The sequence below is a fragment of the Paenilisteria rustica genome (assembly GCF_013820765.1).
Lineage (GTDB): Bacteria > Bacillota > Bacilli > Lactobacillales > Listeriaceae > Listeria_A > Listeria_A rustica.
Window position 1 is genome coordinate 230,685 of the sequence record NZ_JABJVM010000001.1, and the last position, 115,343, is coordinate 346,027.

At 42.5% G+C, this 115,343-nt stretch carries 113 protein-coding genes, 1 other RNA gene and 2 riboswitches (1 of these 116 only partly in view); of the genes, 93 read left to right on the forward strand and 21 right to left on the reverse strand.

All coding sequences use genetic code 11. From position 1 onward, the window contains the following. The first annotated feature begins 45 nt into the window (after positions 1-45). The 6 genes from HPK16_RS01110 to HPK16_RS01135 all read left to right on the forward strand — a co-directional run bounded on the left by HPK16_RS01110 (position 46) and on the right by HPK16_RS01135 (position 4,158). Positions 46-594 carry an NUDIX hydrolase gene (locus HPK16_RS01110; protein WP_181675167.1) on the forward strand — a complete coding sequence of 183 codons (549 nt, stop codon included), beginning with the start codon at positions 46-48 and terminating at the stop codon, positions 592-594. Positions 595-617: 23 nt separating this feature from the next. Next, the gene (locus HPK16_RS01115) at positions 618-1,043 is read left to right on the forward strand and encodes a VOC family protein (protein WP_181675168.1); all 426 of its coding nucleotides are present in this window, start codon (positions 618-620) and stop codon (positions 1,041-1,043) included. A gap of 133 nt (positions 1,044-1,176) precedes the next feature. Next, entirely contained in the window at positions 1,177-2,067 is an 891-nt protein-coding gene (locus tag HPK16_RS01120; RefSeq protein ID WP_181675169.1) for an ABC transporter ATP-binding protein, read from the forward strand. Continuing rightward, positions 2,064-2,879, forward strand: coding sequence for an ABC transporter permease (locus HPK16_RS01125; RefSeq protein WP_181675170.1), 816 nt, complete (start codon positions 2,064-2,066; stop codon positions 2,877-2,879). The genes HPK16_RS01120 and HPK16_RS01125 overlap by 4 nt, the downstream gene beginning before the upstream one ends. Next, the gene (locus tag HPK16_RS01130) at positions 2,879-3,484 is read left to right on the forward strand and encodes a TetR/AcrR family transcriptional regulator (RefSeq protein ID WP_181675171.1); all 606 of its coding nucleotides are present in this window, start codon (positions 2,879-2,881) and stop codon (positions 3,482-3,484) included. The genes HPK16_RS01125 and HPK16_RS01130 overlap by 1 nt, the downstream gene beginning before the upstream one ends. 143 nt (positions 3,485-3,627) lie before the next feature. Next, positions 3,628-4,158: a homing endonuclease associated repeat-containing protein gene (locus HPK16_RS01135; RefSeq protein ID WP_181675172.1), complete on the forward strand. Its 531-nt coding sequence runs from the start codon at positions 3,628-3,630 to the stop codon at positions 4,156-4,158. Between the two features lie 55 nt (positions 4,159-4,213). Here the strand turns inward: HPK16_RS01135 and HPK16_RS01140 are convergent, their stop codons facing one another. Together HPK16_RS01140 and HPK16_RS01145 are read right to left on the reverse strand one after the other, a co-directional pair. Next, a complete protein-coding gene (locus tag HPK16_RS01140) occupies positions 4,214-5,212 on the reverse strand; it encodes an NAD(P)/FAD-dependent oxidoreductase (RefSeq protein ID WP_181675173.1) in 999 nt (332 codons plus the stop codon). Beyond that, a complete protein-coding gene (locus tag HPK16_RS01145; RefSeq protein ID WP_181675174.1) occupies positions 5,196-6,041 on the reverse strand; it encodes an ABC transporter ATP-binding protein in 846 nt (281 codons plus the stop codon). Before HPK16_RS01145 ends, HPK16_RS01140 begins: the two co-directional genes overlap by 17 nt. 204 nt (positions 6,042-6,245) lie before the next feature. On the opposite strand from HPK16_RS01145, the gene HPK16_RS01150 reads away from it, so the two are divergent. The 15 genes from HPK16_RS01150 to HPK16_RS01220 all read left to right on the forward strand — a co-directional run bounded on the left by HPK16_RS01150 (position 6,246) and on the right by HPK16_RS01220 (position 20,657). After that, on the forward strand, positions 6,246-7,178 hold the full coding sequence (locus HPK16_RS01150; protein ID WP_181675175.1) for an iron-hydroxamate ABC transporter substrate-binding protein: 933 nt from the start codon (positions 6,246-6,248) through the stop codon (positions 7,176-7,178). A 90-nt stretch (positions 7,179-7,268) separates the two neighbouring features. Next, the gene (locus HPK16_RS01155) at positions 7,269-8,294 is read left to right on the forward strand and encodes a FecCD family ABC transporter permease (RefSeq protein WP_181675176.1); all 1,026 of its coding nucleotides are present in this window, start codon (positions 7,269-7,271) and stop codon (positions 8,292-8,294) included. Beyond that, on the forward strand, positions 8,294-9,316 hold the full coding sequence (locus HPK16_RS01160) for a FecCD family ABC transporter permease (protein ID WP_425487904.1): 1,023 nt from the start codon (positions 8,294-8,296) through the stop codon (positions 9,314-9,316). The genes HPK16_RS01155 and HPK16_RS01160 overlap by 1 nt, the downstream gene beginning before the upstream one ends. Before the next feature lie 212 nt (positions 9,317-9,528). Then, positions 9,529-9,984 carry a ferric iron uptake transcriptional regulator gene (fur, locus tag HPK16_RS01165; RefSeq protein WP_036093626.1) on the forward strand — a complete coding sequence of 152 codons (456 nt, stop codon included), beginning with the start codon at positions 9,529-9,531 and terminating at the stop codon, positions 9,982-9,984. Between the two features lie 249 nt (positions 9,985-10,233). Next, the gene (locus tag HPK16_RS01170) at positions 10,234-10,602 is read left to right on the forward strand and encodes a nuclear transport factor 2 family protein (RefSeq protein WP_181675178.1); all 369 of its coding nucleotides are present in this window, start codon (positions 10,234-10,236) and stop codon (positions 10,600-10,602) included. A 29-nt stretch (positions 10,603-10,631) separates the two neighbouring features. Further along, positions 10,632-11,525, forward strand: a complete 894-nt coding sequence (gene xerD, locus HPK16_RS01175; protein WP_181675179.1) for a site-specific tyrosine recombinase XerD — start codon at positions 10,632-10,634, stop codon at positions 11,523-11,525. Between the two features lie 32 nt (positions 11,526-11,557). Beyond that, positions 11,558-12,376, forward strand: a complete 819-nt coding sequence (locus HPK16_RS01180; protein ID WP_181675180.1) for a purine-nucleoside phosphorylase — start codon at positions 11,558-11,560, stop codon at positions 12,374-12,376. Positions 12,377-12,678: 302 nt separating this feature from the next. Beyond that, positions 12,679-13,989, forward strand: coding sequence for a diaminopimelate decarboxylase (lysA, locus tag HPK16_RS01185; protein ID WP_181675181.1), 1,311 nt, complete (start codon positions 12,679-12,681; stop codon positions 13,987-13,989). Positions 13,990-14,001: 12 nt separating this feature from the next. After that, entirely contained in the window at positions 14,002-14,745 is a 744-nt protein-coding gene (locus HPK16_RS01190; protein ID WP_181675182.1) for a segregation/condensation protein A, read from the forward strand. After that, the gene (gene scpB / locus HPK16_RS01195) at positions 14,742-15,314 is read left to right on the forward strand and encodes an SMC-Scp complex subunit ScpB (protein WP_343064788.1); all 573 of its coding nucleotides are present in this window, start codon (positions 14,742-14,744) and stop codon (positions 15,312-15,314) included. Before HPK16_RS01190 ends, scpB begins: the two co-directional genes overlap by 4 nt. Positions 15,315-15,359: 45 nt before the next feature. Continuing rightward, the gene (locus tag HPK16_RS01200; protein ID WP_181675183.1) at positions 15,360-16,091 is read left to right on the forward strand and encodes a pseudouridine synthase; all 732 of its coding nucleotides are present in this window, start codon (positions 15,360-15,362) and stop codon (positions 16,089-16,091) included. Positions 16,092-16,449: 358 nt separating this feature from the next. After that, positions 16,450-17,169: a response regulator transcription factor gene (locus HPK16_RS01205; protein WP_036078261.1), complete on the forward strand. Its 720-nt coding sequence runs from the start codon at positions 16,450-16,452 to the stop codon at positions 17,167-17,169. A 121-nt stretch (positions 17,170-17,290) separates the two neighbouring features. Next, complete coding sequence (locus HPK16_RS01210) at positions 17,291-19,072, forward strand: HAMP domain-containing sensor histidine kinase (protein ID WP_181675184.1); 1,782 nt, start codon at positions 17,291-17,293, stop codon at positions 19,070-19,072. Between the two features lie 27 nt (positions 19,073-19,099). After that, entirely contained in the window at positions 19,100-19,609 is a 510-nt protein-coding gene (locus HPK16_RS01215; protein WP_425487907.1) for an acyl-CoA thioesterase, read from the forward strand. Positions 19,610-19,673: 64 nt separating this feature from the next. Further along, positions 19,674-19,799: riboswitch (FMN riboswitch) on the forward strand. Between the two features lie 249 nt (positions 19,800-20,048). Beyond that, a complete protein-coding gene (locus HPK16_RS01220) occupies positions 20,049-20,657 on the forward strand; it encodes an ECF transporter S component (protein ID WP_181675186.1) in 609 nt (202 codons plus the stop codon). Positions 20,658-20,672: 15 nt separating this feature from the next. Here the strand turns inward: HPK16_RS01220 and HPK16_RS01225 are convergent, their stop codons facing one another. Then, positions 20,673-20,921 (reverse strand): ferredoxin, encoded by a 249-nt coding sequence (locus tag HPK16_RS01225; RefSeq protein WP_181675187.1) that lies wholly within the window; start codon positions 20,919-20,921, stop codon positions 20,673-20,675. A gap of 178 nt (positions 20,922-21,099) precedes the next feature. On the opposite strand from HPK16_RS01225, the gene HPK16_RS01230 reads away from it, so the two are divergent. The 28 genes from HPK16_RS01230 (at position 21,100) to HPK16_RS01365 (ending at position 48,559) form a co-directional block, all read left to right on the forward strand. Beyond that, positions 21,100-22,110, forward strand: coding sequence for a YpbB family protein (locus HPK16_RS01230; protein ID WP_181675188.1), 1,011 nt, complete (start codon positions 21,100-21,102; stop codon positions 22,108-22,110). Continuing rightward, positions 22,101-23,501, forward strand: coding sequence for a RecQ family ATP-dependent DNA helicase (locus HPK16_RS01235; protein ID WP_181675189.1), 1,401 nt, complete (start codon positions 22,101-22,103; stop codon positions 23,499-23,501). Before HPK16_RS01230 ends, HPK16_RS01235 begins: the two co-directional genes overlap by 10 nt. A gap of 9 nt (positions 23,502-23,510) precedes the next feature. Beyond that, positions 23,511-24,104: a CPBP family intramembrane glutamic endopeptidase gene (locus tag HPK16_RS01240; protein WP_181675190.1), complete on the forward strand. Its 594-nt coding sequence runs from the start codon at positions 23,511-23,513 to the stop codon at positions 24,102-24,104. Further along, complete coding sequence (locus HPK16_RS01245) at positions 24,097-24,873, forward strand: LysM peptidoglycan-binding domain-containing protein (RefSeq protein WP_343064789.1); 777 nt, start codon at positions 24,097-24,099, stop codon at positions 24,871-24,873. The genes HPK16_RS01240 and HPK16_RS01245 overlap by 8 nt, the downstream gene beginning before the upstream one ends. An 81-nt stretch (positions 24,874-24,954) precedes the next feature. Next, the gene (locus tag HPK16_RS01250; RefSeq protein ID WP_181675192.1) at positions 24,955-25,917 is read left to right on the forward strand and encodes an asparaginase; all 963 of its coding nucleotides are present in this window, start codon (positions 24,955-24,957) and stop codon (positions 25,915-25,917) included. 22 nt (positions 25,918-25,939) lie between these two features. Beyond that, positions 25,940-26,614 (forward strand): (d)CMP kinase, encoded by a 675-nt coding sequence (gene cmk / locus HPK16_RS01255; RefSeq protein ID WP_181675193.1) that lies wholly within the window; start codon positions 25,940-25,942, stop codon positions 26,612-26,614. Positions 26,615-26,890: 276 nt separating this feature from the next. Then, entirely contained in the window at positions 26,891-28,039 is a 1,149-nt protein-coding gene (rpsA, locus tag HPK16_RS01260) for a 30S ribosomal protein S1 (protein ID WP_181675194.1), read from the forward strand. Positions 28,040-28,198: 159 nt separating this feature from the next. Further along, positions 28,199-29,509: a ribosome biogenesis GTPase Der gene (gene der, locus HPK16_RS01265; RefSeq protein WP_181675195.1), complete on the forward strand. Its 1,311-nt coding sequence runs from the start codon at positions 28,199-28,201 to the stop codon at positions 29,507-29,509. Positions 29,510-29,733: 224 nt separating this feature from the next. Continuing rightward, positions 29,734-30,753: an NAD(P)H-dependent glycerol-3-phosphate dehydrogenase gene (locus HPK16_RS01270; RefSeq protein ID WP_181675196.1), complete on the forward strand. Its 1,020-nt coding sequence runs from the start codon at positions 29,734-29,736 to the stop codon at positions 30,751-30,753. An 87-nt stretch (positions 30,754-30,840) separates the two neighbouring features. Continuing rightward, positions 30,841-31,824, forward strand: a complete 984-nt coding sequence (locus HPK16_RS01275) for a tyrosine-protein phosphatase (protein WP_181675338.1) — start codon at positions 30,841-30,843, stop codon at positions 31,822-31,824. Between the two features lie 409 nt (positions 31,825-32,233). Continuing rightward, complete coding sequence (locus HPK16_RS01280) at positions 32,234-32,509, forward strand: HU family DNA-binding protein (protein ID WP_003720260.1); 276 nt, start codon at positions 32,234-32,236, stop codon at positions 32,507-32,509. A 207-nt stretch (positions 32,510-32,716) separates the two neighbouring features. Continuing rightward, the gene (gene folE, locus HPK16_RS01285; RefSeq protein ID WP_181675197.1) at positions 32,717-33,283 is read left to right on the forward strand and encodes a GTP cyclohydrolase I FolE; all 567 of its coding nucleotides are present in this window, start codon (positions 32,717-32,719) and stop codon (positions 33,281-33,283) included. An 88-nt stretch (positions 33,284-33,371) separates the two neighbouring features. Then, on the forward strand, positions 33,372-34,136 hold the full coding sequence (locus HPK16_RS01290) for a heptaprenyl diphosphate synthase component 1 (RefSeq protein ID WP_181675198.1): 765 nt from the start codon (positions 33,372-33,374) through the stop codon (positions 34,134-34,136). A gap of 16 nt (positions 34,137-34,152) precedes the next feature. Then, entirely contained in the window at positions 34,153-34,866 is a 714-nt protein-coding gene (locus tag HPK16_RS01295; RefSeq protein WP_181675199.1) for a demethylmenaquinone methyltransferase, read from the forward strand. 9 nt (positions 34,867-34,875) lie between these two features. Next, complete coding sequence (hepT, locus tag HPK16_RS01300) at positions 34,876-35,841, forward strand: heptaprenyl diphosphate synthase component II (RefSeq protein ID WP_181675200.1); 966 nt, start codon at positions 34,876-34,878, stop codon at positions 35,839-35,841. An 11-nt stretch (positions 35,842-35,852) separates the two neighbouring features. Continuing rightward, positions 35,853-36,296 (forward strand): nucleoside-diphosphate kinase, encoded by a 444-nt coding sequence (ndk, locus tag HPK16_RS01305; RefSeq protein ID WP_181675201.1) that lies wholly within the window; start codon positions 35,853-35,855, stop codon positions 36,294-36,296. Positions 36,297-36,587: 291 nt separating this feature from the next. Beyond that, a complete protein-coding gene (gene aroC, locus HPK16_RS01310) occupies positions 36,588-37,754 on the forward strand; it encodes a chorismate synthase (protein ID WP_181675202.1) in 1,167 nt (388 codons plus the stop codon). A gap of 2 nt (positions 37,755-37,756) precedes the next feature. After that, positions 37,757-38,842, forward strand: coding sequence for a 3-dehydroquinate synthase (aroB, locus tag HPK16_RS01315; protein WP_181675203.1), 1,086 nt, complete (start codon positions 37,757-37,759; stop codon positions 38,840-38,842). A gap of 5 nt (positions 38,843-38,847) precedes the next feature. After that, complete coding sequence (aroH, locus tag HPK16_RS01320; protein WP_343064792.1) at positions 38,848-39,210, forward strand: chorismate mutase; 363 nt, start codon at positions 38,848-38,850, stop codon at positions 39,208-39,210. 12 nt (positions 39,211-39,222) lie between these two features. Beyond that, a complete protein-coding gene (hisC, locus tag HPK16_RS01325; RefSeq protein WP_181675205.1) occupies positions 39,223-40,308 on the forward strand; it encodes a histidinol-phosphate transaminase in 1,086 nt (361 codons plus the stop codon). Between the two features lie 13 nt (positions 40,309-40,321). Further along, positions 40,322-41,422 (forward strand): prephenate dehydrogenase, encoded by a 1,101-nt coding sequence (locus HPK16_RS01330; protein WP_181675206.1) that lies wholly within the window; start codon positions 40,322-40,324, stop codon positions 41,420-41,422. 10 nt (positions 41,423-41,432) lie between these two features. Then, positions 41,433-42,707: a 3-phosphoshikimate 1-carboxyvinyltransferase gene (aroA, locus tag HPK16_RS01335; RefSeq protein WP_181675207.1), complete on the forward strand. Its 1,275-nt coding sequence runs from the start codon at positions 41,433-41,435 to the stop codon at positions 42,705-42,707. Between the two features lie 118 nt (positions 42,708-42,825). Beyond that, a complete protein-coding gene (locus tag HPK16_RS01340; protein ID WP_181675208.1) occupies positions 42,826-43,890 on the forward strand; it encodes a Fic family protein in 1,065 nt (354 codons plus the stop codon). Positions 43,891-43,981: 91 nt separating this feature from the next. Further along, positions 43,982-45,232: a tetratricopeptide repeat protein gene (locus tag HPK16_RS01345; RefSeq protein WP_181675209.1), complete on the forward strand. Its 1,251-nt coding sequence runs from the start codon at positions 43,982-43,984 to the stop codon at positions 45,230-45,232. Between the two features lie 30 nt (positions 45,233-45,262). Continuing rightward, the gene (locus HPK16_RS01350; RefSeq protein WP_181675210.1) at positions 45,263-45,796 is read left to right on the forward strand and encodes a ReoY family proteolytic degradation factor; all 534 of its coding nucleotides are present in this window, start codon (positions 45,263-45,265) and stop codon (positions 45,794-45,796) included. Between the two features lie 99 nt (positions 45,797-45,895). Then, a complete protein-coding gene (gene lhaT, locus HPK16_RS01355; protein ID WP_181675211.1) occupies positions 45,896-46,489 on the forward strand; it encodes a lipoprotein heptaprenylglyceryl N-acetyltransferase LhaT in 594 nt (197 codons plus the stop codon). A gap of 73 nt (positions 46,490-46,562) precedes the next feature. Continuing rightward, positions 46,563-47,246 carry a zinc metallopeptidase gene (locus HPK16_RS01360; protein ID WP_181675212.1) on the forward strand — a complete coding sequence of 228 codons (684 nt, stop codon included), beginning with the start codon at positions 46,563-46,565 and terminating at the stop codon, positions 47,244-47,246. A 56-nt stretch (positions 47,247-47,302) separates the two neighbouring features. Further along, positions 47,303-48,559, forward strand: a complete 1,257-nt coding sequence (locus tag HPK16_RS01365; RefSeq protein ID WP_181675213.1) for an aminoacetone oxidase family FAD-binding enzyme — start codon at positions 47,303-47,305, stop codon at positions 48,557-48,559. An 84-nt stretch (positions 48,560-48,643) separates the two neighbouring features. Here HPK16_RS01365 and HPK16_RS01370 read toward each other — a convergent pair whose 3' ends face one another. Next, positions 48,644-49,696 carry an AraC family transcriptional regulator gene (locus tag HPK16_RS01370; protein WP_181675214.1) on the reverse strand — a complete coding sequence of 351 codons (1,053 nt, stop codon included), beginning with the start codon at positions 49,694-49,696 and terminating at the stop codon, positions 48,644-48,646. A 189-nt stretch (positions 49,697-49,885) separates the two neighbouring features. Between HPK16_RS01370 and HPK16_RS01375 the strand changes: the two genes are divergently transcribed. From HPK16_RS01375 to HPK16_RS01395, 5 genes are read left to right on the forward strand one after another with little or no spacing between them, the layout of a single operon-like run. Continuing rightward, positions 49,886-52,501: a family 78 glycoside hydrolase catalytic domain gene (locus HPK16_RS01375; protein WP_181675215.1), complete on the forward strand. Its 2,616-nt coding sequence runs from the start codon at positions 49,886-49,888 to the stop codon at positions 52,499-52,501. A 43-nt stretch (positions 52,502-52,544) separates the two neighbouring features. Next, on the forward strand, positions 52,545-52,979 hold the full coding sequence (locus HPK16_RS01380; RefSeq protein ID WP_181675216.1) for a PTS sugar transporter subunit IIA: 435 nt from the start codon (positions 52,545-52,547) through the stop codon (positions 52,977-52,979). A gap of 1 nt (position 52,980) precedes the next feature. Then, on the forward strand, positions 52,981-53,463 hold the full coding sequence (locus HPK16_RS01385; RefSeq protein WP_181675217.1) for a PTS sugar transporter subunit IIB: 483 nt from the start codon (positions 52,981-52,983) through the stop codon (positions 53,461-53,463). Between the two features lie 3 nt (positions 53,464-53,466). Then, a complete protein-coding gene (locus HPK16_RS01390) occupies positions 53,467-54,243 on the forward strand; it encodes a PTS mannose/fructose/sorbose/N-acetylgalactosamine transporter subunit IIC (protein ID WP_181675218.1) in 777 nt (258 codons plus the stop codon). Further along, complete coding sequence (locus tag HPK16_RS01395) at positions 54,243-55,064, forward strand: PTS system mannose/fructose/sorbose family transporter subunit IID (RefSeq protein ID WP_181675219.1); 822 nt, start codon at positions 54,243-54,245, stop codon at positions 55,062-55,064. The genes HPK16_RS01390 and HPK16_RS01395 overlap by 1 nt, the downstream gene beginning before the upstream one ends. 52 nt (positions 55,065-55,116) lie before the next feature. Here HPK16_RS01395 and HPK16_RS01400 read toward each other — a convergent pair whose 3' ends face one another. From HPK16_RS01400 to HPK16_RS01410, 3 genes are all read right to left on the reverse strand, one after another. Further along, positions 55,117-55,437, reverse strand: a complete 321-nt coding sequence (locus HPK16_RS01400) for a DUF1801 domain-containing protein (RefSeq protein WP_343064790.1) — start codon at positions 55,435-55,437, stop codon at positions 55,117-55,119. A 115-nt stretch (positions 55,438-55,552) separates the two neighbouring features. After that, positions 55,553-56,545: a serine hydrolase domain-containing protein gene (locus HPK16_RS01405; RefSeq protein WP_181675220.1), complete on the reverse strand. Its 993-nt coding sequence runs from the start codon at positions 56,543-56,545 to the stop codon at positions 55,553-55,555. 6 nt (positions 56,546-56,551) lie between these two features. Further along, positions 56,552-58,186 carry an NAD-dependent malic enzyme gene (locus HPK16_RS01410; protein WP_181675221.1) on the reverse strand — a complete coding sequence of 545 codons (1,635 nt, stop codon included), beginning with the start codon at positions 58,184-58,186 and terminating at the stop codon, positions 56,552-56,554. 132 nt (positions 58,187-58,318) lie between these two features. Here HPK16_RS01410 and HPK16_RS01415 point away from each other — a divergent pair, with 132 nt between their 5' ends. Then, positions 58,319-59,434, forward strand: coding sequence for an NAD(P)/FAD-dependent oxidoreductase (locus tag HPK16_RS01415; protein WP_181675222.1), 1,116 nt, complete (start codon positions 58,319-58,321; stop codon positions 59,432-59,434). Here the strand turns inward: HPK16_RS01415 and HPK16_RS01420 are convergent. From HPK16_RS01420 to HPK16_RS01440, 5 genes are all read right to left on the reverse strand, one after another. Beyond that, entirely contained in the window at positions 59,424-61,415 is a 1,992-nt protein-coding gene (locus HPK16_RS01420; protein ID WP_181675223.1) for an ABC transporter permease, read from the reverse strand. The genes HPK16_RS01415 and HPK16_RS01420 overlap by 11 nt on opposite strands. After that, positions 61,390-62,160 carry an ABC transporter ATP-binding protein gene (locus HPK16_RS01425; protein WP_181675224.1) on the reverse strand — a complete coding sequence of 257 codons (771 nt, stop codon included), beginning with the start codon at positions 62,158-62,160 and terminating at the stop codon, positions 61,390-61,392. Before HPK16_RS01425 ends, HPK16_RS01420 begins: the two co-directional genes overlap by 26 nt. A gap of 96 nt (positions 62,161-62,256) precedes the next feature. Further along, positions 62,257-63,237: a sensor histidine kinase gene (locus HPK16_RS01430; RefSeq protein ID WP_181675225.1), complete on the reverse strand. Its 981-nt coding sequence runs from the start codon at positions 63,235-63,237 to the stop codon at positions 62,257-62,259. Next, the gene (locus HPK16_RS01435) at positions 63,237-63,932 is read right to left on the reverse strand and encodes a response regulator transcription factor (protein WP_181675226.1); all 696 of its coding nucleotides are present in this window, start codon (positions 63,930-63,932) and stop codon (positions 63,237-63,239) included. Before HPK16_RS01435 ends, HPK16_RS01430 begins: the two co-directional genes overlap by 1 nt. Positions 63,933-64,404: 472 nt before the next feature. Continuing rightward, positions 64,405-65,271 carry a YitT family protein gene (locus HPK16_RS01440; protein ID WP_181675227.1) on the reverse strand — a complete coding sequence of 289 codons (867 nt, stop codon included), beginning with the start codon at positions 65,269-65,271 and terminating at the stop codon, positions 64,405-64,407. Between the two features lie 145 nt (positions 65,272-65,416). Between HPK16_RS01440 and HPK16_RS01445 the strand changes: the two genes are divergently transcribed. The 17 genes from HPK16_RS01445 (at position 65,417) to HPK16_RS01525 (ending at position 80,575) form a co-directional block, all read left to right on the forward strand. Further along, on the forward strand, positions 65,417-65,746 hold the full coding sequence (locus HPK16_RS01445) for a nucleotide pyrophosphohydrolase (protein WP_036064417.1): 330 nt from the start codon (positions 65,417-65,419) through the stop codon (positions 65,744-65,746). Beyond that, positions 65,747-66,535 (forward strand): 4-hydroxy-tetrahydrodipicolinate reductase, encoded by a 789-nt coding sequence (gene dapB / locus HPK16_RS01450; protein WP_181675228.1) that lies wholly within the window; start codon positions 65,747-65,749, stop codon positions 66,533-66,535. Between the two features lie 17 nt (positions 66,536-66,552). Then, positions 66,553-66,957 carry a methylglyoxal synthase gene (mgsA, locus tag HPK16_RS01455; protein WP_181675229.1) on the forward strand — a complete coding sequence of 135 codons (405 nt, stop codon included), beginning with the start codon at positions 66,553-66,555 and terminating at the stop codon, positions 66,955-66,957. Positions 66,958-66,970: 13 nt separating this feature from the next. Continuing rightward, positions 66,971-68,155, forward strand: a complete 1,185-nt coding sequence (locus tag HPK16_RS01460; protein ID WP_181675230.1) for a CCA tRNA nucleotidyltransferase — start codon at positions 66,971-66,973, stop codon at positions 68,153-68,155. Next, on the forward strand, positions 68,133-69,107 hold the full coding sequence (locus tag HPK16_RS01465; RefSeq protein WP_181675231.1) for a biotin--[acetyl-CoA-carboxylase] ligase: 975 nt from the start codon (positions 68,133-68,135) through the stop codon (positions 69,105-69,107). Before HPK16_RS01460 ends, HPK16_RS01465 begins: the two co-directional genes overlap by 23 nt. Positions 69,108-69,292: 185 nt before the next feature. Further along, on the forward strand, positions 69,293-69,811 hold the full coding sequence (locus HPK16_RS01470) for a GNAT family N-acetyltransferase (RefSeq protein WP_181675232.1): 519 nt from the start codon (positions 69,293-69,295) through the stop codon (positions 69,809-69,811). A gap of 20 nt (positions 69,812-69,831) precedes the next feature. After that, on the forward strand, positions 69,832-70,251 hold the full coding sequence (locus tag HPK16_RS01475; RefSeq protein WP_181675233.1) for a thioredoxin family protein: 420 nt from the start codon (positions 69,832-69,834) through the stop codon (positions 70,249-70,251). 226 nt (positions 70,252-70,477) lie between these two features. After that, positions 70,478-71,311 carry a 3-methyl-2-oxobutanoate hydroxymethyltransferase gene (panB, locus tag HPK16_RS01480; protein ID WP_181675234.1) on the forward strand — a complete coding sequence of 278 codons (834 nt, stop codon included), beginning with the start codon at positions 70,478-70,480 and terminating at the stop codon, positions 71,309-71,311. 1 nt (position 71,312) lies between these two features. Next, a complete protein-coding gene (gene panC, locus HPK16_RS01485; RefSeq protein ID WP_181675235.1) occupies positions 71,313-72,158 on the forward strand; it encodes a pantoate--beta-alanine ligase in 846 nt (281 codons plus the stop codon). A gap of 1 nt (position 72,159) precedes the next feature. Then, on the forward strand, positions 72,160-72,543 hold the full coding sequence (gene panD, locus HPK16_RS01490; protein WP_181675236.1) for an aspartate 1-decarboxylase: 384 nt from the start codon (positions 72,160-72,162) through the stop codon (positions 72,541-72,543). A gap of 60 nt (positions 72,544-72,603) precedes the next feature. Next, positions 72,604-75,381, forward strand: a complete 2,778-nt coding sequence (gene dinG, locus HPK16_RS01495) for an ATP-dependent DNA helicase DinG (RefSeq protein ID WP_181675237.1) — start codon at positions 72,604-72,606, stop codon at positions 75,379-75,381. 48 nt (positions 75,382-75,429) lie between these two features. Next, positions 75,430-75,987 carry a cell wall elongation regulator TseB-like domain-containing protein gene (locus tag HPK16_RS01500; RefSeq protein ID WP_425487905.1) on the forward strand — a complete coding sequence of 186 codons (558 nt, stop codon included), beginning with the start codon at positions 75,430-75,432 and terminating at the stop codon, positions 75,985-75,987. 29 nt (positions 75,988-76,016) lie between these two features. Beyond that, a complete protein-coding gene (locus HPK16_RS01505) occupies positions 76,017-77,201 on the forward strand; it encodes a pyridoxal phosphate-dependent aminotransferase (protein ID WP_181675239.1) in 1,185 nt (394 codons plus the stop codon). A gap of 11 nt (positions 77,202-77,212) precedes the next feature. Continuing rightward, the gene (asnS, locus tag HPK16_RS01510) at positions 77,213-78,505 is read left to right on the forward strand and encodes an asparagine--tRNA ligase (protein WP_181675240.1); all 1,293 of its coding nucleotides are present in this window, start codon (positions 77,213-77,215) and stop codon (positions 78,503-78,505) included. A gap of 193 nt (positions 78,506-78,698) precedes the next feature. Beyond that, positions 78,699-79,424 (forward strand): DnaD domain-containing protein, encoded by a 726-nt coding sequence (locus tag HPK16_RS01515; protein ID WP_181675241.1) that lies wholly within the window; start codon positions 78,699-78,701, stop codon positions 79,422-79,424. A gap of 4 nt (positions 79,425-79,428) precedes the next feature. Next, positions 79,429-80,088, forward strand: a complete 660-nt coding sequence (gene nth, locus HPK16_RS01520) for an endonuclease III (protein WP_181675242.1) — start codon at positions 79,429-79,431, stop codon at positions 80,086-80,088. Beyond that, the gene (locus HPK16_RS01525) at positions 80,081-80,575 is read left to right on the forward strand and encodes a YpoC family protein (protein WP_181675243.1); all 495 of its coding nucleotides are present in this window, start codon (positions 80,081-80,083) and stop codon (positions 80,573-80,575) included. The genes nth and HPK16_RS01525 overlap by 8 nt, the downstream gene beginning before the upstream one ends. 88 nt (positions 80,576-80,663) lie before the next feature. Here HPK16_RS01525 and HPK16_RS01530 read toward each other — a convergent pair whose 3' ends face one another. Both HPK16_RS01530 and recU read right to left on the reverse strand, forming a co-directional pair. Beyond that, positions 80,664-83,267 carry a transglycosylase domain-containing protein gene (locus HPK16_RS01530; RefSeq protein ID WP_181675244.1) on the reverse strand — a complete coding sequence of 868 codons (2,604 nt, stop codon included), beginning with the start codon at positions 83,265-83,267 and terminating at the stop codon, positions 80,664-80,666. 39 nt (positions 83,268-83,306) lie between these two features. Further along, complete coding sequence (gene recU, locus HPK16_RS01535) at positions 83,307-83,909, reverse strand: Holliday junction resolvase RecU (RefSeq protein WP_181675245.1); 603 nt, start codon at positions 83,907-83,909, stop codon at positions 83,307-83,309. Positions 83,910-84,239: 330 nt separating this feature from the next. Here recU and HPK16_RS01540 point away from each other — a divergent pair, with 330 nt between their 5' ends. The 10 genes from HPK16_RS01540 to HPK16_RS01585 all read left to right on the forward strand — a co-directional run bounded on the left by HPK16_RS01540 (position 84,240) and on the right by HPK16_RS01585 (position 95,335). Beyond that, positions 84,240-84,581 (forward strand): YppE family protein, encoded by a 342-nt coding sequence (locus HPK16_RS01540; protein WP_425487908.1) that lies wholly within the window; start codon positions 84,240-84,242, stop codon positions 84,579-84,581. Further along, positions 84,578-85,126, forward strand: a complete 549-nt coding sequence (locus tag HPK16_RS01545; RefSeq protein ID WP_181675247.1) for an SLOG family protein — start codon at positions 84,578-84,580, stop codon at positions 85,124-85,126. The genes HPK16_RS01540 and HPK16_RS01545 overlap by 4 nt, the downstream gene beginning before the upstream one ends. Before the next feature lie 403 nt (positions 85,127-85,529). Next, entirely contained in the window at positions 85,530-85,862 is a 333-nt protein-coding gene (gpsB, locus tag HPK16_RS01550; protein ID WP_036078358.1) for a cell division regulator GpsB, read from the forward strand. Positions 85,863-85,884: 22 nt separating this feature from the next. Further along, an RNA gene (gene rnpB / locus HPK16_RS01555) (RNase P RNA component class B) lies at positions 85,885-86,269 on the forward strand. 170 nt (positions 86,270-86,439) lie between these two features. Next, positions 86,440-87,579, forward strand: coding sequence for a THUMP domain-containing class I SAM-dependent RNA methyltransferase (locus HPK16_RS01560; RefSeq protein WP_181675248.1), 1,140 nt, complete (start codon positions 86,440-86,442; stop codon positions 87,577-87,579). 18 nt (positions 87,580-87,597) lie between these two features. Further along, positions 87,598-89,118, forward strand: a complete 1,521-nt coding sequence (locus tag HPK16_RS01565) for a carboxypeptidase M32 (RefSeq protein WP_181675249.1) — start codon at positions 87,598-87,600, stop codon at positions 89,116-89,118. 286 nt (positions 89,119-89,404) lie between these two features. Next, positions 89,405-89,506: riboswitch (purine riboswitch) on the forward strand. Positions 89,507-89,618: 112 nt separating this feature from the next. Beyond that, the gene (locus tag HPK16_RS01570) at positions 89,619-90,209 is read left to right on the forward strand and encodes a xanthine phosphoribosyltransferase (protein ID WP_181675250.1); all 591 of its coding nucleotides are present in this window, start codon (positions 89,619-89,621) and stop codon (positions 90,207-90,209) included. Next, complete coding sequence (locus HPK16_RS01575) at positions 90,203-91,507, forward strand: nucleobase:cation symporter-2 family protein (RefSeq protein WP_181675251.1); 1,305 nt, start codon at positions 90,203-90,205, stop codon at positions 91,505-91,507. The genes HPK16_RS01570 and HPK16_RS01575 overlap by 7 nt, the downstream gene beginning before the upstream one ends. Before the next feature lie 64 nt (positions 91,508-91,571). Beyond that, positions 91,572-92,450: a 5'-3' exonuclease gene (locus HPK16_RS01580; protein WP_181675252.1), complete on the forward strand. Its 879-nt coding sequence runs from the start codon at positions 91,572-91,574 to the stop codon at positions 92,448-92,450. 377 nt (positions 92,451-92,827) lie between these two features. Continuing rightward, positions 92,828-95,335 (forward strand): MSCRAMM family protein, encoded by a 2,508-nt coding sequence (locus HPK16_RS01585; protein ID WP_181675253.1) that lies wholly within the window; start codon positions 92,828-92,830, stop codon positions 95,333-95,335. Positions 95,336-95,344: 9 nt separating this feature from the next. Here the strand turns inward: HPK16_RS01585 and HPK16_RS01590 are convergent, their stop codons facing one another. Continuing rightward, positions 95,345-95,743 (reverse strand): ribonuclease HI family protein, encoded by a 399-nt coding sequence (locus HPK16_RS01590; protein WP_181675254.1) that lies wholly within the window; start codon positions 95,741-95,743, stop codon positions 95,345-95,347. A gap of 369 nt (positions 95,744-96,112) precedes the next feature. Beyond that, positions 96,113-96,313, reverse strand: coding sequence for a cold-shock protein (locus HPK16_RS01595; protein ID WP_181675255.1), 201 nt, complete (start codon positions 96,311-96,313; stop codon positions 96,113-96,115). Between the two features lie 259 nt (positions 96,314-96,572). Between HPK16_RS01595 and mntR the strand changes: the two genes are divergently transcribed. From mntR to HPK16_RS01635, 8 genes are all read left to right on the forward strand, one after another. Then, positions 96,573-97,001, forward strand: coding sequence for a transcriptional regulator MntR (gene mntR, locus HPK16_RS01600; protein WP_181675256.1), 429 nt, complete (start codon positions 96,573-96,575; stop codon positions 96,999-97,001). Positions 97,002-97,196: 195 nt separating this feature from the next. After that, a complete protein-coding gene (locus HPK16_RS01605) occupies positions 97,197-98,876 on the forward strand; it encodes a formate--tetrahydrofolate ligase (RefSeq protein ID WP_181675257.1) in 1,680 nt (559 codons plus the stop codon). A gap of 188 nt (positions 98,877-99,064) precedes the next feature. Further along, the gene (locus tag HPK16_RS01610) at positions 99,065-100,216 is read left to right on the forward strand and encodes an AIPR family protein (protein ID WP_181675258.1); all 1,152 of its coding nucleotides are present in this window, start codon (positions 99,065-99,067) and stop codon (positions 100,214-100,216) included. A gap of 190 nt (positions 100,217-100,406) precedes the next feature. After that, on the forward strand, positions 100,407-102,293 hold the full coding sequence (locus HPK16_RS01615; protein ID WP_181675259.1) for an ABC-F family ATP-binding cassette domain-containing protein: 1,887 nt from the start codon (positions 100,407-100,409) through the stop codon (positions 102,291-102,293). Between the two features lie 23 nt (positions 102,294-102,316). Beyond that, positions 102,317-103,261 (forward strand): thymidylate synthase, encoded by a 945-nt coding sequence (locus tag HPK16_RS01620; protein ID WP_181675260.1) that lies wholly within the window; start codon positions 102,317-102,319, stop codon positions 103,259-103,261. A gap of 11 nt (positions 103,262-103,272) precedes the next feature. Continuing rightward, on the forward strand, positions 103,273-103,761 hold the full coding sequence (locus tag HPK16_RS01625) for a dihydrofolate reductase (RefSeq protein WP_181675261.1): 489 nt from the start codon (positions 103,273-103,275) through the stop codon (positions 103,759-103,761). 11 nt (positions 103,762-103,772) lie between these two features. Beyond that, a complete protein-coding gene (locus HPK16_RS01630; protein ID WP_181675262.1) occupies positions 103,773-104,066 on the forward strand; it encodes a hypothetical protein in 294 nt (97 codons plus the stop codon). Between the two features lie 140 nt (positions 104,067-104,206). Beyond that, a complete protein-coding gene (locus HPK16_RS01635) occupies positions 104,207-105,451 on the forward strand; it encodes an MFS transporter (RefSeq protein WP_181675263.1) in 1,245 nt (414 codons plus the stop codon). A 50-nt stretch (positions 105,452-105,501) separates the two neighbouring features. On the opposite strand, the gene HPK16_RS01640 is transcribed toward HPK16_RS01635, so the two are convergent. The 4 genes from HPK16_RS01640 to ccpN all read right to left on the reverse strand — a co-directional run bounded on the left by HPK16_RS01640 (position 105,502) and on the right by ccpN (position 111,711). Then, the gene (locus tag HPK16_RS01640) at positions 105,502-106,872 is read right to left on the reverse strand and encodes an L-cystine transporter (RefSeq protein ID WP_181675264.1); all 1,371 of its coding nucleotides are present in this window, start codon (positions 106,870-106,872) and stop codon (positions 105,502-105,504) included. A 742-nt stretch (positions 106,873-107,614) separates the two neighbouring features. Next, a complete protein-coding gene (ppdK, locus tag HPK16_RS01645) occupies positions 107,615-110,251 on the reverse strand; it encodes a pyruvate, phosphate dikinase (RefSeq protein WP_181675265.1) in 2,637 nt (878 codons plus the stop codon). 25 nt (positions 110,252-110,276) lie between these two features. Further along, complete coding sequence (locus HPK16_RS01650; protein ID WP_181675339.1) at positions 110,277-111,080, reverse strand: pyruvate, water dikinase regulatory protein; 804 nt, start codon at positions 111,078-111,080, stop codon at positions 110,277-110,279. A gap of 13 nt (positions 111,081-111,093) precedes the next feature. Then, a complete protein-coding gene (gene ccpN, locus HPK16_RS01655) occupies positions 111,094-111,711 on the reverse strand; it encodes a transcriptional regulator CcpN (protein ID WP_181675266.1) in 618 nt (205 codons plus the stop codon). A gap of 155 nt (positions 111,712-111,866) precedes the next feature. Between ccpN and HPK16_RS01660 the strand changes: the two genes are divergently transcribed. Then, on the forward strand, positions 111,867-112,955 hold the full coding sequence (locus HPK16_RS01660) for a low temperature requirement protein A (protein ID WP_181675267.1): 1,089 nt from the start codon (positions 111,867-111,869) through the stop codon (positions 112,953-112,955). A 55-nt stretch (positions 112,956-113,010) separates the two neighbouring features. Here HPK16_RS01660 and trhA read toward each other — a convergent pair whose 3' ends face one another. Next, positions 113,011-113,640 (reverse strand): PAQR family membrane homeostasis protein TrhA, encoded by a 630-nt coding sequence (trhA, locus tag HPK16_RS01665; protein WP_220132216.1) that lies wholly within the window; start codon positions 113,638-113,640, stop codon positions 113,011-113,013. A gap of 234 nt (positions 113,641-113,874) precedes the next feature. On the opposite strand from trhA, the gene HPK16_RS01670 reads away from it, so the two are divergent. Beyond that, on the forward strand, positions 113,875-114,711 hold the full coding sequence (locus HPK16_RS01670; RefSeq protein WP_181675268.1) for a DegV family protein: 837 nt from the start codon (positions 113,875-113,877) through the stop codon (positions 114,709-114,711). 14 nt (positions 114,712-114,725) lie between these two features. Continuing rightward, positions 114,726-115,343, forward strand: partial view of an SGNH/GDSL hydrolase family protein gene (locus HPK16_RS01675; protein WP_181675269.1) — the 5' portion only. It continues 174 nt past the right edge of the window; 618 of the gene's 792 nt are visible here — the first part of the coding sequence; its start codon is at positions 114,726-114,728; the stop codon falls past the right edge of the window.

Sequence of the window (115,343 nt, forward strand, 5' to 3'; positions counted from 1 at the left end):
GATTATGGTATAATGATAAAAAAGCCTTAGAAATGGAGTGGTAGCATGGATTCGTTAGAGGAAAAAACAGTGAAGCGTGAGACGATTTTTGACGGGAAGATTATTAAATTAGTGGTGGATGATGTTGTGTTACCGAATGGTGCTGCGAGTAAGCGCGAAATCGTGAAGCATCCTGGTGCGGTCGCAGTGATTGCGATTACGCCTGAGAACAAAATGGTGATGGTGGAACAGTATCGGAAGCCGCTCGAGAAGGCGATAATCGAAATTCCGGCTGGTAAAATTGAACCAGATGAGGAGCCGAAATTGACGGCTGGACGTGAGTTGGAAGAGGAAACGGGATACAAAACGGATGATTTGAAGCACCTGGTCTCTTTTTATACGTCACCGGGTTTTGCGGATGAGTTACTACATATTTATCTTGCGGGTGATTTAAAGAAGCAAGCGAACCCGCTTCAGGCAGATGAGGATGAGTTTGTGAACATTGTGGAAATAAATTTAGACGAGGCGTTACAATTAATAGAAGAGAAGGTAATTTGTGATGCGAAAACGGTGTATGCTGTGCAATATTGGCAATTACTTGAAGCGACTAAATAACGTTGGAGAGGAAGTAGAGGAAAATGACAGCTATTTTTCTGCATTTTACGGGGAATTGTCGTGAGGCGCTCGATTATTACGCGGGGATTTTTGAGGTGGAGCCAAAGGGTATAGCGACATATGGTGAGGCACCGCCTAATCCGAATGCTGGCGAAAATAAAGATGCCAACGCAGATAAGATTATGTACAGTGAAATCGATGTCAGGGGTTTGCGCGTGATGATGTCAGATATGCCGGATGGTATTCCAGCGACTCCGGGTGATAATGTTAGTATTGTTGTCGAAAGTGATGATTTAGAAGACTTGAAAGCGATTTTTTCCAAGTTTGAAAAAGAGAGTAAGATTTATATGCCGCTGGAAGAAACATTTTGGAGTAAGGGCTATGGTATGATTGCTGACAAATTTGGGACGCAGTGGCACTTTAGTTACGGTGGTTTTTTGACGGAATAGGAAAATAGCTTAGCGTATCAGATGGCTTTCTGGTGCGCTTTTTTTGTGGAAATGGTTATTTATTGACTGAGTGGTCAAACGGGAGTATAATCACATTGACTAGATGGTCAATTGTGAATTGGAGGGGTAAAAAATGAAAGCGATAGAGACGAATGATTTGACGAAGTTCTATCATAAGAAGCGAGCGATAGAAGGGGTGAATTTGTCAGTGGAAGAGGGAGAATTGTTTGGCTTTATTGGTCCGAATGGTGCTGGTAAATCCACGACAATCAAGCTGTTGCTGAATTTTATTTATGCTTCGAAAGGCCATGCGACAATACTTGGCAAGGATATTGTGAAAAATTCGGCCGAGATTAAAAAAATGGTTGGGTATGTGCCAAGTGAGGTGCGTTATTATCCACAAATGACGGCGAATGATATTATTGGATTTGCTGCGAAGTTTCATCATATTGATCAGGCGGGGATTCAGATGAAACGCTATTATGAGATGTTTGATATCGATCCGCATAAACGCTTTGGGGATATGTCACTTGGGAATAAAAAGAAGGTCGCGATTGTGGCGGGGCTTATTACGAAGCCAAAGTTATTAATTTTAGATGAGCCTACAAATGGGCTTGATCCTCTGATGCAGCATCATTTATTTAAGGAGATGACGCGTCAAAATCAAGAAGATGGTATGACGATCTTTTTGTCGAGCCATAATTTGCGCGAGATTCAGGAATATAGTACGCGAGCTGCTTTTATTCGTGAGGGCGAAATTGTGGCGCTTGAAAATATTGCGGATCAAGAAATGTCAGGGAAAGTGATTGTTTTGAAAGGGAATGGGTTACCTGTGACGGAGCTTGTCAATGCGGGAGCGAAAGTTGTGGAAACGACGGAAACAAGTGCTAGATTGACGTTTGATGGAAATGTGCAGACGGTGTTGCCAATTCTTGCGGCAGAAGGAATTAAAGATTTGTCAATTACGAATCAAGAGTTGGAAGATAAATTCATGACGCTTTATGAAGGAGGAAAGACAAAATGAATATTTTAAAGATTGAATGGAAAACGCATTTTAAGAGCTTGCTCGTTTGGTCGGGGGTTGTTGCGTTAGTACTCGGTATGTTCATGGCGTTCTTTCCGAGTATGCAGTCGAGCGGGATGCAGGATTTAGTGAACACAAAAATGAATGCTTTACCGAAAGAAATGATGAATGTTTTGCATATTAGTTCGATGGCGGATTTAACAAAAATTGATGCTTATTTTGCCTATGTGTTCCAGTATATTTTTATTGCAGCGTGTGTGTATGCGGCGATGATTGGGGCGCAGGCGTTAGTGAAAGAGGAGACGGACGGGACGATTGAGTTCTTATACGCGCAACCGATTACGCGCTCGGAGTTAGTGGCTTGGAAAATGGTTGGAAACGCGATTTCATTTATTGCTTTTTGGGCTATTACGTTTGTCGTGTCGACGGTATTGGTCGTTTTCTTGAAGCAAGATGGGGCGAATACGGGAGATTTGGTGCAGGCGCTCGTGCGGGTTTTCTCGAATGAATTACTGGTTGCTTTGCTGTTTATGAGTGCTGGATTCTGTTTTTCAGCGATTGTTCATTCAGCGAAACAGGCGACACCGGTGGCTCTAGGACTCGTTTTCTTCACGTATATTTTAGGAATTCTTGCGGGGTTGAACGATAAGGTAGACTTCTTTAAATACTTTTCTCCGATTAATTTTGCGATTCCGTCTGATATGATCAAAGCTTCGATGGAGAGCGTGAATGTCTGGATTACCGTGATTTCGATGATTGTCTTTATCGTGCTGACTTTCGTGCTGTATCGGAAAAAGGATTTGAGAGTGTGATGGAAGATAAACGGGATAAAATTTTGATGGTCGCGGTGGAGGAATTCGCGGATCATGGGTATAAAGCAGCTAGTACAAATCGGATTTCGGAGGTTGCTGGTGTTTCAAAGGGCCTGATTTTCCATTATTTTGGCTCAAAAGAAAAACTGTATACTGCAGCGGTTACTTATTCCGTGGATTTAGCAATGCAGGAAGTGCCGATTGGGGACATGCCGACGGGAGACTTTGTGCAGGGGGCAATTTGGTCGACGAAGCAGAAGTTAGATTTTAGTAAGAACTATCCCGCTGTTTTTAAGTTGATTATGCAGTCGTATGCTAATCCTCCGGCGGCGCTTGCGGAACGTTTGCACGCGTATTATATGGAGGCGTTGCAAGTACAAGATGTTTATATGAACCAGATTTTAGAGAAAGTGACGTTGAGGGCAGATGTTGTTTCTGAGAATGCGCATGATCTAGTTCGTGCCTTATTCGATTATATTATTAAAATGGCGACGGATTATATTCGGGAAAACCCCGATGCTACGATGGAAGAAATGCAGCCGCTTGTTGATAAATTTATGAACATGATGGCAATTGTGGAGCGTGGAATGATTCAAAAAACATGAATAAATGGGAAAACAAACCTGAATTTTGTGATTTAGGTTTGTTTTATTGTAAATTGGAATATTTTTCAGTTGTTTCGATTGCTCTTTTATGATACAACATAAATGTAATGCAAATGCAGTTACTACACAGGAGAAGGGGAAAGATGATGGACAATACAGCTGTTGTGACAAAAGAACAGATTATTGCGGAATTACAACAATTGGCGCAGGAACAGGGGCGTGTGCCAAGGCGTAGCATGTACAATCATTTTGAGAAAGCACGACAATTATTTGGTTCGTGGCCAGACGCGTTAAGGGCGGCGGGGTTAGAAAATGAGCAGAAACGTTTTTACAAAGAGGATTATTTGATTGCAGAGGTAAGGCGAATTTCAGAGCAGTTGGGGCGTCCGCCGATTAGTGGACCGCATGAGTTTCCGCTTTATATGTCTGTCATGGAGTATTATAATTCTTGGGAAGCTTTTCTTGAGCAGGCTGGTTTGACGAAGTTTGCAAAGGAGGAGGAAGGCAAAGAAGTGAAAGAGAAGTTGATTCTCGATATTTTGGAAATGGAACGGATTATGCGGAGATTTCCTACGATGAGCGAGTTCGATGACTACCGATTGGTGCGTTATTATTTTGGTAGTTGGAAGAATTTTAAAGTGGCTTGTGAGGAGAAGAGGCAAGAAGTTTCTTAAAAATAGATATAGCAAAGCGAGCATCTTCTTGGGGATAGGATGCTCGCTTTTTCGTTTAGACTTCTGTGAAACTTTCGTGGTGTGTGCTGACCATGGCGACTTCTTCAGCATCTGGATCTAAGAAATTTTTAGCACTATTAATGGCGATTGGCCCTTCGTGGAGTCCAGCCGCGATGATGCGCATTTTGCGAGGATAGGTGCAGATATCGCCACATGCGTAGATACCGGGGACGCTAGTTTCCATTTCTTGATTGACAAGGATGCCGTATTCGGACGTATCGAATCCCCAATCAAGCATGGAACCGAGATTCACCTTAACACCATGATTCACGACGATGGCATCGGTGTCGATTTTTGTTGTGCTGCCGTTTTTATTGCAATGAATCACACAGCTTTTTAGGTCGGTAAAATTGCCTTGTAGTGCTGTTATTTCATGGTTCACATGGATATAGATAGAGGAATCGTGCATTTCTTTGACGCGTTCTTCATGCCCCTTGAAATTCTCCCCGCGGTATACGAGGTGGACTTCCTTAGCGATGGGTTCTAGTGATTGGGCCCAGTCAATGGCAGCATTTCCACCGCCGGAAACGACAACAGTTTTATTTTGGAAGCTCGCTAGATTTTTGATGTCATAATGGAGGCTATTGGCAAATGTTTCGCTACCGGATACTTCTAGTGGATGAACTTCGTACGTGCCACTTCCAGCCGCGATGATGATCGTTTTACTGTGATGTTCGTTGCCGTTTTCTGCTATTAGTTGGAAGGTGCCGTCCTTTTGCGGGTGAAGTTCTGTGATACGTTCGCCGCATACCATAGTGGGATGGAACGTTTTTGCTTGATCATGTAAGTTTTTCACAAGTTCTTGTCCTTCGATTGCTGGAATCCCGCCGATATCGCGGATGATTTTTTCTGGGTAGAAGTAACGGATTTTACCGCCAACTGCTGGCTCGGCATCGATAATTTTTGTTTTTAGGGAGCGCAGACCGCTGTAAAAAGTGGTGAATAGGCCGACTGGACCTGCTCCGATAATTGTTACGTCATACAAGTTTGACAACGACTTCACCTGCTATCTTGGTTGCGACTTGTCTGATTTCACAGGCTTGACATGTTTCGTACGGTAAACATAGTGGAACGCCAGTACGTGGGTCAAGCATGATATCGGCTTTAATTCCAAAAACATCTTCTAGTGTTTGCTCGGTCATCACGTTTACTGGGGCACCCTCGGAAATGACTTGACCAGAACGGATTGCAATCATATGATCGGCAAAGCGAGAGGCGTGATTTAAATCATGGACAACCATGACAATTGTACGATTTTCTTGTAGGTTTAGTTGTTTCAGCAACATCAAGACTTCTAATTGATGGGTCATATCGAGAAATGTCGTAGGTTCATCTAAGAATAAAATATCGGTTTCTTGTGCTAATGCCATTGCAATCCAAGCGCGTTGTCGTTGTCCGCCAGATAAACTATCAATCGGGCGGTCGGCGAAATCGTTCAGACTCGTCACGCGAATGGCCCATTGAATCATGTCGCGATCTTTTACGGACATGGATTTAAAACCGCTTTGATGGGGAGATCTGCCATAGGAAACGAGTTCGGTTACGGTCAGTCCATCAGGTGCGGTTGGATTTTGTGGTAGGATTGCTAGTTGTTTGGCGATTTCTTTTGTGGATTGGCGGTGAATGGCTTTTCCATCTAAGAAAACATTACCTTTGGAAGGCTTCATCAGACGAGACATCGTTTTTAAAATGGTCGATTTGCCTGAGCCATTAGCGCCAACTAGTGCCGTGATTTTGCCTTTCGGTATTTCAATATTTAAAGCGTCTACGATAACACGCTTGTCGTAGGCGATTTGTAAGCCGTCTGTTCTTAAATTATTCATCTATACATCGCTCCTTAGTTTCGCGATTGATAATCATTCTCATGACTAGTATAGAATTTTTTGACGAAAGTTGCAATAGCTAAGTGCTTATTATTCTTATTTTTCGCATGGAAGACATTTTTAGTCTTGCTTTTTGGAAGGTGTCTTGCTATAATTCCTGATGAGATTGATAATCATTATCAATTAAAAGGAGGAGCAAATTTTATGAAGAAAATAGTATTTTTAATGTTGACTGCTGTGATGGTGGTTGTTTTGGCTGGGTGTGGTACCGACGAAGCGGCGGAGGGGAAATCCGAAACGCATGCGTATAAGATGCCGAACGGGAAAACGGTAGAAATCCCGAATAATCCGAAAAAAATCGTTGTGACTGAGTATATGGGATCGCTCTCAGCTCTGGGCGTGAAACCGATTGGCGCTACATCTTTTGTGTTAAAAAACCCGTACTTGGATGCCTATAAAAAAGGGGTAGAAGACATTGGTGACCCGGCTTCTGTTGAAAAAGTGGCAGAACTAAAACCAGATTTAATTATTGTCTCAGGTGAGGATCAGTTCAATCAAATGAAGAAAATTGCGCCGACGATTTTAATACCATACAATACATACAAAAGTGTGCAGGATGAGTTAACGGCGATTGCTGAAATCGTTGGAAAAGAGCAGGAAGCGAAGGATTGGTTAGTGGATTTTGATAAGAAAGCTGCAAAAGCACGGGAGAAAATAAAAGGCGTTGTAGCACCAAACGCAACGGTAGGACTATATGAAGGTGACGATAAAAACTTCTATGTATTCGGAGATAATTGGGGTCGGGGTGGACAAGTTCTTTATAACGCATTACAATTAAAGGCGCCTAAGAAAATTCAGGATGAGGTCATTAATGGTGAAGGATACAAGCAAATTTCGCTAGAAGTGCTCCCAGATTTTGCGGCAGACTACATGTTTGTGACGCGTTTTAAACAGGGCGATACTAGAAATGGGGCGCTTGATGGGGTAGAGGCATCGAGTATTTGGAAAGACTTGCCGGCGTATAAGGCAAACCATATTTTCACGATGGATTTCGATGAGATGTATAACTACGATCCAATTGCCGTAGAAGGTCAAATGGATTTGATTGTGAATAAAATAGTGGATAGTAATAAATAAGTAACAACGATTCGTGCGAGATGGCAGAGGCTGGTTGAAAGCCTCCTCCTCTCACCGAATCGATACATATTACGAGGGGATCAGGGTACGATGAAAACAAAGGAACTTTCCCAATTAAAAACGCGACCGGCAATGGCTACCGTGATTTTGACGGCTGGCGTTGCGCTACTTATCGTTTCTGCTTTTATCGGTATCGCTGTTGGTGCGGCAGATATCGATTTAGCGACGGTATGGGACGCGTTATTTCATTACAATAAGAGTTTAACGACACATCAAATTATTTGGGAGTTGCGCATTCCTCGTGTGCTTGCAGATATGATGGTCGGCGCGGCGTTCGCGGTTGCTGGTGCTGTGATGCAGGGCATGACGCGAAACCCGCTTGCCGATAGTGGTTTGCTAGGGCTCAATGCGGGATCAGCATTTATGATTGCAGTATGTTTCGCTTTTTTACCAGGCCTTAGCTACAATTATTTGATTTTCTTTTCTTTCCTTGGTGCGGCGCTTGGTTGCCTCCTTGTTTTTGGTGTGAGTGCGCTTGTAAAAGGCGGTTTGTCACCGACGCGACTTGTTTTGGCTGGGGCTGCTGTAGCGTCTTTATTGACGGCGTTAAGTGAAGGAATTGCCATTTATTTTAAACTGAGCCAAGATTTAGCGTTTTGGTTTGCTGGCGGTGTCGCTGGCGTGAAATGGTCGCAAATTGTAGTCGTATGGCCGTGGCTCATTGGTGCGTTGATTGCGGCAATATTACTCAGCAAGTCAGTGACGATTCTGAGCCTTGGCGATGACATTGCAATTGGACTCGGGCAAAATACAACGCGGACCAAATTATTATCGATGTTTGTCGTGTTGATTTTGGCAGGCCTTGCTGTTTCTGTTGTCGGTCCAGTCGGATTTATCGGTTTGATTGTGCCGCATCTGGTTCGTTATATGGTTGGTGTAGATTATCGTTGGATTATTCCGTGTTCAGCTATTATTGGTGCGCTGTTGACGCTATATGCGGATATAGGCGCACGGATGGTGAATCCGCCGTATGAAACGCCGATTAGTGTTATTTTTGCCCTTATTGGTGTACCTTTCTTCCTTTATGTGGCGCGTAAAGAAAGGAGGAGTCTGTGATGATGGGAACGGCAACGGAACAAAAAGTCGCGCGAAAACGTTGGCTCATATTGATTTTACTCGCTATTTTACTCGTAGGTACGTTCATTTACAGTGTCAACGCAGGGTTTTCGAAAATTCCATTTATAGATGTTATCAAAACTTTATTCGGACAAGGCTCACCACAAGATACATTGATTATTTCGCAGTTTCGATTACCGCGTATCATCGTTGCCGTCCTTGTTGGTGCAGGACTAGCGATTTCAGGCGCCTTGTTACAAGCCGTTTCGCAAAATAGTTTGGCAGATCCAGGGATATTGGGAATAAATAATGGTGCTGGGTTGGCAGTTATGCTCTACATTTCCTATTTTCCATCAACGCTAGACGTGCCAGTGATGTTCATGCCTTTAGTTGGTTTCACAGGCGCTATTCTAACGGCGTTTGTTGTGTATGGTTTATCCTATAGTCGGCAAGAAGGTTTATTGCCAAATCGACTCGTATTAACAGGTGTGGCGGTTTCAGCTGCAGTAGCTGCCTTGATGACGCTCTTAACGATTCGTCTTGACCCTGAAAATTATCAAGTTGTTGCAGAATGGCTTGCAGGAAATATTTGGGCCAGTAATTGGCAATATGTCTTTGCGCTACTTCCGTGGCTTATTGTTTTGGTGACGGTGGCGATGTTCAAAATAAAAACACTGGATATTCTAGGTTTTGGCGATCAAGTAGCAACAGGATTAGGTGTGAAAACGGAAAAAGAAAAAATCATTCTGCTCATTGTAGCGGTGGCTTTAGCGGCGGCTTGCGTCTCTGTCAGTGGTGGCATTGCTTTTATAGGCTTAATCGGTCCACATATTGCGAGAAGGCTCGTTGGTAGTGGACATAAATGGGTATTACCGATTTCGGCCCTTATTGGCGCACTTTTGCTTCTTGTTGCAGATACAATAGGGCGTATTATTGTGCAGCCATCAGAAATTTTCGCAGGCATTGTTGTCGCGGTAATTGGGGCACCATATTTCTTGTACTTACTTGCTAAAACTAAATGATAATGATTCTAAAGAAGTGGCTTTCATTCATTGTAATTGATAATCTGGATAGACTTTTCAAAACTTTTATGCTATCTTTGAATAGATATAAAAACCACTTACTCCAATTGTTTTAGCAAGATAAAGAGTGAGTAAGTAGACTTGATTTTTATTTAGAATTATTATAAACTACTAATTGAGAATGATTGTTTGTTCCCGAGGGAGGGCATAAAATGGAAGGCCGTATTCAACGGATTAAATCACAATTGCATGAAGCAAGTTATAAATTAACACCACAACGCGAAGCAACCGTTCGCATTTTATTAGAGAATGAGAAAGACCATCTAAGCGCGGAGGATGTTTATTTACGCGTCAAAGATATTTCGCCAGATATTGGATTGGCAACAGTTTATCGTACGCTGGAACTTTTGACCGAACTACGCGTGGTTGACAAAATTAATTTTGGAGACGGCGTGGCACGTTATGATCTTCGTAAAGAAGGCGCTAAGCATTTCCACCATCACTTGGTATGTTTAGAATGCGGCTCTGTCGAGGAAATTCAAGAGGATCTTTTAGATGATGTTGAGAAAATTGTAGAACAGAAGTGGGACTTTCTTGTGAAGGATCACCGCCTAACATTTCAAGGCATCTGTACGGTGTGCAAAAGTAACATCAAAAAAGCCGAATAAATCGCCCAGCAGGCCGACAAACGCTCACCTCCGTTGTTAAAAGCTGTGCTCCGTTGCTCATGTATTTTAGTACATTCCGCTACGGTGCTCGCTTTTGCCTAGGATCTGAGCATTTGTCGGCCTGCTGGGGTTCGGCGGTGGACATGCGAACTTTAGAAACAAGGAGTATCGGTCGAAGTATTTCGTTTTTGCTTTCGTAATGGTGCGGTTTTTGGTATACTGGTGTGGCAGGGCAGGAGGCGTCTGATTTTGGATTGGAAGGAAGTTGTTTTGCGGGAGGAAGCGTTGCGTAGGGCAATGTTGGCAAGTGATGTTTCTAGTTTAGATAGGTTGCTAGCGGATGAGCTTGTTTTTGTGGATCACCTCGGTCAAAAAGTGACGAAGCAGGATGATTTAGAGGCGCACGGGCAGAAGCTTTTTCAGTTGCATCAACTGGATATTGTGGCGCAGGATAAGCGTGTCGTTGGCGGGAATGTGGTCACGGTTTCTGAAGTGGTACTTGCGGGTATTGCTGATGGAGAAACGTTTACAGATCGATTGGTGTACACGAGGGTTTGGCGGAAAGATGTCGAACATGGTTGGCAAGTGATATCGGGACGGTGTACACGGATTCAGTAGCTTGGGAACACCATTTGAGGAGATTACTTATGAATGATTTGATACTCGATTTTTTACATTTTTTGCAGGTTGAGAAGGGTTTGTCGGCGAATACGTTGGTTGCCTATGAACGGGATCTGCGTTATTTTGCGCGTTATTTGGAGGAAGAGCAGGAAGCGGTGGCGATTCGCGACGTAGAACGGATACATATTGTGAGCTTTATGGCTTATGCTAAATTAGAGGGAAAATCACCGAGAACGATTGCGCGCTACATTGCCTCATTGCGTTCTTTTTTTCATTTTCTGCTGCATGAAAAATTAGCGGACCGGGATCCGATGATTCAAATTGAGACGCCGAAACAGGCGCAGGCTTTGCCAAAAATTTTGAATCTGAATGATGTGGAGAAGTTGCTGGAGGCGCCGAATGGGGCGAATCCGCTGGGGATGCGAGACCAGGCAATGTTGGAGGTCTTGTATGCGACTGGGCTTCGGGTGACGGAGTTGGTCAGGCTCCAGATGGACGATTTGCATTTGCAGATGGGCTTTATTCAGACGATTGGAAAAGGGGATAAAGAGCGTATTATTCCGCTTGGCAAAACAGCGACAACGGTTTTGGAGCGCTATTTGGAATTCGGACGTCCGAAATTGCGACGGGTGTCCGAGCGTAATGATTTTGTATTTTTGAATCATCATGGACGCGGCATGACACGACAAGGTTTTTGGAAGAATTTGAAGCAGATTGCGGCTAAGGCTGGGATTGATAAACCGATTACACCGCATACTTTGCGTCATTCCTTTGCGACGCATCTGCTGGAAAATGGGGCGGATTTACGTTCTGTTCAGGAGTTATTAGGTCACGCAGATATTTCAACGACGCAGATTTATACACATGTTACGAAGGCTCGTTTAAAGGATGTTTACAAGCAGTATCATCCACGTGCTTAAGTTTTGATAATGAAAAAGGAGCGATTTTGAAAATGAATTATACAAAGGTTATGGAAGCGGTCAAAAAAATTAAGGAAACATATAGCGGTAAACCGAGAATTGGACTTATTTTAGGGTCGGGATTGGGCGTTTTGGCGGATGAAATTACAGAGCCAACTGTGATTAAATACAATGATGTGCCGTATTTTCCAGTTTCTACGGTGGAAGGTCATGCAGGCCAATTTGTTTTTGGGAAGCTCGAACAACAAGAAGTGGTTGCGATGCAAGGAAGATTCCATTTCTACGAAGGCTATTCGATGCAAGATGTGACGTTTCCTGTTCGTGTTATGAAGGAACTGGGCGTTGAAATTTTAATCGTAACAAATGCGGCTGGTGGTGTGAATGAATTGTTCCATGCTGGGGATTTGATGCTGATTTCAGATCATATTAATTTCACTGGAACAAGCCCGCTAATTGGGCAAAATGATGAGCATTTCGGGCCGCGCTTCCCGGATATGTCTGATGCGTATCGTTTAGATTTGCGGGAACAAGCACGATTGCTAGCGCAAGATTTGGAAATAGAAGTTCGCGAAGGTATTTACGCAGGATTTACTGGACCAACATACGAAACGCCTGCGGAAATTCGAATGATGCGTACGCTTGGCGCGGATGCGGTTGGTATGTCAACTGTTTCTGAGGTTATCGTTGCGAATCATTGTGGCCTGCGTTGCCTCGGCATTTCGTGCATTACGAACATGGCGGCAGGAATTCTCGATCAGCCGCTAAGTCACGAAGAGGTTATTGAAACAACGGAGCAGGTGAAAGAAACGTTCCTAACATATGTGAAAGCGCTCGTTGGAAATATAAAATAAAAATAAGAACGGAGTCTGGTGCAACACTTACAAATTGGGCATCAGGCTCCTTTTTGGTAGTACATAAAAATCACCCTAAATCTAAAAGAATTGGGAAACGTGATATTGGCTATTGTTCTGTAACATGCTTGTATGCTACTATATAAAAGAACTTTTATATCTTCTGCGCACAGATAAGCGCTCATTACCGTTGTTAAAAATGCTGTTTCGTTTTCGTGTCGGTACGCATTTTTATCTAGGGAGGAAGCATTTGTCGGCGTCAGAGGGTAAGGTGTGATTAATCAAGCAAAGGTGGGATTGACGTGGCGTTTGAATCATTTGGGACTATGCGAGTGAATGAAGTTGGACATCTAGAAATTGGAGGGGTGGACACTTTGAAGCTGGCGCAAAAATACGGCACACCGCTTTATGTATATGACGTTGCGTTGATCAAAGAGCGTGCCCGTGGTTTTAAGAAAACGTTTGAGGAGCTCGGTGTAAAAGCGCAGGTTGCTTATGCGAGTAAGGCTTTTTCGGCGATTGCGATTTATCAATTAATGCATGAAGAGGGTTTGTCGCTTGACGTTGTTTCTGGTGGCGAATTATATACGGCGATGCAAGCTGGATTTCCGGCGGAGCGGATTCATTTTCATGGGAACAATAAAACGAGACAAGAGATGGAAATGGCGATTGACTATGGGATTGGTTGTATCGTAATCGATAATTTTTATGAGATTGAACTATTAGCAGAAATTTTGCGTGAAAAAGCGGCTTCTGTGTCTGTTTTGATTCGCGTAACGCCGGGGATCGAGGCGCATACGCATGATTATATTTTGACCGGGCAAGATGATTCTAAATTTGGATTTGGTTTAACTAATGGCCAGGCGGAGGATGCGATTAAGCGCGTGCTGGCAATCGATGTTTTCCATTTAATTGGGCTTCATTGTCATATTGGGTCGCAAATTTTTGAGACAACTGGTTTTAAATTGGCGGCACATCGGATTATGGAGCAACTGGTTGCTTGGCGTGATACGCTTGGTTTTCATGCGGACGTGCTTAATCTCGGTGGTGGGTTTGGGGTGCGCTATACGGCGGATGATCAACCGTTGCCACCAGCTCAGTATGTGCGCGAAATTATTGCGGATGTGCGTGAGGTTGCGATGGCGAATAATTTGGATATGCCAGAAATTTGGATTGAGCCAGGTCGTTCGCTTGTTGGTGAGGCGGGCACGACGCTTTATACGATTGGTTCGCGCAAAGAGGTGCCGGAGATTCGTAGTTATGTGGCTGTGGATGGCGGAATGTCAGATAATATTAGACCTTCTTTATATGAGGCGAAATATGATGCTGTCATCGCGGAACGTCCGTTAGAAGAACCAGGTGAGACGGTATCTATTGCTGGAAAATGTTGTGAGTCTGGCGATATGCTAATTTGGGATTTACCACTTCCAAAATCGGATGCTGGTGAGGTGCTGGCAGTTTTTTGTACAGGTGCTTATGGTTATTCCATGGCGAACAATTACAATCGGATTCCTCGTGCAGCGGTTGTTTTCGTGGAGAATGGGGAAGATAGGTTGGTTGTCGCACGAGAAAGTTACGAAAATCTGGTACAACTGGATTTACCGCTTCATTAAGGTGGGTTTTCTATGACAGGAATTAATTTTAAGGTAGAGGCATTTGAAGGACCGCTTGATTTGCTTCTGCAACTGATTCAACAACTGGAAATTGATATTTATGATATCCCAATGGCGGATATTACCGATCAATATTTGGAATATATTCATTTAATGAAAGAGATGGAGCTAGATGTTGCTAGCGAATACCTCGTGATGGCGGCGACACTTTTGGCGATTAAAAGTAAAATGTTGTTGCCTAAGCAAGAGCTTGAGGTTGACTTTGAATTCGATGATTCTGTCGATCCGCGTGATGAATTAGTGGAGAAATTGATGGAATACAAGCGTTTTAAAGATGCCGCGAAACAATTGAAAGAAAAGGAATCGGAACGCAATTTTTATTTTGGGAAGGCGCCGATGGATCTGGGAGAATACGATACGTCAGGTAAACAGGCGAATTTAGACGTGTCGCTCAATGATATGTTAGGGGCTTTTCATAAGATGCTCCGCCGTAAAAAATTGAGTCAGCCGCTTCATACGCGCATCACAAAGCAGGAAATTTCGATTGATCAGCGAATGAATGATGTGATGGACAGGATTGAAGTTGCGCGGGGTCGGGTTGTATTTGAGGATTTGTTCGATGCGGTGACAAAGGATGACCTAATTGTGACATTTTTGGCCGTGTTAGAATTGATGAAACGCCGCCAAATCAGTGTGGAGCAGTCAGGTAGTTTTGCAACGTTATATGTTTTTAGTAGAGGTGAAGAAGAGCTGTGAGTAAAAAATTAGGAATCCTTGAGAGCTTGCTTTTTGCTGCGGGGGATGAAGGTCTGAGCACGAAACAACTGACAGAGGTCATGGAAATCAGTCATATTGAAGCGCTGAATTTGTTGGAAACGCTCAGTGATAACTATGCAAAATCGGCAGAACGTGGTATTGTTCTGTTAGAGCTCGCAGGGACGTTTCAGCTAGCAACGAAAAAAGAGCATGCGACGTATTTACGGAAATTAGTCGAAGTACCTGGCAACACGACGCTTTCTCAGGCATCGCTTGAAACGTTAGCGATTGTTGCCTATCGCCAGCCAATTACGCGGATGGAAATTGATGATATTCGTGGTGTGAAAACGGATGGTCCGATTCATACGCTGATTGCGAAGGGCTTGATAATGGATAAAGGTCGCGTAGAGGGTGCTGGTCGTGCTAAACTGTATGTGACGACATCCGAATTTTTGGATTGCTTCGGATTGAAGAATTTAGATGACTTACCATCGATGGAGAACATTGATTCTGAGGAAATGATTCAAGATGAGATGGACTTATTTTTCGATCGTTTTGGTGGGAAATAGGATAGATAGTACAATAATTAGTGAATAGCTAAAAAGAGGTGCAAGATGGAACGGTTACAAAAAGTAATTGCAAATGCAGGAATCACGTCGCGTAGAAAAGCCGAAGTGATGATTGAAGAAGGAAAAGTAAAGGTTAACGGAAAAGTAGTTCGAGAGTTAGGTCTTAAGGTCGGAAACTCAGATAAAATTGAGGTAAACGGCATCGAGCTAACGCAAGAAGTGAAACGCTATTTCCTGTTGTATAAGCCGCGTAGTGTCATGTCCGCTGTATCGGATGATAAGAAACGACGCGTTGTCTCTGACTTTTTCGTGGACATTCCAGAACGGTTATATCCAGTTGGACGTCTAGATTACGATACTTCTGGCTTGCTTCTGATGACGAATGATGGCGATTTTGCCAATCAATTAATGCATCCAAAATATGAGGTTGAAAAGAAATACATCGCGCGCGTGAAGGGCATCCCGTCAAAAGAAGCCTTGCGCAAATTAGAAAACGGCGTCATGATTGAAGGACGCAAGACGGCGAAGGCGAAAGTCCGTTTGCAGACTTTTGATAAGAAGAAAGAAAAAGCAATCATTGAGGTTGTCATTCATGAAGGGCGTAATCGCCAAGTCCGTAAGATGTTTGACACAATTGGACATCCAGTTCAGAAATTATCGCGTGAAGCATACGCTTTTCTTGATTTAAAAGGGTTGAATGCAGGGGAACGCAGAGAGTTGACGCATCATGAAGTGAAGCGATTGAAGGCATTGACTCAGTTTGGTGACAAGAAGTAGTTTTCAAATGAATAGCTTAGAGTTCAGGGAAAATACAGCTGCCGTAGAGAATAACAGATAATATTACTTTTTCAATGAAAATCTAGGGAATGTGTGTCTTTATCCCTAGTTTTTTGTTGCCGTTTTATGCAAAGTATTCATTGTTTTTCACAAACTAAGGCTTAAAAATAGCTAAAATAAAAAAAAGCATGTATAATTTGTCCAAGATAGTAGCTTTCTTTTTTTAATTTGGAGTTGTGTGTGCTATAGTAAAGTTGTGAACAAAATGACAATAAAAAGGTACGAAAGACTAGGGAAAATGAATACATACCGAAATAAGTTTCCTTTTTTAGAGAAACGAGTAAGGGGATGATTACCTATGAGTGAGCAAGTTAAAATTCTCGTTGTGGATGACGAAGACCGGATCAGGCGTTTACTTAAGATGTATCTTGAACGTGAGAATTATAAAATTGAAGAAGCTAGTGATGGAGATCAAGCGTTACAGCTCGCAATTGATAATAGTTATGATGTCATTTTGCTTGATTTAATGATGCCAGGAAAAGACGGCATTGAGGTTTGTCGTGAATTGCGTGAATATAAAGCGACTCCGGTTGTTATGTTGACAGCGAAAGGCGAGGAAGCAAATCGGGTGCAAGGATTTGAAGTCGGTGCAGACGATTATATCGTGAAACCGTTTAGCCCACGTGAAGTTGTCCTACGTGTCAAAGCTGTTCTAAGACGCGCGCAACAACATAGCCAACCTGTTGCAACGAGCGTACCAGGTGATATTATTACTTTCCCACACTTAAAAATTGATAATGAGGCGCATAGAGTTATTGTGGAAGGCCAAGAAATCAATTTGACACCTAAAGAATATGATTTACTATATTACTTAGCGAAATCACCAGATAAAGTGTTTGATCGTGAATCGTTATTAAAAGAAGTTTGGCGTTATGAATTTTTTGGAGATTTGCGGACGATTGATACGCATGTCAAACGTCTCCGTGAGAAGCTGTTCGATGTTTCAGAGGAAGCAGCTAAAATGATTGTGACCGTCTGGGGCTTAGGCTACAAGTTTGAAGTGACAGAAACAGAGTAAAATAAGCTATATAGGAATAGATAGGTTTAACAATGCCTATCTATTTCTTGGTATATTGTAAATTTCTGAGGGAACAGCAAGCAACGGGATGCTTGAAATTCGGATTAAAGGGCTGGTGACAATGAGATTTTGGCATAGTATCGTAGGGAAAATTTGGGGTACGATTATTCTTTTACTAACGGGAGTTCTAGTTGCAACCGGATTCTTTATTGCGATCATTTACGAAGACAAAAATACAGAGCAAATCACTGGTGGAATCGAAACAACGACCGAAAATGTCGGGAATTTAATCGAAGGGGGAATCAGCTTCGATTCGCTGGAGTCTGCCTTTCATTTATTGGATAAATCTGTAGGCGTTATCGTAGAGCAGGATGGGAAAGTGGCTGCTTCCAAACAAACATCGATGCATTTAGAGAGTGAAGCATATAATCATTTGTTTGAAGATGAGAAAATGAATGAGCACTTATCTGAGGGTAAATTTATCCTCGAAAAATATAATTTCTATGGTGAGAGTAATGGGGAAACGGTACATATGGGCGCCCAGCGTTTTAAGACATTGGATGGAAATATTAGTACGGTCTATGTCTACAGGTCTTATGAAGATATTTTGAAATTAACGGGACAAGTGACGAAAACATTGCTTATATCTGGTATTATGGCGGTTTTAGTTACCTCGGTATTGTCGTTTATTTTATCGTCACGCATGGCGTATCCACTCAGGGAAATGAAGAAGATCGCGATTGCTGTTTCGAAGGGGAATTTTGACAACAGGGTGCCAACCTATACGCATGATGAAATTGGGGATTTAGGGATTGCGTTTAACAAAATGGCGCAACAACTGAAATATAATATTAGCGCGTTAAGGCAAGAGAAGGAACAGCTATCTAATATTTTAGTTGGGATGGCGGATGGGGTTATTAAGTTTAATATTGATAAGACGATTATTTTGAGTAACCCGCCGGCAGAGCAGTTTTTACACGATTGGTTCTTCTCGACGGAAAATGAGGATAAAGTGCTTATACCGCCTAATTTAGACTTGATGCTGACGAATATTTTGGAAACGCGTGAGGAGCAGGTTGGTGAGATTGTATTTGGTGACCAAACCTATGTCGCCATTTTGACATTGCTTTATAATGGGGATGATATTCGGAGTATCGTGACGGTAATCCGGGATATGACGGAGGAGAAGCGCCTAGAGAAGATGAAAACGGATTTTGTGAACAATGTGTCGCATGAGTTGCGTACGCCGATTTCGATGCTTCAAGGGTACAGTGAGGCGATTATTGATGGTGTGGCCCAGACGGATGAAGAGGTGCGCGAATTTGCACAGATTATTTATGATGAGTCGCTGCGAATTGGCCGCCTTGTTAATGATATGCTAGATTTAGCTCGGATGGAAGCAGGTTTTGAGCAGTTGGATAAACAACGCTTGCCGGTCGAGCCATTCCTAGATAAGGTTGTTTCTAATTTTGAAGTATTGGCGAAGGAAAACAATGTGAAATTACAAATGGTAGTAGATGATCATGATTTAGAGTATACGTTTGACCCAGATCGAATGGAGCAGGTGTTGGTGAATTTAATCATGAATGCCATTCGCCACACAGGTCGAGAGGATTACGAAGGTGTTGTGGAAGTGCATGAAACGGCAGATTTTCATGCGGATGAGCTTGTGATCAAGATTATCGATAACGGAAGCGGCATTCCTGAGGCGGATATTCCATTCTTGTTTGAGCGGTTTTATAAAGCGGACAAGGCGCGTACTCGTGGGAAAACGGGGACGGGAATAGGCTTATCAATTGTAAAAAATATCGTCGAAGCGCACAATGGTAAAATAACAGTAGAAAGTCATCTTGGCATTGGTTCCACATTTATTGTCACGTTGCCGCTTTCTACGGATATATAAAGGAGTTTGATGAAATTGACAGAACGCATGCAAAAATTTTGTAAAGATTCATTGGTAATTAAGACAAGTCGGGTGTTTCCATCTGATACAAATAATCATAATACGCTATTTGGTGGGCGTTTGATGACGTATATTGATGATACAGCCTCTATCAGCGCTTCTCGTCATTGCCGGACGGGTATTGTGACGGCTTCCACGGATTCGGTCGATTTCTTGCAACCCATTAAAAATGATCATTCGGTATGCTTGGAGTCTTATGTGGCTTCAACGGGTCGTTCATCGATGGAAATTTTCGTGAAAGTAATTGCGGAAAACCTGAAAAATGGCGATCGTTATTTGGCGGCTACTTCTTTCCTGACGTTTGTCGCGATTGATGATAATGGCAAAACAGTAGAAGTCCCAACGGTTGTCGCGCAGTCAGATGAGGAAAAAATGATCAGCCGTGATGCACAAGAACGTAGTTTGGCAAGAAAGAAACGCTTGACACAAAGTCGGGAACTTGCGGCTGCTCTTTCGACGGAGATTCCATGGGGGTAAGCAAGCGGTTTTGCATGAAGGCTTTGCTTATGGTACAATAACGTACGTAATACAATAAAATATAGTTCATCTTCGGGGCAGGGTGTAATTCCCGACCGGTGGTTAAAGTCCACGAACTGTTTCTTTTTGAGATGGTTGATTTGGTGTAATTCCAAAACCGACAGTATAGTCTGGATGGGAGGAGATGTTGGTTCGCTTACTTTTGGCGCACTTACTTGAAAAATTGGCTAGTTATGGTCTATTTGGATTGGACGTTTTTAAGCTACGGTGTTTTTTGGTGTGGTTTTCTAGAGTCTTATTTGAATATACTATGCTTGTTTGGATTTTCACATACCATCCCTCGAATATTTTTTTGGGGGATTTTTTTCGTGTTTGTGTGCGTAGGAATAAAGGGAAACCGCAGATTCTTAGGATGAACATCTAAGGAGAAGTGATTTTGATGAAGAAGTATTCTTTAAAGGCGTTTGTAAGTATTGCAGTATTGGGAGCGGTGGCGTTTGTCATCATGTTAATCCAGTTTCCGTTATTGCCGAGTGCACCATTTTTAAAATTGGATTTCAGTGATATTCCTGCTATTATTGGCGGCTTATTATTCGGACCGCTCGCGATTGTATTGATTGAGTTTGTGAAGAATGTGTTGGAGTATTTAGTAACAGGGAGTTTTGTTGGGGTTCCAATTGGGGAACTAGCGAATTTCTTATCTGGTATTTGTTTCGTGTTACCAATTTACTATGTTTTCCGCTATACACGCTCGACAAAAGCAATGATTTTAGGTGCTGGGGTTGGAACGGTGACGATGACGGTGATGATGTCGTTGTTTAACTATTTTATCCTATTGCCGTTTTATATCACGGTTGGTGGTTTGCCAGCTGGAACGAATATTGCAGCGCTTGTCACGACAGCGATTGTACCGTTCAATTTATTAAAAGGTATCGTTGTGGGAGCTGTATTTATTCTAGTATACGGTAGAATGAGATCGTGGATTTTGAAAAATACGATTGTTAAATTAAAAGTGAAGAAAGATAAAAAGAATCAAGGCATTGTATAATGCTTTTCGATATAATTAGGATTCAAATTTTAGCGGGTCGCCTTGAAATGGGTGGTCCGCTATTTTTATGGATAGGGATGGGCAGGCTTGTTCGGCGTCTATCGCGTCGTTTTCTAATTTCAGTGGAATGGGATGGGTGCCGTGGTTATCGTCAAGTGTATTGTAGGCTAGCCCTTCGTCGTTGTAGTCGAAAATATCGGGAGCGTGGATGGAACAGGCACCGCATGCGATGCAGGTAGATTGATCAACAATAGTATATTTCATAGTTTTGACACCTCCTAATTTCGTCGTGTAATGGTTCTTTCTGTTATTATAGAACCATTTGGAGATTCTGTACAGTTGTGTTTAAATAAGGGGTAAAAAAGTTTTTTGGGAAATAGGGATGTCGAACAAATGTTTTCGTGTTAGAATAGATGAAAAGAACGGGAAGGAGCTGGTTGGATTGGATGAATTAGATCATTATTTGTTGGCGATTATTGCTTCTTTTCCATTGAAACGAAAACCAGCTTTTTTATTCGCGGTTGCGACGGGAAAACGTACGGGACAGGCTGTGCAGGATTCGCATTTGTTTGAAGCGACCCCTTTATTTGCTTGTGTGCCAACGCTCCGGCAGTTGAATTTTGACGCAAGGTTAAAGCGGATGGAGGAGAACGGTTTGCTAGGAATTACGGAAGATGGTGTGGCGTTATTGACAGAAATCGAGCACCCCTTTAAGACGCGCTTTCCGTACATAGACGGGTTTTTATATCAGAATCGGACGAACGCTTTTTTTGAAAGGTTATTATTGGCGATTCAGGTTTTTAGTAATTTTAAGCATGGACAGAAGCATTATTTACCTATTGTTCGGGATGAGCAGGCGCAAATTGTAGTGAAATGGTGGTTGGCGGAACATTTGGCGGGAGAGACAAAAGATGCGGTGCGCGGGCGTTTTTATGTAGAGCTGGAACAGTGGTTGCAACAGGTGGATGGAGCGCTTTATGTACCGCGTTTTTCTGGTGGTGATTATATCGGTAAGACGGCACTTCAAGTGGCCGCGGAATTAGAATTGTCGCCTTGGAAATATTATTTTGAGTGGCTGAACGGCTTGCATCAGTTGTTTGCTCGTATGATGGATGATTTTCCGCTTTTATATGGTCTAATGCCAGATGCCACGCAAGGGTTGACGAGTTCGGCCCGAAAAACGTGGCAGCTTGCGGAACAGGGCGTGTTGTTTGAGAACATGGCGGCAATCAGGCGTTTGAAGGAAAGTACGATTCAAGATCATATTGTCGAAATTGCGGCGACGATTCCGGGATTTAATGTGATTTCTTGGGTGGATAGTGAGATGATTGCGGCAATCTCGCAACGGCAATGGCGATCGTTAAAGGATATCAAACAGGCTTTTCCGGCATTAGATTATTTCCAAATTAGGCTAGCATTGATTGCTAGAAGGAGTGGCGTCATATGCAGTTAGAGCAAGAATTAGAGCGCTTTTTAGGGTTTCGTGATTTTAGAGTTGGTCAGCGGGAAGTCGTGACGCATGTACTGGATGGGAAAGATTGTTTTGCGATGCTTCCAACAGGGACTGGGAAAACGGTGTGTTACCAATTGTCGGGATATTTGCTAGATGGTACGGTGCTTATCGTGTCGCCGCTTTTATCATTGATGCAAGATCAGGTAGAACGGATGCGGGCTAACGGAGAAAAACGAGTCGTTGCGCTAAATAGCTTTTTGAGTTTGCAAGAGAAACAGCGCGCGCTTGAGGATTTATCGGCCTATAAATTTATTTTTGTTTCTCCGGAAATGCTTGCTAATAGGCAGATTCGGATGGCAATTCAGCGTCTAACGATTGGACTTTTTGTTGTCGATGAGGCGCACTGTATTTCGCAGTGGGGTCATGATTTCAGGCCGGATTATTTGGAACTAGGCACGGTTAGGGAGGAACTTGGCTCCCCGGTGACGCTCGTTTTGACGGCAACAGCAACGAAAAAAGTGCGAGCAGATATTAAAAGACAGTTGCGTCTAACGGCGTGTGTAGATGTGATTCATTCGGTGGATCGACCGAATATCGCGCTGGATGTGCAAAAATTGGATTCGAGGCTTGAGAAACAGGCGCAGCTTTTGAAATGGACGGGTTTGCTAAAAGGACCTGGCATCATTTATTTTTCTAGTAAAAAATTGGCGGAGCGGTATGCGTATGGGATTGCGGAACAGCACGGGTTGCGTACGGCTTTTTATCATGGGGATATGAGTGGCGAGGACCGTGTGACGATTCAGCAACAGTTTATTCAGAATCAGCTTCACCTTATTTGTGCGACCAGTGCGTTTGGAATGGGCATCGATAAAGGCGATATTCGCTATGTGATTCATTTTCATATGCCGGGAGATCTGGAAGCGTATTTGCAGGAAATTGGTCGTGCTGGGCGAGATGGCGCACGGAGTATTGCGATTTTACTCTACGCGGACGGGGATGAGGCGATCCAGCTTCAATTACAGGATCGTGATTTGCCTGAGGAAGAGTTGGTGCATTTGAGCCCGGCTTTAACGGAGCAATTACCAGTAACAGAGCGACGTTTTTTGGAATTTTACCGGGAGCTTGGTTTGACACCGAACCAGATCAAAGAGAAAATCCAGTTTCGTAAGCGCTGGAAACGTGAAAATCTCTACACCTTTTTGAATTTTATAAAAGGGATTACGTGCAGGCGCCAGTTTGTTCGTCATTATTTTGAGGAAGAGGCAAAACAGGAGTCCGTTTCTAATTGTTGTGATATTTGTGGTGTGGATCATTCTGATTTCGAAGGGGAAAACGTGGTGATTGAGGAGCAACAAGATTGGCAGAAATATCTGGAGTACTTACTGAAATGAGGAGGACATATGGCGAATTCGGTTGAGATAATGAAAAATATGTCCAACAAAGAAATAACACGTGTTTTTTTATTGCAAAATGGGTTGTTAATTTTACTTGGAATTGGTATTATCTTTATCAGTACTGGTATTTTAAATTGGATGGGGCGATTGAGCTTCGATTGGTTTTTTGTTTTCCTAGGCATTGCTTTGGCATGTGTGCTTAGCGGTCTCAATATTTGGTTGGATCGCTTGTTGCCAGAACGCTTAACAGATGATGGTGGGATGAATCGGCTTATTTTTAAGCACCGAAAACCGCTAGATATTTTTTTGCTTTGTTGTTTGATTGGTATCACGGAAGAATTTATTTTTCGTGGGATCATCCAAGTTTATTTCGGTTTTTGGGCAAGTGTTATTTTATTCGTGCTTGTGCATTTTCGATATTTAAATAAAGTATATCTGTTGTTCAATGTTATAATAACTAGTATAATTATTGCAGGACTATTTCAAATTAGTAATCAGAATTTAATTGCCGTAATAATGTTTCATATCGTGTTCAATTTTATTGGTGCGTTAGATATGAGAAATAGATATCAGAATGAAGGAGGGGTCGCGCGTGGTTAAGAAAGAAGACGAAAACACAGGTAGAGAAGACGATCAAGAGTTTAAACAATTAGGTGAAGAGTACGATGATGATTATATTGATTCGATCCCATCACGCTCCCAAAGCAGACGCGCTAATAAATCAAAGAAAGCTATTTTCCGCTATCCAATATTGAATTTATTAATTATTTTCTTTTTGCTTATTCCGATTGTGTGTTTAGGTGTGTATTTGTTCGTGCTTAATTTTGGCTCTAATAGTGAGGACAAAGTGACGACGGAAAATGCTCAAACGGAGACGACAAAGCCTAAAGAAGTGAATATCGCGAGCAATGAAGAAAAAATAAAAGAAGCAAAAGAAAAAGCCGCAGCAGATGCAAAAGCTAAAGAAGAAGCGGACAAAAAGGCAGCGTTAGAGAAACAACAAGCGGAAGAGGCAGCAGCGAAGGAAGAAGAGGCTCAAAAAGCAGCGGCTGAAAAAGCAGAGCAAGATCGTATTGCAGCCGCCAAAGCCGAAGAAACACGTAAGCAAGAAGAAGCCGCAGCTGCAAAACAAGCAGAGGAAGATCGGTTAGCTGCTGAGGCGAGACAAAAAGAAAAAGATGCCGCAGAAAAAGCAGCAAATGAGGCAGCATCATCCCATACGGTTGCAGCTGGCGATACGCTATACAAAATTGCGCGCCAAGCATACGGTAATACAAACGTGGCCGCGAATGTCGCAAAAATTAAGCAAGCGAATGGCATAACGAATGATAATGTGCCAATTGGAACGGTGCTTAAGATTCCGCAATAAGCATATGAAAAAAATAAGAAAAATCGAGAATGACAATGAACCGTTTTTCTCGATTTTTTTCTGGGAAGCAAGGTGTGTTTTTTGGCAAAAGTAGCTTTGATTACGACTGGTGGAACGATTGCGAGTACGAAGACGGAGTCGGGGCGATTGGCTTCGGGAGAACTTTCGGGGCAAGAGTTAGCAGCGCTTTGCGAGCTGCCCGCAGAAATTCAGATTGACATTTTTTCGACGTTTCAGTTACCATCGATGCACATTACGTTTCAAGATTTATTGTCGCTAAAGGACTTGGTGATGCAAGTTTTTGAGGATGATACATACGATGGGATTGTCGTGACGCATGGAACGGATTCGCTGGAGGAGACGGCTTATTTTCTTGATTTGGCGATTAGTGACGCTAGACCGGTTGTCGTGACGGGATCGCAAAGGGCACCAGGTGAGGCTGGAACAGATGCTTATATTAATATTCGGCATGCCATTTATACAGCGAGCGTGAAGGAATTACGCGATACAGGGACAGTGGTCGTTTTTAATGAACGTATTTTTGCGGCGCGCTATGTAAAAAAAGTACATGCATCTAATATTCAAGGATTTGGCGCGTTTGGATTTGGCTATTTAGGCATTATCGACAATGACCAAGTTTTTCTATACCAGAAGCCTGTGGAGCATGAGTCCTATCCTATTAAACGGGGGATGCCATCTGTTTACATCGTGAAATGTTACTTGGAAGCGGATGGTCTATTCATCGACGCGGCACGTGAAGCTGGTGCGGATGGTATTGTATTGGAAGGTGTTGGACGTGGGCAAGTGGCGCCTAAAATGATGCCGGCGATTGAGCGCGCACTCTCAGCGGGAATTCCAATTGTTATATCGACAAGCGCTGAAGAAGGCAATGTTTATACTACCTACGATTACGAGGGTAGCACGTATGATCTCTATAAAAAAGGCGTCATTCTTGGAAAAGATTATGACAGTAAAAAGGCGCGCATGAAATTGGCGGTTTTAATTGCCGCGGAAGAAGAAATTTGCCAAACTAATTTCAGATAAGACGAAGGAGTCGAACCATAAAATGAGTAAAAAGATTTGTATCGCGATTGATGGACCTGCCGCCGCGGGAAAAAGTACGGTGGCAAAAATTGTCGCGAAGGAATTGCACTATATTTACATCGATACAGGGGCGATGTACCGCGCTGTTACCTATGCTGCGGTTTCGCAAAAGGTACCACTAAATGATGAAGCGGCGCTCGGCAAAATGCTGGAGGAAGCATCGATTCGCTTTGAACCAGGGGAAGTACAGCAAGTATTTATCGGGGCAGAAAATGTAACGGAGGTTATTCGTTCGTTGGAAGTAACTGCAAACGTATCCGAGGTTGCGGCTCATCCTGTTGTTCGAGAAGAGTTGCAGAAACGCCAACAAGTTTTTGCGACAGAAGGTGGTATTGTGATGGACGGGCGTGACATTGGTACGGCGGTGTTACCACATGCGGAGTTGAAAATATTTTTACTAGCAAGCGTGGATGAACGTGCAGAACGTCGATACAAAGAGAATGTTTCTAAAGGATTCCCAAGCAATTTGGAGCAATTGAAAAAAGAGATAGAAGAACGCGATCATCTCGATTATACGAGGGAACATTCCCCATTACAGAAGGCGGACGATGCAATTGAACTTGATACAACATCGATGACGATTGCGGAAGTAGCGACTATGATTCACCAATTAGCGGAAGAAAAAATCGCCGAGTAAGTCTATACCATTTTAATAGAAGTCTAGATTTACAATTTATTTTTATTTTAGTAAGAAAAATCACGTGAATTCGACCTAAAAAACTTGACAAATGAACGTATTTGTAGGAAGTTAGTAGAGAGAGAATTTATCTCGTTAATAGGATTTTTGAAAACCCATTTAGATTGAAGTCGTATTCATGCTTATTTCATCGCTTTTTTGCGCTTACTTATTCTTGGAACAGTCAATCTTGGGGAATCCTAGCTTACGATAAACGTTTTTAGAGGAGGGCTATGCATGTCTGAAGAATTAAATGATGTAGAAGTTAGAAATTTTGAAGAAGGCGACAAAGTCACTGGTACTGTTACTAGTGTAGAGGATAAACAGGTTTACGTTGGTATTCCTGATTCCAAACTAGATGGTGTTGTCCCAATCAGTGAATTATCTAATGTTCATATTGAGCAAGCATCTGATGCTGCGAGTGTTGGCGATACGTTAGACCTAATCGTTTTGAAAGTAGAAGACGATGTATTGGTATTGTCTAAACGTAAAGTAGACGCGCTTCAATCTGTCGATGATATTAAAGCGAAATTCGAATCTGGTGAAGTATTTGAAGCAGTCGTTAATGATGTTGTAAAAGGCGGCCTAGTAGTAGATCTTGGCGTGCGCGCATTCGTGCCAGCATCACTTGTAGAGGATCATTTTGTAGAAGATTTCGCATCTTACAAAGATCAAACATTGACGTTTAAAGTGGTAGAATTTGAGCCGGAGAACAACCGTGTGATTTTATCGCATCGTGCTGTTGTCGAAGCTGAAAAATCTGGCAAGAAACAAGAACGTTTGAATGAAATTAAAGAAGGCGATGTTGTCGAAGGTACCGTTCAACGCTTAACTAGTTTTGGCGCTTTTGTTGATATGAACGGCATTGATGGTTTGGTTCACATTTCTCAAATCTCTTACCAACATATTGCATCACCATCTGATGTTTTAGAAGAAGGACAAACCGTGACTGTAAAAGTTATCGGTGTAGATCCAGCAAACGAACGTATTTCTTTATCGATTAAAGAAACGCAACCAGGTCCTTGGGATGATATCTCTGAAAAAGCACCTGTTGGCTCTGTTTTAAAAGGAAAAGTAGCGCGCCTTGTAACATTCGGTGCCTTTGTTGAAATTTTCCCAGGTGTCGAAGGACTAGTCCACATTTCTCAAATTTCACATCAACATATTGGTACACCTCAAGAAGTACTAAAAGAGGGTCAAGAAATTGAAGTGAAAGTTCTGGATGTGAATGAAGTAGACAAACGCTTGTCACTTAGTATTAAAGAGTTGACAGAAGCGCCTGCTGAGGTTGCTGATTATGAGTTGCCAGAAGAAAACACTGGATTCCAACTTGGTGATTTAATCGGTGACAAATTAAAGAATTTAAAAACAACAGACGATAAATAAGCGATTAAGTATCCGCCAGAGCGGGAAGCTAGTATCACGTATTGTTTACGTGTTACTGGCTCCTCGCTTTTTATTTGTGAAATTTAAGTTGATACTAGGCGTGTTTACTGTTAAACTAAAGAAAGTCTGAAGTAATTTAAAGAAAAAGAAGGTGAAATAATGGTTAAACCAGTAGTAGCAATTGTCGGTCGTCCGAACGTCGGCAAATCCACTATTTTCAACCGCATCGTCGGCGAACGTGTCTCGATTGTGGAAGATATTCCAGGTGTCACGCGGGACCGGATTTATAATTCGGCTGATTGGCTTGGACGTGATTTTAATATTATTGATACAGGTGGAATCGATTTAGGAGACGAGCCATTCTTAGCGCAAATCAAGGCGCAGGCAGAGATCGCGATTGATGAAGCAGATGTTATCATTTTTATTACAAATGGTCGTGAAGGCGTAACTGATGCCGATGAGCAAGTGGCCAAAATTTTGTATCGATCTAAAAAACCGATTGTTTTAGCGATTAATAAAGTCGATAATCCAGAGATGCGCGATCAGATTTATGATTTCTATTCACTTGGATTCGGCGAACCTTTCCCAATTTCGGGATCACATGGTTTGGGACTTGGAGATTTACTAGATGAAGTCTTTAAGAAATTCCCAGAACTTGACGAAGAAGAATACGATGAAAATGTTATCAAATTCTCGCTTATCGGCCGTCCTAATGTTGGGAAATCGTCTATTTTAAATGCTTTATTAGGCGAGCAACGCGTGATTGTTTCGGATGTTGCTGGAACGACGCGTGATGCGATTGATACGCCTTATGAATTTGAAGGGCAAGAGTATGTCATGATTGATACGGCTGGTATGCGTAAGCGTGGGAAAGTCTATGAATCGACAGAAAAATATAGTGTACTACGTGCGATGCGAGCGATTGAACGAAGCGACGTTGTTTTAGTTGTGCTAAATGCGGAAGAAGGAATTCGCGAGCAAGATAAGCGGATTGCGGGCTATGCACATGAAGCAGGGCGCGGAATTTTAGTTGTAGTGAACAAATGGGATGCCATCGAAAAAGACGAGAAAACAATGAACGCGTTTATTCAAGATATTCGTGAGCAGTTCTTGTTCTTGTCCTATGCACCGATTGTATTCGTGTCAGCAGTAACGAAACAACGCTTGACCAATCTTTTCCCAATGATTAATGATATCAGCAACAACCATTCGTTACGCGTACAATCAAGTTTGTTGAACGATGTTATCATGGATGCCGTTGCGATGAACCCATCACCAATGGATAAAGGCAAACGTCTGAAAATCTACTACACGACACAAGTTGCGGTTAGACCACCAACATTTGTAGTCTTTGTAAACGAACCAGAAATGATGCATTTCTCTTACGAACGTTTCCTAGAAAACCGAATTCGCGAAGCCTTCCCGTTCGATGGTACGCCAATTCGCCTAATAGCACGCCAAAGAAAGTAAAAGTGTTGTTGTTTACACCAAGTAAATCGGCGACAAGCGCTCGCATTCAACCAATTTAGCGGACTTCCGGTTCTCACATACACTAGTATGCTCCGCTTCCGGCTTCCGCCAAATTGGTTGAATACAAACGCTTTCGCTCGATTTGTGTAAATCAGCGTGTACATCCTACTTGAAATTATAGGATTAGTGTTCTATAAATGATGATGTGAAGGAGTGACGATTTAATGGCGAGAAAACAAAAGATTGCTGTTCTTGGTGCTGGAAGTTGGGGCACTGGATTGGCACTAGTTTTGATTGAAAATGGGCATGATGTTGTTATTTGGGGAAATCACGCAGAAGTGGTTGAGGAACTGAATACAAAGCATACCAATCAACATTATCTTCCTGATATGACGCTTTCACCGAAGATGCGGGCAACTCTCGTATTGGAGGAGGCCTTAGCTGGTGCAGAGATGGTCGTTATTGCGATTCCAACGAGCGCTATGAGGATTGTTTGTAGTCAACTAAATGACGCCTTAAAAGAGCCGACATTGCTTGTGCACGTGAGTAAAGGTATCGAGCCTGATACGAACTTGCGGATGACGCAGGTGATTGAGGAAGAAATTGCACCTGAGAAACGTTCTGCCCTTGTTGTTTTATCTGGTCCTAGCCACGCCGAAGAGGTTGTCCGGCACCATCCGACAACGCTTTGTGCGAGTTGCAAAGATTTAGTAGCGGCCGAAATTGTTCAAGATGCTTTTTTAAACAACAATTTGCGGATTTATACAAATGAAGACGTGATTGGAGCTGAAATTGGCGGCGCTTTGAAAAATATTATCGCACTTGGCGCTGGTATCACAGATGGCCTCGGTTATGGTGATAATGCTAAGGCGGCACTTATGACGCGCGGTATGGCTGAGATTACGCGACTGGGCGTAACGGCTGGCGCTGATCCACAGACGTTTTATGGACTAACTGGTATTGGTGATTTGATTGTTACGTGTACAAGCGTGCATTCGAGAAACTGGCGTGCTGGTAATATGCTTGGTAAAGGCGAGAGCTTAGAACGCGTTCTTGAAAATATGGGAATGGTCGTTGAAGGTGTGCGAACAGCCAAAGCGGTCCACCAATGGGCGAAAAAGCTTGCTATTGACATGCCAATCACAGAAGCAATCTACCAAGTCCTATTTGAAAAAGAAGACCCTCAGATTGCCGTTGACCGCCTAATGGGGCGCGATCGCAAACTTGAAAAAGAAGAATATTGATGAAGAAACCTCCTGCAAATCATTTTGTGGGAGGTTTTATGTTACTATAGAGGTATTAATCGGTACAAATTTGGAGGGATACTAATGATTCAAGTGCAAAGAACAGGAACGCAACTGTCACTTACATGGTCACCAGGCGATATTCCAGCTGGTTCCATTATTTATCAAAGCCATACGGTAGAACCTAGCGCGTCTAAAAAACAGTTATTAGTAACGGATAAAGAAACACATCTGCTACTTTTAACAGAGGATTTACCGGTCTTTTTCACGATTCAAAAACCAGATGGATCAAATGAAGTCGTTGGGGAGCGAATCATTCCACTAGAGGGATGCTTCAATTTCCGCGATCTAGGAGGCTATGTGAATACAGCTGGTAAAACGGTGAAGTGGGGGCAATTATACCGCTCTTCACTCCTCACTAATTTGACAGTAAAGGATCAAAAAACACTAGAGACAATGGGAATAAAGTGGATTTGCGATCTGCGTAGTACTTCCGAGATTGCCGCAAAGCCATCCCCATCGCTTCCAGGTATTGCGAGCCGTCATATTCCGATTGGGACGGCTAAAAATGAGTCGAGTGAAACGCAAAAAATGGATATTCCAAAAGATCACCGTGTTTATGAACCATTAATGGGAGAAAGCTATCGCGTTTTTGTGCAATCTAAAGATGGTTTTCGTGAAATCTTAGAATATATTATCAATCAAGCAGAATTGCCGTTCCTATTCCACTGCACAGCTGGAAAGGACCGTACAGGCGTTTTAGGAGCACTTTTGCTAAAGTTACTAGATGTGCCAGAAAAAACGATTCTAGCCGATTACGAGCTTACAAATCAATATGCGGATGCCATTCTTGGTGAAATGCAAGGTTTGGTGGAAGCTTTCTCAGGAAGTACAGAAAAAATAGAATTAGAAAATTTTCGACCAATGGCAGAAGCTAAACCAGCCTATTTAGAAATTGCTTTTGATGAAATGAAGAAAGAATATGGTTCGGTCGATGCTTATTTAGAAAAAGGAATTGGGATTAGCGCTTCCAAAAAAGCCAAATTCCAATCTATGATGTTAGAAGGATAGTAGTAGTTGAAACCTAGAGTTGTCAGGCAAAAGCGTCGATTTCAGTGCTTTTTTTAAGGAATTTGAACTATTTTTCTCATTTGGCGTGTTTTTACTTGCTATTATAGGTCTCTCGCGTTAGTATTATGCTTAACAGCTTGATACAATCACGTTTCCAGAACTAGGACTAGGAGAATTACGAAAGCTCTTTTTGTAAAAAATAAAGCTTTTCGCTTCTAAATCCTTGCAGTTGTAAGGATAATGTGATAATCTTTTATCAGAATCACTGAAACGGCGATAAAACGCCATTCCAGCCGAAATTCTTCTTAGAATTTCCATAGAAGTTTAGCTTATTTTGGAAAATGAATATTCCGAGTGTTAGGTAAGACCTGCTCATTTGGTATTATTCTCTTAAGGAGGTGAAAAAACAATGGCAAACAAAACTGATTTAGTAAATAGCGTAGCAGAACTTGCAGATCTTTCTAAAAAAGACGCTGCTAAAGCTGTAGAAGCTGTTTTTGAAACTATCCAAACTTCTTTATCTAAAGGTGAAAAAGTTCAATTAATCGGATTTGGTAACTTTGAAGTTCGTGAGCGTGCTGCCCGTAAAGGACGCAACCCACGTACGAAGGAAGAGATTGACATTCCTGCAAGCAAAGTTCCAGCATTCAAACCAGGTAAGGCGCTTAAAGAAGCTGTTAAATAATTACATACACTTTTTAAGCACAAAAAAAGGAGTTCCCCGGAATTCCTTTTTTTGTGCTTAAAAATCAAGTTTACTAGTTCGCAAATATCGCTAACCGCCGATTTTCCCCGTGTAGCCATAACACCACGAGGGATTAACGTTTACCTAGTTTGTTTGCTATGTTAAAATAACGAGGTAGATAATGACGTGTTTATAAAGGGGATTATTATGGAGCAAATAGATAAACAAAAGATTGCGGATGCAGTCAAAATTATTTTAGAGGCAGTTGGGGAGAATCCAGAGCGTGAGGGCTTACTCGATACGCCAATGCGTGTTGCAAGAATGTATGAAGAAGTATTTTCTGGACTCAAAAAGGATCCTTCAATTCATTTTAATACGGTTTTTGAAGAACAGCATGAGGAACTGGTTTTAGTGAAAGATATTCGCTTTTCATCGATGTGTGAGCATCACTTAGTGCCGTTTTTTGGTGTGGCGCATGTGGCTTATTTGCCGCAAAATGGTCGAGTAGCTGGGCTTAGTAAATTGGCACGTATGGTGGATGATGTGAGTAAACGCCCGCAATTGCAGGAGCGTATTACGACAAATGTAGCGGAGATTATGATGGATAAATTAAAGCCGCTGGGTGTCATGGTTATTTTGGAGGCGGAGCATATGTGTATGACTATCCGTGGGGTCAATAAACCAGGTGCCAGAACGGTTACAAGTGCTGTTCGTGGGGCTTTTCGAAATGATGATAAGTTGCGTAGTGAGGTTATGGCGTTAATTAAGAATTAAGCGTCTAGCCAAGCTAATGGCGATTTTTGTGAAGGTTATGGTATAATTTACGATACAGGATAAACGAGATTTGAAGGGGATTTTGTAAATGAGTTATCAAGGTGGCGTAGCGCAGCTGAAACAGGTAGAGGAACTTGTTTTAGATCAGACAGCTTATCGATTTTTAGGTGAAAATTTCGACGGACCGAAAATGGACAAGGATCAAATGCTGTGGCTACATGAAGCGATTAGAGGGACTGATTTAGAGGATAGTGTGGCTCATCAAGTAATCGGTGCGACGCTGTATGTCATTTTAGCTCATGACACGCATGATGGGATTGATGAACCAAGCGATGTGAAGCAAAAGACGTGGCAAGAACGGCAATTAACGGTGCTTGCTGGGGATTTTTATAGTAGTTTATATTATCGGGCGTTATCTGAATTTGGTATGATTGACTTATTGGCGGCTTTACAGCGTGGTGTGCAGGAGACGAATGAGGCAAAGGTTAACTTGTATCAATTGCATATTACTGGTGATGAGGATTATTTAGTGCATTTAGTGATGTCGAAAGCAGCCATTTTTTCTAGGTTTGCGACTTATTTTGGATGTAATGAGACCTTTACGTTTGTTGGTGCGCGCGCGATTTTGTTGACGTATCTTTTAAAGGAACGCAAAAATTGGCTGTTAACGGGTAGTTCACTATTTGAAACGGCGTATGAACATGGTTATATGGCGTTAAATGCGCAGGCTGATTTTGCGACGTGGCTTGAGGATTTGATTGTGACACTAAAGGCTGAAATTAAGGCAAATATGGGCGGGTTAGCGATTTCTGATATGACAGAGAAACGTTTGCAGGAGCTACTCGGACAATAGAGGAGAAATGATGGGTATGATAGAAACGAAAGAAGAGAAAGTTCATAATGTGTTCGAAAAAATTTCTCCTAGCTATGACCGAATGAATAGTTTGATTAGTTTCCATTTACATGCGAAATGGCGTCAAACAACGATGGATTTTATGCGTGTGAAGGCTGGTTCTTCGGCGCTTGACGTATGTTGTGGGACGGCGGATTGGACGCTTGCAATGGCGGAAGCTGTTGGCGTGGAAGGTTCGGTTATTGGTTTGGATTTTAGTGAGAATATGTTGGCGGTAGGTCAAGAAAAAGTAGTAGCATCGCCGCATTCTAATATTACGTTGATGCACGGGAATGCGATGGAATTACCATTTGCGGATAATTCGTTTGATTATGTGACGATTGGTTTTGGTCTGCGTAATGTGCCAGATTATATGACGGTTCTACGTGAGATGTATCGTGTGTTGAAACCAGGTGGGTTGTTGACTTGTTTGGATACATCAACACCAACGATTCCAGGTTATAATCAGCTGTTCTTCTTTTATTTCCGTCACATGATGCCTTTGATGGGTAAATTGTTTGCGAAAAGTTACGAGGAGTATGCTTGGTTAGAAGAGTCGACACGAAGTTTCCCAGGTATGAAAAAATTAGCAGATATGTTCCAAGACGCTGGATTTGACCATGTCCGTTACGTTCCGCATAGTGGTGGGGCGAGCGCAACGCATTTTGGGTACAAAAAGAAAGAACAATAGGTGGGGCAGATGAAACTTAATTTTCTATATTCTAATATTCAGGCGGATGTGGCTGCCATTGAAGAGGAGTTACGCAGAGCAGTTGCATCCGAACAGGCGCCTTTAATTGAAGAGGCGGCTTTACAACTTTTAGATGCTGGCGGAAAGCGGATTAGACCGATTTTTGTTTGCCTCACAGCGCGACTTGGTCAGTTTGAATGGAATCAGGTAGAGCAGGCGGCGGTTGCAGTAGAGTTAATACATATGGCGTCCATTGTGCATGATGATGTGGTGGATGATGCGGATGTGAGGCGAGGCCGGCCTACAATCAAGTCGAAGTGGGGAAACCACGTTGCGATGTATACCGGGGACTTCTTGTTTGCCAAATCACTGGAATACATGACAAAAATACTGAATCCAGAGGCGCATCAAGTGCTTTCGAACGTGACGGTGGAGCTTGCTGTTGGTGAGATTGAACAATTGCGCGCGAAGTACAACTTTGACCAAAATGTGCGGACGTATTTGCGACGGATTAAACGGAAGACGGCGCTTTTGATTGCAGCGAGTTGTCAACTTGGCGGAATTGTGGCGCAACTGGATCCGAAAATGCATCGAAAGCTGTTTTTGTTTGGGTATTATGTTGGGATGTCGTTCCAGATTACAGATGATATTCTTGATTTTACTGGATCGGAGAAATCGCTTGGTAAGCCAGCTGGGGAGGATTTGCGACAAGGAAATATTACGTTGCCTGTTTTTTTTGCGATGGAAGATAAGGATTTTCAGATGAAGTTACGTGACATTACGGAGCAGACGTCAAAAGATGAGATGCAGACCTTTATTAAGGAAATCAAGGCCTCTGGTGCGATTAAGAAATCGGAAGCTGTTGCGGAGAATTATTTGCAAAAGGCGATTGCGATTTTAGAGGAGTTTCCGCCGTCGAAAGAACTAAGGCCTTTGAAGCAGATTGTGCAATTTTTGGATAAGAGAAAATACTAGGAGGTAGGAAGATGGAGAGAACGTATTTGATGGTAAAACCGGATGGTGTCGAGCGTGGTTTAATTGGGGAGGTCGTTGCGCGCTTGGAGAAAAAAGGGCTCAAATTAGTTGGTGCAAAATTGATGCGTATCAATGAGGACTTGGCAAAACAACATTATGCGGAACATGTCGGTAAACCATTCTTCCCTGATCTCTTGCAATTTATTACGTCTGGTCCGGTTTTTGCGATGGTTTGGGAAGGCGACGATGCTGTTGCGATTGCGCGTTTGATGATGGGCAAAACGAATCCACTGGAAGCAGGTCAAGGAACGATTCGTGGTGATTTTGCGGTACATATGAACCGAAATGTGATTCATGGCTCGGATTCGGTCGAAAATGCGGCGCGTGAGATTGGCTTGTTTTTCAAAACGGAAGAGTTGCTGTCGTATGATAAAGCGATAGATGTGTGGTTATAGAGTGTAGAGAAGCGATCAGTGCCGGATTAGAATGGTGTGGATTGGCTTTGACAAATCGAGCGAGGGCGTTTGTATTTGGAGAGTGGAGTGAACCGGAATGCAACAGGAGAGCCGGGAGTTCGCAAGTCTCCCAAGTATGAATGCTCTTTATTTATAGTGATTTGATGTTTTTCCTGTTTACGTGGGTGGCAAATTATGATATGATACTACACATACACTTTAAAGCGCTAAAATAATGTGGCTTATTTTTGAAATAAAAGAAAGATTAAATAGATGGAGAGGAAGTTGAAAATGAGATATTTAACTGCGGGAGAATCACACGGCCCAGGACTTACGACGATTATTGAAGGATTGCCAGCGGGGATGCCACTTTTGGCGGAGGATATTAATACGGATTTGAAGAGACGTCAAGGTGGACACGGACGCGGGGCACGGATGCGTATTGAAACGGATCGGGCGCAAATTTCAGCAGGAGTTCGCCACGGTAAAACGATGGGATCGCCTGTTGCTATTTTTGTGGAGAATAAAGATTGGAAAAAATGGGAAACGGTAATGAGTATTGAGCCGGTGCCAGCGGAAAAAGAGGCATCGCGTAAAGTTTCTCGTCCACGTCCAGGTCATGCGGATTTGGTTGGTGGAATGAAATACGGACATCGTGATATGCGTAATGTGTTGGAGCGTTCTTCAGCCCGTGAGACAACAGTGCGTGTGGCGGCTGGCGCGATTGCTCGGAAATTATTGCTAGAGCTTGGCATCGAGGTTGCTGGGCATGTATTGGAAATCGGTGGCGTGCGCGCGGAATTGACGCGTGATTACTCGATTAAGGAGATTCAAGAGATTTCTGAGGCGTCTTCTGTGCGTTGTTTGGATACGGCAAAAGAGGAAGAGATGAAGCAGAAAATCGATGAAGCGAAGAAAAATGGGGACACAATTGGTGGGATTGTCGAAGTTGTCGTTGGCGGCGTGCCTGCAGGTCTTGGTAGCTATGTGCAATGGGATCGCAAACTCGATGCAAAAATTGCGCAGGCTATCGTGAGTATTAATGCGTTTAAAGGTGCGGAATTTGGTGTCGGTTTTGAGGCGGCGCGTAAACCGGGTAGCGAGGTCATGGATGAGATTCTATGGTCGGAGGACGATGGCTATACGAGACGCACGAACAATCTTGGTGGTTTTGAAGGCGGAATGACGAACGGGATGCCGATTGTGGTTCGCGGTGTTATGAAGCCGATCCCGACTCTATACAAGCCACTCCAAAGTGTGGATATTGATTCGAAGGAAGTATTTAACGCAAGTGTGGAGCGTTCGGATAGCTGTGCGGTTCCTGCGGCGAGTGTTGTAGCGGAAGCGGTTGTTGCTTGGGAAGTTGCGCAAGCGGTATTGGAAAAATTTGATAGTGATCGTTTTGACGTACTACGGGCGCACGTGGAAGAACATCGCGCAATGACGAGGGAGTTTTAAGGATGGCAGAAATCACAGTGACGACGAAGGATAAGGTCTATTCGGTCTATATTAGCCAGAATGCGTTACGTGAGCAAGCGGAGGGCTTGGTTACAGAACTGAGCCGTTTTTCGCAAGTATTCGTGATGACAGATGCGAATGTCGCGGAAGCTCATATGTCGAAAATGAACGATCTGCTTGCCCCGCTTGAAAAGGTTTCCTATTATGTGACGCCATCTGGTGAAGAGGCGAAGACATTTGCGGTTTACGAGGATGCAATGACGAAAGCGATTGAGATTGGTCTGGATCGCAAATCGGTCTTGCTTGCTTTTGGTGGTGGCGTGATTGGGGACCTCGGTGGCTTTGTAGCTTCGACGTATATGCGAGGAATTGCTTTTTATCAAATTCCGACGACTGTTTTGGCGCATGATAGTGCGGTTGGCGGGAAAGTGGCGATTAATCACCCATTAGGCAAAAATATGGTCGGAAATTTTTATCAACCGGAGGCCGTGATTTATGATACGTCTTTACTTGGGACGCTTTCGGAGCGGGAAATGCGTTCTGGCTTTGCGGAATTAGTGAAGCACGCGTTGATTCAGGACCCGGCGTTACTTGTGGAATTGATGGCAACTTACAAAACGCCGATGGATTTGTACAGCGTGGATTTAACCAACTATCTTGCGCGCGGTATCGAGATTAAGGCTGAGATTGTGTCACAGGATGAGACGGAGCAAGGTGTCCGTGCCTATTTGAATTTTGGGCATACGATGGGTCATGCGATTGAGGCGTACGGTGAGTTTGGCAAATGGCTTCACGGGGAATCCATTATGTTCGGGATGATTTACGCGCTGGACATGAGTGAGCAGTTGCTAGGTCTTTCCTTTGATAAAGAGGCATTGCTTAAATGGCTTGCGGCGCTGGGATATGATGTGACAATGCCTGCGAATCTTGATTTTTCCGTTTTGTTAGAAAATATGAAACATGATAAAAAGACGACATTTAACGAAATAACGATGATATTGCTTGAAGAAATTGGTAAACCGAAAATTCAAAAAGTATCGGATGATGTGATAGAAGCAACATTTAGAAGAGTGAGTCAGGAGGCGTAGAAATGATCAGAGGTATTAGAGGTGCAACAACAGTGACGGAGAATACGCCGGAAGCGATTTATAAGGCAACGATTGACTTATTCCAAGCGATTGTGACGGAAAATAATTTGGCGCCAGAAATGATTTCATCGGTTTTGACATCGGTAACGAGTGATATTGATGCGGCATTTCCTGCTAAGCCGATTCGTGAATTAGCTGATTTTGAATTTGTACCGATTATGGGTGTGATGGAAATCCCGGTAACAGGCGCGCTTGCGATGTGTATTAGGTTGATGGTGAACGCGGAGGTTGGCGAAGTCCCGCAACAAGATGTGGTACATGTTTACTTAGAAGGTGCACGGGTTTTACGACCAGATTTGGCGAAGTAGGAGGTAACAGGAATGAAATGGAAAACGACATTAAACGGCTTACATTCATATAAACCAGGAAAACGGGAAGAGCAGGTAATGGCGGAACTTGGCTTGACGGAAATTACAAAGCTGTCTTCGAATGAAAATCCACACGGTGTTTCTGAAAAAGTGGCGGATTATTTGAAGCAAGTAGATGTAAGCGTTGAAATCTACCCAGACGGTTGGGCATCGGATTTACGAACGCAACTTGCGACGTATCATGGTGTGAAAGAGGATGAGCTGATTTTCACAAGCGGTGTGGATGAGTTGATTGCCTTATTATCAAGGACTTTGTTGTCTCCTTCGACGAGCACTGTCATGGCTGCACCAACTTTCCCGCAGTATCGTCAAAATGCATGCATTGAAGGTGCGGAAGTTCGTGAAATCGCGCTAACTAAAAATGGAGATCATGATTTACCGGCAATGCTTGCGGCGATTGATGAAACGACGAGTATTGTTTGGCTTTGTAACCCGAATAATCCAACTGGGAATTACATAGTGCTAGATGAGATTATTCCATTTTTGCGCCAGGTTCCAGAAGACGTCTTAGTTGTGCTGGATGAGGCGTACATTGAATATGTGGAACCGCAGCCAGAGACTCGCAGCGCGCTAATTTATGAGTTTTCGAATCTTATCATTACGCGCACATTTAGTAAAATTTATGGATTGGCTAGTTCTCGTGTTGGTTATGGTATTGCAAACGCTGAAATTATTAGCCAAGTTAACATTGTGAGACCGCCATTTAATACGACGACAATGGGGCAAAAATTAGCTCAGATTGCTCTTGCGGATCAAGGCTTTATTGAGAAATGCCGTTTGGAAAATGCAGCTGGTCGCAAACAGTATGAAGCTTTCGCGGCTCAAAATGAGGCTGTTTTCGTCTATCCGTCACAAGGAAATTTTGTTTTAGTCGATATCGGTCAACCGGCGGACGATGTATTTCGCTATTTAGAAAAGAACGGCTACATTGTGCGTTCTGGTTCGGCACTTGGATTTCCTACTGCCGTGCGCATAACCATTGGGAAAGCGTCGGAAAATGCAGCGGTGATTGCGCTGCTGCAACAATTAGTAAAGTAAGGGGTTTTGGAGGATGAAAGGAACAGTCGTTATCGTCGGACTTGGTCTGATTGGTGGGTCTATCGCACTTTGTATTCGTGCGAAACATCCACAGGCTCATATTATTGGTGTCGATATTTCAGAACAAACGATTTTAGCAGGGGATTCGCTCGGTATTATCGATGAGGGAACGACGAATTTGGCGGATGTTATCGCACGCGCGGATTTGCTTATTTTTTGTTGTCCAGTACAGCAAACAGAGCGATTCTTAGTCGAGTTACCAGAACTTCCGCTGAAAGATAATTTGCTCATCACGGATACCGGAAGTACGAAATTGCGGGTGATGGAGCATGCGTCAGCCATTCAGGAAGCGGGTTATACGTTTATTGGTGGACATCCGATGGCGGGTTCTCATAAAAGCGGCGTGACGGCTGCTAAATCATTATTGTTTGAGAATGCTTACTATTTATTGACACCAGGTGAGAATGAGGATCCAAAACATGTGGCTCTTTTACGGGAATGGTTGGAGGGCACAAACGCGAAGTTTTTGGAGCTTTCGGCGGCAGAGCATGATAACATCACGGGCATGCTGAGTCATTTACCGCATATTGTGGCGGCGGCGCTTGTAAATCAGACAAGTGCTTTTACGCAAGAACATCCCGCGGCATTTCGCTTGGCAGCAGGCGGTTTTCGCGATATTACTAGGATTGCTTCCTCGGATCCAACTATGTGGACGGATATTTCGCTTTCCAATAAAGATACATTACGCGAATTGCTTGGAAATTGGCGCGATGGCATGAATGAAGCGATTGATATGCTGGAAAAAGAAGATAGTAACGCGATTTATCAATTTTTCGATACGGCAAAGGAGTTCCGGGATTCGTTACCAGTCCATCAAGAAGGCGCGATTCCATCTTTTTACGACTTGTTTGTTGATGTGCCTGATTATCCGGGTGTTATTTCTGAGGTCACTGGTTTTCTTGCGCAAGAAGAAATTAGCTTGATTAATATTAAAATTCTAGAAACACGCGAAGACATCATGGGAATTTTACAGATTACGTTCCAAAACGAAAAAGATCGAGAACGTGCGAAGCGTTGTATCGAAAAATATAGTCAGTATCAATGTCACTTTTAGGGGGAAAACGATGCAGTTAGTTACGAATAAACAAGGATTAAATGGGACGATTCGAGTTCCAGGAGATAAGTCGATCTCTCATAGAAGTATTATGTTTGGTGCTTTGGCGGAAGGCACAACGACGGTGACGAACTTTTTGATGGGAGAAGATTGTCTGAGCACGATTGGCGTATTTCGAGCGCTAGGCGTGAGTATTGACGTAACGCCCGCAAAAATAGTGGTGCAAGGTAAGGGCTGGGACGGCTTGAAAAAACCAGCGGAAACATTGGATGTTGGTAATTCAGGAACGACGATTCGCTTGATGTTAGGTATTTTGGCTGGGCGTTCTTTTGACGTGACGATCGAGGGTGATGCATCTATTGCGAAACGTCCAATGGGCCGCGTGATGAAGCCGCTTCGTGAAATGGGCGCAATGTTTGAAGCAAAGGATGCGAATTTTGCACCGGTAAAAGTGATTGGAAATAAGCTGCATCCGATGGAATATACGTTACCCGTTGCTAGTGCGCAAGTGAAGAGTGCTATTATTTTTGCAGCGCTACAAGCAGATGGTGAAACAACGATTATCGAAAAAGAAAAAACGCGTGATCATACCGAGCAAATGATTCGTCAATTCGGTGGGGAAATCGAAGTGGATGACCTGAGGATTCGTGTTTCCGGTGGTCAGAAATTCCGCGGACAAGAAGTGGTTGTTCCAGGTGATATTTCCTCTGCAGCGTTCTTCATCGTGGCGGGATTAATCGTTCCCAATAGTAAGATTCGCTTAGAAAATGTTGGTATTAACCCGACGCGAACAGGAATTATCGATGTTGTCCAAGCGATGGGTGGCAAAATTACCGTTGAAAAAACAAGCGCAGTTGGTGATGAACCCGCTGGAACAATTACGGTTGAAACAAGCGAATTGAAGGGCATCGAGATAGGTGGCGATATTATTCCACGCCTCATTGATGAATTACCGGTCATCGCGTTATTAGCCTCTCAAGCTACTGGGAAAACAGTCATTAAAGATGCAGAAGAATTGAAAGTGAAAGAAACGAATCGTATTGATGCTGTCGTTACAGAACTCTCGAAAATGGGAGTGGCTCTTGTTGGGACAGAGGACGGTATGATTATTGAAGGGCAACAAAGCCTGCATGGCGCCACTGTAAAATCCTATGGTGATCATCGTATGGGAATGATGTTGCAAATTGCAGCATTGCTCGCAGATTCTGAGGTAACTTTAGAAGATGCCGAAGCTGTCAAAGTTTCTTATCCCACTTTTTTTGAGGATGTAGCTTCTTTATATTAAGCGAAAAAAACGTGTGCAGCTTTTGCACACGTTTTTTTAATGCGTGCAAAAATCAAACTTTTTTGCACGCATTGTGTTTTGTATGCTATACTTAAAGAAAGAGAAGGGACGGAGGCTAATGCTATTAGAATTGCCTAATCACAAGGTAAACACAGATACAGTAACAATCTATAAGCAGTTGGCAAAGTCAAATCGTGCCTTAGCAGAATTAAAAGGATATTCTGCGACGATACCGAATCAGTACATCCTGATTAATGCCATGACACTAAATGAAGCCAAGGATAGCTCGGCCATCGAACAAATTATCACTACCCATGACGATTTATATCAAGCCATGTCCAAAGATAAGGTCCGCGATGCTGCGACGAAAGAAGTGCTCAACTATCGACACGCGCTTTGGGAAGGCTATCAGTATATCTTAAAACGTGATATTATCACAACTGCCCTCATCGAACATATCCAACGCATCATTGAAAATAGCAAAACGGGGATTCGTAAAGTTCCTGGTACGGCTATCAAAAACGTGACAACAGATGAAATCATCTATACGCCGCCACAATCAGAATTGGAAATTAGAGATTTGCTTGCGGATCTTGAGCAGTACATTAATCTGGATGACGGTACAGATCCACTAATCAAGTTGGCGCTTATCCATTATCAGTTCGAGGCGATTCATCCATTTTACGATGGTAATGGTCGTAGTGGGCGAATTTTGAATATATTGTATCTTGTATTGATGGGATTACTAGAGAGCCCAGTGCTTTATTTGAGCAAGTATATTTTGCGGACGAAGAAAGAATATTACGTATTACTCCGAAAAATACAGCAGGATAGTAGTTACTTCGAAGAGTGGGTAGTTTATATTTTAAAAGGGGTGGAGGAAACAGCGAGGGAGACGTTAAAAATCATTCGTTCGATTACAGAGGCGATGGTCGAGTATGGGCAGGAGCTGAAGGAGAAGTTGCCTAAATTATATTCAAAGGAACTAGTCGAGACGCTGTTTTATGAATTTTATACGAAAATCATATATGTGGAGCAACATTTGAACGTTTCCAGGAGAACTGCGGTGACTTATTTGCAAAAGCTGGAGGAGCATGGCTTTCTGATTTCGGAGATGATTGGGAGAGAACGGGTATATAAGAATAAAGTGTTGTTTGATTTGATTGAGCAGGCGAACAAGTAAGTTGGAAAATCGGAGAAAGACTGTTTGACTTGTTTTGACCTTTCCGTTATAATAAGCCTACAAAACTAGGATAGATGTGAGGAGATTGATCATGAAATTTGCAGAGCAGATGTTAGCGGCTTTAGAGCAGGAAAACTTGCCTGAGGCGCAGAAATATTTTAAGCAAGCCTTACAGGAAGGAACGGATGAGGAGCAGTACTGGTTAGCAGAACAATTAATGCAACTGGGGTTCTTAGAAGAAGCGGAAGATTTGTATGAACTTTTGCTTGCGAAATACAAGGATGAAGGGGAATTATTGGTTCGTGCGGCAGAGGTTGCGATTGAGAAGGATGATATCGAGACGGCGATGGAATATTTGGAGCAGGTAAACACACAGGACGAAGCTTATCCAGAGAGTTTATTAGTGCTCGCGGATTTATATCAGATGCAGGGGCTTTTTGAAGTGACGGAGGCGAAGTTGCAGCAGGCTAAGAGTCTGTTGCCGAATGAGGCTGTGATTGATTTTGCGTTAGGAGAATTTTATTTGTCGACAGCACGATTTGCGTCGGCGGTGCAGAGCTATCAGGCAGTACTTGATGCGGGCGTGACGGAAATTGCGGGTAGCCAGATTTTTGAACGGATTGCGGAGAGTTTGGCGAGTAGCGGTTCATTCGAAGAGGCGATTCACTATTATGAGAAGGCGATTGCGGAACAAGAGGATGTCAATACGCTATTCGGGCTTGGACTGACCAGTTTTCAGGCGAAGGATTATACGAAGGCGATTTCGGCTTTGGAACGCTTGAAAGAACATGATCCTGGCTTCACAACGCTTTACACGTACCTTGCCAAGAGCTATGAGGAAAATGGCGAGCCGGAGAAGGCGCTGGAAGCATTGGTTGATGGTTTGAAGCAAGATGAATTCAATAAAGAAATGTTTTTGGAAGCTGGAAAATTAGCTTGGAAAAACGATCAGGCTGCGGATGCGGAACATTATTTCCGTCAAGCCATCGCGCTTGACCCAGAGTTCATTGATGCGATTTTAGAAGTGAACAAAATTTTGCTTAAAAAAGACGACCATGAGGGCATTGTGGAACTTGTGGAGTCGTTAGAACGCGAAATTGTCACGGAACCACAAATTTTCTGGGACGTAAGTGTTGCATATCAGGAGCTAGATATCTATAATAAAGCAAAAGAAAACTATGAATTAGCACACCCACATTTTAGCGAAAACGCAACATTTTTGAAGGAATATGGCTTATTTTTACGCGAAGACGGTGATATTGCGAAGTCGGAAGAAGTATTGGCGGTGTATTTGACACTCGAGCCAGGTGATGAAGAGGTTTTAAGTTTATTAGGTTATTAATCCCCACTTTGATGGGAAGGAGTGAGTGAAATGAAAGCATCAATTAGCATTGAAGACAAGAAGGAATTTGTTAGATGGTTGTTAAATAAGCATCAAATGAAAATTAGAGAATCGATGTGGATTCTAAATTATATTGCGGGTCATGACCAAATCATGAAATATGTTCACTTCGTTGATAATGCAGAAGGGTGCCCTCGTGGTCTTGTGCTCACTTCTCTCGGAGTGGATGACGAGCCGTTTCGATTCTTTAAAGGAAATATTGTGACGACGGATCCAGAGAAGGCGTTTCATGATATTCGTTTGAATTGGGATGAGGATATTTATATTCAGTTGCATTTCCCGGAAAGCTTGACATCCCCTCGTTACGCTTTTGTTCGCGAGGATAATCCGTTTGAAGAGTTACTGATTTCAGACAAGGAAAAGCAAATCGCGGCACAGTTTTTGGATACGGTTGTGGAGCATTTTTCAAAAGAGAAATTATTACTGGAAATCGATGAGGCATTGGATGCGCATGATGAAGAGCGATTCCAAAGTTTGATGGAGCAGTTTAAACAGTATAGTTAATAGGAGAAGCGCCTGTCTTTCGCGGACAGGTGTTTTTGTTTTCTGTTTTTGGACGAGTCTGGTATCATGGGAAAAGAGAGTTTTTTATGGGGGTGCACAATGTATCGTTACTTAGCGAACAGGTCGTTTTTGCGATTGCTGTTTATTGTTAATTTACTGGGGGCTGTTTATGGGTATATTTGGTACATCCCTCAACTGAAAATTACGGAACCTCGCTTTTGGGTTTTTGTACCGGATAGCCCGACTGCGATTTTATTTTTCGTATTTGTATTGATGGCTTGGTTGGCGAAGAAACATTGGCCGTTAATGGAGGCGCTGGCTTTTGTCTGTTTGGTGAAATACGGATTATGGGCTGTAGGTATGAATATTGCTTACATGATAAATCTAGGTTACTTGGACACGATGAGTTTGACGCTACTCACGTCACACGGTTTAATGGCCGTGCAGGGGCTTGTTTATGCACCATTTTATCGAATTAAATATGAGCATTTTGCGATTGCGGCGATTTGGGTGTTACATAATGATGTCATTGACTACTTATTTGGTCAGATGCCGATTTATGGTGGACTTGACCAATATATTACGACGATTGGTTACTGCACATTTTGGTTGACTATTTTCGTTTTATGGACGGTTTATGAAAAAACACTGAAAAAGGATTCGTTTAAATTAGAATTTCCTCATGAAGCCTAAAAGTTGTTGAGGTTTGGCGTTTTCTCCTTTATAATTAAAAGTAATCAGTAGCAGTTAGGATGGGATGGATTATATGAGTATTCAAATGTACATTATTTATTTTCTGATTGTCGCGTTAATACCTTTATGGGCGCAATATCGTGTAAAGAGTACGTATTCGCATTATTCGAAGGTAGCGATTCGTACAGGATTGACAGGTGCGCAAGTGGCACGCCAAATTTTGGATGCGAATGGTTTGTCGAATATACCGGTTAATGAAACTGGCGGCGTATTAAGCGATCACTATGATCCACGAAAAAAAGCTGTTTTCCTATCTTCGGCCAACTTTAACGGTCGTTCGATTGCAGGAACAGCAGTAGCGGCGCATGAAGTGGGGCACGCGATTCAGGATGCGCAAGACTATACGTTCATGCGTTTTCGCTCGGCGCTTGTTCCAATTACGATGTTTAGCTCGAATGCCTCTTGGGTGTTTTTAATTATCGGGATGTTGGCGACCTTGCCTAACTTGATGCTTATTGGTATTGTTTTAATGGCAATCGGTGTCTTGTTCCAATTGATCACACTGCCAGTTGAGTTCGATGCCTCTAAACGGGCGCTCGTGCAGATTAACCAATTAGGCCTTGTTGATTCAGCGGAATTACCGCAAGCTCGTAAAGTACTAAGCGCAGCCGCGATGACATATGTTGCAGCCATGGCAGTAGCTGTTTTAGAGCTTTTGAGATTAATCTTAATTTTTACAGGTATGAACCGAAACTAGATTTTAAAAAGCGCTCTGTGATGGGCGTTTTTTGATGGAAAAAAGGATGGGGTATTGTGGATTTTGATGTGATTGTTATTGGTGGTGGTCCGTCGGGTTTGATGGCGGCAATCGCGGCGGCGGAGAAGAATAAGCGGGTATTACTCGTTGAAAAAGGTCCAAAACTAGGTAGAAAACTGATTTTGTCTGGTGGCGGGCGTTGTAACGTGACGAATCGCAAACCGGCGGATGAAATTATCAAGAATATACCAGGAAACGGGCGTTTTATGTATAGTCCATTTTCGGAGTTTAATAATGAAGATATCATCGCCTTTTTTGAGAAATTAGGGGTGGCTTTGAAGGAAGAGGATCATGGCCGGATGTTCCCGGTGACGGACAGCGCACGTTCGGTGGCTGATGCGATGATTTCACGGCTTGATAAGCTGAACGTGAAAATTTATATGAAGACGCCAGTGAAGCGTGTGAACTATCAGGACGGGCAGGTTGTGGGCATTACGCTTGCGGATGGACAAGAAATTGGTGCGCAAGCGGTGATTGTGGCTGTTGGTGGGAAATCAGTGCCACGGACAGGTTCGACGGGAGATGGGTATACGTGGGCGCGCGAGGCTGGGCATACGATTACGGAATTATATCCGACAGAGGTTCCGATTACATCGCGCGAGGCCTTTATCAAGAGCAAGGTGCTGCAAGGTATTTCTCTACGTGACGTGGCGCTCTCGGTTCTAAATCCAAAAGGAAAACCGATTATCACGCATCAAATGGACATGATCTTCACGCATTTCGGTGTGTCGGGTCCAGCAGCATTGCGCTGTAGCCAATTCGTGATTCAAGGATTGAAGAAATTCGCGGTTCCTGAACTAACGATGATGATTGACTTTTTCCCAGATGTATCAAAAGGGGAATTGGAGCAGGAAGTGATGGGACTCGTGAAGGATAATCCTAAAAAGGCTGTCAAAAATGCGTTGAAATCGGTAATGCAAGAGCGGATGTTATTGTTTTTATTGGAACGTGCGGAAATTGATATCGATGCTGATTGTATTTCGGTTGCACAGAAAAAATGGCAGACATTCATCGAAACATTGAAGAAATTTACATTCCAAGTGAACGGCACGCTCGATTTCGAGAAGGCTTTCGTGACGGGTGGTGGTGTTTCTGTGAAGGAGATTATGCCGAAAGAAATGCAATCAAAGTTGATGCCTGGTCTATTTTTCTGTGGTGAAATATTAGATATTAACGGGTATACGGGTGGTTATAATATTACATGTGCCCTTGTGACAGGGCGTTTGGCTGGAGTCAATGCGGCATTGCGCTAATTTTGAAAGGTGGAGAGAATTCTCTGCCTTTTATTTTTTTTGATGCAAGTACTATAGGACGGCAGTTTACGCCATAATAATATATTATTCTTCTTCTATCATTTTTCTATACGTATTGCGATAATTGTTTGGCGTACAATGGAAGGTTGTTGTGAATTTTTTATAAAAGAAAGTCAGGTTTCGATAGCCAATTTGCTGACAAATTTCTTCGATGGAATAAGTTGAATTTTTAAGCAACGCACATGCATGGTTGAGACGGATATCTTGAATCATTTTCATGAAGGTGCTGCCCGTTTGTTTTTTTAGATAGCGGCTGAGGTAACTGGCGTTGAAATTGAAGTGGGTTGCGACTTCTGCCAGCGAACATGTTGCATAATTTTTTTCAATGTATTGTAGGATGTCACCAATATATTGTTGATTGGTACTACGGTATTCTAGCGATTTTTTTTGTGTATAGGATTTTAATAGCTCAGAGAAAATGATGATCATGTAAGCGTTAATAGCATCTAGTGAGTAGGATACTGGGTCCAAATAATACACTAATAATCCACTAATCGCATCTTGTAATATTTCGCTATCTTCCGTAGTGAAAATAATATACTGATCATGGCTGTGCGTCTCGGAAATTGATCGGACGGCAAATTCTGCGATGATATTATTAGAAGCTAGGCGGTTTAGCATATTAGACGAGAAGTACTCTTTTTTCATTAAAATATTCACTAAAATATCAGAATCGGAAGTGTTGGAGATTCGATGTACAACATCTGTGTCCAAAATACATAAGTCCCCTTTTTCTAAAATAAGTGTTGTATTATCAATAGTGATATGAGCCTGTCCATTGTAGACATAGTTAATTTCGATAAAATCATGGGAATGTAGCGGCGTATAGGCATAGCGGTTGTGTTTAAATACTAAAAGGGGTGAGGTGCGCAGATGTGTCGATATATGTGTGTGGGACTCAATCGCCTTTTGTAAATGCTTTTCAAATGTATATTTAAAAACACGATCCCCCATTTGATTTGTATAGACATCAAAATCAGAATGATCATCCATTGATTCCGATGCTGGCTTATTTTTGAAAAATTTTTCTCGTTCTGTTAATTGATACAGATAATGATTGATTTCGTTTTTTTTCATGATAAAATCCTTTCTGTGTAAAAAACGGTTAGTCAAATTGTCTTAAAAAGATATTATAAAGTGTGGAGGATTTTGCTACAATGGATTTGTTAGCGTTATCATTACTTTAATTCCTGCATCTGAAAATGTCAATATACGATTTGATATGGGACACAGATTTTTAAGTGGTTAAAAATGGGAGGGTTGCACGTGAAAGAAAGAAACAAGATAAAAATAAATGGTCTGACTATGCCTCTTGCCATCGATATCCGTGAAGAAATTTCCATTGATTGGAGTCAGGAGAAGATAGGTCAGAAGCAGTATCGATTAGAAGTTATGCACGAAGAAAACTGTATTTATCAAGAGAAAAAGCAAGAGGAAGGTAGAAAGAGGACAGAGATTCGCCTGCCATCTCTACCAACGCATACAAGCAGAGAACAATTCACTATAAAGCTAGATGTGGAAGACGAAAATGGACAATCAATCAAGTTGGAAAAAGAATTCTATTCCAGCAATCCACGAATTGAGGCGGCTCATTGGATTACCCGTTTAGATAATCCAATTCAAAAAGAGTATGAATATTTTAATGAAGAGCGAAACCTTATTTTAGAACGGTCATTTTCAGTAGAAAAAAAGCCAGCAACTGCTTTTATTGATCTTTCGGGATTAGGTTATTATACGTTAAAGGTTAATGGTAAGCGTGTACATGATACGTATCTTACGAGTGATGTAACGAATTATGACCGCGTCGTTTATTATGATACTTTTGAGATTAGCGAGTATCTTTTGGATGGCGAAAATAGGATTCAGGTGGAATTGGGAAATGGTTGGTATAATCCAGCGCCTCTTCAGATTTTAGGAAAGTACAATATTCGGAAGCATTTAGCCATCGGGAGGCCATGTCTCCTAGCTCAGCTGACGATAAATTATGGCGATAACCAGACGATAACGATAAACACAGATTCAGGCTGGCAAGCAAGGTTTGGTCAGTTATTAGCAAATGATGTCTATATAGGGGAGACGTTTATAGATACGGTTGAACCGCGAGATGCTAAAACAGTCATTATTTATGGCCCAAACGGTCAATTAATACCTAGTAAAATACCCAAAGTTAGACGAAAAAAAGAGTTTAGGCCAAAACTGTTGAAGCAGCAGAGAAAGGAACAAATCTATGACGTAACGGAATTGATTTCGGGGCAGATTTCTATGGACATTAGCACATCGTTTGTAGGAACGCTAAAGGTGAGTTTTGCTGAAAAAATAGATGACGAGCAAGAAATGGATTTTACGACAAGTATTAGTGGCATTTACGGTGGGCAGGATCGACAAAATCGCGATAATCCGATTATCCAAATGGATTGTATCCGCAAAACAAAAAAAACAGCGCTTCACTTTGAAAATGAATTTACTTATCATTCTTTCCGCTATTTAAAAATCGAAGTAGAGGATTGTGAGGTATTTCCAGAAAAGTTAATTAGTAATCTTGTGGCATATAAAGTGCATACAGATTTAGAAAAAATGGCAACATTCACCTCATCGAATCAGAACTTAAATGCGTTATGGCAAGCTGGAATGAACACGAAATTAAACAATATCCATTCTTATTTTGAAGATTGCTCGCGGGAGAGATTTGGATATGGCGGGGATATCGTGGCTTTGCTGAATTCACAATTAGTTTCCTTCGATGTACGAAATTTATTGGAAAAAGTTTTTGTTGATTTTGCGAATGATCAGACTGTGCACGGAGGCATTACTCAAACAGCGCCTTATGTTGGAATCATGACGCATGGCTCTTCGAATGGTGTTGGATCGATTGGTTGGCAATTAGTTTTTCCAAAAATAGCACAAGCTTTACTAACTAATTTTCAAGCGGTCGCAGTGGTTAAGTCTCATAAAGGCAAGTTGGAGAAGCATATCGATTATTTACTAAGCTTTGATTATGATTACATTAAATATTGTTGTCTGGGAGATTGGGGATCTAGCGACACTGTTATGAAAGAGGGTAAAGTGCATACCCCGGATCAGCTTTTCTGCACGGCGACAATGTACGCGATTATTTTACAAGCGTATCTTGATTTATTTGAGAAACTGGATCCAAACAATTTTCGCATAGAACGGCTATGTGATAGCATTGCAACGGTAAAACGTGAAATTGTGGAAGAATTTTATCACGAAGCAGGATTTTTTGCTTCTGGTACGAAATCAAGCTATATTTTTGCCCTGTATGGCGAATTAGTTGGCGAAAATAAAGAACTAGTGGAGCGGAATTTGCTAGCCTTACTTGACGAGAAACAGTGGATTTTAACAATGGGGATTTTCGGGATGTCGTGGGCGTATGAATTATTGCCAACCTTAGGACAAAATGCGAATATTTTTCACTGGCTGACAAGTGATGCAACAGAAAGTTACCAAGGAATGTTAGAAAGTGGAAATAGGGTTCTTAGTGAGTATTTTCCTGTGACACCAATCACTACTGTTCAAGAAGAGTCATCGATTAATCATGCGATGTTTTCCTCATTTAGCACGTGGTTCATTCAAGAATTAGTTGGCTTGAAGTTAAGTGGAAATCAAGGTTCTCTGACCATTCAACCTTTTTTTGCGGAAGGATTGAGCGATGTTAGTGGGGAAATCAAGTCGGATTACGGCGCTATTAGCTTGATTTGGGAACAACAGTCCACGGAGACGTACGTTGTGAAAGTTAAGATCCCGGTAGGCATTTCTTTTGAAGTGAAAAAGGAGGAAGAACAAGCGATTATAGCGCAAGAAGAAAAGCTTGTAGACGGTATTCGCGAATTAACAATCAACTATCGAATTGTTAACCAGTAGTAGCTAGAGGTTTTACTATCATACAAGAGGAGGAGAATGCTAAATGGAAGAAGAAATCGCTTTAATTTTAGCTAGTCATGGAGATTTTGCCAAGGAGGCATTGAATAGCTTAGAAATGATTGTTGGGCGACAAGCGAATGTAAGTACTTTGTCATTGTATCCTGGAGAGGACTTGCCAGATTTCACGAAAAGAATGGACGACGCCTATCACAAATTAAATCACGAAAAAGGCACTATTATCCTCTGTGATATATATGGTGGAACACCGAGTAACGCTGCAATGGCCATGTTGATTAAATACAAGGAAGAAAAAATTGCCGCTTATTCAGGATTGAATTTGCCAGTTTTATTAGAATTATCTGCATCTAGAAATAAGAAATATATTGAAATCAAAAAAGTTATGGAAGAAACAGCGAAATTAAGCTGGATGGAACTAAAAAATAATAAAAACAACAAAGTAATGGAAGGTGGGCTCTGAAATGGGAATTGAATTAGTAAGAATTGATGATCGCTTGATTCACGGGCAAGTAGTGACAACATGGGTAAAGCAAAAAGAAATCGAGCAAATACTAATTATTAACGATAAAATAGCGAATGACGAGGTTCAAAAATCAGTTTTTGATATGATGGCTCCGCAAGATGTGAATGTTCGGACTTTTGGAGTCGAGGAGTTTATTCAAATAACAAAGAAAACCCAGATAAAGAGGAAAACATTGTTATTATTGACAAATCCAAAAGATGTATTAGATCTAAAGGTAGGCGAAGTTTCTTTTTCAGAATTAAATCTTGGTGGGATGAAATATACACCGGAACGAAAGCAGTATACAAAATCCATTTCTCTAACCGAGGAAGATAAAGTAGCTTTGAAAAAATTATCGGAATTAAACGTCGCTATTTCTGTTCAAATGATTCCCTCAGACAAGCCGATTCTACTGCCTGAGTTGTTAGGGGAGGAGGAGTAGTAGATGCTGTTTGAATGTATCTTATTAGCGATATGGGCGGGGATTTGTACCGTTGATGAAAGGACTTTTTGGTTTGGTACGCCAAAAGCGCTCATAGCCGGGTCTGTCGCGGGTATCATCATGGGCGATATAACAACGGGTTTAATTATTAGCGGGACATTACAGATGATGTGGCTAGCTAATTCAGCTATTGGGGCTTACATACCTCCAAATGAAGCTACTGGATCCATTATTGGAGTTGCGATTGCGATTATGTCTGGTGGCGGGCTTGCGACGGGATTAGCAGTTGCTATTCCAACGGCGCTATTGTGTCAGCAGATTATCATGCTAACGAATACGTTAAATATTATTTGGATTCATAGAGCAGACAAGGCGGTGTCAAGCGGAGATTTTGATAAGGTAGCGCGTTATAATTTATTAGGGATTCCGTTAAGTTTTGTCGCTGGAGCAATTCCTGTATTTGTCGCTTCTTATTTCGGTGGTCCTGCAGTCGAATCCGCTCTAAAATTTATTCCAGAGCAAGTCTTTGCTGGTTTAACGGCTGCAGCTGGAATCATTCCAGCAGTCGGTATGGGAATGTTACTAATGATGATGATGGGGAAAAACATGTGGATATTTTTACTCTTAGGCTTTGTATTCGCCGCCTATCTTGATTTGGGAACAATTGCTATTTCTATACTAGGTATTTGTTTTGCTGTACTGTATGACTTAATTATTAATAAAAATGAAGAACCGAAAAAACCAGTGAATGCAACTGTAGATGAGGAGTATGATCTTTAATGAGTGAGATAAATGAGCAAAAAATCACTAAATCTGATTTGAATAAGGCGTTTATCCGGTCTAATTTTCTGATGGCGTCGAGTAATTTTGAACGGATGCAAGCTCTTGGCGCATATTACTCGGTAGTTCCGGCGTTAAAAAGAATCTATGCAGACCGGCCAAAGGAGGAGCGTGTAGAAGCGATTAGAAGGCATCTGGAATTTTTTAATACGAATCCGTATGTGTACGGACCGATTTTAGGGATAACGATGGCGATGGAAGAGCAGACAACGGAGGCGGAAAAAGAGCCTGTTATTTCTGTGAGAACAGGACTAATGGGGCCACTTGCTGGTCTTGGAGATAGTTTGCTAGCTATGACAGTAGTTCCTATCTACATGAGTATTGGTGCAGGTCTAGCAATCGAAGGGAATCCCTTGGGACCAATTCTTTTCTTTGCATTGTTCAGCATCACCATATGGCCGATAAAATATAAAGGCTTGTTTTTAGGCTACAACAAAGGATCTTCACTGTTGACAGGAGATAATAGTAGTAATATTTTAAGAAGAATTTCCACAATGGGGAATGTTGTCGGAATGATGGTAGTAGGCTCTTTAATCGTTTCTACGGTTAAAATAAAGACTCCGATTGAGTATTCTGTCGGAAAGTCTACCTTTAAGTTGCAAGAGATGATTGACGGCATCATGCCAAATTTCTTCCCGTTATTAGTAACCATATTAATCTATGTATTATTAAAAAGGAAAAGTGCTAAGAATGCAGTCGCTATCATATTGGCGATTATGGTAATTGGGATGACGCTCTCTATATTGGGAATTTTAGGCTAGTTGAAAAAGGAGATCAGAGTTATGACGTGTTTTATCATTACTCTGATCTCTTTTATTTTTTCATGGTCATTTCGTATTGTTTAATCCAGTCATCTACGGTGACTTTACTTGCTAGTTCGCCAATCAGTTCGTATGGGATTTTCTTCGGGTTTGTGAATCGAATACAGCCTTTGCCCATGTTGAGTTTGGTGGTCATGTGTTTAGGATACTCGGTTTGGAACCAGTCTAAAAGGGCTTCGTCGCCGAAAATTCCCATGTGATAGACCGCGATGTGTTGCTTTTGCGCTGCGATGGCGAAAAAGGGAAGCGAAAGATTTGAATCGCAGTGGTAGCCATCGGGGTAACGGGATTTTGGAACAACGTAGGAAGGCATGCCATATTGTATTTCTTTTTCGAAACCGGCTGAATGTTGGCATCCACCACGTGCATGAGTTTAGCGAAGGCGTCTTTTTTATCGGGTGCTATGTCATCTATATATTCTTCGATTGTCATGTTTTTCCTCCTAAGTCTTGCATGAATTGTTCTACGATTTCGTCGCGACGTTCTAGAAAAATCGCATTATCTCGGCTCGGATGTACGCGGTTTGTGAGGACGATCAGCGCTGTTTTGTGTTGCAAATCGATGACGATGAAAGTGCCTGTGAAACCGGTATGATAGATGGCAAAATGGTCCGTAGATGGGACTAAATCCCAGCCGAGGCCGCGTGAACGATTTAAATCTGGCGTGTAGTTTTTCGCGATATTGGTGATGCTTTCGTTGCTAAGAATTGGTTCGCCATCGTGGAGTAGTGCTTTTGTATAATGAATCAGGTCTGAGAGATTGCTGAATAAGCCGGCGTGACCTGCGACGCCGTCCATTTGCCAAGCCTTGAAATCGTGGACGGTACCTGTGATAACGCCGCGATTTGGGTGGTCTTCGGTTGGGACGCAGGATTCTGGTGAAGTGGGATGGTAGCTCGTGTTTCGCAAGGCGAGCGGAGTCAAGATGCTGCGAGTGACTTGCGCTTCTAAGTCGCCGCCTAGTTTCTCCACGATATAGCCGAGTAGTAGAAAGTTCGCGTCTGCATAGGTGACATCTGTTCCCACCGGATTCGCTTGTGGCGTCGCAATACAGTAACGATAGACGTCTTCTTTTGACGCGATGGTATACGCAGGGATGTTTTTTGCCAAACCAGAACTATGTGTTAAAAGGTGCAAAATCGTGACTTCCGGATAGCGAAAATCTGGTAGGAAATCGCAAACTTTATCGGATAGTTGCAAGCGTCCAGCTTCGATATGTTGCAAAACCAAGGTTGTCGTCGCGATGACTTTCGTTAAGGATGCGATATCGTAGACGGCGTCCGGCTCTAGTATTACTTTTTCAGGGATGAGTTGTTTCATACCGACAACGTGTTGTTTTGTGCGATGAGGTGTGATGATAGCATAGGAAATGCCGGGCACAATGCCGTCGGTGACTAGTTTTTTTAATCGCATATCCAACATGGGCGTTCACTCCTTATATTGAGGAAGCCAAATTGCTTCATTGACAGCTTCCAGTGGATTTGAAATCGCACGTTTATTTAATCTGAGTTCGATCGTTTTTTCCACAACGGCTAGCGTAACAGCATGTGAAGTGTCGCGTAATGTTGCAACTGGTGGGAGTAAGGCCGCGCCGATTGTGCTGACATCTTGAACTTGCGTGGCAACCGCATGACTGGCAGCTGCTAACATGTCGTCCGTAATTTCGCGAGCTTCGGTAATCACTGCTGCGAGGCCGAGCCCAGGATAAAGTAGCGCGTTGTTAGCCTGCCCGATAAAATAAGTATGCCCATCAAACAAAACTGGCTCAGAAGGGCTCCCAGTCACGACAAGCGCCTTGCCTTTTGTCCAGGTGATTAAATCGTGTGCAGTAGCCTCAGCAAGTTTCGTGGGGTTCGACAGCGGCAAAATGGCAGGGCGTTTGACATGACGACTCATTTCCAATACGATTTCCTCTGAAAAAGCGCCAGTTACGCCAGAACAACCAATCAGCATCGTCGGTTTCACGTGTTGCACAATCGCGAGTAAGTTTGTTAATTTCTTTGCAAAATCGGTAGTGTCACGCGCATATTTTTTCTGTCCGGAAGTTAGGTTTGGCAAGTCGGATGTCACCAATCCAGGGCGATCCACCAAGTAAAAACGAGCTTTTGCTTGTTCGGCGGTTAAGCCTTCATTGGCGACCATTTCCGCGACCAGTTGATCCGCGATACCGATGCCCGCCGTCCCAGCACCGAAAATCACAATTCGTTGCTCGCTCAGCGGTAAGTTCGAGACGCGCGTAGTAGCGAGGGCCGCCGCAACAACCATCGCGCCAGTTCCTTGAATATCGTCGTTAAATGTACATAATTCCCGACGATACGTTTCCAAAATTCGGCTTGCGTTGTCTCGTCCAAAATCCTCCCAATGAAGGACGGCTTTTGGGAAACAAGTTTTGACGGCAGCCACAAAACGGGCGATGAATGCATCATAAGCAGGTGTCTCTAGGCGCGGCGTCCGACAACCTAAATAGCGAGCGTCGGCGCGTAAGGCTTCATTATTCGTACCAGCATCGATGACGATCGGCAATACACAATCTGGCGCAAGCCCCGCCGCAACCGTATAGACCGCCAATTTTCCAATCGCAATGCTGACCCCGTTCAAGCCCCAATCGCCAATTCCCAGAATACCTTCTCCATCCGTCACGACAATCATCTTTATCTTCTCAGGATTCGGAACATTATTCTGGAAAACCGCTGCCAAATCAAGCGCACTATCTGCTTGTAAAAAAAGTGCATCTTGCGGATTTTCCCAGTTTTCATGGTATTGCATCACCGCGTCTCCAATCGTTGGGGTATAAATAATCGGCATCAATTCCGCCACATAATCGATGACTACTTTATAAAATAGCGTCCGATTCTCACTATAAAGCGTCATCAAAAAAAGATGTTTCTCGATGGGTGTCGTTTTTTTATGTAAAGCGGTATAGACACGCGTTGCTTGCTGCTCTAACGTCTCAATCGTCGCAGGAATTAAGCCATCTAAGCCCCATTCTGCGCGTTCCTCCGCTGTAAACGCCGTACCTTTATTTTGGAAAGGGTCATTTAATCGTGCATATCCATTCATCATTTTGCATCCTACTCCTTTAGTTATCCTGTCTATATTCTACACTAGAAGTAGCTAAAAAATCGACTAATTTCCCTGCACTTGTCAGAAATGTTCGGAATTTGTATAATGAGGGAGTGAAGTGGGGTGCATAAAATGGAGAAAATCGTCATTATTGGCGGAGGAATCGTGGGCATGACGGCGGCCTATTTACTCGCCAAGCAACAAAAAGAAGTCATCGTCATCGATAAAAAAGAGCCAGGTCAAGCAGCGGCTGCAGCGGCTGGAATTGTGTGCCCGTGGTTATCGAAGCGCCGCAATAAAGTATGGTACGAACTGGCTAAAGAGAGTGCGCGCTATTATCCGACATTCATTCAAGAACTCGCGCAAGATACGACGCTGAATACAGGCTATAAAAGGCTTGGGGCGTTGTGTTTGCGAGAAGACGTGAAGAAGCTCGAGGAACTGGAACAAATCGCTATTAGTCGTCGTGTGGAAGCACCAGAAATCGGTGAAATTAAACGGCTATCAAAAGCAGAAACGAAGGCAAAATTTCCGATTGTAGACCCAAGATTTGGAGGCGTTTTTGTGAGTGGAGGTGCCCGTGTGGACGGGAAATCGCTCGTTTTGGCGCTAGCCGACGCGGCAACGAAGTTTGGTGCTAAGATTATTCGTGATAAGGCACAACTCGAAAAGCACGGGGATGTCATCCATGTTTTAGTTGGTAACGAGGTCATTATCGCCGACAAAATAATACTCGCAGCAGGAGCTTGGTTGCCAGAATTGTTGCAACCACTCGGACTCCAAGCCGCGATTCATCCGCAAAAAGGGCAATTACTGCATCTTCAATTGGAGGGCATCGACACAAATGAATGGCCAGTCGTATTGCCGCCAAGTGCGAAAAGTATTGTACCGTTTGATGATGGTCGGGTAATCATCGGCGCCACACACGAGAACGAAGGCGGTTTTGACTTGGAGCCAACGGAGGCGGCTGTCGAAGAAATTTTAGAAGAAATTGCGCGTTTTGCACCGGCTGTGAAAACGGCAAAACTGGCGGAAATCCGGGTAGGTACGCGACCGTTTACACCAGACTTCACGCCAGTTATTGGTGCCTTGCCAACTGCAAAGCATATTTTTGTAGCGAATGGGTTAGGCTCATCAGGACTCACCACAGGGCCATATGTTGCCAAAATTCTTGTTGATTTGATTCGAGGGAAGACACCAGAAACCGATATAGCTGATTTTGATCCAAGCCATTCGATTACTTCATGATGCGACGAAGCTGTTTCAAGTATTGATATTTCACAAAGAAGTAATAGACGGCTTGGACAACGATGAAGATACCAATGACGATACCGACATTTTGCCAAATATTGAAATCAAGTAAGTTTTGCAGGGCGAGGAAGGCTACGAGTGAATGAATGACTGCCACGAAAAGTGGTAAGAAAAACATGACCCGTAGTTGCCTCGCTACAATTTTATGCAATTCTGGTTTCGTTAAACCAATTTTGAATAGCATTTTGTATTGTTGCTCGTCCCGCTTCAAATCACTGTGCAAACGCAGGTAGATGAATCCAGCCGAGAAGGTGTAGAATACAGCGCCACACAGAACGGTGAGCAAGAGAAGGAGACCATTGATTTGTTGCATACTTTGCCACTGTACAGCGAGCGATTCAAAGCCGGTAAATATCCCTTTTGTGGTATCTTGGTTCTTTTCGTTCCAGTTTTCCATATAGGAATTGAGCTTTTTCGCAGAGGTTGCTGTGCTCTCCCAATCATCGGTATGAAAAATACTGTACGGGATTTTCGAATTATAGTTATCCTCTGCTTTTTTATAACGTGCCTCTGATTCTTGCCAGAGAATATCGATATCCGCTTGATTGGCAAGTACTATCACATTGGGCATGTCGCTTGAACCAGTGCCATATGGAAAGCGATTTATTGGCACCACTTTTTCAACAGGGAGCAGGATGTTTTTATTTGAAAACTGGAATTCTATCTTTTTGGGAGCGTCTTTTTTCAAACTTGTTTCGCTGAGATTATCCGTTGGGAGCAAGGCGATGGTTCCAGCTGGTATCTTTATTTCCGCTTCATTTCGCAAGCCCATCAACGCATTATAGTCCTCTATAGACAGGAAAGTATAGAATGTATCGGCATTGTCAGATAATTGATAGAAATGCCCTTGAGCTCTTTTATAGGAATCATTGTGGAGCGTTTTTTCTGTATAGGAAATGATATCCTTACTAACCGCATCCTGCCCATAAGCTTTATACGTAATCGCATAAGGATTTTCCGACATCTCCGCAAGCCCGCTGCTACCAATCGCTGAACTTGTTCCCATCGCTGTAATCGCCGTTGCAGAAATAATTGCGACGATAAAAAAAGTGCTCACATTATCGCGCATTTGATAGATTAACTCTGAAAAAGTAAGCAGATTCGTGCGTTTAAAAAAGAAGCGTTCTTTCTTGCGCAAGCGTGTCAGCACAAAAACAAGCAACTGACTAAAGAAGAAATACGTGCCGATTATGACCAGAATGACGCCAGTGAAAAGTGGTGGAAGAGTAAACGATTCACGATTTGCAAATATAAGAACGACGCCATATCCTGTTACAATAAGAACCAAAGCAAGCAATGCGATATACCAGGCCGCCTTGATTTCCTTTTTGGGCTCTTTTTGTGACGCAAGTAAAGCTTTTAGATTATTAACACGAATTGTAAAGGAAGTCACGAAAGAAATGACTAAGAACATCAATCCGAAAACGCCAAACGTAAGCAAAATCGGCTGCCAAGGGAAGTAAAATGGCAATGTTTCCGTTAACGCTAAAATTTTAGAGCAGATGAGCAAAATAACCTTTGAGAAAATAAAGCCAAAGATAACCCCGCAAACGACCGCAGAAAGCCCCGCTAACATGTTCTCCCAGAAAATCAATTTAACCAATTGTTTCTTATTGATTCCTTGAATGAGCAATAGTCCAAACTCTGCTTTTCTAGTCTTCAAAAACGTACTTACAGCATAAAAAATAGCAAAAGCTGAGAAAATAACGATAATTACCTGTGAAATCTGAAAACCAATCATGGCAAAATAACTCATGGTCTCGCTAGAAGAATCAATATTATCCTTAAATTCGGGGTGAAAAACAAGTAAAGCATAGACAAAAAACATCGTCACCGCGAAAAAACTAGTAAAGAAATAAGGGCCATAAACTTTCGGATTACGGCGAACATTATTAATGACGAACTGGCGGAATGACATGTTGTTTTCCTCCTAGTAACGTCAAAGTGTCCATGATTTGCTGATAGAAAACAGTCGTATTATCGCCGCGGTAAATCTCGTTGTACAGCGAACCATCTTTAATAAATACAACACGATCACAAAACGCGGCGGCTTGCGGATCATGCGTGACGAGCAAAATAGTAGCTTCTTCGTCCTTATTCAATCGGCTGAGCAGTTGCATGACTTCCTCACTATTTTTAGAATCCAAATTTCCCGTAGGTTCATCCGCTAAAAATAATTTCGGTTCATGAATCGCAGCCCGCGCAACGGCTGTTCGTTGTGATTCGCCACCTGAAATCTGATACGTCCGCTTATCTAAAATCGGCGTGATACCAAGTTTTGCAGCAATTACATCTAATTTTTCGTTCATCGTTGCTAGCGGCGTGCCATCTAATGTGAGTGGTAGCAATATATTTTCGCGTATCGTCAGTGTGTCTAATAGATTAAATGATTGGAAAATGAAACCGAGTTCCTTCCGTCTAAATTCGGCGAGTTTGTCAAAAGATAGGGTATAAGGATTGGCGTCATGTATTTGTACCGTACCGCTTGTTGGTGGATCAATGGTAGCAATCATATTGAGCAGTGTTGTTTTCCCACTACCAGAAGGGCCCATAATCCCAACAAATTCCCCTTTTTCGACCGATAAATCGAGATTTGAAATCGCTTGATATTGCACATTTCCTGTATATATTTTATTGACTTGTTCTACTTTTAAAAGTGTCATAACAAGACCTCCTCTTTCATTTATAGGACTAGTTTAGCAAACAAATGGGGAAGGGCGGTATCGATTCTAATGACAAAAGCTTACGTTGTTGTAAGTTTATTTTTGGATGGGAATCCGAATAAGAATCGTTGTGCCAGAGCCAATTTCAGATTCAACGGTGAGCTGATAACCAAGTTTCTTACATATTTCTGATACGAGGAAAAGCCCCATACCTGTGGAATGCTGGTATTTTCGGCCGTTTTCACCAGTGAAGAAAGGACGAAAAATGCGTGGAAGGTCGGATTTTTCGATGCCGATACCGTAATCTTGGATGGTCAGCAAATAGCCAGTCGTCTCTGTGATGGCTGTTATTTCGACGTTACTTCCTTTTTGTGGAGAGTATTTAATCGAGTTGGAGAGTATTTGCCCCAACATGAAAACGAACCATTTTTTGTCTGTCTCTAAAAATAGATCTGGACTGATATCGACTTTTGGATAGAGGTGATTTCTAATAAAAAGTCGTTTATGTTCGTTGATTGCTTCGGTGGCAAGCGTTTTCAAGTCTGTGTGCTCGACAACGAAATCATTCTCAAACGTTTCGAGGCGTAGCGTATACAGGACGGTATCAAGGCCTTGCTTGATTTTATCTGTCTCTTCTTGAATGCTGCGTAGTGTTGGATCAGACTGATTTTGCGTCATAAGTTCGATGACTGATACGGGCGTCTTCATTTGATGGACCCATTGGTTGATGAAGATGCTGCGATCGGTATCTTTTGCGCGCCATTTCTGCAGGTCGATTTGATAGGCATGGTATTGTTGCGCTAAGTAGCTTTCAAAGGCCTGGGTGAATGGTGATCCTTCGTCGGGATGAAATTCTGATGCCACGATATCGGCTTGTTCTAAGCGTTTAAAGACGCGACGATATCCGAAGTAGCGGATAGTTAGGAATAAAATACCGAGTACTGCCCAGAGAAAGAGGATATAGATGGCGAGGCGAGTATTTTTATAGCCGTCTAGCCAAAAAATGCCAACCGTCGAGAGGGACAAAATGAGTGCGAATAGCAAGAAAGAAAGGTGACTACGAAAAAATAAGCGCATTATGATTCCTCCTTGTAAACCCACTGATAACCGTAACCACGAATAGATTTGATCGAATCTTTGACACCAAGATCCAGCAGTTTTTTGCGAAGTCTAGCAACATTGACACTGAGCGTATTATCGTCAATAAAAGTGACTTCATCCCAAATTTCTTCATATAGAAGATCGCGATTTGCAACATTTGGAGCGGTTCGCCAAATGACCTCAAGTAGTTTCGCTTCATTTTTGCTAAGTTCAAGCGTTTTTCCAGCACGCTCTATCGTGAATTTTAAAGGATAAAAAGAGAGACTGCCTTCATGGAATTCAGGTTCGTGATATTGATTGGCAAAATCGCCATAGACGCGTCGTAATTGGGCACGGACTTTTGCAATAACAACTTGGTAGGAAAACGGTTTTGTTATGTAGTCATCCGCTCCGTTTTCAAGTGCCATAACCTGATCGAGTTCGCCGTCACGTGCAGAGATGAAGATAATTGGGCAGACCGAGATTTCACGGATTTTGCGACACCAAAAGTAACCGTCATATTTCGGCAAATTGATATCGAGTAGGACGAGGTGTGGGGTTAACTCTTCGAAAAAAGGCATCACGTCATCGAAATCGGTTGTGATATGTGCGTCTAGATTGTATCGGCGTAGGTAATCTTGTAGTAGCGTTGCGATTTTTGGATCGTCTTCAACGATTAGTATTTTTTCCATGGTTGTGGGCTCCTTTATTGTGGGCCTTATGAAGCATCTTTTGCGGAATTAGAGCCTTAATATGAGTGCGAACGCAGTGAGCATTCGTTCGTTAAAACGGCTCGTAAGATGCAAAATAAGACTTATTTTTAAAACATAATGCAGAATTTTTTTAGTGGGGTAGGCTGGTTCTTGGGTTTGTTGAGGAATCATGTTTTTTTGTCGGGTTTAGCGTCTTGGTTGGCGCTACCGGATCCGGCATTAAACGGCCAGACTCCTCGAAAACTTCACGCTCTCCACAAAAAGCAAGAGTAGCTTTTTACTGCGACCGCTCCAGTTTTTATCGGAGCTAACGGGCCGTTTCAGCACTTCATCAGATCCGGCTGAAACGGCCAGACTCTCGAAATTTTCGTGCCCTCCGCAAAAACCAAGTACGGGTTTTCACTGCGGCCTCTAACAAATTTTTTCGAGTCTAACGGGCCGTTTCAGCACTTCATAATAAAGGTTTCTTATCCTCATCTAACGTAAACCCTTCTCCCATCACATCGTGCACGACGGAAACGGATACGAAGGCGTGGGGGTCTGTCGCGTTTACAATGTTTTTTAGCTGGACAATCTCATTTTTTGCAACGATAATATACAGCACATCTTGGTCTTTTTTCGAAAAGCCGCCGCGTCCTTCAAGCACTGTCACGCCTCGGTTCATCGCTAACATGACATGCTCGGCAATTTTGTCATTGTGGGCGGAAATAATGAGGGCACCGCGGGCGGCGTAGGCTCCTTCTTGCATGAAGTCAATCACGCGAGCACCGATGAAAACAGCAACGAGTGTATACATCACTTGCCGAACATCTAAATAAGATAGCGAAAGCGTCAACACAACGGCATCAATCGCAAACAAGGTCCGTCCCATACTTACGCCTTTTTTACGATGCAATACTTGGGCAATGATATCGCTACCACCCGTCGTCCCACCGTAACGAAAGACAAAGCCAAGCCCAATCCCCGTAAAACCACCAGCAAAAAGCGCCACAAGTAAAAGATCATCATGGAGATCAAGACGGTACGGTACGCGCTGGAAAATCCATAATGATAGCGATAATCCGATTGTTCCAATAATTGTATAAACCAGCGCACGATTTCCGAGAATTCGCCAACCTATGAAAAATAGCGGAATATTTAAAATGAGGTTGGAGTAAGCGGGATCAATCCCTGTAAAATGTAGTAATAGTAAGGTAATCCCAGTTAAACCGCCTTCTCCAAGATCATTTGCGATATTGAAATTGACGAGGCCAAAGCCATAAATCGTTGTCCCAAGTAAAATAAATACGATATTTTTAGTACGAATATCTTGCCACACGGACTATCACTCCCTTTTTTATAATACTGTAACAATTTTATTTATAGACGTAGCAATGATTTCTTAGCTATAATGAGTATATGGAACATAGAATGGGTAAAGTAAACTTCCATACTAGTTTACCACAAAAGGAGCGAAATAAAGCATGGCAAAAACGATGCAGCAGTTGCAAGATGAGGTAGACGCGCTGATTGGCCAGTTCGAAGAGGGGTATTTTTCTCCTTTAGCGATGATGGCGCGCGTGACAGAAGAAACAGGAGAGCTGGCTCGCGAAATCAATCATTATTACGGCGAGAAACCGAAGAAAGCTAGCGAACCAGAGAATACGGTAGCCGCGGAGCTCGGAGATGTGTTATTTGTCCTCATTTGTATGGCAAATTCGCTAAATATTAGCTTAGAAGAGGCGCACGATACGGTCATGAAGAAATTCAAGGAACGTGACGCCGATAGATGGACCAAGAAGGAGGACAAATAAATGAAGGTAGCAGTACTCGGTTTTAAAGGTAGAATGGGGCATGAGGTCGTAAAAACGGTCCTCCGTGAAGCAGATTTGGAATTGGTTGCAGTGCTCGATCATGCGCCACAAGAGAAGAATATCCGTGAGATTGCAGAATTTGTCAATTTAGATGTGCCTGTATTTGACGACTTGGAGAAATTGTTAACGAGCGTGGAGCTGGATGCCGTTGTTGATTTTACAACGCCAAAAGTTGGCTATTCCAATACAAAATTAGTGTTAACGCATGGTGTGAGTCCTGTTGTTGGCACGACTGGTTTTACGCCGGAACAAATTACGGAATTGACAGAACTGGCAGCATCGAAAAAAATTGGCGCGATAATTGCTCCGAATTTTGCGGTGGGTGCAGTATTAATGATGCAGTTTGCGCAAAAAGCGGCGAAATACTTCCCAGATGTGGAGATTATCGAGTTGCATCATGATAATAAACTAGACGCGCCAAGCGGTACGGCTGTGAAAACGGCGGAAATGATGGCGGAAGTTCGTGACTCGAAACGTCAAGGTGCGGCGAACGAGGAAGAAACGATGGAAGGTGCTCGTGGCGCGGATTATGAAGGCATGCGTATTCACAGTGTTCGTTTACCAGGTTTGATTGCGCACCAACAAGTGCAATTTGGCGCAGAAGGCCAAGGGTTAACGATTCGTCACGATTCCTATGACCGCATTTCTTTCATGTCAGGTGTTGCTTTTTCGATTCGCAAAACGGCAGAATTAGATACATTAGTCTACGGTTTAGAAAATTTAATTTGATGAGGAGTGGTTGATACATGAACATTGCCTTAATCGCACACGATCGTAAAAAAGAATTGATGATAGAGCTTACATTAGCTTATAAACTCATCTTAGAGCCACATACATTATTCGCAACAGGAACGACTGGTTTGCGAATCATGGAGGCGACTGGACTTTCGGTACACCGTTTTCAGTCAGGTCCGCTCGGTGGCGATCAGCAAATTGGTTCCCGAATCTCGGAGAACAAGATAGACTTGGTGATTTTCTTACGTGATCCACTCGCAGCGCAGCCTCACGAACCAGATGTGACAGCGCTCATCAGATTATGTGATGTTTATGAAATTCCACTTGCAACCAATATCGGAACGGCAGAAGTATTATTGCGCGGTTTGCAAGAAGGATTTATGGATTGGCGCGATTTAAGACGCAACGAAGAATAGGAGTTTTTAATGAATGAAAGCAATTTTTAAGAAAGCCGTGCCTGTTTTAGCAAAACTAGAACAGGCTGGTTTTGAGGCTTATTTTGTAGGTGGTTCTGTACGAGACACGTTGCTCGGTCGTGAGGTGGCGGATATTGATATTGCGACAAGCGCCTTTCCAGAAGAAGTGAAGCAGATTTTCATGCGGACATTTGATACGGGGATTGAGCATGGCACTGTTTCTGTATTGGAGGCGGGAGAAATATACGAGATTACAACGTTTCGCACAGAGGGTACGTATGCCGATTTTAGACGTCCAGATGAGGTTGTATTTATTCGTTCATTGGAGAAAGATTTGGAACGTCGCGATTTCACTATGAATGCGATTGCGATGGGGCTTGATGGCCGATTTATCGATCCTTTTGGTGGACAACAAGATATGGCAAATAAACAGATTCGCGCTGTTGGTAAGGCGTGGGAACGATTTCACGAAGATGCCCTGCGAATGATGCGCGGTGTCCGTTTTGTAAGTCAGCTAGATTTTTCGCTTGAAAAAGATACATATGAGGCCATGCAACAAAATATCGCCCTTCTGAAAAATATTGCGGTGGAACGAATCGCTGTAGAATTTGTGAAATTAATGAAAGGCCAAGCGGTCAACGTTGCGTTACCATTAGTGCAGAAACTCGAGATGTTGCATTATTTACCAGGTTTTGAGGGGCAGAGTGTTGCGATTCAGAGGTTGGAGTCTTGGGATTTAGCGGCTGCTAGTGATGATGAAACTATCTGGTTTGTCGTTGTGCTAGCGGTGATGCCGGAGAATGTGGGGGCCTTTTTGCGTGCTTGGAAATTGCCGAATAAGTTGATTCGTGAGGTAATAAAAGCGTATGATCTAGCGAACAAGCGTGTATGGAGCGATTACGAATTGTTTGCAACGGGATCACATACGGTAGCTCTAGTCGAGAAAGCGCGATTGGTTCAAACGGGTGAAACGGAATGGACCGCTTTACACGAACGTTTAGCGGCGCTTCCTGTCCAGTCACGAAGCGAGATTCAGGCGGGTGGTAATGATATCATGGCATGGGTGGATAAAAAAGGTGGTCCGTGGCTAAAAGAGTTGCTCGCGAGGCTCGATCAAGCCATCATTGAAGGAGAAGTCGCGAATACACAGTCAGAAATTAAAGGATGGGTGAAGCATGTTATCAACGAATCGCCGTAAATTATTAGATGTATTTCGGGCGGCAGAGGGCGAACTAGTTTCAGGGCAAGAGATTGCGGATGCGCTGAATTGTAGCCGGACAGCCGTATGGAAACAAATAGAGGAGTTAAAAAAATCTGGTTTTGAGATTGAGGCGAAGCGGGGAAGTGGCTACGCGATTCAACCAGCCGAAGAAATATTCACAGAAGACATGCTTTATTTTCGTGCTAGAACAAAATTTATCGGTCAACAAGTAGCATTTTATCCAGAAGTGACATCTACGCAAATTGTTGCACATCAACTGGTTGGCGAAGGTGCAGGCGATGGAACCGTTGTTATTGCAGATCAACAAACAGCTGGGAAAGGGCGCTTAGCTAGACCTTGGAATTCACAAAAAGGAACAGGAATCTGGATGAGCACCATTTTAAAACCAGAAATCCCAATGCAGCAAGTTCCGCAGTTCACTTTTATTGCTTCCTTGGCTGTTGCAGAGGCTATCGAGAATATCACTGGTTTAGAGCCACAAATTAAATGGCCGAATGACCTTTATATTGATAAACGCAAAGTGTGCGGTGTTTTGACGGAAATGCAGGCAGAGGCAGAACAGGTAAACGCGATTATTATCGGGACAGGCATTAACGTGAATCAAGATTTTTTCCCAGAAGAATTGCGTGATAAAGCTACTTCTTTGGCTATTTTAGCAGGACATCCCATTTCCAGAGGTGCCTTATACGGCGAGATTGTCGCTCAGTTGGAAAAATACTATTTGCTATTCTTAGATCAAGGCTTTGCACCGATTAAGCTGTTTTGGGAAGCAAGAGCCATTCCTTTTAGTGAAAAAATTGTAGCTAAAACAATCCAAGGCGAGATTCGTGGGACAGTAAAAGGTATATCAGATGAGGGCGTACTTATCGTTCAAGATGCTGTAGGAGAAGAGCATCGGATTTATTCAGCAGATATTTTGCTTGGGTAGTAAATTCTTTTTTTAGGCTGAAATACTGTGTTAGAAAACGTTTGTAAGCTGTAGGAAAATAAAGATAAGGCAAAAGTTGCGTCTAAACGCATCAAAAATTGGCTTTAAAATCTCTTTTTAGCGTTTTTTCTTTTAGAAGATACTCAGGTATACTAAGAAAAACCGCTGAAAAGGAGAGTTGACCGATGGAGTTTAAATGGTTGGTTCGGGATGAATTGTCCCAGTTGAAGGATATTGATCGCAAGGAATTTGTTGGAGAAGTTTACTACGTTCGCAATCAAACGTTACAATTAGTGAAGGAATACTATGATATTGAAGGTTGGCTTGAGAGTGAATTGACGATTTATGTGCAACGACTAGAATCGCTTTTTGACCGAGATGGTATTATTATTGGTGCGTATGAGGAAAATGTTCTAGTTGGGCTAGTTTCACTGGAAAGCTATCTTATTGATGGTAAGACGATGAAGCTGGACATGTTATATATTAGTCATGATTATCGCGCGAAAGGGCTCGGTCGGCGGCTTATTGATATTATTTCGCAAGAGGCAACAGAACTCGGTGGAAAAGAACTATATATTTCGGCGACACCCGTTCGTAACACGGTAGACTTTTACTTAAGGTTAGGTGCAGAATTAGCTAATCCACCAGATATCTATTTATTTGAGCTGGAACCGCTGGATATTCATCTGATTTTACCGATATAAAAAAGAGGAGATTTGAATTGATGAAGAAATTATTATTTTTAGGAATGTTGGGTGTTTTTTTAGTGCTTGCGGCATGTGGCAATGAAAAGGCAGAAGATAGTAAGCAGCTGGATAAGATAACATTAGCAGAATTTCAAGCGAAATTGGACAATAAAGAAAGTGGTTTTGTCTATATTGGTAGGCCAACTTGCCCAGATTGCCAAGCTTTTCAACCAACCTTGGATAGTGTTTTGAAGGACCAGAAGATGCGCTTAGCTTATTTTGATACAGATGCTGCACGAGAGAAAGCGGAAGATGAGACAAAAACATTTTTACAAGATATGAAGGTAAAGACAGTTCCAGTTATTTTCTATTTGGAGGATGGTAAAGAAGTAGCACGATATGATGGAAATGACGATAAAACCGCGCTGAAAGCTTGGTTTGAAAAATACAGTAAATAAAGGGGTAGGCGTATGTCACGAAGTATTTCGGTAGGCATGCGCTTTTCTTTCTAATGCTGTCAATTATAGTCAGTTTAAGAACTTTCGAAACAGCTTGAAATGTGTTACTATAACAAGGAGGAAAGCAACTACTGGCTGTATCTTAATAAGAACGGCACATGTTTTCTTTGAAGAAAAATACTTTGCTTTGATCCGATACGGACAGAGACAAGAGGAGCCGATTGAAATGAAAAAACCTGTTGATTTTTTTAAGATGAAAGAAGATCAGGAGAAAATGACGATGTTAACAGCTTATGATTATCCGTCAGCAAAGAATGCCGAGAAGGCGGAAGTCGACATGATTCTTGTGGGAGATTCGTTAGGAATGGTTGTTTTAGGATACGATTCCACGATTCCAGTGACGATTGCTGATATGATTCATCATACGAAAGCTGTGCGACGCGGTGCCCCGGACACGTTTATCGTTACGGATATGCCATTTTTAAGTTACCATGGTTCGATAGAGGAAACGATTCGAAATGCAAGGCAAATAATTCAGGAAACTGGGGCGAATGCGCTGAAATTAGAAGGTGCGGATGATGTATTCACTAAAATCAGGCATTTAAGCGCTGGCGGGGTTGCTGTTGTGGCGCATCTTGGATTGACGCCCCAAACGGTGGGTTTAACGGGTAGTTACAAAGTCCAAGCGAAGTCAAAAGAAGCAGCACAGGATTTGTTGAGACAGGCGAAAGAAGCGGAGGCAGCAGGTGCGATTGCGCTCGTTTTAGAAGCTATTCCAAGGCAGCTTGCAAAAGAAGTAACGTTGGCTGTTACGATTCCAACGATTGGTATTGGCGCTGGGGTTGATACGGATGGTCAAGTGCTTGTGTATCATGATGTGATTCAATATGGAACGGATCGGGTGGCTAAGTTTGTAAAGATTTATGCGGATGTAGATAGAGTGATTGATACTGCTTTATCAGCCTATGTTCATGATGTGAAATTGGGAAACTTCCCAGCTCTAGAGCATACCTTTACGATGAGTGAAGAAACATTGAAAGGTCTTTATGGGGGCGAATGACATGAAAATTATACGTAATATAGAGGCTTTACGAGCAGTCGTTGCATCCAGTAAGAAAGAACGGAAAACGATTGGTTTTGTGCCGACGATGGGATTTTTGCATGAAGGTCATATGGCACTTGTGAAAGCAGCTAAGGCAGAAAATGATATCGTGGTTATGAGTATATTTGTGAATCCGACACAGTTTGGACCAAATGAAGACTTTGAAAGTTATCCTCGCGATGAGGCTCGTGATACATCACTTGCAGAGCAAAATGGCATAGATATTTTATTTTTGCCATCTGTCGAAACGATGTATCCGGAAAGTTTAACAGCAACAATTCACGCGCAAAAGCGAGTTTCGGTACTAGATGGAGCGACTCGAGAAGGACATTTTGATGGTGTTTTGACAGTGTTAGCGAAATTATTTCATCTTGTTCAACCTGATGGCGCCTATTTTGGTCAGAAAGATGCGCAGCAAGTAGCTGTAGTACAAGGATTTGTCGCAGATTACTTTTTGCCATTAAAGGTTCGGGTGATTCCGACTGTTAGAGAACAGGATGGGCTAGCTAAAAGTTCGCGTAATGTGTATTTGACAGAGCAGGAGCGTGCGGATGCACCGGTGATTCATATGGCGTTGCGCAGAGCTCGAATGGAAGTGAAGGAGAAGGATAAGACGAGAGTGTTGGCTAATATTCGAGCAATTGTGAATCAGAAAAAAACACATGAAAAAATTGTTTATCTGGATATGTATCAGTATCCTTCGTTTGAACCGGTTGAAGATTGGGAAAAGCCTATTATTATTGCGATTTGTGTGCAGTATTCGAAAGCTAGATTAATTGATAATGAAATCATAGGAGGTGCATGACATGATGCGTTCTATGATGCATGGCAAAATTCACCGAGCTACAGTAACGGAAGCCAACCTCCAGTATGTTGGTAGTATAACGATTGACGAGGCGTTGTTAGAAGCGGTAAATATGTTGCCAAATGAGAAGGTACAGATTGTAAATAATAATAACGGCGCTCGTTTGGAGACTTATATTATCCCTGGAGAGCGAAATAGTGGTATTATTTGTTTGAACGGTGCGGCAGCAAGAATGACGCAGGTGGGTGATACGATTATTATTATGGCCTATGGTATTTTTTCGGAAGAAGAGATTGTGAATCACCAGCCTAAAATAGTAGTTCTAAATGAGGCGAATCGTATTGTCCAGACTTTGCCAGAAGAAAAAGCACAAACAACACTGTGATATGAGGAGGAAGCTAGGTTTCGAATCTAGCTTCCCGATTTTAGTAAAGGGGGGATAATCGTGAAAAATAAAAGATATATCGTCGTGGATTTGGAGACTACGGGAAACCAAGCGAATAAGGCGGATAAAATTATTCAATTTTCGGCGTGTATTGTGGAGGATGGTGAGATTATAGATCAGTTCTCTACTTTCCTAAATCCAGAGAAGCGGATTCCTCCTTTTATTAAAGAACTAACAGGAATATCTGAAAAAGATGTGAAGGATGCGCCATTATTTGAAGATGTATCGTCTATCATCCATTCGCTAATTGATGGTGGGATTTTTGTGGCGCATAATGTGAGTTTTGACTGGACCTTCTTACAAAAAGAAATGCATGAAGCTGGTGAAGTGCCACTCAAAATGAAGCTTCTTGATACAGTGGAGCTCGCGCGTATTATGTATCCAACGGTGGATAGTTTTAAATTGCAGGACTTAGCGGATGAGTTTGGGCTAGGTCACGATTCTCCTCACCGGGCAGATAGTGATGCACGTGTGACGGCTGAATTGATGTTGCTTTTTCTTGAAAAATTGGAGACATTACCGCTTGCGACTATTCGTAAACTAACGACGCTTTCGCAGCATTTGACCGGATATCTTGCAGAGTTACTTTTTGAGATAGAGATGCGTAAAGAGCGAGAGTTGGCAATGCTAGATACGAAATGGACGGAATATAGGGGACTCGTGATTCGCAAAAAAAACTTACAAGAAGTGCAATATAGTCGTGCAGATACCAGACGATATCCCGAGACGGATGAAGAGAAAACGACGCTTTTTAAGGCAACAGATGAGACTTTAATACCTCGAGCTGGTCAATTTATCATGATGGATACGGTTATGGCATCGTGGGAGAAACAGGAAAATACGCTTATTGAGGCAGGAACCGGGATTGGAAAAACATTAGGCTATTCTTTACCAGCAATTTATTTTGCGAAGGAACACCAAATTCCAATCGTGATTAGTACATATACGAACCTTTTGCAGTCTCAAATATTTCATAAGGATATTCCGCTACTTGCCGAACTGACGGATTTTGATATACAGGCTGTTGTATTAAAGGGCAGAGAGCATTATATCAATTTGTTTAAATTTGAACAATTACTATCGGAAGTTGATAAAACCTATGATGTTGTTTTAACGAAAATGCAGATACTTGTATGGTTGACGGAAACAACGACGGGGGATATTGATGAAGTCAACTTATCTGGTGGTGGCCAGCTTTTCTGGAATCGAATGAAACACACGGGATGGTTCCTTTCTCCGCAAAAAGATCCGTGGCTTGTCCATGATTTTTATTTGTTTAATCAAAAGCAGGCCAAAGCGGCAGACCTAATTATTGTGAACCATGCGTTACTTCTACAAGATCATTTTGGTGGTGGGAAATGGCTGCCTGATTATGAATATGCCGTAATCGATGAGGCGCACCATTTCACGGATGCCGCGCGAGCACAACAGAGTTTTGTTTTTTCTTATCGTAGGATGAAATTTTTCATCAATCGGTTAGGAACATTAGGAAAAGAAGCGATGTTACAACGCTTAGAGCTTATGTTTCCTGAGCAACACCAGCTTTTTGATATTGAGATTGCTATCATAAAGCTAGAAGAGGCGCTGGAGAATCTATTTTTATTGCTGGCACAGAAGCTACTGAGAGCAAGTAAGAATACTACGGAGTTAATATTGGTTGAGAATGTCATCGATGAAAAGTTAGACGCAGCTCTTTTTTTCGCTGGTGAGAAGGTACTATTATTGATGCGTGAAGTGAGTTCGACGCTTGAGTTTGTCTTAGAATATGGGAAGCGTGAGGCGGAGAACTTTAGTGAAGGAGAATCGGTATTTTTAGAAGAAGTTTATTCGTTTGTGCTAGATTGGAAGCGTGCGGAGAGCCAATTATCTCGAATGCTTTACGAGAAAGAAGAGGCGATGATGCTTTATATCGAAGCAGATCGAAATAAGGCGCTTAGTAGCGTGCGCCTCAGAGCGGATATTGTACAGGTAAATCATACGTTGCAGAAGGACTTTTTTGATACTAAAAAATCAGTTGTTCTGACATCTGCAACGCTTACGGTAGATGATTCTTTTGCTTACATTCGGGCTGAATTAGGCTTGGACGCAGCTACTAAGACCAAACAGATTAAGTCGCCATTCGATTATGGAGAAAATGCGCGAATTCTCATTCCCTCTGACATGTTGCCGGTCAAAGGAACGCCTGTGGAGGAATATACGAGCAAGTTAGCCGCGTATCTCAGCGCGATTGCAAAAGAAACATCGGGTCGGATGCTTGTCCTTTTTACAGCGCATGATATGTTACAAAAAACATACCGCAAAATGAATCAGGATGCATCTATCGCGGAATATCGGATTTTAGCGCAAGGTGTATCATCAGGCAGTCCAGCACGATTAACGAAACAATTCCTCGCCTTTGATAAAGCTATTTTACTCGGAACGATGAGTTTTTGGGAAGGAGTCGATATTCCAGGCGATGATTTATCGTGTTTGGTTATTGTGCGTTTACCATTTGCACCGCTTGAGGATCCATATACGAAAGCCCAGATTGCTTTGCGTAAAAAAATGGGACTAAATGCATTCCAAACCTATTCGTTACCGGAGGCTGTTCTTCGCTTTAAACAAGGCTTTGGAAGACTAATTCGGCGGGAAACGGATCGTGGGATTGTGTTTGTTTTTGATAATCGTATGGATACAACTAATTTTGGGAAAGCATTCTTGAACTCGATTCCTGAGGTACCTATTGTGAAAGGGCGAGAACTGGAATTATTGGAGGAAGTGAAGAAATTTTTTGAATAACTGTTTTTTTTGCTTCAAATATCGTGATGGTATTGCTATAATAAACCTATGCCTGAAATTGGCGACAACAGCGTAAAGCTAATAGAAATGAGAGTAGATATGTTGCGAAAAAGTAATCGAAAAAGTTACTGGAAGTGGATTTGGATTAGTGTTACCGTTCTTGTCGTTGTGATAGCAGGGTTCTTCACCTTTTTCTACAGCGCCCAGAAGCCGGTTCGCGCAGATGAAGAGACGGCACTCGCACGCATTGGCGGTAAAGTAGATTTGAAAGAGCAAAAGGATTTTTATTTGTACAATGGTTCAAATGGTGTGTATTACGTGCTTACAGGTACGAATAGTAAAAAGAAAGAAATTATTGTCTGGGTTCCTAAAAGCAAGAAAGGGACAGTAGTCGTCAAGTATGCAAAAGATGGTATTTCTAAAGATGAGGCAATTGCTAAAGTGAAACAGGAAAAGAATCCCGTTAAGATTCTGAATGTGACACTTGGTATGGATAAAGGCGTACCAATTTGGGAAGTTTCCTATTTGGATAAGGATAATAACTTAAATTATTATGATTTGGATTTTGAAACAGGCGAATGGTACCGAGCAATTGAGAATTTATAAGACTTTTTAAAATTTAGGAGGGAACGTGCATGGACCTACCGCTATCGAAACGTGTCCAAGAAATTGCTGCATCGCCAACACTTGCGATTACGGCAAAAGCAAGAGAAATGAAGCAGGCTGGAATTGATGTTATTGGGCTTGGAGCTGGGGAACCAGATTTCAATACGCCACAAAACATCATTGATGCTGCTGTCGATTCAATGAACAAAGGATATACCAAGTATACAGCAACAACGGGAATACCAGAATTAAAGCAAGCCATTATTGGGAAGTTGCAACAAGATCAGAATTTAGCCTACAAGCCAAATCAGATTTTTGTGGGAACTGGAGCAAAACATGTGCTATACTGTGCTTTTCAAGCGATTCTGAACCCTGGTGATGAAGTCATTGTACCTGTACCTTACTGGGTGACTTATCCGGAGCAAATTAAACTTGCTGGCGGTGTGCCAATTTTTGTAGAGACCGGTTTTGATGCGGATTTTAAAATCACAGCCGCTGATTTTGAAAAGGCTGTGACGCCAAAAACGCGAGCTATCGTGCTTAATTCGCCAAACAATCCGACGGGGATGACTTATTCTAAAGCGGAACTGGTTGCGATTGGACACGTGGCGGAGAAGCATGGTATTTATATCGTTTCGGATGAAATTTATGAGAAGCTGTATTATGGGGACAAAAAAGACCTCGTTTCGATTGCTTCTTTAAGCGATGCGTTATATCAATGGACAATCGTGATTAACGGCGTTTCAAAAGCGTATGCGATGACTGGTTGGCGCATTGGCTATGCGGCTGCGGCTGAACCGATTATTGCGAGTATGGGAAGGCTTGCCGATCATATGACGAGTAATCCGACAGCAAACGCTCAGTATGGCGCTGTTGAAGCTTATAATGGGGATCAAGCGGTTCCTGAGAGCATGTATAAAGCTTTTGAAGAGCGGATGGAGCGGTTTTATCCAGTTTTAGAATCTATTCCTGGATTTAGACCGAAGAAACCAAGTGGCGCTTTCTACTTCTTCATTGATGTAGCAGAGGCCGCGCGTATGAAAAGCTTTGCAGATGTGGATGCTTTTGCAAAGAGTTTGTTAGATGATGCTTTTGTCGCGGTTGTTCCAGGCTCAGGTTTTGGTATGCCAGATTATATACGGATATCGTACGCGACAGACCCAGCCTTGTTCGAACAAGCGCTTGACCGAATGAAAGATTTTATGAAAAATTAGGGAGTGTAAACATGCAAATTACGATTAATCAAGCAGCAAAACATGTGGATAAAGAAGTGAAGATTGGTGGATGGCTCAGCAATAAACGCTCGAGTGGTAAGATCGCCTTCTTGCAATTACGAGATGGGACAGGCTTTGTGCAAGGTGTTGTTGTGAAAGAGGAAGTAGGCGAAGAGCTTTTCCAAACGGCAAAAGGTATGTCTCAAGAAACCAGTCTTTATGTCACTGGGACGATTCACGAAGATACGCGGTCCCCGTTTGGCTATGAAATGGCTGTAACTGGAATTGAAGTTGTCAGTGAATCCGTTGATTACCCAATTACGCCGAAGGAACATGGAACGGAATTTCTGATGGATCATCGTCATTTATGGTTGCGTTCTAATCGTCAACACGCGATTATGAAGATTCGTAACGAAATTATTCGCGCGACATATGAATTCTTTAACGAAGAAGGCTTCTTAAAAATTGATCCACCGATTTTGACTGGTAGCGCGCCAGAGGGGACAACGGAGCTTTTCCACACGAAATATTTTGAAGAAGATGCCTTTTTGTCACAAAGTGGTCAGCTATATATGGAAGCTGCAGCGATGGCGTTTGGCAAGGTATTCTCATTCGGACCAACTTTCCGTGCAGAAAAATCAAAAACACGCCGTCATTTAATTGAATTCTGGATGATTGAGCCCGAAATGGCATTTTATAAGTTAGAAGACAGCTTAAAAGTACAGGAAAATTACGTGGCATTCCTTGTCGCTGCTGTACTCAAGAATTGTCGTCTAGAGTTGGATCGCTTAGGCCGTGACATCTCTCATTTAGAGAAAATGGTTGCACCGTTCCCACGAATCACCTATACAGAGGCAATTACATTACTTAAGAAATTAGGTTTTGAGGATATCGAATGGGGCGACGATTTCGGAGCACCTCATGAAACAGCGATTGCGGATAATTTTGAGAAACCAGTTTTCATTACACATTATCCAAAAGCAATTAAACCGTTTTATATGCCAGAAGATCCGAATAACAGTGAAGTCGTACTATGTGCCGATTTGATTGCACCAGAAGGATATGGTGAAATTATCGGTGGATCGGAACGTATTCATGAACTAGCGATTTTAGAAGCACGCATGAAAGAATTTGATTTAGATTTAGAAGCGTACAGCTGGTATTTAGACTTAGCTCGCTATGGTTCTGTACCGCATTCAGGTTTCGGACTTGGTCTAGAACGTACAGTTGCATGGATTTCAGGAACAGAACACGTTCGTGAAACGATTCCTTTCCCAAGACTGTTGAATCGATTGTATCCGTAATGAAGGACGAATCAAATTAGCTTAGGTTAAATTTCACTACGGTTTTAAAGAACAGCCAGTCCCCACAAAATTCATTTTTTGCGGTGTACTGGCTGTTTTTCTATAGCCAAAAACATAAAAACTCTCCCAAAAAGGTTTTTTCATCACGTTTCCCTTGTTTTTCATGGTATAATTTCTAATGAGGTGTTTCATGATGGATAATAAAATAATGCAAAAATGGTTAGAGGCGGGGAATGTGACATTGCCGCAAGTATTAGTGGAGAACTACGCCAAAATCGGAATGAATGAGCAAGAATTTGTCGTTGTTTTACAGTTACAGTCCTTTCTTGAAAAAGGAGTCTACTTTCCATCGATGGAAGAAATCGCCGGGCGAACAACACTTAGCACGGAACAAGCTTTTCGAATCATTCAGGCACTTGTTAACAAAAAGCTGATTATGATTAAGCAAGTGAACGAAGGCGAGCGGGTTTACACGGAGAGTTACGCGCTTGATCCACTTTGGGAGAAGCTGATGGTCTTTTTCGAGAACCTACATCAAGAGCAAAAAATGGTGTCGCGTGAGACGGAACAAATGAGTTTATATTCGCAGTTTGAGCAGGAGTTTGGGCGCCCGTTGTCTCCGATGGAAGCAGAAATGTTGTCTGCTTGGGTGGATCAAGATCATAATAGTCCGGAGCTCATTCGGGAGGCTTTGAAGGAAGCAGTACTCTCTCAAAAATTAAGTTTTCGCTATATGGACCGGATTTTACTCAATTGGAATCGCAAAAACATCAAAACGCCGGAGCAGGCACGCATGGCTTCCGCTGCTTTTCATGAACAGGTGGCAGGAAGTACTGCTGAGAAGGGCAATGTGACGAGGGTAAAGAAAAGTGAGAATTCGATTCCGCTCTATGATTGGCTAGATAAGAGAAAAGGGTGAACACATGTTAACGAATAAAGAAACCGTGATGTGCATCGAGACAATGGCGGAGATGTTCCCGAGCGCCCACTGTGAACTCGAGCATAAGAATACGTTTGAACTGCTGGTAGCTGTTGTACTTTCTGCGCAGTGTACTGATATTTTGGTTAACCGCGTCACCGCATCACTTTTTGAGAAATACCACGGGCCAGAAGATTATATGAAGGTGCCTGTGGAGGAGCTGGAAAATGATATTCGGTCCATCGGGTTATACCGGAATAAAGCGAAGAATATCCAAGCCTTGTCTCAAAAAATCCTAGATGAGTTTGATGGAGAGGTACCGGCAACGCACGCAGAGTTAGAGAGTCTACCTGGTGTTGGAAGAAAGACTGCCAATGTGGTGCTTTCTGTTGGTTTTGGAGTCCCGGCAATTGCTGTTGATACGCATGTCGAACGTGTTTCTAAGCGATTAGGTATTTGTCGATGGAAAGATTCTGTGACCGAAGTTGAAAATACATTGATGCGAAAACTTCCAAAAGAGATGTGGTCAGACGCGCATCATGATATGATTTTCTTTGGGCGCTATCATTGCAAGGCTAGAACACCAGAATGTGCGAGATGTCCGCTCCTATACCTTTGCCGAGAAGGTAAAAAACAAGCGAAAGCGAGAGGTTTTGATGGCTGATTTTCAATATGCGAAAGAATTGGAACATCCTTTATTTAGAACACCACATGTTGCTGTGGAGGAAATAGACGAGGCATCGATTTTTGTGACTGGTTTACCATTTTGGCAAGAACAACTTTTTTATACACGTGGGCGAGGAGAGATGCCGTGGCACACGGATCCAGAGCAAGCGTGCAGGCGCATGGCAAAGCAGTGGCGTAATATTGCGCAAGAGTTAGATGCCTCTTTTAAATTGCGTGAGGAGCCTGATATATCGATTATTCGTGACGGGCTAGGCATTTACCTTTCGATGCTTTTTTGGAGTAATAGAAGGCCTGTCCAGTTAAATGAATTGGATAAGCATATCGAGACGTTAGAACTTATTCCAATGAATTTGCAAGAACGGTTAGCTTTTATTATGGGAAAATCAGAGACATATCCAGCTTTTAAGCAGTTGAATGAATTAGTGCAAGAGCAAAGAAAGTTAGTGCTAAAAGGGCTGACCTGACAAAGAAACGCATTTCAAATTGGGATGCGTTTTTTTTGTCGTACATAAAAAAACCACTCTGCCTATTGCAGAGTGGTCGCATTCTATTCTAGTTGGCTGGTGGTGGTGTGGTGTTTTGTGTGCTGTTCGTACCAGTACCATCCGTAGCTGGTGTTTCTTGCTGCGTTTGCTCAGGTGGAATAGTAACGGTTGTTGTCGCTGGTGAGCCACGTTTACCATCTTTTACTGGAACTACCATAATGACAACACTCGATCCAGGTGAGCCACCACTCACATTAATGGATGTTGTACCGTAGTTTTGGGTTTGTCCGTTGACGCTGACATCATAGGTGACGCCAGGTCCATTGGATGCCCAACTTGCTGAAATCGTTTTGTTAGCGGCATTATAAGAGCCATTTAAGCCACCTGGTGCTTGTAATGCCGTTTGTTCAGCTTCTTCAGCCGCTTTCTTAGCTGCTTCTTCCTGTTCCTTTTGTTGTTGTTTTAGTTTATCAGACTCAGATTGTTCTTTATCTTTTTTCGCTTTTTCTTCGGCAGCCTTTTTAGCCGCTTCTTTTTCAGCTGCTTTTTCGTCATCTGTTTTTGTTTCGGTTTCGGTTTTCTTCTCAGCGGCTGATTTGGTTGGGATAGTACCGTCTAAGAATAATTCATACGAGATATTTCCACCACTTGCGCCAGATCCTGCACGTGTGATTGGGTTACTTCCAACGATAATTGGAATCTCATTCACGTTGCTAGGTTTTTTGAAGTCTGGGTTTTTCTCGCCAGAAACGAGATGTTCCATTGTTGCTTTGAACATATACGCTGCGATACGAGTTTCGCTTGGTGATAGATAATTCTTGTTTGGCTCGTCATAACCAGTCCAAATGGATACCGTGTAACGAGGAGAGTAGCCGACAAACCATGAATCGGGTGTGCCGTCACTTGGAATGCCATTTTTGATACGAATGCTCTCATCGTAGTTAGTTGTACCAGTCTTAGCAGCAATATTCCAGCCAGGGATGTTTGCTCGAGTACCAGTACCCTTTGTTAGAACGTCTTTTAACATATCGCTAATCATGTAGGCAGTGGACGCTTTCATTGCTACAACAGATTCAGGTTCCATGTTTACTTCTGTTTCGCCATCTGAAAGTAGAATCTTTGTAACGGTATGAGGTTTGTTATAGACGCCACCATTACCAAATGCTGCATATGCTCCAGCCATCTGAATCGGGGAAGCTTCACCACTACCAATTACTGTTGATTCGTACACCTCTTTATAGTTCAAACCAAGATTATTCGCAAAATCTTTCGCGCGATCATAACCTACCTCTTTGGAAGCTTTTACGGCAGGAATATTACGAGAGGAATAAAGCGCATGACGCATCGAAATTTCCCCAAGATAACCAGAATCATAATTTCGCAATTCCTGACCACTTGAATACTGATAAGGAGCATCATTGAAAATATGTGCTGTTGACCAATCTAGGTATTCAATAGCTGGTGCATAGCCTAAAATAGGTTTCATAGTGGAACCAGGTTGGCGTTTAATATCGGTAGCACGATTAAGTCCGCGTGATACTTTCTTTTCGCCAGTATCGCGTCCACCACCGAGGGCTTGCACACGACCAGTTTCCGTATCCATAACAACAACTCCAGCTTGGAATTTCGCGTCTGGATAATTGATGATTTCATTTGTATTCAACATTTTTTCCGTGTACTTTTGGGCACTTGGATCAAGCGCGGTATAGATTGTTAAACCGTCTGTAAATGGATTGTATTTGTCACCAATCTCATCGATAACTTGATCGACATACGTATCATATGCGTATGTTTTTTGTTTACGTGTTGCTTCATCCACTAAACCGTCCGCAATGGCTACCGATTGGGCAGCTTCCATTTCTGATTTCGAGATTTTATCGTTGTTGTACATTAAGGTTAACACGATATCGCGACGTTTTTTCGCTAAATCAGGATTTTCAAATGGGTTAAAACGGTTGGGACTTTGAGGCATACCAGCGATTAGGGCTGTTTGTGCCAAATTCAAATCTTTTAGTTTTTTGCCATAGTAATGCTCGGCGGCTGTTTCCATACCGTGGATACCATCGGATAAGTAAACTTTATTGATGTAAATTTCTAGAAGTTCGTGTTTGCTGTATTTTTGTTCCAGTTGTACAGCCATCCACGCTTCTTGCGCTTTACGATCTAGTGTTTTGTTTGTGTAATCGAGGTAAGACATCTTAATGATCTGCTGCGTCAAGGTACTGGCCCCTTGGGAACCAAATCCACCCGTAATATTACCGACAGCAGCGCTCGCAAGTCGTATCGGATCCATTCCATTATGCTCGTAAAAACGGGAATCTTCCGTTGATAGAACTGCGTTTTCTAGCTGTTTTGGGATATCTTTATACTCAATATATTCCCGGCGTTCTTTACCGATTTCTGCATAGACGTCTCCATTTTTATCTAAAATCTTAGATGAAAGAGGGTCACGCAATTTTGAATCTGTCAGTTTGGGCGCTTCTTTTGCATACGAATAAAATGCGGTTGCGCCACCAGCAATGCCTGCAAATGCGAGAAAGAGTGCGGTGAAGAATACCACTTTAAAAACATTCCCAGTGATACGTTTGCCTTTCCCAGTTGGTTTATTTGTCTCAGGTTGTTTTGCTTGGCTATTGCGGTACTGAGATCTTGTCTGCGGTTTATCTGCCATAGAAAATTTCTCTCCTTTAATGTTGAGGGGCGACTGAACTTAGAAATAATGTTTTCTAATGATGTTTAAGTAGTCTAGCCTCGGATTTAGACCATAAGGAATTTGGTCTGCTACGTGTTTTAACTCTTGCAGGGTTACTGATTTTCTTCCGCCGTCGAGCATTCGTTGCCAAAATGGCTGGAAATGTTCAAAGGGCATGAGATAGACCTCTCCAAGTGTTTGAAAAGCGATGATAACAAAAACGATACCGTCTTGTTTCAGGACGCCTTCCATATGTGTTAACTGATGTTGATGAAAGTTACTAAGAGGAAATGAGCTTGTATTTTTGGTCTCCTTTGCTTCAAAGTCAATATACTTTCCTTGATAAACACCGTTATAGTCCGTGGTTGATGGTGTTTTGAAGTAGGCTTCCTTTATTTTTGCACTACTTCTTTTTGGATAATCAACACCAACGATTTGCACAGGGGTAGGTTTCTTGTGGATGACGGCAAGCCCATGGGTTAAATAGTAGGCATTCGTGTCATTGAGATCTTGCTCGAGTGACATGCCGCGTTTTCCGTAAGAGACTGTCTTTTTTTGTGCGGTGGAGGCGGCAGGTGTATTCGGCTGATACTTTTTTCCATTAGGATATCGTATGGCCATCTGTCATTCACCTCTTTTAAATCGATAGAACGGCAGAACTAGCCATTCTTAATTTGGACTAACACCTATTATAACAAATTTAAATGAAAATGATAGGGGAAATCTGCCTATAAGGGTGTTGTGATAATTTGGGAAATCGGCGAAAACCAAGATAGAACGTACCTTCGCATTGGATTCTGTGCTGTAGAAAAAACTCAATATTTTTTTCATTTCAGGGATTTCACTGTGATTTTTAATACGTTACTCATTAGAAAAGTAGGAGATTGCCATCAAATATGGTATGCTGTTCTCATACTTTTATATAGAAGGAATTGGTTTTTTATGAGTGAAATGAAGGATATAACGATAGAAATGCTACATCATAATGAGGCGATTTGGGAGCTTTACTTAGCGAATCGAGCAGAGCAGCAGACGTTTGATTTTTATGAAGATATGAAGCCGTTCGTGGATGGGGTCAAAGAGACGTGTGATGCGTGGCTAGCACTTGTGATTCCGTGGGTGAATACGGCGCGCCCCACATACCTTGGGCAGGCGCAGTTGCAACAAGTGGCAGATAATATTCAGATGATCGCGGTCAGTGCTTTTAATGGGAAATCATTTTATAAGCATTTCAATGATCATTATCAGTCGGTGGAATATACGTTGAAACGCGTGTTGGAGAAGGCGCCATGAAATCGATTTTTGTTTCGGGTTATAAGAATTTTGAATTGGGCATTTTTAAGCGAGACGCGCCAGAAGCTGGATTTATCAAGGAAGCGATCAAGCGACGGCTGATTGGGCTCATGGACGATGGCTTGGAGTGGGTGATTATTTCGGGGCAGATGGGCGTGGAACTTTGGGCTGGTGAAGTGGTGGCGGAGCTGAAAAAAGAGGAGTATGCGTTGAAATTAGCGATTTTGACGCCTTTTTTGAATCAGGAGAGTAATTGGAACGAGGGCAATCAGCTGTGGTACAATGAGATTGTTGGTGTAGCGGACTACGTGTCGGCTGTGACGAAACGGGAGTATGAGAATCCGCGGCAGTTTCAATTAAAGGACCAATTCGTGCTAGATCACACGGACGGGACATTGCTTGTATATGATACGGAGCGAGAAGGCGCCCCTAAGTTTTTCTATGAAAAAGCAAAGATATACGCGGAGAATGGTGATTATCCAATTTTCATGATCGATTTTTATGAGTTACAAGAAGTTGTGGATTCACTGAACGCCGATTTTTAATGTCCTTTTTTTAGCAAACGAAGGATTATAAATTGACAAATGAGCCGAACTTTGAAAAAATAGAGGTATGTAACGTAGGTGATGAATATTTTTACAATATTTGATTCATAGCTCCAAACCCAGCGCGCTGACAAATGCTTAGATTCTAGGGAAAAGCGAGTACCAACGCGGAGCATACTAGCATATGTGAGCATTGGAACGGAACTTTTAACGACGAAGATGAGTATTTGCCAGCCCTCAGCGTGTTGCCAAATGCTTAGATTCTAGGGGAAAGCGAGTACCAACGCGGAGCATACTAGTGTATGTGAGCATTGGAACGGAACTTTTAACGACGAAGATGAGTATTTGGCGACACGCTGGGTTTACGTTGGCATACAGAAACTAGATATAGAGGTGAAGTTAAATGGCTTCTGAACAATTCGAATATAATTTGACAGGTAAAGAGATTTTAGAAAAAGAATTTAAAACAGGTCTTCGTGGTTATAATCCTGAAGATGTAGATGAATTTCTAGATAAAGTCATTAATGATTATAGTACTTTTTCACAAGAAATTGAGGCTCTACAACAAGAGAATTTGCGTCTACGTGCTGAATTAGAAGATGCTCCGAAAGCAGTGGTTGCACCGAGTTTTCAACAAACAACGCAACCTGCTGGAACGACTAATTTCGATATTCTAAAACGACTAAGCAATCTCGAAAAACATGTTTTTGGGAATAAGCTAGACGACAACCAATAAACGTGATAGAATGATTGAGGTAGCGTTTGGGTAATTGCTGTTTTCCCTATGAAAACAGAGGAAAGTCCATGCTCGCACGGCGCTGAAATTGCCCGTAGTGATCGTGCCTGGTGAAACAATAAGCCAGGGCACTCCGGTTTACCGGTTTGACGGCAGGTGACCCACCTAAGTCTTCGGATATGGTGTTCGAACCTTGAAAGTGCCACAGTGACGAAGTTTCATCAGAAATGGTGGAAGTGGAACGAGGTAAACCCCACGAGCGAGAAACCCAAATATTGGTAGGGGCACTTTTCCCGAGGAATAACAACGAGGGACGAGGTACATAGCTTCACCGTTATGTGCAGATAGATAATTACCACTTTTGTGTGATCCTGTAATCACAGAAGTACAGAACATGGCTTACAAAACGCTACTATCAGGATGAATTAAAAAAGTGAGGGCTGTTTCAAAGTCGGACGTATGGCGGATTTCTTATGCTAAGAGATGCCATAACTTAGTGCACCGTGTGTGTGGCTAGGAGCGTGTGCCTTTTGGAAGGGCTCTTTTTTTAGATATTAATGAGGCGAGGATGGCGATTATGAGGGAATTTGAATTAGTGGCAACAGCTGCGGCTGGGCTTGAGGCGATTGTAGCAAAAGAGGTACGTCGACTAGGTTATGAATGTGAAGTTGATAACGGAAAAGTGTATTTTAAAGGGGACGAAATGGCGATTGCGAAGGCGAATTTATGGCTTCGTGTGGCAGATCGTGTGAAGATTGTTGTTGGGCGTTTTACTGCGACAACATTTGATGATTTATTTGAACAAACGAAGGCTTTACCTTGGGAAGATTTATTGCCACTCGATGCAAATTTTCCGGTAGCTGGTAAATCTGTGAAATCGACATTGTTTAGTGTGCCAAATTGCCAAGCGATTACGAAAAAAGCGATTGTGAGTCGATTGAGTGAGAAGTATCGCAGACAAGGGCGCTTGATGGAGTCTGGTGCTCTTTTTAAGCTTGAGGTTTCGATTTTGAAGGATGAAGTGACGATTACGCTTGATACGAGTGGGGCTGGGTTACATAAACGTGGTTATCGTGTTGGTCAAGGTGGGGCGCCGCTGAAGGAAACGATGGCGGCGGCACTCGTGTTGCTTACAAGTTGGCATCCTGATCGTCCGTTTTATGATCCGGTTTGTGGTTCTGGAACGATTCCGATTGAGGCGGCTTGGATTGGACGGAATATCGCACCTGGTTTGCGTCGGGATTTTGTTTGTGAGACGTGGGATTGGATGTCTCCGGATATTTGGAAAGAGGCTCGCGCGGAAGCAGAAGCTGCGGCGAATCATGAGCAACCGCTAGATATTACTGGGACGGATATTGATCACCGGATGATTGAAATTTCGGAGCAGAATGCGTTTGAGGCAGGTCTTGAAGATGTGATTGAGTTCAAGCAAATGCAGGTGGCTGATTTTACGACAGAAAAAGAATACGGTGTTATCGTTGCGAATCCGCCATATGGAGAGCGTTTGGAAGACGAGGAGTCGGTTCGTGAACTGTATCGTGAAATGCGTGCGGTGTATCGTAATATGCCAACGTGGTCGGTGTATGTGCTGACAAGTTATGAAATGTTTGAGGAAGTGTATGCAAAACGGGCGACGAAGAAACGTAAGTTGTATAATGGTTATTTACGGACGGATTTGTATCAATATTGGGGGCCAAGACCACCGCGTAGAGATTAGAGGAAATGGGGAATCAGGATGTCGGAGAGTTTACAAGAACTAGAACAAGAATTTTTGGATTATGTGAAGAAAATTAGTGCGTTTGAAGAGGCGCTTAGCTTAGTTTATTGGGATCTGCGAACTGGTGCACCAGAAAAAGGAGCGACACAGCGATCGGAAGTAATTGGAACGCTGAGTGGTGAAATTTTCAAAATGAAGGTTTCAGAGGAAATGGCAGCTTTTATCGCGGGACTTTGGGTAGAAAAAGTGAATTTGTCCGATGTAACGCGCCGTTCTTTGGAAGAGTGTAAAAAAGAATATGATTTGAATAAAAAAATTCCAGCGAAGGAATATGAAGCTTATACGAAATTGGTGGCACAAGCGGAAACGATTTGGACAACAGCGCGCGCGAGTAATGACTATGATTTATTCAAGCCTTATTTGGAGAAAATTATTGCGAGTAAGCGTAAGTTTGTGGAATATTGGGGCTATCAGGAAAATCCGTATGATACATTACTTGATCAATATGAGCCGGGCATGACGGTGGCTGTATTGGATGATGTTTTCGCGAAACTGCGAGAAGCGATTTTAGCATTGCGTAAAAAAGTAGAGGCTGCGAGCTATCAGCCAGATGCGACATTACTTCATAAAAAAGTGTCGAAAGCGAAACAAAAAGAATTTAGCGAGCGTATTTTGACGAAAATGGGGTTTGATTTTGAGGCTGGGCGTTTGGATGACACGGTTCATCCGTTTGCGACGGGGCTCAACATTGGCGATGTGCGGATTACGACGCGTTATGATGAAGCGAATTTCAAAATGGCTGTATTCGGCATTATTCATGAAGGTGGACATGCGATTTATGAGCAAAATATTAGTCCAAAACTGGTTGGTACACCACTTGCAAATGGTGCTTCGATGGGAATTCATGAGTCGCAGTCACTGTTTTATGAGATTATTTTAGGTTCGAGTTTTGAGTTTTGGCAGAGTAATTATAAGGATTTTCAAGAGATTACGGCGCCTGTATTCGATGATGTTTCGGTGGAGGAATTTTATCGTGCGGTGAATCTCTCGGAGAGTTCGTTGATTCGGATTGAGGCGGACACATTGACGTATCCATTGCATATTATGATTCGATACGAGCTTGAAAAAGCGATTATGAACGGTGAAATTGGTGTGGATGAACTGCGTGATGCGTGGAATGATAAGTATGAAGCCTATTTGGGTGTTCGACCAGAAACGGATGCGGATGGGATTTTGCAAGATATTCACTGGTCTGGTGGCGATTTCGGTTACTTCCCATCCTACGCGTTAGGTTATATGTATGCCGCGCAACTGTTTGCGACTTTGTCTAAGGAGATTCCAAACGTATCAGAAATTCTGGCAAGCGATGACTATTCTCCAATTCGCGAATGGCTAACGGAGCACGTGCATCAGTACGGGATGCTGAAAAAACCATTGGAAATTTTGACGAACACAACAGGTGAAGGCCTAAATCCAGATTATTTAATTCAGTTACTAAATGACCGCTACAACTTTATTTACAAATTAAATGAGGCGTGAAAAGCGTTTACATCTAAAAATAAGGTTGACCCGCCCTCATTTGAAAGCTATAATAATGAAATAACTTGAAGAAATCGAGACAAACGCTAAGCATAATACGGAGTCCTGCTCACTAATTTTTTTATGGGTAGGGCGAAGATTATGCTTTACACAAATTGAGCGAAAGCGTTTGTAATCAAGAGATTTGTCGGAAGCCGGAAGCGGAGTGTACAACTGGACATGAGAACCGGAAGTCTGGAAAATCTCTTGATTGCGAGCGCTTGTCGCCAATTTACTTGGGTTATGCACTACACTAGAAAGATTCACTTGTATAAAAGCTGTGATATGGACAGCAAGTTTCTACCCAGTTACCGTAAATAACTGGACTATGAGTGAGAGTAACGTTTTATAAGGAAGGTAGCTGCTTGCTGCCTTTTTACGTCTACTTCTCATTATTAGTATGAGTTGTGGGCGTTTTTTTCGTTCCCGCGCTCTTTAAATCAGAGAGGGGTCATCAGGCTGTGAAATTATTAGAAGAACACATCAAAAATCGAGGTACTGTGTTGCCTGGTAACGTATTGAAAGTCGATTCTTTCTTGAATCATCAAATTGACCCTGTGTTAATGCAGGCGGTCGGAAAAGAATTTGCTAACCGGTTTCAAAATTTGGGCATTACAAAAATCGTGACAATTGAGTCTTCGGGCATCGCACCAGCCGTTTTTGCTGGACTTGAATTGGGGGTTCCCGTTGTTTTTGCGAGGAAGAAAAAATCATTGACGTTAACGGAGAATTTATATACGAGTAGTGTTTATTCGTTCACGAAACAAGAGACGAACGATATTTCGGTGTCAAAAAGCTTCTTAGATAAATCGGATAAAATTTTGCTGATTGATGATTTTTTGGCGAATGGACAGGCGGTTTTGGGGTTATTGGAAGTGGCAGAACAGGCGGAAGCGGAAGTCGTGGGAATAGGTATTGTAATTGAGAAATCATTTCAGCAAGGTAGGTCATTGCTTGAAAAAACGGGCTATCCGATTTATTCTTTGGCGCGGATTGCCTCTTTAGAAAATGAGCAAATTCGTTTTGTGGAGGGGGGAGTAACGCGATGTTAGGAAAAGGGAGAATTGCGGCACTTGGTTTTCAACATGTATTGGCAATGTATGCTGGGGCGGTTATTGTACCGCTTTTGATTGGTGGTGCGCTTGGCTTTACGAGTGCGCAGATGACGTATTTAGTTTCGATTGATATTTTTATGTGTGGGATTGCGACGCTCTTGCAGCTGACGATGAATCGTTTTTTTGGAATTGGCTTGCCAGTTGTGCTGGGGTGCGCGGTTCAGGCGATTGCGCCGATTATTTTGATTGGTGAGCAATACGGGATTGGCGCGATTTACGGATCGATTATCGTTTCTGGAATTTTTGTCGTTCTGATCGCACCGTTTTTCTCGATGGTTGTGCGGTTCTTCCCGCCAGTCGTTACGGGATCAGTTGTGACGATTATTGGTTTAACGTTGATTCCAGTAGCGATTAATAATTTAGCTGGTGGACAAGGTTCTGCGGATTTTGGTTCGCTTTACAATCTGGGGCTTGGATTTGGGACGTTATTCGTGATTATTTTAGTGTACCGATTTGGTCGTGGCTTCAGTAAAGCGATTGCGGTGTTGATTGGACTTGTTGCGGGTTCGGTATTTGCAGGCATTTATCGTGGTATTTCGATGCAACCTGTTGTAGATGCGCCGATGTTTCATATGCCTACACCGTTTTATTTTGGGATGCCAACCTTTAATTGGGCGGCGATTTTGACGATGATTTTGATTGCGCTGGTGAGCATGGTGGAGTCAACGGGGGTTTATTTTGCACTCTCCGATATTACGAAACGAAAGCTGGAAAAATCGGATTTGACGAAAGGATACCGGGCAGAGGGCTTGGCCATTATTTTAGGCGGTGTTTTTAATACATTTCCGTATACTGCTTACTCGCAAAACGTTGGCTTAGTGCAGTTATCTGGTATTAAAACTCGAAAAGTGATCTACGTGACGGCGGGAATTTTGATTGTGTTAGGGTTATTGCCGAAAGTGGGCGCGATTACGACGATTATTCCAACGCCAGTACTTGGTGGAGCGATGGTTGCGATGTTTGGCATGGTTGTTGCGCAAGGCATTAAGATGCTCGGCAAGGTTAATTTTACATCACAGGAGAACTTGTTGATTATCGCTTGTTCGGTTGGTGTTGGGCTTGGTGTGACGGTTGTTCCGGATCTTTTCAAAGTATTGCCGGACTTCATTCAATTGTTTACGAGCAATGGGATTGTGGCTGGAAGTATTACGGCGATTGTTCTAAATATTATTTTTAACATCATTCCACATCGTAAGGAAAAAGAAGTTGTAGAACCAGCGAGGATGGATGTATAGCAATCGTTTACTGTGGATTTCTATGGTATAATAATGGCTACATAGAAATCTAGGGGGAACGATAATGACGAATCAAAAAGATAATTTATTAGTCGTGGATGGCATGGCTTTACTATTTCGTGCTTTTTTTGCAACGGCTGTTTCTAAGCAATTTATGGTCAATCAACATGGTGTGCCGACGAATGGTGTGCAGGGTTTTATGAAGCATCTCTTTGCGGCGATTGATCAGAATAAACCAACGCATACGCTGATTTGTTGGGATATGGGTTCGCAGACGTTTCGTAACGAGTTGTACAGCGGATATAAGGCGGAGCGTAAAGCGCCACCGGAAGAGTTGATACCGCAATTTGATTTAGTGAAGGAAGTCGCAGCGTCATTTGGCTTTATTAATGTTGGTGTGCCTGGCTTTGAGGCAGATGATTGTATTGGGACGGTGACGGTGAAAATGGCGGGAACAGGTATTGATACGACTGTTTTGAGCGGAGACAAGGATTTGTTACAGCTGATTGCACCGACAAACGATGTATGGATTTTGCAAAAAGGGTACGGCAATTATAAACAATATAATGAAGCGGTTTTTGTTGAGGAGTGGGGCATTACGCCGACGCAATTTATTGATGTGAAGGCGCTGATGGGCGATACGAGCGATGGTTATCCAGGTGTTCGTGGTATCGGTGAAAAAACGGCTTTAAAATTAATTCAGCAATACGAGACAATTGATGGTATTCTTTCTCATGTGGATGAATTAAAACCAGGTCAGCAGACGAAATTGAAGGAAGACTTGGAAATGTTGCGTTTATCTAGGCAGTTAGCGGAGATTCATACTAGTGTACCGCTGGAGTTTGATATCGCGCAATGTGTGTATCGTGGTCTATTACCAGAGGCGATCGATATTGTGGAGCAGTACGGTTTGAAATCGTTAAGACGAGATATTATGTTATAAAATTTAGAATTGAAAAGCTAATAACAGAAAAGCAGGAATCTTGTATACAGCCATTTAAGGAAATGGTACATGCGAGATTCCTGCTTTTTTCATTTTAAAGCCTCTTTTTGTAGTAAAAATAGCATAAAATCAAAGCGTTTAGTAATGAAATAAAGAGTGGCCTTTTTTTGTAGCAAAACGTAAAAAAACGGACTAGGAAAAAGGATTTTCGTATGATAGACTAAATAGCGAAACTAGCTAGATGCGAGAAGGAGGAATAAGTACATCTAAGAAGTTAGAGGATACTTTCTAGAAGGGGTGATTTTTTTACAGCAGGAAAAACTATTATTATAATTTTCTTTCTAAATATTATATAGTACATTAAAAGGAGATGCGAGATGAAAAAATTTATATATGTTATGGCGATTATCTTGATAGCAAGTAGCGTTTTACTAGGTGCGACAACAAAGGCTGATACTTCAGTAACGAAGGTTGGAGCGACTAATGGGAAATTTAAATTGAGTATGCAAGTGCATGATAATCCGATTGTGAGTTCGGGAAAAGTAACGATGAATTTTACGCTGGATGCTTCGGCAGACGCGATTGTAGATGAGAATGGTTTGATTGAAGTTAGTATTCCGAAAGAGATTTATTCAGCTGGGAATTTGACGGAATTAAATAGTGATGCTTTCACATATGATCATACGGATAAAACGACAGACCCGACGCACATTTTGATTTATGTGAAGCCAGACGCTAGTTTTAATGTGGGCAAAGCGTGGTCAGCGTCATTTTCAATATCCTTTCAAGCGGTGTTAATGCGCGCGGATACGACGGTTGCATCGGATCAACTTTTTAAAGCAACATATGCTGGACAAGAGGTTAGCCAAACTTTACAAATAAAGCCGCAGCAAATTGGAACACCGACATTGTTTGAAAAGTGGTGGCATTCAAGCGTTGATAAAGATGGAATAAATCTGCTAGACCCTGTGGAGTCGCAATATAATACGTTCCAATTGGCGCTTAATATGTATAAGAATGCGGAATTAAATAATGTAACTATCACGGACAAAATGCCAGATGGGTTACAGGTAGACCCTAACCCAGCATTGACGTCTGGTATCGATGCGGCAGATAAATCAACAGTGGACGGTATTCGGATTATTAGTTATGATGCGAACGGAAATCGTACATATGTGACGTCAAAATATGCAAACAATATTCATTTTGACGCAACATCGCAAACTTTGAATGTACATTTTGACCATATCGAGAAAGATGAGATGTTGCTAATCGAGTACAAGGTGGGCGTGACACACATTTATGATACGTATTTGAATACAGCGACAATGACGAGTGATGAATTTACGAAATCAAGCAGCAGTACATTGCGGATTGATGGTGATGCGAATTTTAACAAAGTATTGAAAAAAGAGGTTGATAAAAAAATAGTGACGGTGAACGATAAGAATTTACAGTATTCGCTGACGTTGAATGCGATTACTGGAACGATTAAAGCCGGCCAGACGTTTGTGGATACATTAGATAATCGACTTGCATACAAAAACCTCGTGGATGATGCAGAAGGTACATTTGATATTCAGGAGAAAAATAATGAATTGACCATTACAGTGAGAAAAGACATACCGATTGGTGAAGGGAAGACGCTTGTTTTTGCTGTAGATCCTAGTAAGTTAGCGGTTGGGGACACGGTGCCGAATAAGGCTTCGATTATGCTTCGCGGTGAGTATTATGATTCTAATGTTGTTCAGACGAAAAAAATTAGCGGGGAAGTTGTATTGAATAAGGTGGATAAGGATGACGCAACAAACGTTTTATCGGGTGCGGTATTCAAGCTTACTAACAGCGATGGGAAAACGTTGTATACTGGGGCAACAAATGTGGACGGAAAATTGGCTTTACATGGTTTAGCGCCAGGCAATTATGAGTTGGTGGAGACGCAAGCACCAAATGGCTATAAGCTGGACGCAACGCCCATTCCTTTTACCGTGACAGAGAGCTCTTACCAAACAATCGCTTTATGGGCTAAAAATGAGAAGTTAATTCGCGGAAAACTTGTGGTTCAAAAAGTAGATGAGGAAACGGGAGCCAAACTTTCGGGAGCCGAATTTCAATTGGTTTCAAATGAGGATTCGAGTGTCGTGTTAACCGGGACGACGGATCAGGATGGGAATTTAATTTTTGCGGATTTAGTTCCTGGCACATACACGTTAACGGAAAACGTGGCACCAGCGGGATATATACTCTCCGATGAGAAAAAAGAAGTTACTTTTTCGGGAACTGAGAGTCAAGAAGTAGCTATAACTATGCCAAATAAGGCGATGACGGGTTCCGTTGTCCTGACAAAAAGAGATAGGGAAACAAAGGAAGTTTTAGAGGGTGCAACATTTACTTTGCAAAGAGTGGATGGACTTGTGATTAAAGCGGGGCTAAAAACGGATGCCACAGGTCAAATTATTGTGTCGAGTTTATTGCCAGGAGAGTATCAATTCATCGAAACCTTGGCTCCTGATGGCTATGAATTAGATGTGGAACCGGTAACCTTCCGAATCGAATGGGTGAATCCGGATAGTGTGGAAGTAGAGAAACTGAATACAAAGAAAGCAAAACAAATTATCGTGCCACCCATTGATCCACCGGTAATCACTCCTGTGACACCGCCAAAACAACCAGAGAAAACACCAAACCCATCAAAAATTAGCGAGAAGCCGTCAAAAGTCATCGGAGTGTCAAAAACTCCAGCAAAAACAGTGACGGAAAGATCAGTGACACCGACTCCATCAAGGAAGCTACCAAGCGCTGGCGATACGACAAAAAGTGACATTGTACTTGTTCTTTCTGGATTAGCGCTTTGCATCTTTGCATTCCGCAAGAGCAGTAAATAAGGATATAGATTAGAGCGACTTCTTCTTACTTTTCTGGATAGCTTGGCGGGCCAAATCATCGGCTTTCTTGTTAGAAGCGCTAGGAATCCATTGAATAAAGAAGAGGTCGATCGATTCTATTAATGGAAGGATGGAATCTAAATGTGGTTGAAATAGCGGATTTTTTGCATAACGTTTTTCGATGGCTTCAATTGCCACTTTTGAATCGGAATAGAGCCGAATGAAAGTTGGCTCATAAGTAACGGCCTGTATTAGCGCCATTTTAATCGCAATAAATTCTGCTTCATGATTACTCAAAATACCCAACGGAATACTTATCTGTTCATAAACACCATCCGCAGTAATCACAATCCCGACTCCACTAGGACCAGGATTGCCAGCACTAGCACCATCGACGTAGATTTCCAAAATATGACCTCCTTATGTATAGAAAGTATTGAGACAAAACTCTATGTAAGATAGGACCTCCCAGTTTGTCACTATTGGGTAGACTGTAATCCTGCTTTAAACAAATCGAGCGAAAGCGTTTGTATCCGATAAGTTTGGTGGAAAAAAGGAAGGCAGACTCACTGCGTTCCTCTGCATATTGAGGTTCTAATTCGCCTTGCTTCAAAGAACCACAACAAAGCGTAGCGTAGAAGAACCGGAAGTCCGCCAAACAATAATGGATTACATGCTCGCGTTGCTCTCATGCATATTGGGACTGTAACTCATTGCATTTCGAACAGTCCCAACAATACGAGCGCTTGTCGCCGATATACTTGGTGTATACTCAACTCAATCTTTCTGTACGTTTGTGGCTTGGGGGCCGCGATTGCCTTCTACAATTTCGAAGGTAACGCTTTGTCCTTCATCGAGTGATTTGTAGCCGTCTCCTTGGATAGCGGTGAAGTGGATGAAGATGTCCTCGCCGTTTTCGATCTCTAGAAAACCATAACCTTTTTCATTGCTGAACCATTTTACTTTTCCATTTTGCATCGAATGAATTCCTCCTAAGTTTGGTCAAATGGCTAGTAAGAGAAACTAGAGTAGACCTTTTTTCATACGGCAGGACATGGCGACAAGCGAGTATGATATGTTAATAATAAACCTGTGGCTGTGGCTACGTCAAGTTGTTTCTGAAGCGTTTACATCGATTCCGTTTTTTTCGGAAAAATGAACCCTTTGGAGAGGCGATTTCTGGCAGGGTATGTTAGAATGGAGAGGTGAAAGAAATCAAGGTTGGAGGAAACTGAAAATGCCAACACCAAGCATGGAAGACTATATCGAGAAAATCTATTCATTGATTGAATCCAAAGGTTATGCTCGAGTATCAGATATTGCGGAGGAGCTTTTAGTGCATCCGTCTTCTGTTACAAAAATGGTTCAGAAACTGGATAAAGATGAATATCTGGTGTATGAGAAATATCGTGGCTTAATTTTAACGCCAAAGGGGAAAACGATTGGGAAACGGTTGCTAGAACGGCATGCGTTGCTTGAGAATTTTCTTGGGATTATTGGTGTGGAAGAGGCACGCATTTATGAAGATGTGGAAGGAATTGAGCATCATTTGAGCTGGAATTCGATTAACCGAATTGGTGATGTCGTCCAGTTTTTTGAAGAGAACCCGGATGCCCTTGCTAAACTTCAGGGAATGCAACATGTGCCGCGATATCCAGAAGATTAATTTTTGAAAAGATTTCCTGTCAGTGCTAATGGCTTTTACGCGCAATTTTTGTGAAAGGCTCAAGACTAGTACTCAGCCGGTTTATTTCCGGTGCAACAAAAAGAAAGCCGTTACATTGCGATTTGACAAGTGTCTTGTCGAGATGCGGCATTGGCAGGAATTTTTTAATAGTTACATATTGAGAGGGGAATTTAAATGGCAAACAAAGTAAAGTCTGACATTGAAATCGCATCCGTAGCAGAAATCAAACCAATCACAGAGGTTGCAGAGGCAATTGGATTAAGTGTAGAGGAATTGGAGTTGTTTGGTAAGTATAAGGCGAAACTGAGCTATGACACGATTCACTCGCTTGTGAACAAAGAGGATGGCAAATTGGTGCTGGTGACGGCGATCAATCCAACACCTGCGGGCGAGGGGAAATCGACGGTAACGGTTGGACTCGGAGACGCTCTTGCGAAAAAGAAAAAGACAATGATTGCGCTTCGTGAACCTTCGCTTGGCCCAACAATGGGGATTAAAGGTGGCGCGACTGGTGGTGGTTATGCGCAGGTTATTCCGATGGAGGATATTAATCTTCATTTTACTGGTGATTTTCATGCGATAACGGCGGCAAACAATGCGTTGTCAGCGTTTATTGATAATCATATGCAACAAGGTAACGAGCTTCGTATTGATCAACGCCGCATCGTTTGGAAACGCGTGGTTGATTTGAATGATCGTGCACTACGCAAAGTGATTGTTGGTCTTGGTGGGCCGATTCAAGGTGTGCCGCGCGAAGATGGTTTTGACATTACGGTAGCATCTGAAATTATGGCGATTATTTGCTTGGCGAGTGATTTGAAGGATTTGAAACATCGCTTGAGTGAAATCGTGATTGGCTATAATTATGATCGTGAGCCTGTAACAGTTGGTGAAATGGGTTATGAGGGCGCGCTGACATTGTTATTGAAGGAAGCGCTTAAGCCAAACTTGGTGCAGACGCTCGAGCACACGCCGGCAATTGTTCATGGTGGACCTTTTGCGAATATTGCGCATGGTTGTAACAGTATTTCGGCAACAAAAACAGCGCTTAAGTTAGCGGATTATGTCGTGACAGAGGCTGGTTTTGGTGCGGATCTTGGTGCGGAGAAATTCCTTGATATTAAGGTGCCAGCGCTTGATAAAGCTCCGGATTGTGTCGTTATTGTAGCGACAATTCGCGCGCTTAAGATGCACGGCGGTGTTGCGAAAACGGAACTTGGCGCGGAGAATGTGAAGGCACTGATTAAAGGTTTTGCGAACTTGCAAAAACATGTGGATACAGTAACGCAATTTGGACTTCCTTATGTTATCGCGATTAATAAATTTATCACGGATACAGATGCGGAAGTTGCACAACTGGAAGCGCTTTGTAAAGAATACGATATCCCGTTCTCCTTGACGGAAGTTTGGGAAAAGGGCGGTGCTGGTGGCGCTGAACTTGCAGATAAAGTCATTGCGGCGGTGGAAAGTGGCAAAGCGAACTACACGCGGATGTACGATGATGCGGATTCGATGGAAGAGAAATTAAACGCGATTGTTACAAAAGTATACGGTGGTCGTGGCGTGGAACTTTCGAGTAAGGCGCAAAAACAAATCGTTGAGTTCAAGAAATATGGCTGGGATCGCTATCCAATTTGTATGGCGAAAACGCAGTATTCCTTGACGGACGATCCAACAATGCTTGGTCGCCCAACGGATTTCGTGATTCATATTCGTGAGTTTATTCCGAAGCTTGGTGCAGGATTTGTCGTTGCTTTAACGGGTGATGTGATGACGATGCCAGGACTTCCGAAGAAACCGGCGGCGCTCAATATGGACGTCGATGAAAAAGGAAATGCGATGGGATTGTTCTAATTTTATAGGTTAAGAATGAGCTGGGAATCTGAATGTGGATTTTCCAGCTTTTTTGGTGATAATTCTTAAAATATTCCTCAGATTGACAAGTGGTGAATGGAATGGTAATATTGGAATGCGTAATATGGTTATTTTTATTGAATTAGTTAAAGTTAATTAACAGACAATCAATTTGGAGGATGATCTATATGTTGGAAATAAAAATGAAAGTATCAGAAAATTCTTTTAGGGAATTAAATGATCCATTGCTAAACAAAAAAGCAGCTAAGTATTTGTTCTACGTTCAAGTTGACGATGTATCCGAGGGGATACCTATGACAACGAATCCCAGAGATCAGAAGCTTACATCAAATGTAGCAAAAGCAATTGAAGATTCATTGGATAGTAATGATGGCTATTTTCATTTGAAAAATAGAGGTATAGTTTTATCGGCAGGTAAAGTGGACTATGATACGCAGAGTAAGCTTGTCACTATCTATTTTGATGATGACGATTTACATGGGAATATTGATGGAGGACATACATATCGGATTGTCTGTGAACATATAGGCGAAAAATTGCAACAATATGTTCAGTTTGAGGTAATGACTGGGGTAGAAGATATTATTGAAAAGTTGGCTGAAGCTAGAAATACTTCAGTTCAAGTTGATGAAAAATCAATGGCGGAATTAGCCAATAAATTTGATCCAATAAAAGAGGGTATTCAGAAGATGCCTTTTTATAATAGGATTGCATTTAAGCAAAACCAAGTAACAGAAGATATTAATAATGGAAAAAAACTAAAAATGATTGATGCAAGAGAAATCGTAGCAATTATTAATATGTTTAATATTGAAAAATTTTCAGATCAAAAGCAGCCAGTACAGGCCTACTCATCTAAGGGGAAAATGTTGAACATGTACCTAGAGAACCCAGAAGAATATCGTAAATTTATTGATATCATGCCCGACTTGTTTAATTTATATGATCGCGTAGAGAGAGAATTTGCGAATGCGTATATAGATACTGGGGGTAGATATGGAAGAAAAAAATACTCTGGATTTAAAGACGGAAAAGTCATTGGCAAGTCTAAATTCGGGCAACATGATTTAATATACAAGGTTCCTGAGGGGCTGATGTATCCAATAGTTTCAGCTTTTAGATCGCTAATAGAATTGGACGAAGATAATAAAATTTATAAATGGAAAAAAGATCCTTTCGGTGTGTGGAAAAAATATAAAAAAGATATAGTGAAAAAAATAATGAATTTTGCTTTATCTATAGGAGATAACCCAAATGCGGTGGGCAAGGATTCTAATATTTGGGATTTAGCTTATATGACAGTGCGCTTATCGAAATAAAAAGTTATGATGATTGTGAATTTTAAGGGAATAGACAGGTGAATTATGTGAAAAAACCATGGATAAAGTATTGATTTACTGAGTCTATGGTTTTATTTGTGTGTACATTGAGTTTAGAGAAATCTAAGTTTGCTTAGTTGTCCAAACTTCGCTAAAATAGAAGAGACATATACGGAATGGATGGGAAGTAATGAAACAATTAAAAGTAGAAAATTTGACGAAGACATACGGCGAGAAAAGCCTTTTTGAAGATGTGACGTTTGCGATTACAGAAGGGGAGCGTATCGGGGTTATCGGTGTGAATGGTACTGGGAAATCGACGCTACTTTCGATTATTGCTGGAATGGAAGAAGGCGATAAGGGCGCGATTACGAAGGCGAAGGACTACACGATTGGTTTCTTGGCGCAGGATCCGGTTTTGATGGATGAGCATACGGTGCTGGAGGAAGTTTTCCAGGGGGAGACGCGGGCGCTTCAAGCGGTTCGGAAGTATGAGCAGGTGTTGCTTGAGATGGCGATTGATCCGGATGATACGAAACTGCATGATCGTTTTACGGAGGCGCAGCACGCGATGGACGCGACGAATGCGTGGGATGTGAACACGGATGCGAAAACGATTCTAGATCGCTTAGGGATTACGGATTTGACGGCAAAAGTTGGATCGCTGTCTGGTGGGCAGCGTAAGCGTGTTGGTCTTGCAAAAGTGATGATTGAAACGCCTGATTTGCTGATTTTGGATGAGCCTACCAACCATCTTGATTTTACATCGATTCGCTTCTTGGAAGATTATTTGAATCGGTTTCGTGGTGCGGTTTTACTTGTGACGCATGATCGGTATTTCTTGGATCGCGTGACGAATCACATGTTGGAAATTGACCGTGGCACGGCGTATCGCTATGTTGGAAACTACGAGAAATTTATGGAGTCCAAGGCGATTCGGATGGAAAATGAAATGCGTGAAGGCGAGAAAAATCGTAACTTGTATCGTAAAGAGCTTGCTTGGATGCGTCGTGGTGCGAAAGCTCGTTCTACGAAGCAAAAAGCGCGTCAAGATCGCTTCTCTGACTTAGAGGGGAAAGTGAAATCGAAGACGGATGATACGGAATTACAGCTTGATTTTGCGACGTCACGGCTTGGTAAACAGGTATTTACGCTCGAAAATGTGGATAAACGTTTTGCGGAGAAGCATGTTTTGCAGGACTTCAGCTTGATTATTCAGCCTGGTGAGCGCATCGGGATTACCGGAAATAACGGGACTGGGAAATCGACATTGCTCAATATGCTAGCTGGTCGTGTAACGCCTGATACCGGTGAAATCTCAACCGGGCAAACTGTTCGAATCGGTTATTATACGCAACAAAATGAGGAAATGGATCCGGATCAGCGGATGATTGCGTACTTGCAAGAAGCGAGCGAAGTCGTGAAAACATCGGACGGCGAAGTGGTGTCGGTTTCTAATATGTTGGAACGGTTCCTATTTCCACCGATCACGCACGGGAAGAAAATCGGTAGTTTATCAGGAGGCGAGAAGCGTCGTCTGTTCTTGTTGAAAATTTTGATGGAGCGTCCGAACGTACTTTTGCTGGATGAGCCGACGAATGACTTGGATACGCAGACGCTGACAGTTTTAGAGGATTATTTGGAGACGTTTAATGGTACGGTTATTACGGTCAGCCATGATCGCTACTTTTTGGATAAGATTGCTCGGAAGTTGTTGGTGTTCACGGGAATTGGCCAGATTGAGACGTATCTAGGCGAGTATAGTGATTTCTTGACGGATTATGAGTCGCGTAAGGGAAAATCGAAAATGTTTGCAATGGAGCCTGAGAAGGAAATTGTTGTGGAAAAGCCGAAAGAGAAGGTCAAGCATACATTTGAAGAGAAGCGTGAGTGGGCGGAAATTGAAGGTTTGATTGAGGTGCAAGAGGCTAAAATCACGACGATAAATGCTGATTTGGAAACGGTTGGTTCGGATTTTACAAAGGCGAATGAGCTAAATAGTGCGCTTTTAGAGGCTGAAACAGAGTTAGAACGTTTGATGGGACGCTGGGAATATTTGTCGCAGTTTGCTGATTAAGTAAGAAGTGGGGGCATGAATAAATGAAGCAATATTTGGAGTTGGAGCGGTTTGTGTTGGAGAATGGCACGCAAAAAGGGGACCGGACGGGGACTGGAACGATTAGTACATTTGGTTATCAGATGCGCTATGATTTGGCGGAAGGTTTCCCAATCATGACGACGAAGCGTGTTCCTTTTAAATTGGTTGTCAGTGAATTGTTATGGTTTTTGCATGGGGACACGAATATTCGTTACCTTTTGGAGCATAATAATAATATTTGGAATGAATGGGCGTTTGAGCGTTGGGTGAAGAGCGTGGATTATAATGGTCCAGACATGACGGATTTTGGTTTGCGTGCAGAATCTGATGAGTCGTTTAAGGCGGTTTATTTGGAAGAAATGGCGAGCTTTAAGGCGCGAATTTTGGCGGACGATGCTTTTGCGGCACAATACGGTGAGCTTGGGAATATTTACGGAAAACAGTGGCGGGAATGGCGGACGTCGACTGGGGAAACGATTGATCAGTTGGCGGATTTGATTGCGATGATTAAGACGAACCCGAATTCGCGACGTCTGATTGTATCGGCTTGGAACCCAGAGGATGTGCCGAGCATGGCGTTACCACCGTGTCATACGCTGTTTCAATTTTATGTTGCGGATGGGAAACTCAGTTGTCAGTTGTACCAACGAAGCGCGGATATTTTCTTAGGAGTGCCGTTTAATATTGCTTCTTATGCGCTTTTGACGCATTTAATTGCACGGGAAACGGGTCTTGCGGTTGGTGAGTTTGTGCATACGATGGGGGATGCGCATCTTTACAATAATCATATCGAGCAGGTGAAGGAGCAGTTGACTCGTGAGCCTCGTGCGTTGCCAAAACTTGTTTTATCGGACGCACCGGCATCGATTTTTGAGTTTGATGTGGCGGATGTGACGCTTGAGGGGTATGATCCTCATCCAGCGATTAAAGCACCGATTTCAGTTTGAGGAGGACGACGATGTTAACATTTATTTGGGCGCAGGACAAGGATGGCTACATTGGCAAGGATAATACGATGCCGTGGCGTTTACCTGCTGATTTGCAACATTTTAAGAGGGAAACTAACGGGCATGCGATGGTGATGGGGCGTAAAACGTACGAATCGATTGGAAAAGCGTTGCCGAACCGAGAAACAATCGTTTTGACGCGTGATCCGAACTATACCTTACCAGACGCAAAAGTGGTGCATTCGAAAGAGGCGATATTGGAGCTGGCGGCCGAGAAAAACGTGTTTATTACTGGTGGCGCGGAAATTTATCACTTGTTTTTAGAAGATGCTGATGCCCTTATTGTGACGCATGTCGAGGCGAATTGTGGCGGAGATACGCGTTTTCCAGCAATCCAGTGGTCTGATTGGAAGTTGACGAAGCGTGTGGACGGCGTTCGAGATGCTAAAAATGAGCTTGATTTCTGGTATGGTTGGTATGAAAAAATAGGGGATAATTGAGGTTTTAGGGAATGGATACGACAAAGGAAATGCGATTGAGGTTTCACGTATTAGGCTATTTTTTGGTGAGCTTATTATTTGTCGGTGCCGGCCTAATGTTAGGTGCAAGCGGCGTATCAGATAGCATTGTCGCGACGTTGTTCTCGTTTGCAAAATATATGATATTGAGTTTGATTATCGGCATTATTGGGATATGGCGCGCCAACGAGCTATCTTCACGCTTATTTTTCATCTGGCTAGTCGTGATTCCAGTAGCGTATGTTTTATTTTTAATTATGGTCAGGATAGCAAGGGCTCATTTGTAGCTCTTGTTTATTTCGGCTAACACATTTGAAAACCTTGTTCAAAATGAATAATTACAAATATCTAGCCCTATGCTAAATTATAAGAATATATTGAAAACATAAGATTGTTCCTATAATTGAAAAGTGGGTGATTCGTAATAATGTTTTTAAAAAATGCAAAATGGCGAGCTAGTGGCACTGTATTGGTTTTATTGTGGTTTTGTTGGTTATTATCGTTTTTGGATCGGATGGTTATAACGGTAGCGTTACCTTACATAGCGGAAGATTTTGAGTTAACCTCCACGCATCAAGGATTAATTATTAGTACCTTTTTTATGGGATATGCGTTGTTTCAGATTCCGGGTGGGATGTTGGCAGATCGATTTGGATTCCGTAAAATGACGAGTATTGCGGTTGGTTTTTGGTCGCTATTTACGATGCTGACAGGGGTTATTTTTTATTATCCTTTATTTTTAGGGGTTCGGTTTTTCTTCGGACTTGGTGAGGCGCCACTTCCCGGTTCTTCTTATAAAGCAATTGCGACTTATTATCCAAAACGGCTTCGCGGACGCATGACGAGTATTCAATCGACGGTTAACACGCTAGGGCCGGCTTTTGCGAGTGTGTTAGCGGCTTATTTTATTAGTGTTTTTGGCTGGCGGCATTTATTTATTTTTCTAGCGATTCCGGGCTTTGTTGTGGCTTTCTTATTTTATCGATTGGTGCGTGATAATCCGAAAGACAATCCACGAATGAGCGCAGAGGCGTTGCAAGAACTCGAGGAAGATGAGCCTACAGTGAGTGTAACAAAGCCAAAAGCGAGGATGTCGACGATTTTCAAAAATAGTTTGGTATGGAAAGCGGGACTTGTTTGGTTTTTCTTTGACCTTACTTTTTGGGGATTCACTTCTTGGTTACCTTCTTATTTGATGAATGAGCGGAATTTGAGTTTGCAGGCGACTGGGTTTTATAATGCGCTGCCATACCTCGTGGGAACGGTTGCGATGCTTCTTGGTGGGGCGATGTCAGATCGCTTTAAGGATCAGCGCCGATTTATTTTTGCGATTTCGATATTGGTTGCAGCGGTTTCATTATTTTTCATTATCAAAGCACCATCCATCGAGTTAGCGCTGTTACTGCAATGTGTTACCGCCTGGTTCTTATTTTTATCACAAGGTATCTTTTGGGGTATTGTCGTGGATATTTTACCAACGGACCAGATGGCGACGGGATCGTCCGTGGTCAACTGCCTAGGCTCGATTGCGGGCGTTGTATCACCCATTTTTATCGGGAAATTACTTGATATTTCGGGAGGTTCTTACGCGACAACATTCACCTATTTAGCGATTTGCCTCGTTTTAGCAGGATTGATTGTACCGACACTGAAAACCAGGAAAACAATATAAAAATGGCGTTAAGTCAAGGTTTGGGTCCTTGATTTAACACCATTTTTTGCTTATGCTTCTGCCAATGTTTGTTCTTCTTCTTTTAGCTCACCGGTAGCTTTACTTGTGACAAGCCCGGCAACCATACTATCGCTTACGTTCAGCGCTGTACGACCCATATCGATGAGTGGTTCGATGGAAATTAAGACACCAGCAAGACCGATTGGCAAGTTCAACGTGGAGAGTACGATGATTGCGGCAAAAGTTGCACCGCCACCAACACCAGCAACGCCAAATGAACTAATTGCAACAACGAGCACGACGGTTAAAATGAACTTCCAAGAAAATGGATCAATACCAGCCGCAGGAGCAATCATGATCGCAAGCATTGCCGGGTAAATCCCAGCACAGCCATTTTGCCCAATGGATAAACCGAATGATGCCGCAAAATTCGCAATACCTTCTGGCACGCCTAATTTTTTCTGGGTATCAATATTCAGTGGAATCGCACCAGCACTCGTTCTAGAAGTGAAAGCAAACGTTAGAACAGGTAATGATTTGCGAATATAGGTCATCGGACTTGTTCCTGTGAAAGCGACAATCACGAGGTGAATAATAAACATCGCGATGAGCGCTGCGTAAGATGCAAGGACGAAATTCCCAAGTTTTAAAATCGCGGACGTATCACTTAGGGCAACAGTGCTTGTCATAATCGCAAAAACACCATATGGAGTTAAGCGAAGAATCAGCTTCACGATACGAAGAATAATCGCATAAATCGCGTCGACACCCTTTGCGAATGTAGCAGCTTCTTCGGGTTGCTTGCGCTGTACACCAAGGAAAGCGGCCCCGATAAATGCTGCAAAAATAACGACGGCAACAGTGGAAGTCGCGCGTGCACCAGTGAAATCAAGGAATGGATTAGCAGGCAAGAGCTCCACGATTTTTTGCGGGAACGATAAATCACTGATTCCTGCAAATTTATCTTGAAGTTCCGTTGCACGAGCCGCTTCGGTAGCGCCTTGTGAAATATTGCTGGCGTCAAGATGGAATAGAAGGGCAGCCCCGATACCAACGAAAGCCGCGATGGCAGCCGTGATGACTAGCGTGCCGATAATCCACATACCGACTTTTGCAATATTGGTTTTTAATTGCAAACGCGTAAAAGCAGTAACAATGGAGATGAAGATAAGTGGGATAGCGATCATTTGTAGCAGTTTGACATACCCGCCACCGATGACCCCCAGCCAATCCGTCGTCTGCGTTGTGACATTGGACGCCGCGCCGTAAATAAATTGCAAGACAAAACCAGCGACAATACCGATACCAAGCGCTAGTAGCACCCGTTTTGAAAATGAAACATGACGCTTCGCAAGCCAACCAAAAATGAAAATGATGATGGCAGCCACGACTAAATTAATAATTAAAAATGCTGTATCCATATAAAAAAATCCTCCCTTTTTAAATCCAGAAATTATGAAAACGTATAATTCCGATAAGATTTGTTGGTATTAGATTACATGGAAAAAGGAGGTTTGTCAAGACTGAAAAGCTGAAACGGCCCGTTAGACTCGAAAAAATTTGTTAGAGGGCGCAGTAAAAGTCCTCCTTTGACTTTTGCGGAGGCCACGAAAATTTCGAGGGGCTGGCTTCTGAAGCTGGATCCGAACGAAAAGCTGAAACGGCCCGTTAAGCTCCGAAAAAAACTGGAGCGGCCTCCATAAAAAGCCGTTTTTGCTTTTTATGGAGGGCGTGAAGTTTTCGAGGAGTTGGCCGTTGAAGCTAGATCTGGAAACGATGATAAGTCAAAACACGGAGCGTTCCTGCGAATAAGATTGCCAGACTTAAACCGACTCGAGCCAAGGATACGTCCACCTGAACTTCTCTTAATAATTCAAATTTAACCACGAAAATTTCGAGCGGATCAACAAAAAAGGATTCATTACACTTTAATATTTTAGAAAGCAACCAATTCTAAGCATGATAACAAGCTTAAAACAAGGACGTTTCAATATTCGGGTGGTAGGGCGGCTTCTTAGTTTTACACATAAAATCCACTGATGGATTACCTAATCACTGCGTTCGCATGCATATTGAGGCTCTAATTCGGCAAGGGATGCTCCATAATATCCTCAAAAAAAGCCCCAAGCAGCGATATCCCATCACCACCCAGGGCCTCATCTTCTAAACAGTCACTTTCTCCCGCTCCTCCAAAATCGACGCTTGAGCCGCTGCAATCCGCGCAATCGGAATCCGGTACGGCGAGCAGGAAACATATTGCAATCCTAACCGATGGAAGAACTGAATCGAAGCAGGATCGCCACCATGCTCTCCGCAAACGCCCATTTTAAGCGCTGGATTCGTCATTCGCCCTCGTTGCACAGCAGTGGTCACAAGTGCTCCAACGCCTTTTTGATCAATCGATTGGAACGGATCTGTCGGCAAAATTTTCTGTTCTTGGTACGCGTATAAGAATTTATTCGCATCATCTCTAGAAAATCCAAACGTCAATTGCGTTAGATCATTGGTTCCAAAACTGAAAAATTGTGCCTCCTCAGCAATTTCATCAGCCGTAACACATGCGCGCGGAATTTCAATCATCGTCCCAATATCGAATGGCAACACCAATTGCTCTTTTCGGAATATCGTTTGAATCGCTTCTTTCAGCTGGTTCTTAATAATCGTGATCTCTTCTCTACTCGAAACAAGAGGAACCATTATCTCAGGGTACACTGCAATATCTTCGTCATGAATGTGAATCGCACTTTCAATAATCGCTTCGGCTTGCATGATATAAATCTCCGGGAATGTGATTGCCAAACGACAACCGCGATGTCCAAGCATTGGATTCGTTTCCGCTAAATCATGTACGCGTTGCTTAATTTCCTCTGCAGGTTTCCCGATTTCTCGCGCCAATTTTTCAATATCACGATCGGTTTTCGGTAAAAATTCATGTAACGGTGGATCCAGCAGGCGAATATTCACGGGTTTTCCATTAGCAGCTCGGAAAATGCCTACAAAATCAGCTTTTTGCATCTCTTTCAAATGGGCGAGAGCAATCATCCGCTCTTCCTTCGTCTCCGCGATAATCATTTGACGTACGTGCGGAATTCGGTCTTCTTGGAAAAACATGTGCTCCGTTCGGCAAAGTCCAACACCCTCTGCGCCAAAATGCAATCCGACTTCCAAATCATCAGGAGAATCCGCATTCACACGAACAACGAGTTTCTTCGCCTCGTTCACCCAGCTCATCAATTCTTCAAAATGACCACCGATTTCTGTCTCGACAAGTGGGATTTCACCAAGATAAATACTCCCAGTCGAACCGTTCAGTGAGAGAAAGTCGCCTTCCTTTAACGTAGCTGTAGCACTTTGCATCACTTTTTTCGTTTCATCAATCGCAATCGAATCGCATCCCGCAACGCAACATTTTCCCATACCACGAGCGACAACAGCCGCGTGCGATGTCATACCACCGTGCGCCGTCAAAATCGCAACACTTTTTGCCATCCCCTCGATATCCTCCGGTGATGTCTCATTGCGTACAAGTACGACTTTTTCACCGCGTTCAGCAGCATCGACCGCATCTTCGGCATTAAAATAAATTTGACCCGTCGCTGCACCAGGAGAAGCAGGGAGGCCAGTTGCGAGTGATGTCGCTGCATGAAGGCTTGTTTCATCAAAAGAAGGGTGGAGTAGTTGGTCAATTTGAGCCGTGTCAATCCGCATAATTGCTTCTTCTTTTGTTAACTTCCCTTCATGTACGAGATCCACCGCAATGTTGATAGCCGCTTGCGCCGTCCGCTTCCCATTACGCGTCTGCAGTACAAAAAGTTCGCCTTTTTCAATCGTGAATTCAATATCTTGCATGTCCAAATAATGTAACTCAAGTAGGGCGGCGACTTCGAGCAATTGTTTATAAACCTCGGGCATCGTGTCTTCCAAATGTGAAATCGGCTCTGGCGTCCTAATCCCAGCAACAACATCCTCTCCCTGCGCATTCAACAAATACTCTCCGAAAAAGAGATTTTCACCAGTCGAAGGATTCCTTGTAAAAGCAATGCCTGTCCCGCTCGTATCGCCAGTATTTCCAAACACCATCGATTGAATATTGACAGCGGTTCCAAGTTGGTTATCAATATGATGGAGGCGACGATAAACAGCAGCTCGCGGATTTTCCCATGAATCAAAAACAGCGGTAATGGATAGGCGCAATTGTTGGAAGGGATCTTGCGGGAAATCGCGACCAGAAGCACTGACGTAAAGCGCTTTATACGTGGTAATCAAATCTTGCAAATCGGCAACGGAGAGTTCTGTATCCAGCGTATAATTTTTCTGTTCTTTTAAATCCGTAAGCGCTTGCTCAAAACGGTAACTAGGAATTTGAAAAACAACATCGCCGAACATCTGGATAAAACGGCGGTAACAATCATAGCTAGAACGCGCGTCATTAGTAGCTTTCACAAGTCCGAGAACCGACTGATCGTTCAGCCCTAGATTAAGAATCGTATCCATCATTCCTGGCATTGAAAAAGGAGCACCGGAACGCACGGAGATGAGGAGAGGATTCGTCGTATCGCCAAATTTCTTCTCAGTCTCTTCTTCCAAAATGTGTAGATGTGTCATCATTTCAGCATAAATATCGTCCGATAAGTATTGATGGTGCTCATTGTAGTCTTTACAAGCCTCCGTCGTAATCGTAAAGCCAGGCGGGACGGGAAGTCCAATATTCGTCATTTCGGCTAAATTGGCACCTTTTCCACCTAATAAGTACTTCATTTCCTTCGAACCTTCATTAAAATGATACACAAATTTTCTCAAAATAGTCACCTCTAACATTAGATTTTTATTTCACGTTTTCAATGATTAGGGCTGCGGTTTCTTCGATAGCTTTGTCTTCCACTTGAATGATACGGCATCCGAGTTGTTTGAAAATATGATATCCGTAGTCAAGTTCCTCTAAAATCCGATTTTCACTTGAGTAACTGCTTGTTTCATCCAAACCAATCGATTTTAGGCGAACTTTGCGAATGGCGGAGAGTTTTTCTGGACTGTTTGTTAGACCGATGATGCGATTTCTCGGGATCTGGGTGAGCTCTGTTGGAATCGGAACTTCTGGAACGAGCGGAACATTGGCCACTTTGTAGTTTTGGTTGGCGAGATAGCTGCTAAGTGGTGTTTTACTGGTACGGGAAATGCCAATCAGCACGATATCTGCTTCTAATAAACCGCGTGGATCCTTGCAGTCGTCGTACTTAACGGCAAATTCGATGGCCGCAATCCGGTCGAAATAATGTTGGTCAAGCCTGCGCATGTTTCCGGGATCTTCTTTAGATTGTTGCCCCGTTTTCTGTTCGATAGCGGTGGTGAGGTTGGACACGAGATCGATGCAGGGCAGGTCGTAGTTGGCGCAATAGTCGCTGGAAATAGTGCTTAACTTCTTTTGTACCAACGTTTGGACGATAATCGCGTCTGCTTTCTTTGCTTCTTCTAAAATTTCAAGCAAGGCTTCCTCGTCGCGAACAAAGGCGTGACGGCGAATATCAGCCCCGCCTTCTAATGTAAACTGAGCGGTGGAAGCACGAATAAGATGTTGTGCGGTTTCTCCGATGGCGTCTGAAATAACATAAATGATGACAGTAGACTTCATTTTTACCTCCGATTTATTCATTTTTGAACGTATCCACGAAAAGTTGTGTCAATCGTGTTTTAGAAACTTTTCCAATTGCTTTTTTGCCATCCATAACAGGCAGAGAGTCGATCTGATGAATCACGAGTTGTTGCGCAGCGTAGAGGGCAGAATCTGTTTTTGTGACGGTTAAAATATTAGGCATCCGCGTCATAATCGTCGCAATTGGTGTCGCCTTTTTATCGGTGTCAGCAAGCGCGCCTTTTAGCAGGTCTTTACGTGAGACAATACCAATCAGTTCTGATGCTTCGATCACGTATAAACTGCCAGTGTCCTCTAAAAAAAGGGTGACAATCGCATCGTGAATCGAGGTTTCCTTCGTTACAAATACAGGTGTTGTCATAATTTCAGCTACCTTCAAATGGCGAATATCTTCATAGATGGTAGGATTTAAATCGAGCCCCGAATAAAAATAACCGACTTTCGGACGGGCGTCTAAGATACCAGTCATCGTCAAAATTGATAAATCAGCGCGAATCGTGGCGCGGGTTAACTCTAATGAACGCGCGATTTGATCGCCTGTTGCAGGTTCGTTTACTTTCACAAATTCAATGATGGCTAGTTGTCGTGCTGAGAGCTTTATTTGGCTCACCTCATTTCGATATAGGATATGCTGTTTATTATATAGTATGACACAATAGAATGCAAATGATTAATGTGTCATACTAATTGAAATAATAATCTCATTTTTTGCTTCCCTTCCACAGCTTCGTTATAATTAGCGAAAGAAAAGGGAGGCGATTTTTTGTGCCAAAGAAGGTAACCTGGTTAGAGCTATTTTTTGATTTATTATTTGTTGGGGCAATTGCGTCGGTCACGCATGTGCTGCTATATATGGAAGATGGTACAATAGGTGCGAGCATTTTTTGGAAGTTTGTTCTGATGTTTGTGCCGTTATGGTGGGCTTGGACGGGACAGACGTTATTTATCAATCGCTATGGTAATGATTTATTACCGCAAAGACTACTTATCGGACTAGAGATTATGTTCGTATTATTGATGATATCTAGTTTTAATATTCATTTTGATGAAACGTATATCACTTTTTTTATAGGGTATATCGGATTGAGAATGATTACGGCGATTCAATATCTTTTTGCTGCAAAAAAAGAAAAAGCAGCTCGCAGGAACGTGGCGCTTTTTCTAGGTAAATACTTTTGGATTGGGATTTTAGTATCTTCCATCTCCTTGTTTTTAGACGGAGAATGGCGTTATATCATGCTTTATGTAGGAATCGTATTGGATATTTTAGTGCCGCTAATAGGACGCAAGCGATTACGTCAAGTTCCGATTCATACGGAGCATTTGTTGGAACGCTTTGGTTTGTTTACAATCATATTACTAGGAGAATCGATTGTCGCGATTATTTCTGTACTATCGACGGAAGTGATGGATCTTGGCCTGATTTTTTACGCGGCCTGCGCTATTATCTTAGTATTGCTGATTTGGTGGCAGTATTTTGATAACTTAGAGAAAAAATTGGACAAAGAACAGCAGACAGCAGGGCAACTGATTATTTATGGCCACTTATTTATTTTTTTATCGCTATCAACAACCGCTGCAGGTATCAAAATGCTCATTTTACCAGATGTATCATATCATTTCGTTGTTTTCTTCCTGTTTAGCTCGGTTTTGGTGTATGTTCTTGCTTTTTCGGGAACATTTCATTTATATCGGGTCCCAGAGGAACGGCTGGCCTGGATACACTTGGCCTTGTTTATCGGTTTACTCACAGGGTTATTCGTTCTTGTCTGGTTTGTGGTGCTTTCTCCCGCGCTCGTATTGTTGGTATTATGCATCTTTTTCCTCATTTTTGGGATGATGACATCGAAATAAAATGGCTTTCCAAGCAAAAAGGCATCCTGTTTTTCGAGGGATGCCTTTTTGTTACCTATACGTAAAACAAAATACAGAAATACATAAACCCGGTGCCTGCGATCACGAACAGATGCCAAATCGCGTGCATATAAGGAACTTTTGGAATGCTATAAAAAACGGCGCCAACAGTAAACATGATGCCCCCGGTTACAAGTAACCAAAATCCAACGGGCTCTAGTGTTAGATAGAGCGGTTTAATGGCGATCATAACGAGCCAGCCCATCAATAGATAGAAAAGCGTCGAAATTAGTTTCCATTTTCCGAGCAAAAAGCATTTATATACGATTCCTGCTGCAGCAAGTCCCCAAATGACACCGAATAAGGTCCAGCCGAGCGATCCTTGCAATGTAATCAAAACAAGTGGCGTATAAGATCCGGCAATCAAAATATAGATGGCAACGTGATCTAATATATTAAATAACTGCTTGGCTTTTCCAGGCTTGAAACTGTGTAGCATCGTCGAGCAGAAATACAGCAACATCAATGAAATGCCGTAAATTAAAAAACTGACTAAATAAATCGGGTTATCCCGCTGTATCGCAAAAATAATGAGCATGACAAGGGCAGGAATGCTAAGTAAAAAACCAACACCATGTGTGACAGCGTTCGCGACTTCTTCTTTCCAATTATACGCTTCGTGCATGTTTATCACCAAACTTTTCTGAAAAATTAAATTTTCGATTCTTATCCCTATCATACGCTTTTTTTGAAGAAATAGAAAGTGAGAAAAGACCTTGAAAGTTTAAGATAGTGTAAAGAATGGGAAAACAATCGTCCCTAGGTACAACTTCCGCCTGATATTTAGCTATTAGAATAGTACTATTATGATTTTCTTGCTATAATAGAAAGAAGAAATCTAGAATTGGATGTGGAAATAATGACAAAAATAAAAATTGTGACTGATTCAACTGCCGGATTAACGCCTGAAGAAGTGGCGAAATATAACATTCATATTCTACCATTAACTGTCGAAATTGATGGGGAAACATACGATGCGACTGAACTTGAACCAGCTGATTTTATGGCAAAAATGGCGACCTCGAAGCAACTTCCAAAATCATCACAACCAGCAATTGGAAATATTGTAGCCTTATTTGAGGAACTAACAGCGGATGGTAGTGAAGTACTGGCCATTCATTTAACAGAGAAATTAAGCGGAACCGTTTTAACGGCGCAACAAGCTGCGGACATGGTCGATGGCGAAGTAACGGTCATTGATTCTGATTATATCGCGCGTGCCTTGGCGTTCCAAGTCATTGAAGCGGCAAAAATGGCCCAAACTGGAACTAGTACGGTAGAAGACATCTTAACCAAAATATCATCGATTCGCGCGAAAACAAAGCTGTATATTTGCGTCGTGACCCTCGAAAACCTGATTAAAGGTGGGCGTGTAGGCCGAATGCAAGGTATTATCGGCAGTCTTTTGAACATCAAGTTGATTGCTAAGTTACAAGATGGTGCGCTTGTTGAAGAAGCTAAGATTCGTAGTAAGAAAAAAACGATGGACTATTTAGTCGATGTTTTAAAAGCAGAAACGAAAAAGGTCAAGGAACTCAATGTGGTGCACGCGAATGGGTTGCAGATGGCCGAAGAAATCAGAGCACATGCCAAAGAAATTTTCCACTTGCCGGAAGTATTGTTGTTAAATGCCGATTCGGTTATTTCCACACATGCTGGAAATGGTGCATTTGCGATGATTTACTATACAGAGTAGGTTAGGTGAAGACGTTGAATAAGAAAAAATATTGGCTTGCGGGGATCGCTATCATCATCCTCGCGGCCATTCTTACCTTTTATTTTATCCAAAAAGAGCAGGACAGAAAGCGTGAAGAGGCGCGCGTGGCAATCAATCTAGTCGCGATGGGAGATTCGTTAACAGAAGGTTCTGGCGATGAGGAAAATGATGGTGGTTATGTTGGTATTGTTGAATCCAAGTTAGCCAAACGCGAGGATGTAAGAAGTGTGACAACGGAAAATTACGGTGTTGGTGGAAACCGAAGTGACCAGTTGTTGAAACGCTTGGATACACAGTCTGATTTTCAAAAGGATGTCAAAGAGGCCAATGCGATTTCGATTACGATTGGTGGAAATGATGTGGTGAAGGTTATTCGTTCTAAGCTACTCGATGCGGAGAAATCTGATTTTACGAAAGCGAACGCGAAATTCGATGCTAATTTGACGAAACTTTTAGATGAAATTCGTGATTTAAATCCGGATGCGCCGATTTATGTGTTTGGTATTTATAATCCGTATACGACTTATTTTAGCGAGATGAAAGTGTTGGATGATATTATTGCCGATTGGAATGCCTCAACAAAAGAGACGCTGGCGAAGGTGAATGATACG

What these genes read in the sequence shown, in the direction of transcription:
- HPK16_RS01110 (WP_181675167.1), top strand. Translation starts at nt 46, where the DNA reads ATGGATTCGTTAGAGGAAAAAACAGTGAAGCGTGAGACGATTTTTGAC.
- HPK16_RS01115 (WP_181675168.1), top strand. Translation starts at nt 618, where the DNA reads ATGACAGCTATTTTTCTGCATTTTACGGGGAATTGTCGTGAGGCGCTC.
- HPK16_RS01120 (WP_181675169.1), top strand. Translation starts at nt 1,177, where the DNA reads ATGAAAGCGATAGAGACGAATGATTTGACGAAGTTCTATCATAAGAAG.
- HPK16_RS01125 (WP_181675170.1), top strand. Translation starts at nt 2,064, where the DNA reads ATGAATATTTTAAAGATTGAATGGAAAACGCATTTTAAGAGCTTGCTC.
- HPK16_RS01130 (WP_181675171.1), top strand. Translation starts at nt 2,879, where the DNA reads ATGGAAGATAAACGGGATAAAATTTTGATGGTCGCGGTGGAGGAATTC.
- HPK16_RS01135 (WP_181675172.1), top strand. Translation starts at nt 3,628, where the DNA reads ATGATGGACAATACAGCTGTTGTGACAAAAGAACAGATTATTGCGGAA.
- HPK16_RS01145 (WP_181675174.1), bottom strand. Translation starts at nt 6,041, where the DNA reads ATGAATAATTTAAGAACAGACGGCTTACAAATCGCCTACGACAAGCGT.
- HPK16_RS01150 (WP_181675175.1), top strand. Translation starts at nt 6,246, where the DNA reads ATGAAGAAAATAGTATTTTTAATGTTGACTGCTGTGATGGTGGTTGTT.
- HPK16_RS01155 (WP_181675176.1), top strand. Translation starts at nt 7,269, where the DNA reads ATGAAAACAAAGGAACTTTCCCAATTAAAAACGCGACCGGCAATGGCT.
- HPK16_RS01160 (WP_425487904.1), top strand. Translation starts at nt 8,294, where the DNA reads ATGATGGGAACGGCAACGGAACAAAAAGTCGCGCGAAAACGTTGGCTC.
- fur (WP_036093626.1), top strand. Translation starts at nt 9,529, where the DNA reads ATGGAAGGCCGTATTCAACGGATTAAATCACAATTGCATGAAGCAAGT.
- xerD (WP_181675179.1), top strand. Translation starts at nt 10,632, where the DNA reads ATGAATGATTTGATACTCGATTTTTTACATTTTTTGCAGGTTGAGAAG.
- HPK16_RS01180 (WP_181675180.1), top strand. Translation starts at nt 11,558, where the DNA reads ATGAATTATACAAAGGTTATGGAAGCGGTCAAAAAAATTAAGGAAACA.
- HPK16_RS01190 (WP_181675182.1), top strand. Translation starts at nt 14,002, where the DNA reads ATGACAGGAATTAATTTTAAGGTAGAGGCATTTGAAGGACCGCTTGAT.
- HPK16_RS01200 (WP_181675183.1), top strand. Translation starts at nt 15,360, where the DNA reads ATGGAACGGTTACAAAAAGTAATTGCAAATGCAGGAATCACGTCGCGT.
- HPK16_RS01205 (WP_036078261.1), top strand. Translation starts at nt 16,450, where the DNA reads ATGAGTGAGCAAGTTAAAATTCTCGTTGTGGATGACGAAGACCGGATC.
- HPK16_RS01210 (WP_181675184.1), top strand. Translation starts at nt 17,291, where the DNA reads ATGAGATTTTGGCATAGTATCGTAGGGAAAATTTGGGGTACGATTATT.
- HPK16_RS01215 (WP_425487907.1), top strand. Translation starts at nt 19,100, where the DNA reads ATGCAAAAATTTTGTAAAGATTCATTGGTAATTAAGACAAGTCGGGTG.
- HPK16_RS01220 (WP_181675186.1), top strand. Translation starts at nt 20,049, where the DNA reads ATGAAGAAGTATTCTTTAAAGGCGTTTGTAAGTATTGCAGTATTGGGA.
- HPK16_RS01225 (WP_181675187.1), bottom strand. Translation starts at nt 20,921, where the DNA reads ATGAAATATACTATTGTTGATCAATCTACCTGCATCGCATGCGGTGCC.
- HPK16_RS01235 (WP_181675189.1), top strand. Translation starts at nt 22,101, where the DNA reads ATGCAGTTAGAGCAAGAATTAGAGCGCTTTTTAGGGTTTCGTGATTTT.
- HPK16_RS01240 (WP_181675190.1), top strand. Translation starts at nt 23,511, where the DNA reads ATGGCGAATTCGGTTGAGATAATGAAAAATATGTCCAACAAAGAAATA.
- cmk (WP_181675193.1), top strand. Translation starts at nt 25,940, where the DNA reads ATGAGTAAAAAGATTTGTATCGCGATTGATGGACCTGCCGCCGCGGGA.
- rpsA (WP_181675194.1), top strand. Translation starts at nt 26,891, where the DNA reads ATGTCTGAAGAATTAAATGATGTAGAAGTTAGAAATTTTGAAGAAGGC.
- der (WP_181675195.1), top strand. Translation starts at nt 28,199, where the DNA reads ATGGTTAAACCAGTAGTAGCAATTGTCGGTCGTCCGAACGTCGGCAAA.
- HPK16_RS01270 (WP_181675196.1), top strand. Translation starts at nt 29,734, where the DNA reads ATGGCGAGAAAACAAAAGATTGCTGTTCTTGGTGCTGGAAGTTGGGGC.
- HPK16_RS01280 (WP_003720260.1), top strand. Translation starts at nt 32,234, where the DNA reads ATGGCAAACAAAACTGATTTAGTAAATAGCGTAGCAGAACTTGCAGAT.
- folE (WP_181675197.1), top strand. Translation starts at nt 32,717, where the DNA reads ATGGAGCAAATAGATAAACAAAAGATTGCGGATGCAGTCAAAATTATT.
- HPK16_RS01290 (WP_181675198.1), top strand. Translation starts at nt 33,372, where the DNA reads ATGAGTTATCAAGGTGGCGTAGCGCAGCTGAAACAGGTAGAGGAACTT.
- HPK16_RS01295 (WP_181675199.1), top strand. Translation starts at nt 34,153, where the DNA reads ATGATAGAAACGAAAGAAGAGAAAGTTCATAATGTGTTCGAAAAAATT.
- hepT (WP_181675200.1), top strand. Translation starts at nt 34,876, where the DNA reads ATGAAACTTAATTTTCTATATTCTAATATTCAGGCGGATGTGGCTGCC.
- ndk (WP_181675201.1), top strand. Translation starts at nt 35,853, where the DNA reads ATGGAGAGAACGTATTTGATGGTAAAACCGGATGGTGTCGAGCGTGGT.
- aroC (WP_181675202.1), top strand. Translation starts at nt 36,588, where the DNA reads ATGAGATATTTAACTGCGGGAGAATCACACGGCCCAGGACTTACGACG.
- aroB (WP_181675203.1), top strand. Translation starts at nt 37,757, where the DNA reads ATGGCAGAAATCACAGTGACGACGAAGGATAAGGTCTATTCGGTCTAT.
- hisC (WP_181675205.1), top strand. Translation starts at nt 39,223, where the DNA reads ATGAAATGGAAAACGACATTAAACGGCTTACATTCATATAAACCAGGA.
- HPK16_RS01330 (WP_181675206.1), top strand. Translation starts at nt 40,322, where the DNA reads ATGAAAGGAACAGTCGTTATCGTCGGACTTGGTCTGATTGGTGGGTCT.
- aroA (WP_181675207.1), top strand. Translation starts at nt 41,433, where the DNA reads ATGCAGTTAGTTACGAATAAACAAGGATTAAATGGGACGATTCGAGTT.
- HPK16_RS01340 (WP_181675208.1), top strand. Translation starts at nt 42,826, where the DNA reads ATGCTATTAGAATTGCCTAATCACAAGGTAAACACAGATACAGTAACA.
- HPK16_RS01345 (WP_181675209.1), top strand. Translation starts at nt 43,982, where the DNA reads ATGAAATTTGCAGAGCAGATGTTAGCGGCTTTAGAGCAGGAAAACTTG.
- HPK16_RS01350 (WP_181675210.1), top strand. Translation starts at nt 45,263, where the DNA reads ATGAAAGCATCAATTAGCATTGAAGACAAGAAGGAATTTGTTAGATGG.
- lhaT (WP_181675211.1), top strand. Translation starts at nt 45,896, where the DNA reads ATGTATCGTTACTTAGCGAACAGGTCGTTTTTGCGATTGCTGTTTATT.
- HPK16_RS01360 (WP_181675212.1), top strand. Translation starts at nt 46,563, where the DNA reads ATGAGTATTCAAATGTACATTATTTATTTTCTGATTGTCGCGTTAATA.
- HPK16_RS01370 (WP_181675214.1), bottom strand. Translation starts at nt 49,696, where the DNA reads ATGAAAAAAAACGAAATCAATCATTATCTGTATCAATTAACAGAACGA.
- HPK16_RS01380 (WP_181675216.1), top strand. Translation starts at nt 52,545, where the DNA reads ATGGAAGAAGAAATCGCTTTAATTTTAGCTAGTCATGGAGATTTTGCC.
- HPK16_RS01385 (WP_181675217.1), top strand. Translation starts at nt 52,981, where the DNA reads ATGGGAATTGAATTAGTAAGAATTGATGATCGCTTGATTCACGGGCAA.
- HPK16_RS01390 (WP_181675218.1), top strand. Translation starts at nt 53,467, where the DNA reads ATGCTGTTTGAATGTATCTTATTAGCGATATGGGCGGGGATTTGTACC.
- HPK16_RS01395 (WP_181675219.1), top strand. Translation starts at nt 54,243, where the DNA reads ATGAGTGAGATAAATGAGCAAAAAATCACTAAATCTGATTTGAATAAG.
- HPK16_RS01400 (WP_343064790.1), bottom strand. Translation starts at nt 55,437, where the DNA reads ATGCCTTCCTACGTTGTTCCAAAATCCCGTTACCCCGATGGCTACCAC.
- HPK16_RS01405 (WP_181675220.1), bottom strand. Translation starts at nt 56,545, where the DNA reads ATGTTGGATATGCGATTAAAAAAACTAGTCACCGACGGCATTGTGCCC.
- HPK16_RS01410 (WP_181675221.1), bottom strand. Translation starts at nt 58,186, where the DNA reads ATGATGAATGGATATGCACGATTAAATGACCCTTTCCAAAATAAAGGT.
- HPK16_RS01415 (WP_181675222.1), top strand. Translation starts at nt 58,319, where the DNA reads ATGGAGAAAATCGTCATTATTGGCGGAGGAATCGTGGGCATGACGGCG.
- HPK16_RS01420 (WP_181675223.1), bottom strand. Translation starts at nt 61,415, where the DNA reads ATGTCATTCCGCCAGTTCGTCATTAATAATGTTCGCCGTAATCCGAAA.
- HPK16_RS01425 (WP_181675224.1), bottom strand. Translation starts at nt 62,160, where the DNA reads ATGACACTTTTAAAAGTAGAACAAGTCAATAAAATATATACAGGAAAT.
- HPK16_RS01430 (WP_181675225.1), bottom strand. Translation starts at nt 63,237, where the DNA reads ATGCGCTTATTTTTTCGTAGTCACCTTTCTTTCTTGCTATTCGCACTC.
- HPK16_RS01435 (WP_181675226.1), bottom strand. Translation starts at nt 63,932, where the DNA reads ATGGAAAAAATACTAATCGTTGAAGACGATCCAAAAATCGCAACGCTA.
- HPK16_RS01445 (WP_036064417.1), top strand. Translation starts at nt 65,417, where the DNA reads ATGGCAAAAACGATGCAGCAGTTGCAAGATGAGGTAGACGCGCTGATT.
- dapB (WP_181675228.1), top strand. Translation starts at nt 65,747, where the DNA reads ATGAAGGTAGCAGTACTCGGTTTTAAAGGTAGAATGGGGCATGAGGTC.
- mgsA (WP_181675229.1), top strand. Translation starts at nt 66,553, where the DNA reads ATGAACATTGCCTTAATCGCACACGATCGTAAAAAAGAATTGATGATA.
- HPK16_RS01460 (WP_181675230.1), top strand. Translation starts at nt 66,971, where the DNA reads ATGAAAGCAATTTTTAAGAAAGCCGTGCCTGTTTTAGCAAAACTAGAA.
- HPK16_RS01465 (WP_181675231.1), top strand. Translation starts at nt 68,133, where the DNA reads ATGTTATCAACGAATCGCCGTAAATTATTAGATGTATTTCGGGCGGCA.
- HPK16_RS01470 (WP_181675232.1), top strand. Translation starts at nt 69,293, where the DNA reads ATGGAGTTTAAATGGTTGGTTCGGGATGAATTGTCCCAGTTGAAGGAT.
- HPK16_RS01475 (WP_181675233.1), top strand. Translation starts at nt 69,832, where the DNA reads ATGAAGAAATTATTATTTTTAGGAATGTTGGGTGTTTTTTTAGTGCTT.
- panB (WP_181675234.1), top strand. Translation starts at nt 70,478, where the DNA reads ATGAAAAAACCTGTTGATTTTTTTAAGATGAAAGAAGATCAGGAGAAA.
- panC (WP_181675235.1), top strand. Translation starts at nt 71,313, where the DNA reads ATGAAAATTATACGTAATATAGAGGCTTTACGAGCAGTCGTTGCATCC.
- panD (WP_181675236.1), top strand. Translation starts at nt 72,160, where the DNA reads ATGATGCGTTCTATGATGCATGGCAAAATTCACCGAGCTACAGTAACG.
- HPK16_RS01500 (WP_425487905.1), top strand. Translation starts at nt 75,430, where the DNA reads ATGCCTGAAATTGGCGACAACAGCGTAAAGCTAATAGAAATGAGAGTA.
- HPK16_RS01505 (WP_181675239.1), top strand. Translation starts at nt 76,017, where the DNA reads ATGGACCTACCGCTATCGAAACGTGTCCAAGAAATTGCTGCATCGCCA.
- asnS (WP_181675240.1), top strand. Translation starts at nt 77,213, where the DNA reads ATGCAAATTACGATTAATCAAGCAGCAAAACATGTGGATAAAGAAGTG.
- HPK16_RS01515 (WP_181675241.1), top strand. Translation starts at nt 78,699, where the DNA reads ATGGATAATAAAATAATGCAAAAATGGTTAGAGGCGGGGAATGTGACA.
- nth (WP_181675242.1), top strand. Translation starts at nt 79,429, where the DNA reads ATGTTAACGAATAAAGAAACCGTGATGTGCATCGAGACAATGGCGGAG.
- HPK16_RS01525 (WP_181675243.1), top strand. Translation starts at nt 80,081, where the DNA reads ATGGCTGATTTTCAATATGCGAAAGAATTGGAACATCCTTTATTTAGA.
- HPK16_RS01530 (WP_181675244.1), bottom strand. Translation starts at nt 83,267, where the DNA reads ATGGCAGATAAACCGCAGACAAGATCTCAGTACCGCAATAGCCAAGCA.
- recU (WP_181675245.1), bottom strand. Translation starts at nt 83,909, where the DNA reads ATGGCCATACGATATCCTAATGGAAAAAAGTATCAGCCGAATACACCT.
- HPK16_RS01540 (WP_425487908.1), top strand. Translation starts at nt 84,240, where the DNA reads ATGAAGGATATAACGATAGAAATGCTACATCATAATGAGGCGATTTGG.
- HPK16_RS01545 (WP_181675247.1), top strand. Translation starts at nt 84,578, where the DNA reads ATGAAATCGATTTTTGTTTCGGGTTATAAGAATTTTGAATTGGGCATT.
- gpsB (WP_036078358.1), top strand. Translation starts at nt 85,530, where the DNA reads ATGGCTTCTGAACAATTCGAATATAATTTGACAGGTAAAGAGATTTTA.
- HPK16_RS01560 (WP_181675248.1), top strand. Translation starts at nt 86,440, where the DNA reads ATGAGGGAATTTGAATTAGTGGCAACAGCTGCGGCTGGGCTTGAGGCG.
- HPK16_RS01565 (WP_181675249.1), top strand. Translation starts at nt 87,598, where the DNA reads ATGTCGGAGAGTTTACAAGAACTAGAACAAGAATTTTTGGATTATGTG.
- HPK16_RS01575 (WP_181675251.1), top strand. Translation starts at nt 90,203, where the DNA reads ATGTTAGGAAAAGGGAGAATTGCGGCACTTGGTTTTCAACATGTATTG.
- HPK16_RS01580 (WP_181675252.1), top strand. Translation starts at nt 91,572, where the DNA reads ATGACGAATCAAAAAGATAATTTATTAGTCGTGGATGGCATGGCTTTA.
- HPK16_RS01585 (WP_181675253.1), top strand. Translation starts at nt 92,828, where the DNA reads ATGAAAAAATTTATATATGTTATGGCGATTATCTTGATAGCAAGTAGC.
- HPK16_RS01595 (WP_181675255.1), bottom strand. Translation starts at nt 96,313, where the DNA reads ATGCAAAATGGAAAAGTAAAATGGTTCAGCAATGAAAAAGGTTATGGT.
- mntR (WP_181675256.1), top strand. Translation starts at nt 96,573, where the DNA reads ATGCCAACACCAAGCATGGAAGACTATATCGAGAAAATCTATTCATTG.
- HPK16_RS01605 (WP_181675257.1), top strand. Translation starts at nt 97,197, where the DNA reads ATGGCAAACAAAGTAAAGTCTGACATTGAAATCGCATCCGTAGCAGAA.
- HPK16_RS01610 (WP_181675258.1), top strand. Translation starts at nt 99,065, where the DNA reads ATGTTGGAAATAAAAATGAAAGTATCAGAAAATTCTTTTAGGGAATTA.
- HPK16_RS01615 (WP_181675259.1), top strand. Translation starts at nt 100,407, where the DNA reads ATGAAACAATTAAAAGTAGAAAATTTGACGAAGACATACGGCGAGAAA.
- HPK16_RS01620 (WP_181675260.1), top strand. Translation starts at nt 102,317, where the DNA reads ATGAAGCAATATTTGGAGTTGGAGCGGTTTGTGTTGGAGAATGGCACG.
- HPK16_RS01625 (WP_181675261.1), top strand. Translation starts at nt 103,273, where the DNA reads ATGTTAACATTTATTTGGGCGCAGGACAAGGATGGCTACATTGGCAAG.
- HPK16_RS01630 (WP_181675262.1), top strand. Translation starts at nt 103,773, where the DNA reads ATGGATACGACAAAGGAAATGCGATTGAGGTTTCACGTATTAGGCTAT.
- HPK16_RS01635 (WP_181675263.1), top strand. Translation starts at nt 104,207, where the DNA reads ATGTTTTTAAAAAATGCAAAATGGCGAGCTAGTGGCACTGTATTGGTT.
- HPK16_RS01640 (WP_181675264.1), bottom strand. Translation starts at nt 106,872, where the DNA reads ATGGATACAGCATTTTTAATTATTAATTTAGTCGTGGCTGCCATCATC.
- HPK16_RS01650 (WP_181675339.1), bottom strand. Translation starts at nt 111,080, where the DNA reads ATGAAGTCTACTGTCATCATTTATGTTATTTCAGACGCCATCGGAGAA.
- trhA (WP_220132216.1), bottom strand. Translation starts at nt 113,640, where the DNA reads ATGCACGAAGCGTATAATTGGAAAGAAGAAGTCGCGAACGCTGTCACA.
- HPK16_RS01670 (WP_181675268.1), top strand. Translation starts at nt 113,875, where the DNA reads ATGACAAAAATAAAAATTGTGACTGATTCAACTGCCGGATTAACGCCT.